General features: G+C 61.1%; 79 protein-coding genes, 1 tRNA gene and 1 pseudogene (1 of these 81 running past the window's edge). 24 read left to right on the top strand and 57 right to left on the bottom strand.

The window, feature by feature from the left end; all coding sequences use genetic code 11:
• Positions 1 to 623: the 5' portion of a TetR/AcrR family transcriptional regulator gene (locus BLQ92_RS25965; RefSeq protein WP_090688310.1), read on the bottom strand. The gene continues 10 nt to the left of window position 1, outside the view; 623 of the gene's 633 nt are visible here — the first part of the coding sequence; it begins with the start codon at positions 621 to 623; the stop codon falls past the left edge of the window.
• Positions 624 to 892: 269 nt separating this feature from the next.
• Between BLQ92_RS25965 and rsxB the strand changes: the two genes are divergently transcribed.
• The 3 genes from rsxB (at position 893) to BLQ92_RS25980 (ending at position 2,934) form a co-directional block, all read left to right on the top strand.
• Complete coding sequence (rsxB, locus tag BLQ92_RS25970; RefSeq protein ID WP_175772601.1) at positions 893 to 1,723, top strand: electron transport complex subunit RsxB; 831 nt, start codon at positions 893 to 895, stop codon at positions 1,721 to 1,723.
• The gene (gene nth, locus BLQ92_RS25975; protein WP_090688313.1) at positions 1,720 to 2,364 is read left to right on the top strand and encodes an endonuclease III; all 645 of its coding nucleotides are present in this window, start codon (positions 1,720 to 1,722) and stop codon (positions 2,362 to 2,364) included. Before rsxB ends, nth begins: the two co-directional genes overlap by 4 nt.
• A gap of 135 nt (positions 2,365 to 2,499) precedes the next feature.
• Positions 2,500 to 2,934, top strand: coding sequence for a DUF1841 family protein (locus BLQ92_RS25980; protein WP_090688317.1), 435 nt, complete (start codon positions 2,500 to 2,502; stop codon positions 2,932 to 2,934).
• 97 nt (positions 2,935 to 3,031) lie between these two features.
• Here the strand turns inward: BLQ92_RS25980 and BLQ92_RS25985 are convergent, their stop codons facing one another.
• Entirely contained in the window at positions 3,032 to 3,415 is a 384-nt protein-coding gene (locus tag BLQ92_RS25985) for a c-type cytochrome (protein WP_090688320.1), read from the bottom strand.
• Between the two features lie 60 nt (positions 3,416 to 3,475).
• Positions 3,476 to 3,844: a c-type cytochrome gene (locus BLQ92_RS25990; protein WP_090688323.1), complete on the bottom strand. Its 369-nt coding sequence runs from the start codon at positions 3,842 to 3,844 to the stop codon at positions 3,476 to 3,478.
• 433 nt (positions 3,845 to 4,277) lie between these two features.
• Between BLQ92_RS25990 and BLQ92_RS25995 the strand changes: the two genes are divergently transcribed.
• The 5 genes from BLQ92_RS25995 (at position 4,278) to BLQ92_RS26015 (ending at position 9,398) form a co-directional block, all read left to right on the top strand.
• Positions 4,278 to 5,120: an AAA family ATPase gene (locus BLQ92_RS25995; RefSeq protein WP_090688327.1), complete on the top strand. Its 843-nt coding sequence runs from the start codon at positions 4,278 to 4,280 to the stop codon at positions 5,118 to 5,120.
• A gap of 83 nt (positions 5,121 to 5,203) precedes the next feature.
• The gene (locus BLQ92_RS26000; protein ID WP_090688330.1) at positions 5,204 to 6,379 is read left to right on the top strand and encodes a vWA domain-containing protein; all 1,176 of its coding nucleotides are present in this window, start codon (positions 5,204 to 5,206) and stop codon (positions 6,377 to 6,379) included.
• Positions 6,380 to 6,419: 40 nt separating this feature from the next.
• Positions 6,420 to 7,640: a benzoate/H(+) symporter BenE family transporter gene (locus tag BLQ92_RS26005; protein WP_090688333.1), complete on the top strand. Its 1,221-nt coding sequence runs from the start codon at positions 6,420 to 6,422 to the stop codon at positions 7,638 to 7,640.
• Positions 7,641 to 7,854: 214 nt separating this feature from the next.
• Entirely contained in the window at positions 7,855 to 8,808 is a 954-nt protein-coding gene (gene tal, locus BLQ92_RS26010; RefSeq protein WP_090688335.1) for a transaldolase, read from the top strand.
• A 173-nt stretch (positions 8,809 to 8,981) separates the two neighbouring features.
• Complete coding sequence (locus BLQ92_RS26015; protein WP_090688337.1) at positions 8,982 to 9,398, top strand: VOC family protein; 417 nt, start codon at positions 8,982 to 8,984, stop codon at positions 9,396 to 9,398.
• Positions 9,399 to 9,444: 46 nt separating this feature from the next.
• On the opposite strand, the gene BLQ92_RS26020 is transcribed toward BLQ92_RS26015, so the two are convergent.
• The 4 genes from BLQ92_RS26020 to BLQ92_RS26035 form a co-directional block, all read right to left on the bottom strand.
• Complete coding sequence (locus tag BLQ92_RS26020) at positions 9,445 to 10,581, bottom strand: FUSC family protein (protein ID WP_090688339.1); 1,137 nt, start codon at positions 10,579 to 10,581, stop codon at positions 9,445 to 9,447.
• 105 nt (positions 10,582 to 10,686) lie between these two features.
• Positions 10,687 to 12,237 (bottom strand): monocarboxylate uptake permease MctP, encoded by a 1,551-nt coding sequence (gene mctP, locus BLQ92_RS26025; RefSeq protein ID WP_090688341.1) that lies wholly within the window; start codon positions 12,235 to 12,237, stop codon positions 10,687 to 10,689.
• Positions 12,234 to 12,473: a DUF3311 domain-containing protein gene (locus tag BLQ92_RS26030; protein ID WP_090688344.1), complete on the bottom strand. Its 240-nt coding sequence runs from the start codon at positions 12,471 to 12,473 to the stop codon at positions 12,234 to 12,236. The genes mctP and BLQ92_RS26030 overlap by 4 nt, the downstream gene beginning before the upstream one ends.
• A gap of 202 nt (positions 12,474 to 12,675) precedes the next feature.
• Entirely contained in the window at positions 12,676 to 13,590 is a 915-nt protein-coding gene (locus BLQ92_RS26035; protein ID WP_090688346.1) for a class I SAM-dependent methyltransferase, read from the bottom strand.
• Between the two features lie 236 nt (positions 13,591 to 13,826).
• On the opposite strand from BLQ92_RS26035, the gene BLQ92_RS26040 reads away from it, so the two are divergent.
• Positions 13,827 to 14,522, top strand: a complete 696-nt coding sequence (locus BLQ92_RS26040) for a P-loop NTPase family protein (RefSeq protein ID WP_090688349.1) — start codon at positions 13,827 to 13,829, stop codon at positions 14,520 to 14,522.
• A 1-nt stretch (position 14,523) separates the two neighbouring features.
• Here the strand turns inward: BLQ92_RS26040 and BLQ92_RS26045 are convergent, their stop codons facing one another.
• Both BLQ92_RS26045 and BLQ92_RS26050 read right to left on the bottom strand, forming a co-directional pair.
• Positions 14,524 to 15,057 carry a DNA-deoxyinosine glycosylase gene (locus tag BLQ92_RS26045; protein WP_090688352.1) on the bottom strand — a complete coding sequence of 178 codons (534 nt, stop codon included), beginning with the start codon at positions 15,055 to 15,057 and terminating at the stop codon, positions 14,524 to 14,526.
• Positions 15,054 to 15,740: a chorismate--pyruvate lyase family protein gene (locus tag BLQ92_RS26050; RefSeq protein ID WP_090688353.1), complete on the bottom strand. Its 687-nt coding sequence runs from the start codon at positions 15,738 to 15,740 to the stop codon at positions 15,054 to 15,056. The genes BLQ92_RS26045 and BLQ92_RS26050 overlap by 4 nt, the downstream gene beginning before the upstream one ends.
• 240 nt (positions 15,741 to 15,980) lie before the next feature.
• Here BLQ92_RS26050 and BLQ92_RS26055 point away from each other — a divergent pair, with 240 nt between their 5' ends.
• On the top strand, positions 15,981 to 16,484 hold the full coding sequence (locus BLQ92_RS26055) for an OmpA family protein (protein ID WP_090688356.1): 504 nt from the start codon (positions 15,981 to 15,983) through the stop codon (positions 16,482 to 16,484).
• Between the two features lie 16 nt (positions 16,485 to 16,500).
• Here the strand turns inward: BLQ92_RS26055 and BLQ92_RS26060 are convergent, their stop codons facing one another.
• A complete protein-coding gene (locus tag BLQ92_RS26060) occupies positions 16,501 to 18,309 on the bottom strand; it encodes a tetratricopeptide repeat protein (protein WP_090688359.1) in 1,809 nt (602 codons plus the stop codon).
• Positions 18,310 to 18,371: 62 nt separating this feature from the next.
• Positions 18,372 to 20,186, bottom strand: a complete 1,815-nt coding sequence (locus BLQ92_RS26065; protein WP_090688361.1) for a tetratricopeptide repeat-containing glycosyltransferase family protein — start codon at positions 20,184 to 20,186, stop codon at positions 18,372 to 18,374.
• A 253-nt stretch (positions 20,187 to 20,439) separates the two neighbouring features.
• Between BLQ92_RS26065 and BLQ92_RS26070 the strand changes: the two are divergent.
• A pseudogene (locus BLQ92_RS26070) lies at positions 20,440 to 20,691 on the top strand (hypothetical protein); the annotation flags it as partial.
• A gap of 236 nt (positions 20,692 to 20,927) precedes the next feature.
• On the opposite strand, the gene htpG reads toward BLQ92_RS26070, so the two are convergent.
• Together htpG and BLQ92_RS26080 are read right to left on the bottom strand one after the other, a co-directional pair.
• Positions 20,928 to 22,826: a molecular chaperone HtpG gene (gene htpG, locus BLQ92_RS26075; protein WP_090688364.1), complete on the bottom strand. Its 1,899-nt coding sequence runs from the start codon at positions 22,824 to 22,826 to the stop codon at positions 20,928 to 20,930.
• Positions 22,827 to 22,933: 107 nt separating this feature from the next.
• Positions 22,934 to 24,388, bottom strand: coding sequence for an aminotransferase-like domain-containing protein (locus BLQ92_RS26080; protein ID WP_090688366.1), 1,455 nt, complete (start codon positions 24,386 to 24,388; stop codon positions 22,934 to 22,936).
• Between the two features lie 255 nt (positions 24,389 to 24,643).
• Here BLQ92_RS26080 and BLQ92_RS26085 point away from each other — a divergent pair, with 255 nt between their 5' ends.
• From BLQ92_RS26085 to BLQ92_RS26110, 6 genes are all read left to right on the top strand, one after another.
• Positions 24,644 to 25,351: a VOC family protein gene (locus BLQ92_RS26085; RefSeq protein WP_090688368.1), complete on the top strand. Its 708-nt coding sequence runs from the start codon at positions 24,644 to 24,646 to the stop codon at positions 25,349 to 25,351.
• Between the two features lie 131 nt (positions 25,352 to 25,482).
• Positions 25,483 to 26,679 carry an aminotransferase-like domain-containing protein gene (locus BLQ92_RS26090; RefSeq protein WP_090688564.1) on the top strand — a complete coding sequence of 399 codons (1,197 nt, stop codon included), beginning with the start codon at positions 25,483 to 25,485 and terminating at the stop codon, positions 26,677 to 26,679.
• Positions 26,680 to 26,708: 29 nt separating this feature from the next.
• The gene (locus BLQ92_RS26095; RefSeq protein ID WP_090688371.1) at positions 26,709 to 27,173 is read left to right on the top strand and encodes a RidA family protein; all 465 of its coding nucleotides are present in this window, start codon (positions 26,709 to 26,711) and stop codon (positions 27,171 to 27,173) included.
• Between the two features lie 299 nt (positions 27,174 to 27,472).
• Positions 27,473 to 28,357, top strand: coding sequence for a PhzF family phenazine biosynthesis protein (locus BLQ92_RS26100; protein WP_090688374.1), 885 nt, complete (start codon positions 27,473 to 27,475; stop codon positions 28,355 to 28,357).
• 489 nt (positions 28,358 to 28,846) lie between these two features.
• Positions 28,847 to 31,213 carry a bifunctional diguanylate cyclase/phosphodiesterase gene (locus BLQ92_RS26105; RefSeq protein WP_090688378.1) on the top strand — a complete coding sequence of 789 codons (2,367 nt, stop codon included), beginning with the start codon at positions 28,847 to 28,849 and terminating at the stop codon, positions 31,211 to 31,213.
• Between the two features lie 156 nt (positions 31,214 to 31,369).
• Entirely contained in the window at positions 31,370 to 32,578 is a 1,209-nt protein-coding gene (locus BLQ92_RS26110; protein ID WP_090688381.1) for a chromate transporter, read from the top strand.
• Positions 32,579 to 32,642: 64 nt separating this feature from the next.
• Here the strand turns inward: BLQ92_RS26110 and BLQ92_RS26115 are convergent, their stop codons facing one another.
• The 4 genes from BLQ92_RS26115 to BLQ92_RS26130 all read right to left on the bottom strand — a co-directional run bounded on the left by BLQ92_RS26115 (position 32,643) and on the right by BLQ92_RS26130 (position 38,847).
• Positions 32,643 to 33,671 (bottom strand): histone deacetylase family protein, encoded by a 1,029-nt coding sequence (locus BLQ92_RS26115; protein WP_090688383.1) that lies wholly within the window; start codon positions 33,669 to 33,671, stop codon positions 32,643 to 32,645.
• A gap of 79 nt (positions 33,672 to 33,750) precedes the next feature.
• Positions 33,751 to 34,209, bottom strand: a complete 459-nt coding sequence (locus BLQ92_RS26120; protein WP_090688386.1) for a CopD family protein — start codon at positions 34,207 to 34,209, stop codon at positions 33,751 to 33,753.
• 271 nt (positions 34,210 to 34,480) lie between these two features.
• Entirely contained in the window at positions 34,481 to 36,799 is a 2,319-nt protein-coding gene (gene parC, locus BLQ92_RS26125; RefSeq protein WP_090688388.1) for a DNA topoisomerase IV subunit A, read from the bottom strand.
• 62 nt (positions 36,800 to 36,861) lie between these two features.
• Positions 36,862 to 38,847: a DNA topoisomerase IV subunit B gene (locus BLQ92_RS26130; protein ID WP_090688389.1), complete on the bottom strand. Its 1,986-nt coding sequence runs from the start codon at positions 38,845 to 38,847 to the stop codon at positions 36,862 to 36,864.
• 368 nt (positions 38,848 to 39,215) lie between these two features.
• On the opposite strand from BLQ92_RS26130, the gene BLQ92_RS26135 reads away from it, so the two are divergent.
• Positions 39,216 to 39,437: a nucleotidyltransferase family protein gene (locus BLQ92_RS26135; protein ID WP_090688392.1), complete on the top strand. Its 222-nt coding sequence runs from the start codon at positions 39,216 to 39,218 to the stop codon at positions 39,435 to 39,437.
• A 19-nt stretch (positions 39,438 to 39,456) separates the two neighbouring features.
• Here BLQ92_RS26135 and BLQ92_RS26140 read toward each other — a convergent pair whose 3' ends face one another.
• Both BLQ92_RS26140 and BLQ92_RS26145 read right to left on the bottom strand, forming a co-directional pair.
• Positions 39,457 to 41,388, bottom strand: a complete 1,932-nt coding sequence (locus BLQ92_RS26140) for an ATP-binding cassette domain-containing protein (protein ID WP_090688395.1) — start codon at positions 41,386 to 41,388, stop codon at positions 39,457 to 39,459.
• A gap of 161 nt (positions 41,389 to 41,549) precedes the next feature.
• Complete coding sequence (locus BLQ92_RS26145; protein WP_090688398.1) at positions 41,550 to 41,951, bottom strand: DUF4399 domain-containing protein; 402 nt, start codon at positions 41,949 to 41,951, stop codon at positions 41,550 to 41,552.
• Between the two features lie 196 nt (positions 41,952 to 42,147).
• On the opposite strand from BLQ92_RS26145, the gene BLQ92_RS26150 reads away from it, so the two are divergent.
• Positions 42,148 to 42,333 (top strand): rubredoxin, encoded by a 186-nt coding sequence (locus BLQ92_RS26150; RefSeq protein WP_090688400.1) that lies wholly within the window; start codon positions 42,148 to 42,150, stop codon positions 42,331 to 42,333.
• Positions 42,334 to 42,475: 142 nt separating this feature from the next.
• On the opposite strand, the gene BLQ92_RS26155 is transcribed toward BLQ92_RS26150, so the two are convergent.
• The gene (locus BLQ92_RS26155; protein ID WP_090688403.1) at positions 42,476 to 43,393 is read right to left on the bottom strand and encodes a LysR family transcriptional regulator; all 918 of its coding nucleotides are present in this window, start codon (positions 43,391 to 43,393) and stop codon (positions 42,476 to 42,478) included.
• Positions 43,394 to 43,532: 139 nt separating this feature from the next.
• Between BLQ92_RS26155 and BLQ92_RS26160 the strand changes: the two genes are divergently transcribed.
• The gene (locus BLQ92_RS26160; RefSeq protein ID WP_090688406.1) at positions 43,533 to 44,297 is read left to right on the top strand and encodes an SDR family oxidoreductase; all 765 of its coding nucleotides are present in this window, start codon (positions 43,533 to 43,535) and stop codon (positions 44,295 to 44,297) included.
• Positions 44,298 to 44,331: 34 nt separating this feature from the next.
• On the opposite strand, the gene BLQ92_RS26165 is transcribed toward BLQ92_RS26160, so the two are convergent.
• From BLQ92_RS26165 to BLQ92_RS26200, 7 genes are all read right to left on the bottom strand, one after another.
• Positions 44,332 to 45,090, bottom strand: a complete 759-nt coding sequence (locus BLQ92_RS26165) for a GGDEF domain-containing protein (RefSeq protein ID WP_090688568.1) — start codon at positions 45,088 to 45,090, stop codon at positions 44,332 to 44,334.
• Positions 45,091 to 45,101: 11 nt separating this feature from the next.
• Entirely contained in the window at positions 45,102 to 45,488 is a 387-nt protein-coding gene (locus BLQ92_RS26170; protein WP_090688409.1) for a DUF1987 domain-containing protein, read from the bottom strand.
• Positions 45,489 to 45,508: 20 nt separating this feature from the next.
• Positions 45,509 to 46,072 (bottom strand): SiaB family protein kinase, encoded by a 564-nt coding sequence (locus BLQ92_RS26175; protein ID WP_090688412.1) that lies wholly within the window; start codon positions 46,070 to 46,072, stop codon positions 45,509 to 45,511.
• A 14-nt stretch (positions 46,073 to 46,086) separates the two neighbouring features.
• Positions 46,087 to 47,319 (bottom strand): SpoIIE family protein phosphatase, encoded by a 1,233-nt coding sequence (locus tag BLQ92_RS26180; RefSeq protein WP_175772603.1) that lies wholly within the window; start codon positions 47,317 to 47,319, stop codon positions 46,087 to 46,089.
• Positions 47,320 to 47,778: 459 nt separating this feature from the next.
• Positions 47,779 to 49,866 carry a TonB-dependent siderophore receptor gene (locus BLQ92_RS26190; protein WP_244106303.1) on the bottom strand — a complete coding sequence of 696 codons (2,088 nt, stop codon included), beginning with the start codon at positions 49,864 to 49,866 and terminating at the stop codon, positions 47,779 to 47,781.
• Positions 49,867 to 50,226: 360 nt separating this feature from the next.
• Positions 50,227 to 51,309 carry a fucose-binding lectin II gene (locus BLQ92_RS40775; protein WP_090688422.1) on the bottom strand — a complete coding sequence of 361 codons (1,083 nt, stop codon included), beginning with the start codon at positions 51,307 to 51,309 and terminating at the stop codon, positions 50,227 to 50,229.
• 375 nt (positions 51,310 to 51,684) lie between these two features.
• A complete protein-coding gene (locus BLQ92_RS26200) occupies positions 51,685 to 52,026 on the bottom strand; it encodes a fucose-binding lectin II (protein WP_090688425.1) in 342 nt (113 codons plus the stop codon).
• A gap of 790 nt (positions 52,027 to 52,816) precedes the next feature.
• Between BLQ92_RS26200 and BLQ92_RS26205 the strand changes: the two genes are divergently transcribed.
• Both BLQ92_RS26205 and BLQ92_RS26210 read left to right on the top strand, forming a co-directional pair.
• A tRNA-Arg gene (locus BLQ92_RS26205) sits at positions 52,817 to 52,891 on the top strand.
• Between the two features lie 167 nt (positions 52,892 to 53,058).
• Complete coding sequence (locus BLQ92_RS26210; protein ID WP_090688426.1) at positions 53,059 to 54,285, top strand: tyrosine-type recombinase/integrase; 1,227 nt, start codon at positions 53,059 to 53,061, stop codon at positions 54,283 to 54,285.
• 49 nt (positions 54,286 to 54,334) lie between these two features.
• Here BLQ92_RS26210 and BLQ92_RS41455 read toward each other — a convergent pair whose 3' ends face one another.
• Both BLQ92_RS41455 and BLQ92_RS26220 read right to left on the bottom strand, forming a co-directional pair.
• Positions 54,335 to 54,454, bottom strand: coding sequence for a DUF3761 domain-containing protein (locus BLQ92_RS41455; protein WP_425194938.1), 120 nt, complete (start codon positions 54,452 to 54,454; stop codon positions 54,335 to 54,337).
• 400 nt (positions 54,455 to 54,854) lie between these two features.
• Complete coding sequence (locus tag BLQ92_RS26220; protein WP_143016666.1) at positions 54,855 to 55,595, bottom strand: hypothetical protein; 741 nt, start codon at positions 55,593 to 55,595, stop codon at positions 54,855 to 54,857.
• A 173-nt stretch (positions 55,596 to 55,768) separates the two neighbouring features.
• Here BLQ92_RS26220 and BLQ92_RS26225 point away from each other — a divergent pair, with 173 nt between their 5' ends.
• On the top strand, positions 55,769 to 56,014 hold the full coding sequence (locus tag BLQ92_RS26225; RefSeq protein ID WP_090688431.1) for a hypothetical protein: 246 nt from the start codon (positions 55,769 to 55,771) through the stop codon (positions 56,012 to 56,014).
• Between the two features lie 530 nt (positions 56,015 to 56,544).
• On the opposite strand, the gene BLQ92_RS26235 is transcribed toward BLQ92_RS26225, so the two are convergent.
• From BLQ92_RS26235 to BLQ92_RS26320, 17 genes are all read right to left on the bottom strand, one after another.
• Complete coding sequence (locus tag BLQ92_RS26235; RefSeq protein WP_090688435.1) at positions 56,545 to 56,889, bottom strand: hypothetical protein; 345 nt, start codon at positions 56,887 to 56,889, stop codon at positions 56,545 to 56,547.
• Positions 56,876 to 57,289, bottom strand: coding sequence for a DUF5681 domain-containing protein (locus tag BLQ92_RS26240; RefSeq protein ID WP_090688438.1), 414 nt, complete (start codon positions 57,287 to 57,289; stop codon positions 56,876 to 56,878). Before BLQ92_RS26240 ends, BLQ92_RS26235 begins: the two co-directional genes overlap by 14 nt.
• Before the next feature lie 86 nt (positions 57,290 to 57,375).
• On the bottom strand, positions 57,376 to 57,657 hold the full coding sequence (locus BLQ92_RS26245) for a hypothetical protein (protein ID WP_090688441.1): 282 nt from the start codon (positions 57,655 to 57,657) through the stop codon (positions 57,376 to 57,378).
• 172 nt (positions 57,658 to 57,829) lie between these two features.
• Entirely contained in the window at positions 57,830 to 59,881 is a 2,052-nt protein-coding gene (locus BLQ92_RS26250) for a hypothetical protein (RefSeq protein WP_143016667.1), read from the bottom strand.
• Positions 59,882 to 60,075: 194 nt separating this feature from the next.
• Complete coding sequence (locus tag BLQ92_RS26255) at positions 60,076 to 60,558, bottom strand: hypothetical protein (RefSeq protein WP_143016668.1); 483 nt, start codon at positions 60,556 to 60,558, stop codon at positions 60,076 to 60,078.
• 79 nt (positions 60,559 to 60,637) lie between these two features.
• On the bottom strand, positions 60,638 to 61,414 hold the full coding sequence (locus BLQ92_RS26260) for a hypothetical protein (RefSeq protein ID WP_090688449.1): 777 nt from the start codon (positions 61,412 to 61,414) through the stop codon (positions 60,638 to 60,640).
• Between the two features lie 46 nt (positions 61,415 to 61,460).
• Positions 61,461 to 61,679, bottom strand: a complete 219-nt coding sequence (locus tag BLQ92_RS26265; protein ID WP_090688451.1) for a helix-turn-helix transcriptional regulator — start codon at positions 61,677 to 61,679, stop codon at positions 61,461 to 61,463.
• 113 nt (positions 61,680 to 61,792) lie between these two features.
• Positions 61,793 to 62,326, bottom strand: a complete 534-nt coding sequence (locus BLQ92_RS26270; RefSeq protein ID WP_090688452.1) for a hypothetical protein — start codon at positions 62,324 to 62,326, stop codon at positions 61,793 to 61,795.
• A gap of 23 nt (positions 62,327 to 62,349) precedes the next feature.
• Positions 62,350 to 62,727, bottom strand: coding sequence for a single-stranded DNA-binding protein (locus tag BLQ92_RS26275; protein ID WP_090688455.1), 378 nt, complete (start codon positions 62,725 to 62,727; stop codon positions 62,350 to 62,352).
• A 39-nt stretch (positions 62,728 to 62,766) separates the two neighbouring features.
• The gene (locus BLQ92_RS26280; RefSeq protein WP_176860775.1) at positions 62,767 to 63,255 is read right to left on the bottom strand and encodes a hypothetical protein; all 489 of its coding nucleotides are present in this window, start codon (positions 63,253 to 63,255) and stop codon (positions 62,767 to 62,769) included.
• The gene (locus tag BLQ92_RS26285; protein ID WP_090688461.1) at positions 63,236 to 64,060 is read right to left on the bottom strand and encodes a hypothetical protein; all 825 of its coding nucleotides are present in this window, start codon (positions 64,058 to 64,060) and stop codon (positions 63,236 to 63,238) included. The genes BLQ92_RS26280 and BLQ92_RS26285 overlap by 20 nt, the downstream gene beginning before the upstream one ends.
• A 3-nt stretch (positions 64,061 to 64,063) precedes the next feature.
• On the bottom strand, positions 64,064 to 64,363 hold the full coding sequence (locus BLQ92_RS26290; RefSeq protein WP_090688464.1) for a hypothetical protein: 300 nt from the start codon (positions 64,361 to 64,363) through the stop codon (positions 64,064 to 64,066).
• 357 nt (positions 64,364 to 64,720) lie between these two features.
• Positions 64,721 to 65,593 (bottom strand): hypothetical protein, encoded by an 873-nt coding sequence (locus BLQ92_RS26300; RefSeq protein ID WP_090688469.1) that lies wholly within the window; start codon positions 65,591 to 65,593, stop codon positions 64,721 to 64,723.
• Positions 65,594 to 65,962: 369 nt separating this feature from the next.
• Positions 65,963 to 66,199, bottom strand: a complete 237-nt coding sequence (locus BLQ92_RS26305) for a hypothetical protein (protein WP_090688472.1) — start codon at positions 66,197 to 66,199, stop codon at positions 65,963 to 65,965.
• Positions 66,192 to 66,689: a hypothetical protein gene (locus BLQ92_RS26310; RefSeq protein ID WP_090688475.1), complete on the bottom strand. Its 498-nt coding sequence runs from the start codon at positions 66,687 to 66,689 to the stop codon at positions 66,192 to 66,194. The genes BLQ92_RS26305 and BLQ92_RS26310 overlap by 8 nt, the downstream gene beginning before the upstream one ends.
• Positions 66,690 to 66,971: 282 nt before the next feature.
• A complete protein-coding gene (locus BLQ92_RS26315) occupies positions 66,972 to 67,256 on the bottom strand; it encodes a DUF4224 domain-containing protein (RefSeq protein WP_090688478.1) in 285 nt (94 codons plus the stop codon).
• Positions 67,257 to 67,268: 12 nt separating this feature from the next.
• Positions 67,269 to 67,589, bottom strand: a complete 321-nt coding sequence (locus BLQ92_RS26320; RefSeq protein WP_090688481.1) for a helix-turn-helix domain-containing protein — start codon at positions 67,587 to 67,589, stop codon at positions 67,269 to 67,271.
• A 569-nt stretch (positions 67,590 to 68,158) separates the two neighbouring features.
• On the opposite strand from BLQ92_RS26320, the gene BLQ92_RS26330 reads away from it, so the two are divergent.
• A complete protein-coding gene (locus tag BLQ92_RS26330; RefSeq protein ID WP_090688486.1) occupies positions 68,159 to 68,515 on the top strand; it encodes a hypothetical protein in 357 nt (118 codons plus the stop codon).
• A 34-nt stretch (positions 68,516 to 68,549) separates the two neighbouring features.
• Here BLQ92_RS26330 and BLQ92_RS26335 read toward each other — a convergent pair whose 3' ends face one another.
• The 11 genes from BLQ92_RS26335 to BLQ92_RS26385 all read right to left on the bottom strand — a co-directional run.
• Positions 68,550 to 69,260 (bottom strand): hypothetical protein, encoded by a 711-nt coding sequence (locus BLQ92_RS26335; protein ID WP_143016670.1) that lies wholly within the window; start codon positions 69,258 to 69,260, stop codon positions 68,550 to 68,552.
• A 17-nt stretch (positions 69,261 to 69,277) separates the two neighbouring features.
• Positions 69,278 to 69,706 carry a hypothetical protein gene (locus tag BLQ92_RS26340; protein WP_090688492.1) on the bottom strand — a complete coding sequence of 143 codons (429 nt, stop codon included), beginning with the start codon at positions 69,704 to 69,706 and terminating at the stop codon, positions 69,278 to 69,280.
• Positions 69,703 to 70,809 (bottom strand): hypothetical protein, encoded by a 1,107-nt coding sequence (locus BLQ92_RS26345; RefSeq protein WP_090688494.1) that lies wholly within the window; start codon positions 70,807 to 70,809, stop codon positions 69,703 to 69,705. Before BLQ92_RS26345 ends, BLQ92_RS26340 begins: the two co-directional genes overlap by 4 nt.
• Positions 70,810 to 71,454: 645 nt before the next feature.
• A complete protein-coding gene (gene dsdA / locus BLQ92_RS26350) occupies positions 71,455 to 72,816 on the bottom strand; it encodes a D-serine ammonia-lyase (RefSeq protein ID WP_090688497.1) in 1,362 nt (453 codons plus the stop codon).
• 7 nt (positions 72,817 to 72,823) lie between these two features.
• Positions 72,824 to 74,353 (bottom strand): amidase, encoded by a 1,530-nt coding sequence (locus BLQ92_RS26355; protein ID WP_090688501.1) that lies wholly within the window; start codon positions 74,351 to 74,353, stop codon positions 72,824 to 72,826.
• A gap of 88 nt (positions 74,354 to 74,441) precedes the next feature.
• Positions 74,442 to 75,368 carry a LysR family transcriptional regulator gene (locus BLQ92_RS26360; protein ID WP_244106304.1) on the bottom strand — a complete coding sequence of 309 codons (927 nt, stop codon included), beginning with the start codon at positions 75,366 to 75,368 and terminating at the stop codon, positions 74,442 to 74,444.
• Positions 75,369 to 75,429: 61 nt separating this feature from the next.
• On the bottom strand, positions 75,430 to 76,665 hold the full coding sequence (locus tag BLQ92_RS26365) for an MFS transporter (RefSeq protein WP_090688505.1): 1,236 nt from the start codon (positions 76,663 to 76,665) through the stop codon (positions 75,430 to 75,432).
• A gap of 868 nt (positions 76,666 to 77,533) precedes the next feature.
• Positions 77,534 to 77,821, bottom strand: coding sequence for a PAAR domain-containing protein (locus BLQ92_RS26370; protein WP_090688507.1), 288 nt, complete (start codon positions 77,819 to 77,821; stop codon positions 77,534 to 77,536).
• Between the two features lie 27 nt (positions 77,822 to 77,848).
• Positions 77,849 to 79,156 carry an SEL1-like repeat protein gene (locus tag BLQ92_RS26375; RefSeq protein WP_244896672.1) on the bottom strand — a complete coding sequence of 436 codons (1,308 nt, stop codon included), beginning with the start codon at positions 79,154 to 79,156 and terminating at the stop codon, positions 77,849 to 77,851.
• A gap of 3 nt (positions 79,157 to 79,159) precedes the next feature.
• Positions 79,160 to 81,211, bottom strand: a complete 2,052-nt coding sequence (locus BLQ92_RS26380; RefSeq protein ID WP_090688511.1) for a phospholipase D-like domain-containing protein — start codon at positions 81,209 to 81,211, stop codon at positions 79,160 to 79,162.
• A 3-nt stretch (positions 81,212 to 81,214) separates the two neighbouring features.
• Positions 81,215 to 81,843: DUF2345 domain-containing protein (locus BLQ92_RS26385; protein WP_244896673.1), on the bottom strand; the 629-nt coding region annotated here is incomplete at its 5' end.

Genomic DNA, 81,843 nt, shown 5'->3' on the forward strand with positions numbered 1-81,843 from the left:
AGCAGATACGCGAGCAGCAACTCGGTGTTCATCTGGACGATCTCGCTGCGCTCGGCAGGCGTGCTGAAATCGCGGCCAAGCGTGGCCTCCAGCGTGAAGCGGTTCGAGACGATGTAATACCCCATGCCCGACAGCGTGACGTAGAAACGCAGCGGATCGACGTTGGTGCGAAACAGGCCGGCGCGCTGGCCGCGTTCGAGGATGCTGCCGAGTGTCGCAACAATCGGCGAGATCATTTCGCGAATCCGCGTGGACTTCTGCATATACCGCGCCTCGTGCAGATTCTCGTTATTCACGAGACGCAGCAGTTCAGGATGGTCGCGGTAGTAGTCCCACACGAAATGGGCAAGCCGGGTGATGGCCTCGACCGGCGCAATGCCGTTCAGGTCCAGCGTGCGTTCGGCCTCGGTGAGCGCGCCGAAGGCGTGTTCGAGAACGGCCGTGAAAAGCTGCTCCTTGCTACCGAAGTAGTAATAGAGCATGCGTTCATTGGTTTCAGCGCGGCGGGCAATCTGGTCGACACGCGCGCCGAACAGCCCTCCATTTGCAAATTCCTCAGCGGCCGCTAGAAGAATACGGCGCCGGGTGCCTTCAGGATCTCTTTTGATTTTCGGCTGATTCATGGTGGCATCATCGTGAGCCGCGTTATCCGGATCGTGCCGCCGGCCTCTCCTCGGGCCTTGCACCGACAGCACTGAACGGGCTAGTTGGGGGACACCCTTATGCGGTCTTTCGGAAAAGCGCTTTGATTATGGCACATGGTTTGACAATCGCAATCGGGGAAATCGGCGATAATGTGCTATTTCCCCTACGCCTGATGGAGCGAGCAAATCCGCCTCGTTCCCGCCTGCCGTGAAGGGCCCGCAGTGGCCCGCCGGCAAGCCTCACCGTCGTGACCGTGACCGATTCCAGAACTCTCGCAGACCGCATCGAAGATCTGCTTCCCCAGACCCAATGTACGAAGTGCGGCTATGCGGCATGCCGGCCGTACGCCGAAGCCGTGGCCGTTGGCACAGCGAATTACAACCAGTGCCCGCCAGGCGGCGCCGAAGGCGTAGCGCGGCTCGCCGCCCTGCTCGGCAAGCCGGTGATTGCGCTCAATCCGGACAATGGGGTCGAACGGCCCCGGCCGTTGGCGGTGATCGACGAGAACCTGTGCATCGGCTGCACGCTATGCATGCAGGCTTGTCCGGTAGACGCGATCCTTGGCGGACCGAAACAGATGCACACCGTGATCGCGGCGCTATGCACTGGCTGCGACCTGTGCGTCGCGCCCTGCCCGGTCGACTGCATCGCGATGCTGCCGGTCACCGGCGCTGCAACCGGCTGGGACGCATGGACGCTTGACCAGGCTCAGGCGGCCCGCGAGCGCCACGATCTGCGCGAAGCGCGGCTCGCGCGCGAACGCGATGCCGCCGAGGCCCGCGCGGCCGCCCGTCGCACGGCCGCTCATGTGACGGCTGATGCGCCTGCGGCGGCACCGACCGCCGCCCCGGACGGCGCGGCTGCAGCCGCCACGCCCGCCGACGACGCCGAAGCGAAGAAGCGCGCCATCATCCAGGCCGCGCTGGAGCGGGCGCGCAAGAAGAAAGAAGAACTGGCCGCAAAAGGCGCGGGACCGCAGAATACGGAGCGCGTGAGTGCAGAAGTGCAGGCCCAGATCGACGCAGCCGAAGCGCGCCGCCGGCGCCTGGGCATCGAAGGCGGGGACGAAGAAGTATGAACGCGAACAAACGCCGCGCCATCTACGAGACACTCCAGAGCCTCAACCCGCATCCGACCACCGAACTCGAATACACCACGCCGTTTGAGCTGTTGATTGCCGTGATGCTGTCAGCGCAGGCCACCGACGTGTCGGTCAACAAGGCGATGCGCAAGATGTTCCCGGTGGCGAACACGCCGCAGCAGATCGTCGAACTCGGCGAGGCCGGGGTGGCCGAGTACATCAAGACCATCGGCCTGTATCGCACCAAGGCGAAGAACGTCATTGCGACCTGCCGGATCCTGCTCGAGCAATACGGCGGCGAGGTGCCGGCCGATCGCGAAGCGCTCGAAAGCCTGCCCGGGGTCGGCCGCAAGACTGCCAATGTGATTCTGAACACAGCCTTCGGTCAGCCGACGATTGCCGTCGACACCCACATCTTTCGGGTTGCGAATCGAACCGGACTGGCGCCAGGCAAAGACGTGCGTACCGTCGAAACAGCGCTGGAGAAATTCACGCCAGCCGAATTCAGACAGGACGCGCACCACTGGCTGATTCTGCATGGCCGTTACGTCTGCAAGGCGCGCCGGCCGGAATGCTGGCATTGCGTGATCGAGCCGCTCTGCGAGTTCAGGCCCAAGACGCCGCCGCCCGATCTGTGACGGCCAGGTAAGCCACGCGAGCATGTACGCCTGCCAGCGCCGTGCCAGCTCGCGGCGTAAAATGGCTGCTTGCCCAAATAGCGCAGCGGGTTTGCCCGTCATGCGCGTGCCCCTCACTACCGCTTTCAGCCCACGATGTTCAATCCCAGCCGCGACGAAGTCCGAAGCTTTTTCACCGAGACCTGGCGCAAGCAGCGCGAAGGCTCGATCCTGACGCCGCTCGAAGCGATCGCCGCCGACTGGATCGTCGAACACCCCGAGTACCATGCCGAGCTGAAGGACGGCGAGGCCGCGTCTGCCCAGGACTACTCGCCCGAGCGCGGCCAGACCAACCCGTTCCTGCATCTGTCCATGCATCTGGCCATCAGCGAGCAGTTGTCGATCGACCAGCCGCCCGGCATCCGCGCCGCCCACGAACGGCTCGCCGCACGCCTGGGCTCAACCCACGACGCTCAGCACGCCATCATGGATTGCCTCGGCGAAACCCTGTGGGAGGCTCAGCGCACCGGCACGCCGCCCGATACGGACGCGTACCTGCAGCGCATCGAGCAGCGCGCCTCGCGCGATTAAGGGACCTGGAGGCCAAGCGACCGCGCGGCACCCCCAAAGCAAAACACCCCGCTCAAGGCGGGGTGTTTTGCTTTTCCACATGCGCCATGCCGCGCGCTTACTTCTTTTCGACCAGATCGCCGCTGAGCGACTCGATATAAGCCGCGAGGTCCTTCATATCGCTTTGCGACAGGCTTTGCACCTGCGCCTGCATGATCGCGTTGTTGCGACCGAGGTGCGGGTTGCCGTTACCCATCTGATACTGGCGCAGTGCCCAGTAGATGTAATCAGCATGCTGACCTGCGAGCCGCGGATACTCCGGGCTCACTGGCTTGTTCAGGTTCACACCGTGGCAAGCCGCGCAGTTGTGGGCGTCGGCCAGCACCTTGCCGTTATCGGCGTCGGCGGCGTGCGCCATGTTGGCTGCGGCCAGACCGAAAACTGCCACGGCTGCACATGCAGTTTTGAAAACCGTGTGGAGTGCCTGATGGGGCGTCTTCATGAATTCTCCTATCCCGCGAAATTTAAATAGCCCAGTGACTGGATGGATGACCGCAGCCGATCACTTGTAGGGATTGTTTTTCGAAGCGGGGGTCTGCGCCGCGTAGTACGCAGCAATGTCGGCAATGTCCTGGTCCGACAGCGAGGTAGCGATGGCGTGCATCGTCTCGAAGTGCCGGTCGCCCTTCTTGTACGCGTGCAGCGCGTTCTCGAGGTACGCCTGATTCTGGCCGCCGAGAATAGGCACCCGGTAGACCTCCGGGTACGCCGTACGGTAGTCAGGAATGCCGTGGCAGCCAATACACATCGCGACCTTACCCTGGCCCGCCTTGGCGTTGCCGACGACATCCGCTGCCTGCGCACTGGCCGCGTAGCCCGCTAGCACCGACAGCGCTGCGATCACGACGTGTTTGCCGACGAATTTATTCATAGCATGTAACCTGGCTTGGGGGGAAACGGGCGCCCGAAAAGGCAAAAGCCTGCACCATTATTCTTCTAGGGTTGCCACGCAGGCCAAAAAAATCGGCCTAATTGTACCGCGCTGCTGCGGCGGGCGTCCACCGCGCGGGCGGGGCCGTCCGGCGGGTTTTCGCGCCGCTCGGGCAGACCCGCAGGACGGCCGGAAACCCCGCAGCGGCGGGCCTTCCAGCGCTTTTGAGCAACCCCGCGCGGGGCGGTCAAGCTTGCCCGACTCGCCCCGCGCCGGCCGGCGGGAAAACCCGCACGTTGCCCGGCGCCATGCGTGACCCGCCCACCGGGTCGCGCGCCGGCAGCCGGTGCGGATGACACCATACGCCAGCGCGTTTCGGCCCAACAGGGCTTCTGACTTATACTGGAATTTTTCCCCGAACGAGCGTCTCGCCATGCGTTTCGAAGGCTCCTCGCAGTACGTCGCCACCGACGACCTCAAACTTGCGGTCAATGCCGCGATGACACTGCAGCGGCCGCTGCTCATCAAAGGCGAGCCCGGCACCGGCAAAACCATGCTGGCCGAGGAAGTCGCGGCAGCCCTTGGCATGCCGCTGCTGCAATGGCACATCAAGTCCACCACGAAGGCGCAGCAAGGCCTGTACGAATACGACGCGGTGTCGCGCCTGCGCGATTCGCAGCTCGGCGACGAGCGCGTCAAGGACATCCGCAACTACATCGTCAAAGGCGTGCTGTGGCAGGCGTTCGAAGCGGACCAGCAGACCGTGCTGTTGATCGACGAGATCGACAAGGCCGACATCGAATTCCCCAACGACCTGCTGCGCGAGCTCGACCGCATGGAGTTCTACGTCTACGAGACGCATGAACTGGTGCGCGCGAAGCACCGCCCGCTCGTCATCATCACGTCGAACAACGAGAAGGAGTTGCCGGACGCCTTCCTGCGCCGCTGCTTCTTCCACTACATCAAGTTCCCGGACCCGGTGACGATGCAACAGATCGTCGAAGTGCACTTCCCCAACATCAAGAAGGACTTGCTCTCCGCTGCCATGGCGAGCTTTTTCGAGCTGCGCAATGTGTCGGGCCTGAAGAAGAAGCCGTCCACCTCGGAACTGCTCGACTGGCTGAAGCTGCTGCTCGCCGAAGACATTCCTCCGGAAGCGCTGCGCTCGGCGGACCACAAGCAGATCATTCCGCCGCTGCATGGCGCGCTGCTCAAGAACGAGCAGGATGTGAGCCTGTTCGAACGGCTCATTTTCATGAACCGCAACAACCGTTGAACCGGGCGCGTGCGCCTGAACGAAACGCGCACGCCTTACGCTGGCGCGCCAGCCGCCGGGTACGCTGACGCGGAGGAAACCGCATGCTGATCGACTTCTTTTATTCGTTGCGCGCGGCCAAGCTGCCGGTCTCCGTGAAGGAATACCTGACGCTGCTCGAAGCGCTGAAGGCCAACGTTATCGCGCCCTCGCTCGACGAGTTCTATTACCTCGCCCGTCTCACACTGGTGAAAGACGAGCAGTATTTCGACAAGTTCGACCAGGCCTTCGGCGCCTATTTCAACGGCGTGGCAGCCAAGTCCGAACTGGCGCTCGACGTGCCGCTCGACTGGCTGAAAAAGAAGCTGCAGCGCGACCTGTCGCCCGAAGAAAAAGCGCAGATCGAAGCGATGGGCGGCCTCGACAAGTTGATGGAGCGCCTCAAGGAACTGTTCGACGAGCAGAAGGAACGCCACGAGGGCGGCAACAAGTGGATCGGCACCGGTGGCACCTCGCCGTTCGGCAACGGCGGCTATAACCCGGAAGGCATCCGCATCGGCGGCGACTCGGCGGGCAACCGCACCGGCGTCAAGGTCTGGGAAGCGCGCGCGTATCGCGACTATGACGACCAGGTCGAGATCGGCACGCGCAACATCAAGGTCGCGCTGCGCCGGCTGCGGCGCTTTGCGCGCGAAGGCGCCGCCGAAGAGCTCGACCTGCCCGACACGATCCGCAGCACCGCGGCGAACGCCGGCTGGCTCGATCTGAAGATGGTGCCGGAGCGGCACAACAACGTGAAGGTGCTGATGCTGCTCGACGTGGGCGGCTCGATGGACGACCACATCAAGCGCACCGAGGAGCTGTTTTCGGCCGCCAAGGCCGAGTTCAAGCATCTCGAGTTCTATTACTTTCACAACTGCGTGTACGACTTCCTGTGGAAGAACAACCGGCGCCGTCATGCCGAACGCATGCCCACGTGGGACGTGCTGCACAAGTTCACGCCGGACTACAAGCTGATCTTCGTCGGCGACGCGACCATGAGCCCGTACGAAGTGCTACAGCCGGGCGGCTCGGTGGAATACAACAACCCCGAGGCCGGCGCGGTGTGGCTGCGGCGTCTTGCCGACCACTTTCCGCATTACGCGTGGCTCAATCCCGAGCCGGAAGGGCTGTGGGATTATCGACAATCGGTGTCGGTGATTCGCGAAGTGCTGGGGCATCGGATGTATCCTCTCACGCTCGCCGGTCTGGAGACCGCGATGCGCATGCTCAGTAAGTGAGCTGCGCCGCTCCATTGAAAAGAAAACCGAGACCCTCCGCATGAGTTCGCCTTCGTCCCCCGAGTTGTCCCCTTCAGCCCCACCCCCCGCGCGCCTGCGGCCGTTCGCGGACACCTCGCTATCGGCGCTGGTGGCCGGCTTCGTCGCGATGATGACGGGCTATACCAGCTCGCTCGTGCTGATGTTCCAGGCAGGTCAGGCAGCCCATCTGTCCGACGCGCAGATTTCTTCGTGGATCTGGGCGCTTTCGATCGGCATGGCGCTTTGCACGATCGGCCTGTCGCTGCGTTTTCGCGCGCCGATCGTGATTGCATGGTCGACGCCGGGTGCTGCGCTGCTGGTGTCGTCGTTGCCGCACGTGACCTATCCCGAAGCGATTGGCGCGTTTATCGTCTGCGCGCTGCTGCTGACCGTGGTCGGCCTCACCGGCTGGTTCGATGCGCTGATGAAGAAGGTTCCCGCCGGGATCGCCTCGGCCCTGCTGGCGGGCATCCTGTTCGAGATCGGCATCGAGATCTTCCGCGCTGCGCAATTCCAGACCGCGCTGGTGCTGGCGATGTTCTTTACCTATCTCGTCATCAAGCGCCTAGCGCCGCGCTATGCGATTGTGACGACGCTGATTGTCGGTACGGCAGTGGCCGGTGGGCTCGGCCTGCTCGACTTCAGCCGCTTCCACGTGGCGCTCGCGCACCCCGTGCTGACCATGCCGGTTTTCTCGGTCGCGGCGATTGTCAGCATCGGGATTCCGCTCTTCGTGGTGGCGATGGCCTCGCAGAACGTGCCGGGTATCGCCGTGCTGCGCGCCGACGGCTATACCACGCCGTCCGCCCCGCTGATCGCCACGACCGGCATCGCTTCGCTGCTGCTGGCGCCGTTCGGCTCGCACGGCATCAATCTTGCGGCAATTACCGCAGCCATCTGTACCGGCCCCGAAGCCCACGAAGATCGCAACAAGCGCTATACCGCCGCCGTCTGGGCTGGCGTGTTTTACCTGATCGCCGGGATTTTCGGCGCGACGATCGCCGCCCTGTTCGCCTCGCTGCCGAAGGCGCTGGTGGTTTCCGTGGCGGCGCTGGCGCTGTTCGGCTCGATCATGAGCGGCCTCGCCAACGCCATGCAGGACCTGAAACAGCGCGAAGCGGCGCTGGTCACCTTCATGGTGACCGCCTCCGGCCTTACGCTGCTGTCGATCGGCTCGGCGTTCTGGGGTCTCGTGGCCGGCGTGCTGACGCAACTCGTGCTGAATACGCGGCGCGCCTGAACGAAGGCTGAACGGATCGGCGGATGCGGGTGTCAAAACCGCATCCGCCGATCCGCCATAGAATAGAAGTATCGGGCGGCATTCTCCGGCAACATCATGGGGGCTGCCGCAGCGTGACATGCTGCAGTTCGGGCGACCGGAGCCACCGCGCCGGTCGTCTTTGCGGCAACCTCCAACTTTGGACCATTGCGCCTGTGCGCCTTGAAGGCTCGACATGACTACCGCACTCGATCAACTCAAGCAATTCACGACCGTCGTCGCCGATACCGGTGACTTCCAGCAACTCGCGCAATACAAACCGCAAGATGCAACCACCAACCCGTCGCTGATCCTCAAGGCCGTGCAGAAGGACGACTACCGTCCGCTGCTGGAAAAAACCGTGCGCGATCACGCGTCGAAGCCGGTCGGCGCCATCATCGATCACCTGCTGATCGCTTTCGGCACCGAAATCCTCAAGATCATCCCGGGCCGCGTCTCGACCGAAGTCGACGCGCGCCTGTCGTTCGACGTCAAGGGCTCGATCGACAAGGGTCATGAGCTGATCAAGCTGTACGAAGCCGCCGGCATCGGCCGCGAGCGCATTCTGATCAAGCTGGCCTCCACATGGGAAGGCATCCGCGCCGCAGAGCAACTGCAGAAAGACGGTATCCACTGCAATATGACGCTGCTGTTCTCGCTCGCCCAGGCCGCTGCCTGCGCCGAAGCGGGCGCGCAACTGATCTCGCCGTTCGTCGGCCGGATCTACGACTGGTACAAGAAGAATGCCGGCAGCGCATGGGATGAGGCAAAGGACGGCGGCGCGAACGATCCGGGCGTGCAGTCGGTGCGCCGCATCTATGCGTACTACAAGAAATTCGGCTACAAGACCGAAGTGATGGGCGCGAGCTTCCGCACGCCGGGCCAGGTTCTCGAACTGGCGGGCTGCGATCTGCTGACAATCAGCCCCGACCTGCTGCAGAAGCTGCAGGACAGCACCGAGAAGGTGGAGCGCAAGCTGTCGCCTGAGTTGGGCGAGAGCGCGAGCATCGAACGCGTGCCGGTCGACGAATCGTCGTTCCGCTTCCTCGTCAACGACGAAGCCATGGCCACGGAAAAGCTCGCCGAAGGGATCCGCGCGTTTGCCGCTGACGCCGTCAAGCTCGAAAAGTTGATCGAAGGACTGCGTTAAGCCAGTAGCGCCCTATCTCGGGCGCTGCGCGCGAAGCTTTATCGAGAATTTCGCACCTTTACCGGTTTTCACAATTGACGCCACAGCAGACGACTACAATCGTTTGCTGTGGCGTTGTTCTGTCCGCCCGGGCAGTCGTTGCGCCGCGCGCGTAAACACTTTCGGAGACAACGATGGAAATCCAGCCTTATGTATTTTTCGACGGCCGCTGCGACGAAGCGCTGAGCTTCTATACCGACAAGCTCGGCGCCGAGGTGATGTTCAAGATGCAGTACAAGGACGCGCCGCCAGACGCCGGCCACTCAGTCGATCCGAAGTTCGAGAACAAGGTCATGCACGCCTCGGTCAAGCTCGGCTCGACGATCCTGATGGTGTCCGACGACTGCATGAGCGAGAGCGTGACCCACGAGGGTTTCAGGCTCTCGCTGACTGCCGACGACCTCGCTCACGGCGAAAAGCTTTTCAACGCGCTCGCCGAAGGCGGCACAGTCAACATGCCGTGGCAGGCCACGTTCTGGAGCCAGGGGTTCGGCATGGTGACGGACAAGTTTGGGATCGGCTGGATGGTGACGATTCCTCAAGCCAACTGAGCGCCAGCCTGTTCGCGGCGGCATGCGGGAGACGGGTGGCCGGCCTTTAGCGCGGCGTCGGCGTAAGGAGCGCATGCGCCCCATGCCGCTCGATGTTCCAGTTCGGCTCCGTCTCCAACAGCAGCGCGCGCAAGCGGTCGACCTGCTCGATCATGCGCTCGCCCAGCCAGTACGGCCCCTGCAGTTCCGGGGCCAGGTGCAGCGCGAGCGCACTGCCTGGCACGCGAGCCAGCACCACCTTAGGCGCAAGGAAGCGCGCCGCGCCGCCGAAGCGCAAACCCCGGGCCATTGCCAGCAGCATGGCCCGCACCGCGTGCGCCTCGGCGCCGCACTGCTGGGCGAACGCCGCCCGCGCCGCAGCATCCGCATGGGCCAGCGTACCGGTCGCCATGATTTCCAGCGCACTCAACACCGAGCGGTGCACGCGCTGGATCTCTTCCAGTTTCTCCGGCGGCGCCTCGATCTCTTTCGCCACCGAGGGCATCAGTGTGCGCAATTGCACCAGCCGCACGTTCAACTCCAGAAACGTCTTGATCTGTTCATCCGGATCAAGCGGTGCACCGCCCACGAGGCAGGTGTAAATCCGCGCACAGCCGCGCAAATTGTCGGCCAGCAGGTAACGCCAAGAATAGGTCGCATGCAGCGGCAGCGCAAACGAGAACGCCAGCGCGATCACAATGCCGATCAGCACGTTCAGCGTGCGCCACAGCCCCGTGTCGATCAGGTTGTCGCCATGGCCCGCGACGATGCACATCGTAATCGCCGTCAGCAACCCGATATAGCCGCCCTTGCCAATCGCGTACCACGCACAGATGGCCGCCACCACGGACATCAGGACGTACGTCAGCCACAGCGAGCCGATCAGGTTTTGTTGCAGGATCAGCGCGAGCCCGATCGTCGCCCCGAGTAGCGTGCCCGCCGCCCGTTCCGTGGCCTTCTTGCGGATGTTGCCGTGATGCTGCAGGCCGCCGATCACCACCAGCAGCGTGACTGACGACCAGATGCCATGCGGAATATGAATGCCGCTGGTCGCGATAATCGACACCATCATCGCGAGGCCGACCCGCACGCTGTGGAGCAGTTTGGCGTGCCGGTAACGGTAATACGGCGAGGTGATCGCCCTGAAGATGCGGTTGGCGCTCGTGCGGCGCGGCATCACAGGATCGGAATCGGCAGAAGACATGGTCGTCCGGGAACTGAAGATGCGATATAGCTATCGTGCACCAAAAATGCAAAACGCCCGCAATTTTTCGTTGCGGGCGTTTTGCGGAACCTCTGGGGGAAAGATTTAGCTTTCCACGACGTCCAGATAGTCTTCCGGCCGGGTGCGATCTTCAGAGTGCTTCATGCCGACCGCACGCACGAGCAGGCTCACCACCACCGCCACCACCAGATTCACGATCAGCGACCAGACCGCCGCATAGCCGGGAATCGCGAGGCCAAACAGGTGGATCGTGAAGATCGAACTGGAGAGCTTCAGCGAAACCGCCATCCACGTGCCGGTCGCAATGCCGACCGCCCAGCCGATCAGCAGGCCGCGGTAATCGAGCATGCGCGTATAGAGGCCCAGCACGATTGCCGGCAGTGTCTGGATGATCCAGATGCCGCCCAGCAACTGCAACTGGATCGCATAGGTGAGCGGCAAGCCGAGAATGAAGGCCACCGCCCCCACCTTGACGATCAGCGAGACCAGCTTGGCGATGTTGGTCTCCTGCTCGCCCGTCATGTTGCGGTTGATGAACTCCTTGTGGATATTGCGCGTGTACAGATTGGCCGCCGCAATCGACATGATTGCCGCCGGCACCAGCGCGCCGATGCCGATGGCGGCAAACGCCACCCCGACAAACCACGACGGGAAGAAGTGCAGGAACAGCGCCGGCACCGCGAAGTTCGGGCCGAAGGCCTTGAAGTACGGCGCGAACTCCGGCATGTCCTTCACGCCTGCCGCCAGCGCCATGAACCCGAGCAGCGCGAGCAGGCCGAGTACCAGCGAGTACGCCGGCAGCATCGCCATATTGCGGCGAATCGTATTACCCGACTTCGACGAAAGCACCGCGGTAATCGAGTGCGGATACAGGAACAGCGCCAGCGCCGAACCGACCGCGAGCGTCGCGTATGCGCTATAGCCGTTCAGGTTCGACACGTCCGGCGCCTTGAGCAGCAGCTTGGCCGGCGGCACCGCACCGAAGATATGGCCGAAGCCACCCAGTTGCGGCGGAATCACAATCACCGCAGCGGCGATCGTGATGTAGATCAGCAGATCCTTGACGACCGCGATCATGGCCGGCGCGCGCAGGCCCGAGGTGTACGTGTAGGCCGCGAGAATCGCGAAGGCGATGATCAGTGGCAGATCGCCCACAAAGCCCGTGGTATCGAAACCGAGCGCGCCGATCACCACTTCGATCCCGACCAGTTGCAGCGCGATATACGGCATGGTGGCGACGATACCGGTCAAAGCGACCGCCAGCGCGAGCATCCGGCTGCCATAGCGGGCATTGACGAAGTCCGCGGACGTCACGTAGCCCTGACGTTTCGCAATGCTCCACAGCTTGGGGAACACCACGAACGCAAACGGATAGATCAGGATCGTATAAGGCAGCGCGAAAAAACCGGTCGCTCCCGCGCCGAACACGAGCGCCGGCACGGCGATGAAGGTGTAAGCGGTGTACAGGTCGCCGCCCAGCAGGAACCACGTGACGATGGTGCCGAAGCGGCGGCCGCCCAGGCCCCACTCTTCGAGATGGGCGAGATCGCCGCGCCGCCAGTGGGCCGCGATAAAGCCAAGAATCGTGACGCCGATAAAGAACAGGACAAAGACAAAGGTGGCGACGGGATTCATTGAGCGCCCCCTTGCGAGCTATCCGGCGAACGTTTTTTGGTCTTGAAGTAGACGAGTGCCGTGATGACCGCGCTGATCAGCACCCACAGCAGTTGATACCAGTAGAAGAACGGGAAATCGAACAGTTGGGGTTCGACCTTGTTGTATAACGGCACCCAGATCATGGCGATCCAGGGAAGCAACAGCAACCAGAGCCAGCGTTTGCTGGCCTTGTTCGCGTCGGCGTCGTGAGCCATGACGTCTCCTCTTTCCTTTTATTGACTTGTGTCCCGTAGTTGACGGGCGGTGGGCCCGGGCCCCAGGTGCGGGAAGCCGCGCCGCCGGTAAGCCACGGGCGCCCCGAAAGCAATGAAAGAGTATAGGAGTCGCGAAGGTACGGTCAAGCAGGGGCGACCCGAGGCCAAAGCCGCGGCAATGGCCGCCCCCTACGCAAGAAGCTTAGATGGTGAACGAACCGGTCTTCTGGCCGGTCGATTCCTGCAGACCCTTGATCCACTTGCGCGCCGGCAAGCTCAGCTCGGCTTCGATCAGCTTGGCGCGCGCTTGCAGCGTCGCGAACGGCACGTCGAGCGCCGGGCCCGAAAACGCGATCGCCACGCGGTTGCCGTCGTGCACTTCAGGCAGCGCGACCACGCGGCCGTCGAAGGCTTCGTTCAGACGCTTCATGTTGCGCACGAAGCTCGGATGATCGCCAAACAGGTTCACCGTCACCACGCCCGCGTCCGTCAGACACGCGCGCACGGCGCGGTAGAACGCCACGCTGTCGAGCACCGGACCGCGCGCCGTCGCGTCATAGACGTCGATCTGCAGCGCGCCGATCGTGCCGTGGTTGGCGCGCTCGTTGACGAAATCCCATGCGTCGGTTTCGTGCACGGTGAGGCGGGCATCGTCCGACGGCAACTGGAACATCGTGCGCGCGGCCACTACCACCGCCGGATTCAGTTCGACGGCTTCCACCTTCGAGCGCTTCAGGAAACGATGCGCGAACTTGGTCAGCGCGGCCGCGCCCAAACCAAGCTGGACGATACGCTTCGGCGCTTCGAGAAACAGCAGCCAGGCCATCATCTGCTGCGCGTATTCGAGTTCGATGTGATCGGGCTTGCGCAGACGCATCGCACCCTGTACCCATTCGGTACCGAAGTGCAGATAGCGCACGCCGCCCTCCTCCGAGAACGTCACCGGTGCGAAGCGCGGCTTGCGCGGCGCTTCGATTTGCGGTGCATCGTCGAGGTCTTCGTCGCGCGATGCGCGCTTGGCGGTGCGAGTCATTTTCTGTTTCGCACCGGCAGATTGGGCTTCTTTGTTGCGGAATGCACGCGCTTCAGCCGAAGCACGCTTGATCAATGTCGTCATGTGAGGATGTCGCGTCAGGAACACATTTTTAGGTCGAACGAGAGCATAGCATTCGCAGCCCACGAATTTCTTTTCCGTGTACTCTGCCTGTTGGCGGTAGGTCTCGTGTCCGTCGCCGGTTTTCAGCCTGCTCTGAGCCGGTTTTTACCTTGCTTGAACTTTGTTTCGCCGTGTCGTCATCGAAGCCTGATAGGGTCATCCGGTCAGACCCACACCACCACAAAGGATCCTCAAGCATGAGCACCATCCATTTCATTGGCGGAGAAAAAGGCGGCGTGGGCAAGTCGCTCGTCGCGCGCGTGCTGGCGCAGCACTTTATCGACACGGGCGTGCCGTTTCTGGGCTTCGACACCGACCGCTCGCATGGCGCGCTGCTGCGCTTCTACGCCGACTATGCGGCGCCTGCCGTGCTGAACGGGCATGACAGCCTCGATCCCGTGATGGAAGCGGCCCTCGAAGATCCGCAGCGGCGCATTCTGGTGGACCTCGCGGCGCAGACGCAGCAACCGCTCGCCAAGTGGTTCGAGGATTCGGATGTGCTGGGGGTGGCCGAAGAAAATGGCCTGACGCTGACGTGGTGGCACGTCATGGACAGCGGCCGCGATTCGGTGGATCTGCTGCGGCAGTGGCTCGACCAGTTCGGCGGGCGGCTCAAGCTGGTGCTGGTGCTCAACGAAGTCCGCGGCGATCGTTTCGAGATTCTGGACGCGTCCGGCGAACGCGCGCGGGCCGAGGCACTGGGGGCCAGCGTGATGACGCTGCGCCATCTGCCCGATAGCACGATGCAGAAGATCGATCAGCAGAGCACGAGCTTCTGGGCCGCCGTCAATCATCCTGACCGCGCCGCCACCGGGCTTGGTCTGCTGGAGCGGCAACGGGTGAAGGTGTGGTTGCAGCGCGTGTATGGCGAGCTGGCGAGAGTTGGCGTTTAGGCTACTTGCCGCTGCCCGGCGCGGCGTCGACTGGGGCCGGCTCGACGAGCCAGCTCCGCAATACTTCCCATGCCTTGAGCTTTTCCGCATAAGCCATGGTGTAGGCGGGGCTGCTGGAAGGAAGGCTGATGAATTCGACCTTGCCGGTGGCCCCCTGCAATGCTCGCATGCCAAGCCGGGCCGCCGTTCCGCCATTGAACGCAACGGCGGCGAGGTTCGGCAGCGATTCGACCAAGGCTATCAGGTCATTGCTCGCATGGTTGCGGATCCGGCTATCCAGGCTGCCTTCGCGCTGCGCCTCTGCGACGACATCCCATAGGCCAACGCGATGACGCAGCAGCGTCTGCAGACGCGTGGGATAGTCGAGGCTGCGAAAGTTCTCGCCAGAGATATCCCCGATTAGCGACCAGAAACGATTCTGCTTATGCGCGTAGTACTGCGATTGCGCGAGCGAGACTTCGCCCGGCAAGCTGCCCAGTACCAGCACTCTCGTGTTGGCATCCACGACCGGAGGGAAGCAGCGCTTCTGCGTCATGCAGAACTCTCATTGCGAATCTCACGCGGCGCAGGATGCGCGCGCGACGCCGTATGCTCGAGAGGCCGGCCATGCTCGCGCACATGGCTGCGCTGCGGTTCGTGCCCAGCGGACAACTCAGGCGCGCCCGATGCAAGGTGCGACCACAGCGCGGGCAACATGCACTCAGTGACCATCAGCGGCGCACCATGGCGCTCGAACACCGAGCGGCGGGCCACCAGCGCCTGCGGATGCGCCCCACCGATCTCGCGCGCGGCCAGCCGGTACAGCGGATGGCGCGCCGTGAGCCGGCGGCTCACCAGCGCCGAGCGCGCCACGCTGCTATCGCTGTAGAGCAATTCGGCAAGCGGCCGTGTGCGCAGCCGTCGCATCGCCTGCCAGACGCCCACGCTGGCGGCCAGCGGCGCAATGCTATGCGCCGCGACGAACGGCGTGCCGTCCACCGACAAAACCACCTCCCGCACCCACACCGGTGCACGCCGCTCGACGTCGAGCGCCGCGTGCTCGTCAGCCCACGGCGACGCGACGGTTTCGCGCGTGACGCGTACCGCAACCGCGCCAAGCGTGCGCAGATGCGCGGTGAGCGAGCCCCCGCGGGTGAGCCAGTCTTTCTGGTCCCGGCTGAAACCGGGTAAGGGCGCGACGCGCCAGTGGGCGTCAGCGGCGTCGAAACAGATAGCCATGGTGTCGGATTATAACGGCGTGGTGTAGGGACGCACCTCGCGGCGCACAGCTTACAAGGTTCCCCAACGCCGCGCTTTCAGGCTGACCCGCATCAACCCAAGCACAGCTTTCAGATAGGTCTGATTCTCCGCTCACCACTGCGCGCGATAAAAAGATCGGTGCATTGCCAAGTCGGCGGTCCGGCCACCCACGTGTCACGGGCACGCCGTGTGATCAGATAGCAAAGGAGAACAACAGAGATGAGAGCATTCCTGGGTGCAACCGCGTGTGCGGTGGCGCTGCTGACTTTGACCGGCTGCGCGTCGCCGCTGGATCGCGCCAAAGAGACGTCCTTGAATGAGGCCGTCGGCATTGAAGTGAAACCGGTCGCCGGTGGCATCTCCGTCAGGTTGCCTGAAGCTGCGCTGTTCGACTTCGGCAAATCGGAGATTCGCCCCGATGCCGTCGCCGTGATCAACCGTTCAGCGGTTTTGCTCAATCGCAGCAAGAAGCCGATCCTGGTCGAGGGCTATACGGACAATGTCGGCACGCTCGAATACAACCAGCAACTCTCGGAAACACGCGCCACCACGGTGGGTTATGCGCTGGTGGCACGGGGCGTGAAGATGGAGCGGATTCGCACGAAGGGAAATGCATACAACAATCCCGTGGCAAGCAACGATACGCCCGAGGGGCGCGCGCTGAACCGGCGCACCGAGATCGTGGTGCGCGGCGAGACGATGGATACGCTGATGGGACGTTAGAGTTTGCGCAGCCAGTTCATGCGCGGGTGTCCTGCAGGTAGTCTTGCAGGGCGCCTCGCACTTCTTCCAACACCGGCTCCCACCGGCCAAGCTCGCGCTGCCGAAACAGACGCGCCGACGGATACCATGGGCTGTCGGTGCGCTCGATCATCCAGCGCCAATCGGTGCAGGTGGGTAACAGGATCCACACGGGCCGGCCAGCCGCGCCCGCAAGGTGCGCGACTGCTGTGTCGACGGTAATCACCAGGTCGAGCGCATTGAAGATGGCGAGCGTATCGGTGAAGTTGACGATTTCCGGGCCCAGCATGTGCATGCCGATCTCCCCCGGCAAGGCAGCCGCTTCCTCCCCGGCGCGACCCATCTGCACCGAAAACCACTTCACGCCGGGTTGCTCGATGATGATCCGAAACCGCTCCAACGGAATCGAGCGAAAGCGGTCGAGCCCGTAAGCCGGATTTCCCGCCCAGACCAGCCCGATACGCTTTCTGCGCGTCGCAGACCGATCCGCATCATCGATCGCATCGATCGCATCGATCGCATCGAGCCGCTTCTGCCAGCGGCGAGCGTCATCGGGCGCGGCAGTCAGATAGGGCATGGCGAGCGGGAGCATCGACGGTTCGAGTTTCATATGCTCCGGCATCCTGAGCATGCGGCACCAGTAATCGTATGGCCCGGGCGGCACCGTGGTCCAGGCTGCGTGAACACCGGCCGCGTTGCGCGCGAGTTCACCCAACGGCGCCTCGACCCAGACGTCGACGCTCGCGCCTTGCCGGTGCAGCCAGTCGGCCAGCCGCAAGAACTGGAGTTGATCCCCAAGCCCCTGCTCGCCAACCAGCAGAAACCTGCACCCTGCGACGGGCTCGCCCTGCCACTCTGGATAACCAGGACGAACCAGATCGTGGTTTTCAGGCAGGGCTTCATGCCAGCGGTACTGTTTCCAGCCCCGTTCGAAGTCACCGAGACGCAGTTGGGTCGCCGCTAGATTGAATTGCATGCGCGGGTTGTCGGGCAGCAGTTCCGCGGCCTCGATGGTATGCACGCGCATAGGGTCGAATTTGCCGAGCGTGTTGAACGCGTATGACGCATTGTGATGCAGCCATGCATTCTGCGGATCGACGGCGAGCCCCTGCACCGCCACACCGATGGCCTCCCTGAAGCGGTGGATGCTGTTCATTGCGAAGGCGAGCCGCTCGAGCGCGGCGGCGTCGCCGGCAAAGCGCGTACGGAGCTTGGCGAGCAGTCCGTCGATCTGGGTGTCGCGTCCGGCTTGCGACATGGCAGTGATCAGCTCGAGCGCGTCGGAGATCTGGGTCGAGTCGAGCGCCCAGGCTCTTTGCCAATAGTCTGCGGCTTCATCCAACTGGCCAAGCTCCGAGCTCACTCGGGCCAAGCCAAGCACCGCATGATGCAGCCCCGGATCCAGTTCAAGCGCCTTGCTGTAATGCAAGCGCGCCTCGGCGAAGCGGTTGGACAAGCGCAGAGAATCGGCCAGATTCCGATGCAGGGTGACCGTGCTGCCCGCAAGGCTAAGCGCGCGATGATAGAACGCTTCCGCCGCCACCAGATCTCCCGTCGCGCTGGCCAGAATCCCGCGATGCTCCCAGATGTCCGCCCGCTGCGGAGCAGCGCTCAGCGCCGCGTCCAGATACTGACGCGACCGGTCGTTCTGCTCCAGACGAAAGCAGGCAATACCCATTCTGTGCAGCGCATGCGCATGCTGGGGTTGCAGTGCCAGCACCTGCTGGTATTGCTGCATCGCTTCATGGGTCTCATGCGCTGTCAGACAGGCGTCAGCGCGTGCGATCAGTGCATCGATTTCTTCCATGCGGGTCGAGAAAAAAGTTCGTGTATAGACGCGCTCTGGATTCCGGCGCGCCGGTCAGCGCCTCACTGCGCTGCGCGCCTCTGCGCCATCGTCTCCAGGCGCGCCACCACCCGCTCGACCACGGGTGCCCATGCACCCGGCTCGGGCTGCCGGTAGAGCTCGACGGAGTCGTACCAGGGTTGCGTTTGCGCGTTGCCCCAAGACCAGTGCGAGACGTGATCGAGCATCGCCAGCACCGGCGCACCCAGCGCGCCACCGAGATGGAGCGGCGCGCTGTCGATGGTCACGACGGCATCGAGTGCCGTGACATGCGCCGCCACGTCGTCGAAGCCGGCCTCATAGAACCCGGTCAGGTCATGCACGCGACAACCTTGCGCTGCGATGGCCGCGACATCCGCGCTCCAGCCAGGCGTCAGCGGATGAAACACCACGCCAGGCAGCGCAAGCAGCGGCGCGAGTTCCGCGAGAGGGATGGAACGTTTGGCGTCGCGCCGGTGCGTGGGGCTGCCGCGCCATACAAGGCCAACATGCAGCGAAGCTGGCTGCGCATCGGCCCCCCTCACCTTGCTTTGCCATTGCGCGACACGCTGCGAATCCGGTTGCAGGTAAGGCGCACCGCGCACCTGCTCCGGCTGCAGGCCGAGCGTGAGCGGCAAGCTCATGACCGGCAAGCCGAAGTCGGGCTTGCCGAGCGGCCCGTCTTCGATCGACACGCAATCGGCGTAAAAGCGCGCGAGCAACGGCTGCAGCGCCCGGCGCACTGCCAGCACCAGCCGACCGCCTTCATCATGGACGCGCGCGCCCAGTTCCGGCACGAACCGCACCATCTGGATATCGTCGCCGTTACCCTGCTCGCTGTGCACGACCAGCGTCTTGCCGGCCAGCGGCTCGCCACGCCAGCGCGGGCACAGGTTCGCCAGCACGGAAATCACGTTGTTCGCTTCACGGTCGTTGCGTTTGAGCCGCGCTTCGAAACGCGCCCACCCGGCGGACCAGTCGCCACGGCGCAACTCCAGGTCGGCAAGATCGAGCGCTGACATCGCGGCATTCGGGTCGAGCGCGAGCGAAGCATGCAGCGTCGCCTCGCTTTCGCTGTACCGCGCCTGCTCGGCGAGGTACTGGGCAATAGCGGCGATCACCACCGCATTACCTGGCGCGGCCGCATCGACCGCGCGCATTGTCGCCTCGGCGCCTGCCGCGTCGTTGCGTTGCCATTGCGCGTGACTCAGTTGCCAGGCCATTTCCGTATCAGCCGGATTCCTGGCGAGCACCTCGCGGCAGACCCGCTCGACCGTGTCCCAATCGCGCATCTCCCGATACGCCAACGCGAGATGCAGCGGCAAGGCGGAATGAAGCGCCGGGTCGAGCGCGTAGGCTCGCGCGAGCGCCTCGCGCCGCTCGGTGTTAGCCACGGCACTGGGCAGTGACGACAGCGCGATCGCCAGCCACCAGGGTGCGCGCGCATCTTGAGGCGCGAGGCGACTGTAAGCGCGCAGCATATGCGCCGCAGCCGAATGCGCCCGGCAATGGTCGATCAGCCAGACAATCCAACCGATCGATGCCTCGACAGGTTGCGCCGCAACGGCCAGCTCGCTGTGATGCTGCGCTACCTCCTGGCGGCCCAGTGCGTCGGCAAACAGCGCGATGCGCGCATAGCGGCCACCGCTCATGCTCTCCCCCGCACCCAGCGAGGCACTGTGGTACGCCTGCTCGAAGTGCCCGGCGCCCGCACACAGGTCGGCATGAAGCTGCGGCGTCAGGCCGTCTTGCGCCAAGGCGACAGCGCGCTCCTGGGCGGCCTCGAAGCCGTGCTCGCGCAAGGCGGACCACACGAGATAGACAGGATCGGCCGACGTGGCTGCGTTTGTTTCGGACATGAGAAGGAACCGGGAAATGACAATGAGACCTCCGCTCGCCACACGCAGTAATCGAAGTCATTGCAAGATCGATCGCGCGTCCGGAGCGGGAACCCCACAGGATATGATGAAATTTCCCTACGTCATCTCATATTCAAATCTCAAAATAATCGCGTTGATAATTTTTATTTAGTAAACCATACTGATTTTCCGTTCTGTCGAACGAAACCCGCCTTTTTAAGCCATATTCAGAACAATCGTAAAGGAAACGAAATTGAATAAGAACGGAAAAGAAACCTCTGATCGCATCGCACATCTGGCCGCCCTGGTACTAAGACGACCCGATGCACTCCCTATCGAAAAGGAACTGGCAGGTTCAGCGCTAGCGCAGCACCACACGTCGAAGCACACCAGCGCGGCGATAGGTAGTCTGGCGGCAAAGATATTGGCGGACCGCAGTGCGTGTGAGGAAGCGAAGGAGCTGGCGGGGTCCGTGCTCACGCAGGTTCGTCAGCACGAGCACGCTCCGGCGCGTCAAAAGATAGACCTTGACCTGCCAACAATCGGGCAACGACCGGCTAATGATCGGCCAATAACTGGACAATAAGCGCCCAACAAGCGCCTACCGGGCAGCGGTTCGTCCACGTCGCAGCCTGTCGTGCGACGCGTACCGCTGCAGTGTGCAAAAAAAATGCGCTGCCAAGCAGCGCATTTTTCAACTTACTGACCCGTCAAAAACCGGCGTCTCAAGCTCTCCCCGCCTCAACCCGCGCGAGCCAGCAGCAACGCATTGGTCCGCTTGACGAAGCTCGCCGGATCTTCCAGCGCGCCGCCTTCCGCGAGCAATGCCTGGTCGAACAGCAGGTGGCACCAGTCGTCGAAATTCGCGGTATCCGCATGCAGACCCTTCACCAGAGCGTGCTCCGGATTCACTTCGAGAATCGGATGGAACGACGGCGCGTTCTGGCCCGCAGCCTTCAGCATGCGCTGCAGGTAGCCGCTCATCTCACCATCGTCGGCCACGAGACAGGACGGCGAATCGGTCAGACGGAACGTCAGACGCACGTCCTTCGCCTTGTCCTTGAGCGCTTCCTTCATCTTCTCGACCAGCGGCTTCAGCTCTTCGCTGACCTTCTCCTGAGCCTGCTTTTCTTCGTCGTTCAAGGCGCCCAGATCGAGATCGCCACGCGCCACGCTTTGCAGCGGCTTGCCGTCGAATTCATTGAGGAACGACAGCATCCATTCGTCGACGCGGTCCGTCAGCAGCAGCACTTCCACGCCCTTCTTGCGGAACACCTCGAGGTGCGGGCTATGGGTCGCGGCCTGGAAGGTGTCGGCGGTGACGTAGTAGATCTTGGTCTGCTCGGGCTTCATGCGCGCGACGTAATCCGCCAGCGCAACATTCTGCTCCGGCGAATCCGTATGCGTCGACGCAAAGCGCAGCAGCTTGGCGATCCGGTCCTTGTTGGCAAAGTCTTCGCCCACGCCTTCTTTCAGCGCCTGACCGAATTCCTTCCAGAAGGTCGCGTACTTTTGCTTGCCGGCATCGTCCTCGGCATTCGCCAGCTCTTCGAGCATCGACAGCGAGCGCTTCGTCACGCCTTCGCGGATCGCCTTCACGTCGCGGCTTTCCTGGAGGATTTCGCGCGACACGTTCAGCGGCAGGTCGCTCGAATCGACCACACCCTTCACGAAACGCAGATACGCGGGCAGCAGTTGCTCGGCGTCGTCCATGATGAAGACGCGCTTCACATACAGCTTCAGCCCGCCGCGATGGTCGCGGTTCCACATGTCGAACGGCGCCGCGCTCGGCACATACAGCAGTTGCGTGTATTCGCTACGGCCTTCGACGCGGTTATGCGTCCAGGTCAGCGGATCCTGATGATCGTGCGACAGGTGCTGGTAGAACTGCTTGTACTGCTCGTCCGTGATGTCGTTCTTCGAACGGGTCCACAGCGCGCTTGCCTGGTTGACGGTCTCGTCCTCGTCCTTCGTGACCATCTCGCTCTTTTCCGCGTCCCATTCTTCCTTCTTCATCAGGATGGGCAGCGCGACGTGGTCCGAGTACTTCTGGATGATCGACTTCAGGCGGTGCGACGACAGCAGTTCGTCTTCGTCGGCGCGCAGATGCAGCGTGATGGTTGTGCCGCGTTGCGCGCGCTCGATCGTCTCCACCGCGAAATCGCCCTCGCCGGCGCTTTCCCAGCGCACGCCTTCGGCCGCCGCCAAACCGGCACGGCGCGTTTCGACCGTGATCTTGTCGGCAACGATAAAGCCCGAGTAGAAGCCCACGCCGAACTGGCCGATCAGCGCCGCGTCCTTCTGCTGGTCGCCGGAGAGCTTGCCGAAGAATTCCTTGGTGCCCGAGCGCGCGATCGTGCCGAGGTGCGAAATCGCTTCGTCGCGGCTCATGCCGATACCGTTGTCGTCGATCGTGACGGTGCGGGCGGCCTTGTCGTACGACACGCGAATCCGCAGGTTCGGGTCGTTTTCGTAGAGCGCGTTGTTTTCGATGGCTTCGAAGCGCAGCTTGTCTGCCGCATCCGAGGCGTTCGAGATCAGCTCGCGCAGGAAAATTTCCTTGTTGCTGTACAGCGAATGGATCATCAGTTGCAGAAGCTGTTTCACTTCTGCCTGAAAGCTCATGGTTTCTTGTGCCATGGTCAGACTTCCTCTCTGTGTGTTGCGGTTGATTCGGTGGCGGGCGTGAGCGGCGACGCGGCTCACGCAGCGGATCGGGGGCCTAATTGGGTACTATCGGCGCCATTTCAAGAGGCGCGCCGCGCGACCCCGTCCAGATAACGGCACAGGAACGGCGACAGCGCCGGGTCGCCGCAATTGGCGACGTTAAAACGGGTCCAGCTAGAGGGCGACTGCTGCGGCGAAAACAGGCTCCCCGGCGTCAGCAGAAAGCCCGCTTCATGCGCAGCGGCGGCCAGCACGTCCGAATCGACGCCGGTATCGGCCCACAGGAACATCCCCGCGCCGGGGGTCTGGAACAGCGTCAGGCCGGTCTTTTCCAGCATCCGGGCGGTCTTGTCGCGCACCCCGTCCAGACGCGCGCGCAGCTTCTCGACGTGCCGCCGGTAGTGGCCCTCGGTGAGGATCTTGTACAGCACGCGCTCGTTCAGTTCGGGGCTCGTCATGCCGACCAGCATCTTCTGGTCCGTGACGGCTCTCGCCACCTCCGGCGCACAGGCGATGAAACCAACGCGCAGGTTGGGCGCGAGCGTCTTCGAAAAGCTGCTGAGGTAGATCACGCGCTTTAACTGGTCGAGGCTTGCGAGGCGGGTGGCCGGATAGCCGGGCGGGCACAGATCGCCGTAGATATCGTCTTCGACGACGATGAAATCGTATTCTTCGGCGAGACGCAGGATGCGAAACGCCTGCGCCGCGGTCAGCGAGGTGCCGGTGGGGTTCTGCAACACCGAGTTGATCACAAGCATTTTCGGGCGCCACGTCTGCAACAGCGTCTCGAGCGCGTCCAGATCCGGGCCGTCGGGGGTGTACGGCATGCCGACGAGGCGCGCACCCTGCGACGCGAAACGGCCGAACATCTGGAACCAGGCCGGATCGCCGACGATCACCGCATCGCCGGGCTGCACGAAGATGCGCGCAATCAGATCGATTGCCTGGGTGATGCCCGAGGTGAGCACGATCTGCTCCGGCGACGCACCGATTTCCAGTTCCTCGAGCCGGGTCTGCAACTGCTGGCGCAGCGGCAGGAAGCCTTGCGCCGTGCCGAAACCGAGCATCTGCGCCCCGCTTTGCCGGCCCAGGGTGCGCAGCGCGCCGGTAATCAGTTCGCCGTCGAGCCAGCGGCTCGGCAAGTACCCTAGACCGGGACCGCGTTCCGGGCGGGTCGAGGTTTGCAGCATGTTGCGCAGCAGCCAGACCACGTCGATCGTGCTCGAAACGGGCGCGGCCTCGGTATTCTGACGGCGCTCGCCGGGCATTGGGGCAACCAGACGCTCGCGCACGTAGAACCCGGAGCCGCGCCGCGAATCCAGGTAGCCTTGCGCAACAAGGCGCTCATACGCCTCCACCACCGTGAAGCGCGACACGCCCTTGTCGAGCGCCAGCTTGCGGATGGACGGCATGCGCATGCCGGCGCGGAACACGCGCTCCTCGATACGGCGGCGCGCCCACTGGACGAGTTGGTCGACAAGCGTCAGCGACGAGGCGTCATGCGGGGCGGGAATCTGGTCGAGCGCGGTGGACATGGTGGGCTCCAACTGTACCGAACACTATCTCGCCGATTGTACCGTTACTGTGCAGGTCACGAACGCTACATTCGAACTGAAGCGGTGGCACGAAAATCGGCTTGGGCGCGCCGTCTCGCAGATGCCGAACCATGCCAATCGCCAGACCTCACCGGCAAACGGTTATGCTTACGGCCCCGGCACCGCCGTCGGCCCTGCCGCAGGTACGCCGCGGGTTTGCCTGTCTCACCGCAGAATCCGTCTTTGTTCACCGCCATGACTGCTCATACGCTTCAGCTCGACCACCTCGTGATCTCCGCCCGCACGCTCGACGAGGGCACCCAGTATGTCGCCGATACACTCGGCGTGGCGCCGGCCGGCGGCGGCGCGCATCCACTGATGCGCACCCATAACCGGCTGTTGAACCTGTGGGGCGGTGGTTATCTGGAGGTGATTGCCATCGATCCCGAGGCCGAGGCTCCCGCCAGCGATGCCGCAGCCCGCCCGCGCGTGTTCGCGCTCGACGCGCCGAAGACCCACGCACGGCTGGCAAGCGGCCCGTACCTCTCGCACTGGGTGGTACGGGTCGATCGGCCGAGAAATCTGCCCCGCTGGCAGGCCCAGTACCCGCAGCGCATCCCGCCGGTCGTGCCGATGAGCCGCGGCGCGTTCACCTGGGCTCTGGCGGTGCCGGACGACGGCGCCTTCCCGAGCTGGCAAGGCGCTGGCGACGGCATCGTACCGACGCTGATCCAGTGGGACACGGCGCAGCACCCGTCGGCTGTGCTGCCAGAAACCGGCCTGGCGCTGAAGTCGCTGAAGGCGGTGCACCCGCAGGCCGAGACCGTCGAGGCCCACCTGCGCTGGCTCGGCGCGGCGCACCTGATCGCCGTGTCCGCGCCGCCGGAGGCCGAAGGCGCCGCGGCAGAAGCCGCGCTGGTGGCCGAAATCGAGACCCCGGCCGGCCTGCGCACCCTGAAATAGCTGCACGAGCGCCCAACCGGGCGCGGCAAGTTAAGGCGCATCGCGCCTTAAGAAGCGCGCGCAGTCAGGCGACTCGCGCGATAATGGAAGTTTTTGACGAATCCGATCCAGCAACACCTGTCGAGGAAACCATGGACCAAAGCGACCTTCAAGCCCCCACGTGGCAACTTTCCGAACGCGCACGCAAGCTCACCAGCTCGGCGATTCGCGAAATCCTGAAGGTCACCGAACGGCCGGAAGTCATTTCGTTCGCCGGCGGCCTGCCGTCCCCGGCCACCTTCCCCGCCGAGCGCATGCGCGAAGCATCCGACCGCATCCTGCGCGACTCGCCCGCCGCCGCGCTGCAATACAGCGCCACCGAAGGCTACCTGCCGCTGCGCGAATGGATCGCGACGCGCTACTCGGTCAACGGCGCGCAAATCCGCGCCTCGCAGGTGCTGATCACCACCGGCTCGCAGCAAGCGCTGGATCTGCTCGGCAAGGTGCTGATCTGCCCGGAGAGCCCGGTGCTGGTCGAAACGCCGACTTACCTCGGCGCCTTGCAATCGTTTTCAATGTACGAGCCGCGCTACGTCCAGGTGGCGACCGACGACAACGGCCTGATCCCCGAGGCGCTCACGCCTGAGCTGACGGCCGGCGCGCGCCTGCTGTACGCCCAGCCGAACTTCCAGAATCCGACCGGCCGCCGCCTGCCGCTCGAGCGCCGCCGCGCGCTCGCCGAACTGGCCAAGAGCGCCCCGTTCCCGATCATCGAAGACGACCCGTACGGCGCGCTCGACTACGCGGGCGAACCGCTGCCGACCATGCTGTCGATGGCGCCCGATCACATCGTGCACCTCGGCTCGTTCTCGAAGGTGCTCGCCCCGGGCCTGCGCATCGGCTACATCATTGCCCCCGAAGAACTGCACTTCAAGCTGGTCCAGGCCAAGCAGGCCACCGACCTGCACACGCCGAGCTTCACGCAACGCATCGTGCACGAAGTCGTCAAAGACGGCTTCCTCGACACGCACGTGCCGACCATCCGCGCGCTGTATCGCGACCAATGTGCAGCCATGCTGGCCGCACTCGAACGCTACATGCCGGAAGGCGTAAGCTGGAACCGCCCGGAAGGCGGCATGTTCATTTGGGTGAATCTGCCCGGCCAGATCGACAGCATGAAGCTGCTCGAAGAAGCCGTTGCACAGAATGTCGCCTTCGTGCCGGGTGGCCCGTTTTATGCGGACAAAGGCCAGGCCAACACGTTGCGCCTGTCTTTCGTCACGGTGCCGCCTGCCAAGATCGACGAAGGTGTGGCCCGCCTTGCGGCACTGATCCGCGCACGCGTCTGACCTCTTCTCTCTTATTCACAGGACACGTCATGTCTCAAGCAAATGTGTATGACAAGCTGAAGGAACTGGGCATCGAACTGCCCACCGCCGGTGCACCCGCAGCGGCCTATGTGATGAGCGCCCAGAGCGGCAACACGGTTTACCTGTCGGGCCACATTGCCAAGAAGGACGGCAAGGTGTGGGCTGGCAAGCTCGGCGCCACAATCTCCACCGAGGAAGGCAAGCTCGCTGCGCGCTCGATCGCCATCGACCTGCTGGCCACGCTGCACGCGCATGTGGGCGACCTGAACCGCGTCACGCGCATCGTCAAGCTGATGAGCCTCGTGAACTCGACGCTCGAGTTCACCGAGCAGCATCTCGTCACCAACGGCGCGTCCGAACTGATCGCCGACGTGTTCGGCGAGCGCGGCAAGCACGCGCGCTCGGCCTTCGGCGTGGCGCAGATCCCGCTCGGCGCCTGCGTCGAGATCGAGATGATTGCCGAAGTCGAATAAGCCTGCCGCTTGCCGGCGCCGCCTGTTTCCCAGGCGGTGCCGGCGGCCTCGCTACCTGCCACGCGTCGTGCGGTGCTTAGCCACCCACGGCGCGTTTTGTTTGGCGCCGCCGCCCGGGCCGCCCCACCCACCGCCGCTTTTCGGCAATTGGCGTTTTTCAATATCGTTATTGCGCTTTTAGTCAATCGAACCAATAAAAACACTCATAAACTACACAAAAAACCACTCAATGCCGGTGGCTGGAACCCCAATCCCACAGTAGAATCGGCCGTCGCGCCACTCAATTACCAATGAGTCCCATGCCCGCTCGCACTGTCCGCTTCAAACAAGTCGACGTTTTCACTGCGGTGCCATTCAAGGGCAATCCGCTTGCGGTCGTGTTCGACGCCGACGATCTGGACGACGCCCAGATGCAGGCCATCGCCCATTGGACCAATCTGTCGGAGACCACGTTTCTCGTCAAGCCGACCGACCCGGCTGCGGACTATCGCGTACGCATCTTTACGACCCAGCAGGAATTGCCGTTCGCAGGCCATCCCACGCTGGGCACGGCTCATGCGTTGCTCGAGAGCGGCTATCAGCCGAAACTGTCAGGCAAACTGTTTCAGCAATGCGGCGCCGGCCTCGTCGAACTGAATGCGCAACAAGGCGGTGCATGGGCCTTCGCAGCGCCGCCCGCGCGTGTTACGGCCTTGCCGACCGATTTGTACGCAGCACTCGCACAAGCCTTACGCAGCGACGCCGTCGATTTCAGCGCCCCGCCGTGCGCGATCGATAACGGGGTGCCCTGGTTGGTGGTGCGCTTGAAAACGGCTGCAGACTGTCTCGCCATCGAACCGGATGCAGCAGCGCTCACGCGTGTGGTCAAAGCGGCCGGTATGTTGGGCGTCGCGCTCTACGGTCCGCATGAAGCCGACGGCCCGGCCACTTTCGAAGTACGCTGCCTGATGACGAATGGCAACCTCGGGTTCGACGAAGATCCGGTGACCGGCAGCGCGAACGCCGCAGTAGCGGGATTGTTGAGCGCGCAGCAGCGGCGCCCGGGCCTCTCTTACACCGCACGCCAGGGCACGGTCCTTGGCCGCGCGGGGCAGGTGTTCGTGCGCTACGACGACGCAGCGGGCAAGACCTGGATCGGCGGCTCAGCGGTCACCATCGTCGACGGGACGTTCACGCTGCCCTAGTCCACTGTATAGGGCCAGGCGCAACTCCGCACCACGCCGCGCAGATTGCATGCAAAAAACACGCACGCGGCGCTTGCCCACTTGGGCCAAGCTTGTCCACAAAACGCCTCGTCAGGACAACTCGATGTCGCACCAATGCAAGGATGGCCGGCAACGCTTGGGCGCAGGGACAGGCTTCGGCTCGACGAAGCCCTCGAAAGCGCCCGCCCGGCGTGCGTTCCGCCATGGCGGCTGCACAACGGCGAAGCATGCGGATCGCATGCCTGATAAGGCCAGCGTATACCCGCAGCATGGCCCCTTCCTTAATCCATTGGCATTCAGTAATATCGAACGGTATCGGTTGACCCATAGGTGGTCTGGCAAGACCCCACGCTCTTTCCTCCTGCGCAGCAGTCCCGGCACCTCGCTCACCATGCAGCCAATCTCGAAACCAGCGCAGTCGATGTACACGAAGTCGCTGTGGAGCGGCACACGGGCGCGGTCCACCCGATGAGTCAGTCCCGCTTCTTTGCTATGCGCGATGCAAGGCACCGCCAGGACGCGGCTGTGCCGCGTCGTCGCGCGCTGCTTGCCATTCCCGCGCTCGGCGTGCTCGTGCTGATCCTGCTATGGACCGTGATCTTCGCGCGCCTGTCGGTCGAGAAAGACGCCACCTCGCGCGAGGCGATGGCCTCTGCTGCAATCCTCTCCGCGGCGCTCGAACAGCATACGGTCAAGGCCATCCATCAGGTCGACCAGATCACGCGTTTCGTCAAATACGAATTCGAGAAAACACCCAGCCATTTCGATCTCGCCAGCACGGTTGAAAAAGGCGTGGTCCAGAGCGACACACTGGTGCAGGTGTCGATCATCGACGAACACGGCATGCTGGTGTCGAACACCGCCGAGCAGAATCCCAAACAGATCGACCTGTCCGATCGCGAGCACTTCAAGGTCCACGAGCACGAGAACGACGACCAGTTGTATATCAGCAAGCCGGTGCTCGGCCGCGTGTCGGGACAATGGACGCTGCAGATGACGCGGCGGCTCAATCATCCGGACGGCTCCTTCGCAGGCGTCGTGGTGGTCTCGGAAGACCCCAGCTACTTCACCAGCGATTTCTACAACAATGCGGCGATCGGCCGCGACGGCGTGATCGCGGTGATCTCGGACAACGGCACGGTGCTCGCACGGCGCACCGGCAGCAACGACTCCGCCAGCAAGTTCTCAGCAAGCGGCTCGTACCCGACCTCCGAGCACGTCTCGGGCACCTATGTCGATTCGATCGACAACGTCACGCGCATCTTCTCTTACCGGCATATCGACGGCTATCCGCTCGGCGTGCTGGTCGGCCTCTCGCAAGCCGAGGAGTTCGCCGACTACAACCACACGCGCAACGTCTATCTGCTGATGGCGGGCTTTATCTCGCTCGCCATGCTCAGCTTCTTCGCTGTGGCCACCGGGCTGATCGGCAAGCTGCTGGGCCGCGAGCGCGAGATGACGCATCTGGTCGAATACGATCTGCTGACCGGCCTGCGCAACCGCTATGCAACGCTGCAGAGCCTGCGCCACGACGTCGCCAACCCGGCCAACCTGAGCCGGCTCGCGATCCTCTTTATCGACCTCGACAACTTCAAGACCGTCAACGATACGCTCGGCCACAATGCCGGCGACATCGTGCTGCAGATGACCGCCTCGCGTCTGGCCGACGCGATCGGCGAAGGCGGCGATCTGAGCCGCATCGGCGGCGACGAGTTCGTGGTGGTCATCAAGGGCGACGAGGTCGAGAAACGCGCCGTCGATCTCGCCGAAGCCGCGGCCGAGGTCTTCGCCAAGCCGTTCGAAGTGCGCGGCAGCGCATTCGTGCTGCATGCGAGCATTGGCATTGCGCTCTACTCGGTGCCGAACGAAAGCGAAATCGACCTGCTGAAAAAGGCCGACCTCGCGATGTACAGCGCGAAAGACGCCGGCAAGAACTGCTACCAGTTCTACTCGCCGCAGCTCTCGCACCGCGCGGACCATCTGATGAAGTGGGAGCAGCAACTGCGCGTGGCGCTCACCGAAGGGCAACTGTTCCTCGCCTACCAGCCGAAGATCGATCTGAGCCGCCGTTGCATCACCGGCTTCGAAGCGCTGGTGCGCTGGAACCATCCGCAGCATGGACTGATTCCGGCCAATGAGTTCATACCGGTGGCGGAGTCGACCGGCCTGATCGTGCCGATCGGCGACTTCGTGATCGAGACCGCTTGCCGCCAGTTGGCGCTATGGCAACAACAGGGCTACGACACGCTCTCACTGGCGGTGAATATCTCGGCCGTGCAGTTCTGGCGCGGCGACCTGTACGAAACCATTTCGCATGCCATCGAGGAAACCGGCATCTCGGCGCGCCGCCTCGAACTCGAGATTACCGAGACCGCGATGATGGAGTACCCCGAACTGGTCTCCGAGAAAATCTTCGCGCTCAAGCGTCTCGGCGTGCGCATCGCGCTCGACGATTTCGGCACGGGCTACTCGTCGCTGTCATATCTGAATCGCTTCTCGGTCGATACGCTGAAGGTGGACCGCTCGTTCGTGCAAGCAATTCCAGGCGACCGCAGCGTCTGCGTGATGGTCACAGCCATCGTCAATCTGGCCCGCTCGCTCGGGCTCACTGTGGTGGTCGAAGGCACCGAGACCGAGGAACAGATCGCCTGGCTCGCGGCGCTCGGTCACATCGAAGCACAAGGCTTCCTGTTTTCGCGCCCGGTTCCCGTCGACGCAATTCCAGCGCTGCTCGAACGTTTCGGCGTATGCGGAATGCCTGAGCGACGCACCGTCCGAGAACCCTCTGCGGATAGCACTAGCGCAACTTCGAGCACTAGCGGACAATCCGCCTGAGCTGAGCGCGCGGGTCCGACCGCGCGCGAATGCATAACGAATATATTCAAGAGTACTGAAACATCGCGCGCGCTTTCCCGGCCATGCAAGGCGCACGACATAACAATACGGCCACAATAAATCAGCACTTCCGGCGCGCCCGGTATGCAGACTGTTATGTACATGATCACAAGTCAGGACGCCATCAGACGAGGTGAGCGGGAACCGTTGTGGACGCTGTTCCGGGTCGTATGCGGCCTGTCAGCGCTGTCATGGGGTGGGCTCGCGCTGATGGCGCAACTCGAGAATCACTACGTCGAACGCGAAGGCCGCTTGTCGCGGGTCGCCTTCTCCGATCTGATCGCCCTCGCATGGATGGTGCCTGGACCTGTGGGCTGCAACGTCGCCGTGCAGGTGGGCCACGCATTACGCGGACGCACCGGCGCATGGGTGGCGGGCATTGCCAGCGTGCTGCCCTTCTTCACATTGATGACGCTGTTTGCGATCTTCTACCGCACGCCCTTCGTACGGGCGGTTGCCTCGCAGACCCTGCTCAATCATTTCAGCGTCGTGCTCGGCATGCTGATCGCGGTCACCTGGTACAAGCAGACCCGCGCGCTCGTGCGCGGCAAGCTGGAATGGATCGCGGCGCTGCTCGGCTGTGTCACGCTCGCGTATGCGCGCAGTCCCGCCGCCTATGTTGGGATGCTGGTGGTGGCGTTTGCGGTGGGCTGGTTCAATAGCCCCAAACACAAGGTGCGCATCAAGGTGTCGATTGCGCGCCGCGACATCCAACTGACAGCCGCCCTGTGCGTGTTGCTGGCGTTGTTCGCGATTCCGTTGCCGCACCGCTACGACATGGCGCTGCTGTGGCCGCGTCTCGCGGGTGCGGGCATGACGCTATTCGGCGGTGGGTTTTCGGCGCTGCCGGTATTGAAGGCGCTGTTCGTCACGCCCGGCATCGGTGTCTCCGATAACGATTTCACGCTGGCATTCTCGCTCTCGCCGTTGTCACCCGGACCGCTCCTCAACGTGGTGCCGTTCTTCGGCTACCTCGTCGACGGCTGGGTCGGAGCGTTGATCGCCACGCTCGCGCTGTTCGTGCCATCCGGGTGCCTCGTCGTACTGGCACAACGCAATCTGCATCAGTTGAAGGCCAATCCGCGCTTCGAGCACGGCATGCGCATTCTGCGCGCGGTCACCACAGCGTTTCTCGCGATCGCCGTGCTACGGATCGCACAGCGTGTGCCGCTGCAACCGCAGTACCTGGCGACCGCCGCGTTCTCGGGGATGTGCTTTGCCAAGCTGAAGGTGCCGGTGTATGTCGTGTATGGGACGGTGGCCGGTGTGTGCGGGCTGTGGCTCGCGTATGCGGCGATGGCTTAGGTGAAGCGATCTTGAAGCGCCAGGGGTGGCGCAACCCGCGCCACCCTGCCCTGCGCTGCGTTATTCAGCGCGAGCGCGCCGCGGCAAAGCCGCCGAAGAACGACCGTGCATTCGCCTCGAGGCTCTCGAGGTGATAACCGCCCTCCTGCACGATCACCGAAGGCAAATCGAGCGCACCAATCGCCGCACCTAGCCGCCCGAAACCTTCGGTCGTCACCGCCACGCGCGATTGCGGATCGTCCTTGTAAATATCGAAGCCAAGCGCGAGCACCAATGCGTCCGGCTCGAACCGCTTCAGCACGCGCAACGCCTCGTCCACCCGTTCGAAGAACACGCCCTCGGACGATCCATGCGGCATCGGCAGATTGACGTTAAAGCCCTCCCCGGTTCCCGCGCCACGTTCGTCCTCGTAGCCCGCCACCACCGGGTAGAAATTGGTCGGGTCGCCGTGAATCGATACGTACAGCACATCATCGCGTCCGTAGAAGATCTCCTGGACGCCTTGCCCGTGGTGCATATCGGTATCGAGGATCGCAACACGCCCGTATTGCTTGCGCAGCGCCTGGGCAGCGATGGCAGCGTTATTCAAGTAGCAGAAGCCGCCCGCCGCATCGACGCGCGCGTGGTGGCCGGGCGGACGGCATAGCGCATACGTCTCATGGGCGCCGCCGTTGACCGCGGCCGCAGCCGCAAGCGCGCTTTGCGCCGACCAGTAGGCCGCACGCCACGTGAACTGGCCGATCGGGCAACTGCCATCGGCGAGGTAGCGGGCAGCCTTGGCGAGAATGCCGCGCAGCGGATTCGGCTCGCGCACGTAGATGTTCGACATGACCTCGTCGCCCCAGTCGTCGGGCATTTGCTTCCACTCGGCGTAGGCCTCTTCGAGGAAGCGCAGGTAGTTCATGTCGTGAACAGCGGCGATGCCCGCCATGCCGGAATCGGCCGGTTCGCGGATCTCGAAGTCGAGCGACTTGACTGCGGCGACGAGGCGCGAGGCCCGCTCGGGAACCTCCTGCGCCGGACGCATCTGACCGCGCGACAGGTAGCTGTTCGGATGATGCAGCAGTTGCTCGGGATGGAAAAAGGTTTGCATGGTCATTCCTTTTGAGTGCGGCCAGCGCTTAGGTCGCGCAGCGTTTCCATGCAGGGTAATACAGTGTGAAACGTTTGGATTAAACCCCACCCGACAACACGGCCACGCCGATCGTCACCACACCCAACACCAGATTGACGACCACCAGCCGCCGCACGGTGCCGACCGCGCGAGCGCCGTCCGGCCAGTTCTGCGACTGCACGGCGCGACGGATACGCGGAAACACTGCGAAGCGGATATGCCCGAAGATCAGCATCATGACGATGCCAAGGCCCGCCATGGCATGCAACTGCCAGGACGCATGCGCGCCGCCGAACTGTGTCAGCAGGAAGCCGCCGGTCAGCAGAATCACGATCACCGAAGCGGCGATCCAGTTGAAGAAGCGCCCGAACACCGATTCCCACAGCGGCAGACGCAATTGCGGCGACAAATCGGCCAGCGCCGGGCGCAGGCAGAAATGCGCGAAGACCATCCCGCCCACCCACACGGCTACAGCGAGCAGATGCAAAAAGAGCGCGAGTTCGACGGCTTTGGTCATGTTGTTTTCCTCTCTCGATGATGGCGTGCCGCTTGGCCTCAAAGCGTGGACCGCGAAAAGCACTGACCCAGAACCTTGCCGGACACGGCTAATGACCGCGTTCGACCGCGCACTATGCACGCAGTTCCGCAGTTCATCCCGATTGCCATCGTTTTATTTATTGTGCCGGCACGCTCTGTGCTGCGCCGGTCCCCGAATGTTTGCTGCTCGCCGCGTGCGCCGCCTGTGGTTGAAGGACGGCGCACGCGCTACTGCCAGTTTCTTCGTCACGTCATGCGGACAATACCGGCCGCATGCCCGACACCTTGAGCTTGGTGTCCGGCGCGCGGCCCTTGCGGGCCCGCTTGCCGATATGCGGCGTGAGTGCCGCGCCGCTCAGCGTTTCTTCATACGCTTTGCCGCCACGGCCCGTGCCGATCAGCACGACGCCGGCCTTGCCGATGGCCAGCGCCTGGGTCAACGCTTCCTTCTCGTCGAGCGCCATCAGGATGACACCACGACCGCCGCCCGAGAGCGTCTTCATCTCGTCGAGGCCGAACACCAGCAAGCGGCCACCGCCCGACAAGCAGGCAACATGGGTCGCATCCGGCAGCATCGGCATCGGTACCAAGGGCGCCGCGCCCTCGTCGATCGTCATGAAGGACTTGCCGGCCTTCACGCGGCTCACCATATCGCCGACCTTGGCGATAAAGCCGAAGCCGTTGCTCGATGCGAGCAGCAACGCCTGATCCGCCGGCGCTGCGTAGTAGTGCATCAGATGACTGCCCGACTCGAGCTCGATCAGCGACGTCACCGGCACGCCATCGCCGCGGCCGCCCGGCAGCAGCGCTACCGCAACCGAATAGACGCGCCCGTTGCTGCCCCACGCAATCAGCGTATCGGGCGTGCGGCACTGGAACGCCGCGTAGAGCGCGTCGCCGGCCTTGAAGGTGAAGCCGGCCGGATCGAGCCCATGGCCCTTCAGCGCCCGCACCCAGCCCTTCTGCGACATCACCACCGTGACCGGTTCGTCGACCACGCGGGCTTCGAAGATCGCGCGCTTTTCCTGCTGGATCAGCGTGCGGCGCTCGTCGCCGTATTGCTTTGCGTCGCCTTCGATTTCCTTGATGAGCAGGCGCTTCATCGCCGATTCGCTGCCAAGCAGCTCTTCGAGCTTGGCCTTCTCGTCGCGCAGTTCGGCCAGTTCCTTCTCGATCTTGATCTTTTCCAGCCGCGCCAACTGACGCAGACGGATTTCAAGGATGTCCTCGGCCTGGCGATCCGACAGCCCGAATGCGGCAATCAGCGCGGCCTTCGGTTCGTCCGACTCGCGAATGATGCGGATGACTTCGTCGATATTCAAAAAGACGATCATCCGGCCTTCGAGGATGTGAATCCGGTCGTCGACCTTGGAGAGGCGGTAGCGCGTGCGGCGCGTGACGGTCGCGAAGCGGAAGCCGATCCACTCGTGCAGGATTTCCGAGATGCCCTTCTGACGCGGCCGGCCGTCGGCGCCGACCATCACCAGATTCAGCGAGGCATTCGATTCGAGGCTGGTATGCGCGAGCAGCGAATTGACGAACTCGGTCTGGTCGATGCGGCTCGACTTCGGCTCGAACACCAGACGCACCGGCGCATCCTTGCCCGATTCGTCGCGCACGGCATCGAGCAGTGCAAGCATCGTCTGCTTGGTCTGCAGTTGTTCCGGCGTGAGCGTCTTCTTGCCGAGCTTGATCTTCGGATTGGTCTGCTCTTCGATTTCCTCGAGCACTTTCTGCGCGGCTGTGTTCGGCGGCAGCTCGGTGATCACCAGTTGCCACTGGCCGCGGGCGAGGTCCTCGATCTTCCAGCGGGCGCGCACCTTCAGGCTGCCGCGGCCGCTCTCGTACGCCGCGCCGATTTCCGCTTCGCTCGAAATGATCTGGCCGCCGCCGGGGAAGTCCGGCCCCGGGATGAGCTGCATCAATTCGGCGTGCGACAGCTTCGGGTTGCGGATCATCGCCACCGCAGCCGCGGCGACTTCACGCAGGTTGTGCGACGGGATTTCCGTGGCCAGACCCACCGCGATGCCGGATGCGCCGTTGAGCAGCACGAACGGCAGGCGCGCGGGCAGCAGGCGCGGCTCGTCGAACTCGCCGTCGTAGTTCTTCATGAAATCGACCGTGCCCTGGTCGATCTCGTCGAGCAGCAGCTTGGCAATCGGCGTCAGACGCGCTTCCGTGTAACGCATCGCCGCTGCGCCGTCGCCGTCGCGCGAGCCGAAATTGCCCTGGCCGTCGATCAGCGGATAGCGCATCGAAAAGTCTTGCGCGAGGCGCACCAGCGCGTCGTATGCCGACTGGTCGCCGTGCGGGTGATACTTACCGAGCACGTCGCCGACCACGCGTGCCGACTTGACCGGCTTGGCGTTGTCGGAGAGACCCATGTCGTTCATCGCGAACAGGATGCGCCGCTGCACCGGCTTCTGGCCGTCGCAGACATCGGGCAGCGCGCGGCCCTTGACGACGCTCACGGCGTAGTCGAGATAGGCGCGTTCGGCGTAGTTGCCGAGCGTCAAGGAGTCGCCAGGCGGCGGCGCCTCAGTGAAAAGATCAGGCGTGTTGTCGTCCATCTAGATTCCGTATCCGTATGTGGCGTGAAGTATCGCTACCCGAGCAGGCCTTCGACAGGCGCTCAGATATCCGCTTCGACTTCGTTACCCTTTTCTTCGAGCCAGCTGCGGCGCGAAGCCGCTTCGCCCTTGCCCATCAACATCGTCATGCGGGCGACGGTGGCGTCGTAGTCGAGCTCACCCAGCGCTACCGGCGACAGACGCCGCGTATCCGGGTTCATCGTGGTGTCCCACAACTGCTCGGCGCTCATTTCGCCCAGGCCCTTGAAGCGGCTGATCGACCACTGCGTCTCGCGCACGCCATCCTTGCGCAGCTTGTCGAGAATCGCTTCCAGCTCGCCGTCGTCGAGCGCATACATTTTCTGCGCGGGCTTCTTGCCGCGTGCGGGTGCATCGACGCGGAACAGCGGCGGACGCGCCACGCACACATGGCCGCGTTCGATCAGTTGCGGGAAGTGCTTGAAGAACAGCGTCAGCAACAACACCTGGATATGCGAACCGTCCACGTCCGCGTCCGAGAGGATGCAGATCTTGCCGTAGCGCAGATTGGACAGATCGATGTGATCGTCAGGGCTGTGCGGATCGACGCCGATCGCCACCGAAATGTCGTGCACTTCGTTGTTGGCAAAGAGGCGGTCGCGCTCAGTTTCCCAAGTGTTCAGCACCTTGCCGCGCAGCGGCAGGATGGCCTGGTATTCCTTGTCGCGGCCCATCTTGGCCGAGCCACCCGCTGAATCGCCCTCGACGAGGAACAGTTCGTTGCGGGCGATATCGGTGGATTCGCAATCGGTCAGCTTGCCCGGCAGAACCGCCACTCCCGAGCTCTTGCGCTTCTCGACCTTCTGGCCGGCACGCGTGCGGGCTTGCGCCTGCTTGATGACGAGGTCCGCGAGTTTCTTGCCGTGCTCGACGTGCTGGTTCAGCCACAGTTCAAGCGCCGGCCGCGAGAACGACGACACCAGCTTCACCGCATCACGGCTATTCAGACGCTCCTTGATCTGCCCTTGAAACTGCGGATCGAGCACCTTCGCCGAGAGCACGAAGGAAACACGCGCGAATACGTCTTCGGCGAGCAGCTTCACGCCCTTCGGCTGCAGATTGTGCAGCTCGACGAAACTTTTGACCGCCTGGAACAGGCCGTCGCGCAGGCCGGATTCGTGCGTGCCACCCGCCGGCGTCGGAATCAGGTTGACATAGGACTCGCGGGTGAGCGGCCCTTCTTCGCTCCACGCCACGACCCACGTCGCGCCCTCGCCTTCCGCGAAGGTGTCTTCGCTCGAACGCGAGTTCTCCGCGTAGCGTTCGCCTTCGAACAGCGGAATCAGCAGGTCGCTGCCGTTCATGCCTTCGAGCAGATAGCCGCGCAGACCGTCTTCATACTTCCAGGTTTGACGCTCACCGGTTTTCTCGTTGACGAGCGTGACTTCGACACCGGGCAACAGCACCGCTTTCGAGCGCAGCAGACGCTGCAGTTCGCCAAGCGGCAGGTTCGGCGAATCGAAGTACTTCGGATTGGCCCACGCGGTGACGCGCGTGCCGGACTTCTTCTCGCCTTTGGCCGCGGCGCGCACCTGGAGCGGTTTGGCTACATCGCCGTCGGCAAAGCCCAGCTCGGCCACCTTGCCGTCGCGCCACACAGTGACGTCCAGACGCGTGGACAGTGCGTTGGTAACCGAGACGCCCACGCCGTGCAGACCGCCGGAGAAGGTGTAGGCACCGCCGGCGGCCTTGTCGAACTTGCCGCCTGCGTGCAGGCGGGTAAAGACGATTTCGACGACCGGCACGCCCTCTTCGGGGTGCATGCCGAACGGGATGCCGCGGCCGTCGTCGTCGACCGACACCGAGTGGTCCGCGTGCAGCGTGACGGTGATCTGCCGGCCGTAGCCGCCGAGGGCTTCGTCCGAGGCGTTGTCGATGACTTCCTGAATGATGTGCAGCGGATTTTCGGTGCGGGTGTACATGCCGGGTCGTTGCTTGACCGGCTCCAGGCCCTTTAACACCTTGATCGACGCTTCGCTATACGCGGCGTTTGGCTTTTTCGTAGACATGGTTGACTCGGGTCCGTCGGTTCATCGTTGTCCACAGCTCCTGTGGACAGGTCCGTGGACAATGCGTTGAGTTTTCAAAAAAAGCGAAACGAAACAACGGGGTGGGTGGGGTGCCCGCACGGCGGGCAAACTGTTTTCTGGCCGGCTTCTCCCCGGCGCCGCGCTACAGCGGCACAGCCGGCGCGAGCGCCCGAGGGAAGGCTGTTCGCGGGGTATTTTACTGATTTCGATACAGGGAGCAATTTGCCGGATGTCCGATCGGCTGTTTGGTGGGAGATCGACAGGCCAATCCGGGTGGGTTGCAACGGTGTTGAACGGCACGCATATATAATCTGAACTCTCCCCCAAGCCGTAGCCGGAGTGCCGAAATGAGACCCTCTGAAGCGCTCAGCGCCCATCGCGGCGAGGACCGGGGCGGCAGCGATCTCGACCTGCTAGTCGATCCGACGCCCGAAACGACGTTGCTCGATATCGCCCGTATCCAGAGCCGCCTGCAAAAACTCCTCGGCGTTTCGGTTGACGTTTTGACGCCCAAAGCGCTTCCCGAATCGTTCCGCGCCCGTGTCGTTGCCGAAGCGGTGCCTGTGTGAAAAAGAGCACGCCCACCGCTTACTTCCGCCGGCTCTCCAACTCGTCCCACCGCTCCATCGCCACCAGCAACTCTTCATCGATCGCCGCGTAACGTGCCGTCAGCCGCGTGCCTTCCGCCGCATCCTTAGCGAAGATCGAGCCGTCTTCGAGTTGCGCGCCGATCGTCTTCTGCTCCGCTTCCAGTGCGGCGATCTGCGCGGGCAGTGCCTCCAGCTCGCGCTGCTCCTTGAACGACAGCTTGGCGGCGCGCTGTTCCTTGCGGCCCGCCGCAGCCGCCCCGCTATCCTTCGGGGCCGCTTCCTTGACAGCTTCTTTCTGTGCGTCCTGCGCCATCTGCTGCGAGCGGTCGCGCTGGATCTGCCAGTCGGTAAAGCCACCGACATACTCGCGCCACTTGCCCGCCCCTTCCGAGGCGATCACAGAAGTGGCGACGTTATCGAGAAACGCGCGGTCGTGGCTGACCAGCAGCACCGTGCCGTCGTATTCCGTGAGCAGTTCTTCAAGCAGTTCGAGCGTGGGGATGTCGAGGTCGTTGGTCGGCTCGTCGAGCACCAGCACGTTGGCCGGCCGCGCGAACAGACGCGCCAGCAGCAGGCGGTTACGCTCTCCGCCCGACAGCGACTTGACCGGTGAACGAGCACGTTCCGGCGCAAACAGGAAGTCGCCGAGATAGCTCATCACGTGCTTTTTCTGGCCGTTGACTTCGACCCACTCGCTGCCCGGGCTGATCGTGTCCGCGAGACTCTTGTCGAGATCAAGCTGTGCGCGCATCTGATCGAAATAGGCAACCTGCAAATTGGTGCCGATGCGCACCGTGCCTTCGTCCGGCGGCAACTCGCCGAGGATCATCTTCAGCAGCGTGGTCTTACCCGCGCCGTTCGGCCCCACGAAGCCGATCTTGTCGCCACGCATGACCGTGGCCGTGAAGTTGTCCACCACCGTGCGCGAACCGTAGCGTTTGGTCACATCGGTCAGTTCGGCGACGATCTTGCCCGATTTCTCGCCCTGCCCCACGTCCAGCTTGACGTTGCCCTGCACGTTGCGGCGCTCGGCGCGCTCGTTACGCATCTGCACGAGCCGCGCGATCCGCCCGACGCTGCGCGTGCGGCGCGCTTCCACGCCCTTGCGGATCCACACTTCTTCCTGTGCGAGCAGCTTGTCGAACTTGGCCGCTTCCACCTGCTCGATTTCAAGCTGCTGCGCCTTGCGGGTCTGGTAGGCGCTGAAATTGCCCGGATACGACAACAGACGCCCGCGATCCAGTTCGACGATGCGCGTAGCGACGCGGTCGAGAAACGCGCGATCGTGGGTAATGAACAGCAGGCCGGCGCGCAGCGAGACCAGCAGTTCTTCGAGCCAGCGGATCCCCTCGAAGTCGAGGTGGTTGGTCGGTTCGTCCAGCAACAGCACGTCCGGCTGCACCACCAGCGCCCGCGCCAGCGCCACGCGCTTTTGCATACCGCCCGAGAGCGACCCGACCCGCGCCTCGCCATTCAGCCCGATCTGCTGCAGCGTGGTCGCCACGCGCGTGCTCCAGTTCCAGGCGTCCGAGTGATCCAGCGCCGATTGCAGCGTATTCATGCGCGACATCAGTTCATCATGCGCCGGACCTTCCGGCTCGTCGGCAAGCTGGTTGGCGACCACGTCGTATTCGTCCAGCAGCGCGCGAGCGTGCGTCAGGCCGGCAGCGACCGCTTCGAAGACGGTGTCGTCGGTGTCGAACTCCGGCTCCTGCGGCACGTAGACCGAAGTCAGGCCCTGCTGGCGCGTAACCAGGCCATCGTCCGGCTTGCTCAGATCAGCGACGATCTTCAGCAGCGACGACTTGCCCGCGCCATTGCGGCCGATCAGCCCAACGCGCTCGCCCGCTTCGAGAGAGAAATCCGCGTGATCGAGCAACGCGACGTGACCGAACGCCAGTTGCGCCCCGGTAATGGTGTAAAGCGACATGGAGATTTGGAGAAGAAGAGACAGCAATGAGCCGGAACCGCTCATTGTACCGGGCGCGCGGGCGGATGCCCGGATGCCGGAAGAGATAAGCCAAATGGCCGGGTTGCGAACGGGGCGATACGGGTGGCGGTATGGCGCCCCGCCGGGCGCCCCAGCAGTTGTTACTGCACGTGAACCGTAATGGTCTGGCTCATCTCCGGGCCATACGAACGATGCGCACCGTCGCCGAATTGCAGCGTCAACGTGTGATCGCCGGGCGGCAGTGTCAGGGTGGTCTCCGTCTGGCCCTTGCCGAAGTGAAGCGACTTGTCCGTCATGGGGATCACCTGGCCCTTGGGCATCGGCCCACCGTCGATCAGCAGGTGATGGTGGCCCGTGCCCTCCGTCATCGTGCCGGCCGGCGCGATCGTCATGCCCTCGATGCCGAATACCACGTGCACAGGGTTGCTCACCGTGGCGCCGTCCTTCGGTTCGACGAAAAACACTCCTTCCGCCTGAGCGGCGGCCGAGACGGTAAGCAATCCGGCGAACATCGCACCTGCCAACCATTTATTGTTAAACATCGTCTTCTCCTTGAGGAAAGTGGCTCTTCAAAGCATACACCGTGGATGTGACACCGTTTAATCGGGAGGCGTGCGGCACTGCGACAAAGGTCCAGATCAGCGGTTTGTCAAATTCCGGTAATATTGCGGATCGCCGCGCGCCCCCAAAAGGGGCAGAACCCGCGGATCATGCATTGAACTGAAGAAAGAGTGTGTCGTGAGCGAAGTGATTGTTGAGTACAAAAGCTGGGTCTGCCTGATTTGCGGCTGGATCTACAACGAAGAAGAAGGTCTGCCGGAAGAAGGCATCGTGGCAGGCACGCGCTTCGCCGATATCCCGGAAGATTGGCGCTGCCCGTTGTGCGACGTGGGCAAGGCGGAATTCGCGGTGGTGGAGTTCTGAAGCAACTCCGTGACTGCTGGCGGCGCGCGGCCTGAGGGCTGCCGCGGCGCCTGTCGATCTGAACGGCCTGGCTGGGTTGACGCCCGCTGGGCCGTTTTGTTTCCGGGATGAGGATTGTGTGCCGAGCCGGCACGACGCCCACTCACTCCCCGTCAATCCGAGCCCAGGGCGGCACATCGCCGAACGCATCGACCAGAAAATCGATCACCGCGCGTATTTTGGCGCTCAGGTGCCGACGACTCGGATACAACGCGAGCACGTCGATGTCAGGCAAGCGATATTCAGGCAATACCTGAACGAGCTTGCCGGCGCGTAGGTCGCTGCCGATCAGAAACGTGGGTTGCCAGATCACGCCTTGCCCAGCGAGCGCCGCGGCACGCGCCGTATCGCCATTGTTGGTATGCATGTGGCAGTTGACCTTCACGCTGTGAGTCTTGTTCTCACTGTCCATCAGTTGCCACTCGTCGCCGGTGGCGGCGTACGAGTAGCCGATGCATCGATGCTCAAACAAGTCCGCTGGCGCTACCGGGTTTCCATAACGCGTCAGATAGGCCGGCGACGCACACAGGATGTTTCGCGATGTCGCCAGCTTGCGGGCTGCGTGACTGGTCGAACCGGCGCTCGAGATGCGAATGGCGAGGTCATAACCTTCCTCGACGATATCGACCACGCGGTCAATCAGCGAAACGTCGAGTTCCACCTCGGGGTACTTCCGCATGAACTCGGGCCACAGCGGCGCCAGATGCAGAATGCCAAAACTCACAGGCGCATTGATACGCAGCCGACCGCGCGGTTCGACCGACGCGGCGGAAACCAGCCCCTCAGTCTCGGCGACGTCGTCGAGAATGGATTTGCAGCGGGCGTAAAGGGTCTCGCCACCCTCGGTGAGCGAAAGCTTGCGTGAGGTTCGATTCAGCAGGCGCGTGCCGAGATGCGCTTCCAGCTCGTTCACGTAACGGGTCACATTGGCGGGTGACGTCTCGAGCGCATCGGCTGCGCGCGTGAAACTGCCCCGGCTCACCACGGTGACGAATACCTCGAAAGCACGCAGCCGATCCATGCACGTCCCCAATCATTCATAAATACTGAATGATATTCCCATGTTTTGCGCCTTCCTGCATCAGTTACTGAAGCCTATATTGCTTCACATGGACCAAGGCATTGGGCACTGGCCAACAAACTGCAGCAGGAGATTGAACATGGAACGCTTGACAGGAAAAGTCGCCATCGTGACCGGCGCCAGTGCGGGAATCGGCCGTGCCACCGCAAAACTGTTCGCCGCGGAAGGTGCAAAGGTGGTCGTCGCCGCGCGCCGCGAAGCTGAACTTGAAACGCTCGTTGCCGAGATCGCCAGCGAAGGTGGCGAGGCCGCGTTTCTGGCCGGCGACGTGCAGTCGGAGGACTTCGCGAAAGCGCTGGTCGCGCTCGCCGTCAGCCGCTTCGGGCGCCTTGACATCGCCTATAACAACGCCGGCACCTTGGGCGAAATGGGTCCGACGACGGGGGTATCAGAGGCGGGTTGGTCGGCCGCATTGGCGACCAATCTGACGAGCGCCTTTTTGGGTGCAAAGCACCAGATCCCCGAGATGGTGAAGCGTGGCGGCGGATCGATCATTTTCACATCGACGTTCGTCGGCTACTCATTCGCTTTCCCCGGGACTGCGGCATACGCAGCGAGCAAGGCAGGATTGATCGGACTAACGCAAGCGCTCGCTGCCGAATATGGACCGCAAGGCGTGCGCGTCAACGCCATCCTGCCCGGCGCCGTGGACACACCGATGTACCGCGACATGAACGACACCGCCGAGTCGCAGGCCTTCGTGACTGGACTGCATGCGCTCAAGCGGGTCGCACGGCCGGAAGAACTCGCCCGCTCGGTGCTTTATCTGGCTTCCGATGACTCATCCTTCGTGACCGGTACCGCATCGCTCGTCGATGGCGGCGCATCGATTACGCGTACTTAAGCGTACTTGAGCGCCCTTGGCGGCTAGCTGCCGCTCAATCCGCAATCGGCAGCGCAGGCGAAGCCGATTGCGGATCAGCAAATTCCACGCGATTCCGCCCTCCTCGCTTCGCTTTATACAGAGCCGAATCCGCCAACCCGTATGCGGTATCGAAATCGGTCCGAACCGGATTGGCACTGACGCCAAAACTGGCCGTGATTCGACGATTCACGGGCGCCGCGAAAACGTGACTACCGATCGCCCTGCGCATTTTCTCCGCTAGCTGCAGCGCTTCGTCGAGGTCATGCGCCGGCAACAGCACGGTGAACTCTTCACCGCCGACGCGACCGATGACGCCCTGCTCACCGACAATGCGCCGCAGGCAATCGACGATGCCGAGTATGACCGCGTCGCCAACAGGATGGCCGAAATCGTCATTGACCTTCTTGAAGTCGTCGATATCGAGCAAGATCATCACGGCCCGATCGACGCGCAACGCCTTGATCGTCCGCTCGATCACGGCACTGCGGTTCAATACATCGGTCAACGCATCGTGCGTCGCACGATATTGCAACTGTTGAGTCAGCGCATGCATCTCGCGCTCGGCGCGGTCGCTGCGCCCAATCAGGCGGCGCGTTTCGCGCATCAGGCGTTCGAAATGTCCGATGAGCTCGGCTAACGCCAAGCGGCATTGCTGCGCGTCCGCGCCGGGATTCGCATGAATCGCGCGTGCCTTCTCCAGCGCCTCGCTCTCGCTCTGAAACAGGTCCGGAGCGTCGTTCGAAGGTGCGTCCGAAGAGGAAGTTGAAACCACCGTGGCCACCCTTAGGTCGCAACCGGACAATCGGTGAACTGAATAGCCGTGAAATCAGCTTGCAATTCTTCGCCGAATTCGAGAATGGTTTCGTCCTCGGCGTCGCGGAACCACCTCACCAGCACTTGATTGCCGGCCGAAGCAGCCTGATCCAGCGCGTCGAACACGCTGAACAGCATCTTCGTGCTCGAACTGTTGAAGTAAGTCAGCGTGACTTCGACGGTGATAACGACGTCGCGGCAACTGGCAAGGTACGCGCGCAGCTGCTCGATGACCGGGGCATAGAACGCGGCCGCGTTCTCCGGATAAGACTCGCCCCTGAACGTCAGCACGTTCTGGTCGAATTGAAAATCGATTTCCGGCGAGGTGGTCGTAGCCGCAATGTAAAGGTTATCCATGACGTGCAAACGTCCCTGAGTCAGATGATGGTCTTGAGGCAAAACAACGTGGTTTCTGGGGCATCGACGCGCGGACAGAAGGCAAACTCCAGCGGAGCGCTTGCATCGCGGGCCATCGTCAGGAACCCGAGCCCCGCGCCCTTGCTTTCCTCCGGCGCATCGGAGCGCAGCGATACCTTGTACGCCTGCTTGATCTCTTCAAGCGACATGTTACGCAACGGCTCAAGCCTCTCGCGCAGATTGCTCACTGCCGTCGTCGCAATGGGATTCACGCACAGCATGAGGTGACGCTCACCCTCGTTGCTGATGCACACCGCCCCCTCGCGGATTGCGCCACCCTGCTCGCCGCCCTCGACAAGCGAGTCGGACGAATAGTGGACGATATTCTGTGCGAGTTCGATAAAGGACGAAAACAGTTTGCGCCGGGTCGGGGCGTTGACCCCTGCAACTTCGAGTTGCAGTTTCACGACCTCGCTCATCGCCGCGACGATGCTATGGGAGAAGTAGCCCTTGTGATAGAAAATCACGTTGCGTCGTTGGGCGAGTTCGAAAAACGCGGCATCCTGGTCTAAGAGTTCAAACATGTTCATGGACTACCCTAAACGCGTGCAAAAAATAGCGTGACGTCATCGCGACGTGCCTGTGCGCCCTGCCAGTCGGCGAACGCGCCCTGCAGGCCATCGCGGATGACGGATAACGGCTGCGCTCGCCGTTCGAAAATGAGATCGAGAGCGCGACGCTTGCCAAAAGCAATTTTTCGTGGCCCGCCTATCTGATCGATTAGCCCGTCTGTCGAGACGAACAAGAGGCTATCCGGCGCAAGCGCGACCGTGTTCAGCGCCCACGCATAGTCCGCCTGGCTGTCCACATACCCGACGCCCATGCGTTCGCCTGAAATGCTGTCGAAGTGAACGGCATCCGGCCGCAAAACATGAAGCGCGATGCGTGCACCGGAGAAATAAAGCTGCCGCTGCGCTGCGTCGAACCAGAAGAAGGCAGCGTCGAGACCGTCGTTCGATTTCGGCGACTCGCCTTTGCCATGCACCTGGCCCAGCAAGCCCTTGACGTTGCGATTGACCGCGGCCAGCAGGGCGGCCGGGTCGCGCGGCCCGATTCGTTCGAGCGCCTGCGACAGCGAAGCCGATGCCAGCAGCGTCATGAAGGCCCCAGGCACGCCATGACCCGTACAGTCGGCTACCGCGCCAAACCATCCGTCGTGAAACGAAGCGAAGTGATAAAAGTCGCCACCCACCACATCACGCGGCTCCCATACCAGCACGGCATCCGTCAACATGGACGACAGCGCGTCACGCGACGCGCGCAGCATGGCTTGCTGGATCACGCTCGCATATTCGATGCTCTGCATGATTTGACGGTTCTTTTCCGCCTGCACTTCAGCCACGGCACCCAATAGCTGAAAGCCGCTGGCAAGTCCGACGAAGCGGCCGTGCCGCGTCACGATAAAGCCGTCGGACAGCGCCTTGTTACCCGCCTCGACCGTTTTGAACGTGAGCGCCTCGATGCTCATGTCCGCGTCGACGATGAGCGGCTCCTTGTCCATGAACGCGATACAGCTTTTCTTGTCGTAGAGCTCCCGGTGAAATGGCTTGCTCATTTGCGACAGGAAAATATCGCGGTTGATCAGTCCGATGGGGCGGCCGTCTTCCACCACGGCCAAGCTTCCCATGTCGCGCCGCGCATAGAAAATCTCCATTGCCAAAGAGTTGGAGTCGGCCGCATCGATGGTTGGGACTTCTTGACATAACTCGCCGGCACAACGCGGGCTTGCAGTGACTCCAGGGCGACGAAACTGCGCAAGCGCGGGATGCATTTCGAGACCACCCGTTGAACAAGAAATCAGCACGCTAATGCGTCGATATGTCAGTTTCGTTACGCCGGGTAATTAAAGAAAGCCTCCTCAAAAGGCAAGCGGGACGTGGCCGCACCGGAAGGCACGTCGCAAACGTTTTCCTCTTGCTTCTAGCTTTATTTGCTGGTCTAAGCTCGTGTTGCGTCTCTACGACTGCCGCGCGGCGTAGTGATGCGATTTCGCGCGAGCTCATCCCTGAGATGGCGCGCAAGCTCCGTCATTGCGGGGGTGCCATGTCCACGTGGCAAATACAGATTGATCGCGAAGCAAGGGAGTTGGGGAAGACCGGCATCGGGCGGCAAGATATCGAGGTCGGCGGGCACGGCGGACGCAAGCGATACGGTCGTCCTGGGCCTGCAAGACGACATCAGCCCGGTTGCGCTCTTCCGCATAGGCCACCCGAAGGTGGCCTAAACAGCTTCAGAACGAGAACGTTGTATTGAGCATTACCAGCCGCGCCTCGCCGACCGCAATGGTCAGATTGCTGTTGCTCGACGGGTAGTAGGTCTTGTCGAAGACATTCTTCACGTTGAGTTGCACGCGTGTCGGAATCTGGCCCAGCTTCGTTTCATAGGCGGCGAACAGATCCGCGACAAGGTAACCCGGCAGCGTAAAGCTGTTTGCTGTATCGCCGGGGCGCGCGCCGACGAGCCGCGCGCCTCCGCCGAAACGCCATTGCCCAGGCAGATACGGCAGCATCGTGTCGTACACGGCAAACACGCTGCCAGTGTGACGCGCGGCATTGACAAGAGGCGTGTCGCTGTCGCGGTCTTCGGCATTCGTATAGGCATAACTCGCAATCATGCTGATGTGCCGTGTGAGCCGGCCGGCGACATCGAGCTCGACGCCGCGCGAACGTGCGCTACCGATTGTCGACGTCGTATCGCCGACGGTGACCGCGACGTTCTGCTTGTCGATCTGATAGATCGCGAGCGTGCCCGTAATGCCCGGTTTCGCTTCGAACTTCAAGCCGGCTTCATAGACCCGGCCACGCTCCGGCGCGAGCGGCGCGCTCACCTGCGTCGCGACATTCGGCACGAACGACTTGCTGAAGTTCGCATAGGCGGACAACGCGGGCGTCAGCTTGTACACGAGCCCGAATTGCGGCAACCACACTTGCCCGTGTGAATGATCGGAGACGACGAACGGCCGCCCGATACCGGACAACTGTTGCCAGTTTTCCCAACGCACGCCGCCCACGGCAATCAGGCGCTCGGTCAGGTGTACGGTGTCCTGTGTAATCAGCGAGTACGAATGGACCTTCGACAGGCTGTCGCTTTGCTTGGCGCTCGGTGTGCCGCCTGCCGCAAGCGTCCCATAGACCGGGTCGTACAGGTCGAATCCGGATACTGCCTTGCCGCGGATCGTGTCGCCGCGGAAGGAGCGCTGGCGCTCGTACTCGCCGCCGACATAGACTTCGTGGCGCATGCCTGCGAGGTTTAGATCCCCTACGGCGCCGAGCGCGGCGATCTCGTCGGAATCGTTGCGGCCAAGATTCGCATCCGACGAGCGGCTCATGATGCCGGTCTTGCTGTTGAACGCGGTCGCACGGGTCAGATATTGATCGTAACGATCGCGGGCCCAACCATAGGTGGCACGCATACGCCACTCATCGGAGAACCGGTGCTCGATCCTGGCCCGTAGCACCTCCTGTTCCCCAGAGCTCTGAGCCCACGCCTCTTCGTAACGGGTGTAGCGCAACGCGTCGTCCAGATGACCGTTCACGAGCACGGTGCCGCGATCGAATGGCGTCGTGTAGTCGACGTACTGGTAGCTCAAGTCGACCGACGTGTTGGCATCGTGCCACGACAGCGACGGTGCGATCAGCGCGTCGCGTTGACGTCCGAAGCCGCGCCAGTTGCGCGCCGTGTTGTATTCACCGGTCAGCCGGAAGGCCAGCGTGCCGCCAGCCACCTGGCCGGGCTGCCCGATCGGGCCAGTGAGGTCGAAGCCGGTGCCACTGCCCCGGTGGCTGGTGTACGTCGCCGAAACCGAGCCCTGCAGCGTGTCCTCCGGTTTGCGCGTGATCAGGTTGATCACGCCTCCGGGTTCCTGAATCCCGTACAGCAGTGAAGCCGGGCCCTTCAGCACCTCGACACGATCGATCGTCGCCAGATAGTTATGCAGGATCGGCGAACGGATGCCGTCGACCAGAATCGAGCCGTCGTTGTTCGAACCGAAGCCGCGCTTGATGAACGCGTCGCGGGTTCCGCCAAGCGTGTTGGTCTGGGTGATGCCACTGACGTTACCGAGGACGTCATCGAGGCTTTGCGCCTGCTGGTCCTGCATCACACTCGAACTGACTACCGCGACCGACTGCGGAATCTCGCTGATTTTGCGCTCGCCGCCGCTGGATGTTTCGCTGGTAAGCGGGCGATAACCGACTGTGGGTTCCGAGACCGACGACGAACGCACGGAGACCGCTGGCAGATCTTTCGAGACGACCGATTGATCGCTGCCTGCATCGGGAGAGGCGGCAATCGCGGAATGGGCTGTAGCGGAGTACATCAGAAAGGCAGTGTGCAGGCCAATGCCGAAACGGCAGCGACGAACTTGGCGCGCGGAGGTTCGCAGAAAACGCATGTGTCAGGAAACGGCGCGCCGACCCGCGCGTGAACGCAGCAAGGTAGTTGTAGCGACGTGTAATGGTTACGAAAGAGTCGGCGATGTTAATGCAAATGGGAATCGTTATCAACAAAGATCGGAAATACGGGGACGGGAGCCGTGGCAGAGATGTGAAGCCGTGACTGTAGGCTTGCCTCACGGCAGTGCAACCTTATTCATGGAGAGATCCGGCCATGACGCCCGCACAAACTCGCTCCTGATCGGGCGATGCGTGGCCGAACCTCTGGGCGAAGCTTCTTCAGCTCAGCCAATGGGCCAGTTCAATATCACCAGACTGTCGTTGAAGCTATCATCGCCGCCGTCTTCTGAGGCCAGCAAACCGAAGTACGCCTTCTGGAAAATATCGACCTGGCGGGAGCCAAGCTTCGACTTCTTCCCGTTCGCTTCCACGATGACCTGCACCTTGCCGTTACCTGAATCGAGAATTTGCGTCTGGAGATTTTTATCCTCAAGACCCACTCCTTTGAACGTAGCCTTGGGGGTAGTCTCACCGTTCACGAAAACATAGACGGTTTGTTCCGCCGACGAATTCACAAGCGTGGTGACGCCAAACTTGATGTGGGGAGGAAGATTGAACCAGCCGTCGCCCTCGCCACCCGTGGTTCCGCCACCGGGGTTCCCACCTCCAGTGGTTCCACCGCCCGGGGTCCCGCCACCTGTGGTGCCGCCACCTGTGGTGCCGCCACCTGTGGTTCCACCGCCTGTGGTCCCACCACCCGAGCCGGCAGACACCGATTTCGCGATGTTCCACCAGAACGTTATCGGCGTCGCCTGTGTAAATGGCTCTGTGCCGACCATATTCTTGAACGGCTCGGTCTGCCCTGCCTCATGGGCGACGTACAGATTTCTGGACAAGGACGTGTTCGTCAGCGAGATGTAACTGCCGTCGCCATATTCGAAGGTACTTTTGAGTTCACCGTCGGCAGTAACGCTACCGTCAGGGTTGCGTTTGATCTTGGTGACGACGCCGATTAGCCACGTGGCCAGAGTCAGATTGCCGGGATCTTTGTCTGCCATGACATATTTATGATCGACCTTATTGACCGCAAGAAAGCGCTGCGCGCCAGCATCGTCAGTGATCTTGATATTTATACTGTCGCCGCTAGACACGGGGTCGCCAGCTTTTTTCTTCGACCCCGGGCCGGGAACGATTTTCCAGATGTAGTCAACCGCAGAGTTCTTTCCGGGTACTGCAATCTCAGTCCACAGTGTCGGCTGACTTGCAGGATTTTGCACACCCTTCCAGATCAGTGACAGGAAGGAAGAACCGTCATTTTCACAGTTCCTGAAAACGAGATTTTCACCGTATCTAACTATGTCGCCCATATCGCACCCCAGTTGGTTCAATGGTTACAAGACACGGGAAATCTGCCGGAATCGGCTCCCGCACGCTGCACGGTGCTGTCGGATTGATGAGAATTCAAGATTTCTCGTTCGCACTCGACAGCTGAAAAACTTAAGAAATCGATTGCGACGGCAAGTCGTCTGCTTTTTTTAATTAAGAAGGCGAAATTCTGATGCATCAGCAGAACAAGTAATCCACTTAAAAATAGACGGTGTGAATGGAGCGGCTACCGGTTCGTGTCAAATCAGCGACCAAGCAGCAGCTCCATCGCCCCGTATCTGGATGTTCTCAAAAGAATGCTTGTTGCCAGCATGGCGAGCCACTTTTAGGCTCTACCCCTTCAATACTTTTAATTTTTATCCCAACGGCCAGTTAAGCACGACGATGCTGTCGTTATAATCGTAATCCGAGCCATCCTCGCTCCCGATCACTATGACGTTCAGATTTTTTTCCGAGATCGTGTTGGCCAATAGTTCGGATGGCTTCCCGCCGGCCTCAACTTTTACCCGGACTTCACCTCTGCCAGAGTGGATTACTTGAGTCCCTAGATTTTTGTCTTTGATACCAGATCCATCAAAAGTTGCTCTGACCTCTCCATCAACCAGCACCTTGACCGTCTGTGCTAGCGCCGAATTAACCAATACAGTCGCGCCAAATTCAATCCCGGCGGGAATCCTGAATACTCCATCATCAGCCATAGTTTATCTCCAAGATTTCATAAATAGAAATTGACGTGCGAGGTTATTTGTCGCAAGAATATTGACTTATGCGAATCGCCACGATATTTATCATGGAAAAAATAATTTACTTATGCAAAATCCCTCAACCGACCGTTCAGCAATGTTTCTTGTCGGACGGTGAATCAAGCCTATACATCCGTTGCCATTGTGGTTAGCGTTTGGCTGAATGCGCCATCGTATTGGCTGATATGGCAAAAATCGATTTCGATGTATGCGGCGCGGTATTGTTTCTGACGAAATTGAAAGACAGTGCTTAGGTTCAATGAGTTGGCCATGGGAGGGTTTTCCCGGTTCAGGCATGAGCCGGGAAAACCCTCGAATCGGCCCTCTCCTCGCAGTGTTTTTTCGCGGGATAGCCGACCGTCACGGTCGTCGCATCGACCGTGTATTGGCCACGGTCGATCTCGACTCCCTTCTCCCGCGCCCACGCTTCGGCCGCGCCCTTGGTCCTGAACGTTTTTGCTATACTCTGCCCTCGCTGGTTTGCCCGGGCTCGCTAGCGAGACTGCCTACTGGCAGGGTTCGAGCCGTAGGTTTGCCAGTCTCAGAGACTGGATCAGCGCCAGATCAGTTGGAGCTGCCACAGAGCCAGTCTGTAGCAAATGTGCAGCAGAAACGGCTGTAAACTAGGGTTGACAAGGTGTCACGGCGCTTCACTTAGGACGAAGCAAAAAAGCCGGAAACGCCCACGGGATAAGGCGGAAGCCAATAGCAGCAAGGCTCCAATCCACCCCGTTAAAACTATCCTCTCCCCGTAGTTCAATGGATAGAACAAGTGCCTCCTAAGCGCTAGATACAGGTTCGATTCCTGTCGGGGGGACCAATCAGCTTCCCAGCATCTTCCACGTTTGCCAAGAAAGCCCCGTCTAGCCCTGTGCAGCGGGGCTTTTTGCTGCCATCATTGCCCAAGCTTACCCAATAGAAGCAATCTAACTTGGGGGCATCGTTGGGGAAATGCCCCAACGCCCCCAAACGCGATGCCCCAAAACCATGCCCAAGCGTGCAGATCCATTGACCGACATGCAGGTCCGCAAGGCCAAGCCGACGGAAAAGTCATACCGTCTTGCCGACGGCAAGGGCCTTTATCTCGAGGTCATGCCAAATGGCTCGCGGTACTGGCGGATGAAGTACCGCTTCGATGACAAGGAAAAGCGAGCTGCCTTTGGTGTGTACCCCGAGGTGTCGCTCGCCGAAGCCCGCGAGCTGTGTATCGCCGCGCGCAAACTGCTCGCCGCCGGCATCGACCCGTCAGAGCAGAAGAAGGAAGTAAAGCGCGCTCGCGCGATCGAGGCGAACTCCTCGTTTGAAGCCGTCGCTCGAGAGTGGTTTGAAACCCAGAAAGGCGGATGGACTAAGGTCTACGCCGGCAAAGTGATCAATTCACTCGAAGTCGACGTCTTCCCGAGAGTCGGTGCCAAGCCGATCGGCGACATCGAGGCACCTCACATGCTCGAGATATTGCGAGCCGTCGAAGCCCGCGGTGTACGAGAGACGGCCAAACGTGTCCTACAGCGGTCCCGTGCGGTGTTTCAGTATGGAATCATGACCGGGCGGTGCTCACGCAACCCAGCCAGTGACATCGACGCCGAGACCGTACTAAAGAAGAACGCTGGCGTGCGGCACATGGCACGTGTGAAGCCGATGGAGATACCGCAGTTGATGCGCGATATTGCCGAGTACCAAGGCGACGTTGTGACGCGTCTAGCGCTCCGCTTCATGGCTTTGACGTTCGTTCGAACGACCGAAATGATCAATGCCGAGTGGACCGAGATCGATGAAAAGGCGGCAGAGTGGCGCATTCCGGCCGAGCGAATGAAGATGCGCGATCCGCATATCGTGCCGCTGTCCAGCCAAGCTCTGGAAGTGCTTGCAGTGCTACGCGAGCTGAACGGCGCCGAGCAACACCTGTTTTACAGCATCCAAGGTCGGGGGCCCATCTCGAACAACACCATGCTCTATGCGCTGTACCGCATGGGCTACAAGTCACGCATGACCGGCCATGGCTTCCGGGGGCTGGCCGCGACGGTTTTGCGCGAACTCGGTTACAGCCGCGACGTTGTCGACAGGCAACTCGCGCACGCCGAGCGCAATCAGGTCACGGCGGCCTATGTGCACGCCGAATACCTGCCGGAGCGCCGCAAGATGATGCAGCATTGGGCCGACTATCTTGATGCGGCCACCGCATCAAAACCACGCCTCGCGTTTCCCGCAGCGTAAAAAGCCGGCGGCGGTGCATTGAACACTTTGTGAGGCCGCTCGAGGAACGTCAATCCCATTCCGCCACCCCTCCTTGCCGCGAGCATGTGCCGGAATGATGTCGGCTGAAGCTGTACGTGCCGTCGACGCACTTGACCGATGCGCCACTAGGCACGCCGCCACTTTTCATTTTCGCCGGCGAGTGGACTTCCTCCCCCGACTAGTTGACGTAGTGCCCATGCGCGGTCAGTTCGGATTCTTTGGGCTGCGCCCACACATCAGACGCGGGCGTGCATATATTGACGCAGAGGAGAAGCTGAACGCGATGACAGCCATCGATGCTATTGTCCTCCTCGCTCCGCGGGTAACGTGGTTCACCGATTGTCCTGTCCTTTAACGTCGCGAGCCCTGTGCTGCTCCCAACTTCGGCAGCGGCGAGCTTCATCGTGGTGTCGTGAGGCGTTGGCAAGCTGGTCAATTGGTGACGCGGCTCTGGTCCTGCGCCCCTGCTCAGCTCGTCGTTCAAACAGGTTAGGTTGGCCTCGTCCGCGGCCCCCGCCACCGGCGCACGTACCAGCCGGTTATGCGTTTCAATTTCCCGTTGTAGTGCAGTGCACTTGATTGCCGAGTTGATAGCAGTTGGTGTTCTGGACTTGAGGTGTTCGAATCGGCGGCGGAGCTGGTAATGGTGTGTATGTCGGTCGCGCGTTCGACAGCATCTGTAATGCAAGAGCGCGCCGCTGATCCTGCGCCGCCTGCTCATTCGCTTCGTTTTGTGCCTCTGCGGCAGCTTCCTGTGCCGCGGCTGCCCGTCGCTGAGCCTCAACGGTGGCTTGCTGGGATCGTTTGCTTGCCTGATCCCGGTTGTTCTCGGCTTGCAGCGTCTGGATGACACTGGCGACTCGCTCCCGGTACGAGTCATCCATCGCCTGTCGCTGCTCATTGAACTCCGCGTAGGTCAGCTTGCCGGCGTACAGCTTCGCAACCAAGGCCTCAAGAGAATGCATGCTCTCGTCGATAAGAGCGCCGATGACCGGTTGGTATGATGAGGCACGAAAGTCGTGGCCCAAGTCGTAACACCGCTCGCCCTCAGCCACCCAAGCAGCAATGGCGACCTTTTCTGACTTGGTCGGCCGATGCTCGTTCGCAAGCATTGCGAGATCAGGGTGGGCTCCGAGTTTCAGAACCACTTTGCCCTGCAGTGGAGCAACCGCTGGATTGTCCGCGATGGTCACAAAACATGCGACCGACGGGTCGTCCGCCGCCCAGACTGCTGAAGATCCGAGGGCGACAAACAAGGCCGCCACCGTCCGCCAAATACTGCTCCGCATGATAACCCCCGTCTCGTTCTTTTTGTGCACCGCTGTGCCACCGCTATTCCGGCAAATAGTAGGCTAGGTGGAGGCGCTTTGGACGATTTTTTGCAGGCCAAGGTCGCTTGCGAGGTCGGAATCGGTCCGGTCAAGCATGCTACGATTCCTTCAAATTCCGGGTGGAGACTTCCATGTGGGACAAGATCGAACACGAAGGCTTTGAAATCTGGGTACTCCCGATCCTTGCATTTGGTCCGTCGGCTCCAACCACCCTGTGGCATTACTCGGCGTACGTCTGTCGCCACGGTGCCGAGCCCCACCTCGCGGGGCAAAGCACGCGGTTCTATGAACTAGTTAAGACGTTCGGTACCGAAGACGAGGCGCGCGACGCAGGGTATCGCGCAGGGCGCCGTCTCGTTGACAGCTTCGCCGGCTAATTTCCCGTTCAACTCCCTTCGCCAATAGCCGGGGCGTCGTGCATTTCGCGCGTTGGCTGAACCAGTTCAACTGGGTGAAAGGATGAAGGCATTGACAATGAAACCAACAAATCTGCTGTGCATGCTTTCGGCATCCTTGCTACTCAGTTCGTGCGCTTATCAGGCGACCTTGATGCCACGCGACTCCGGCAAGGTGTACACCGGTATCCTCGAGGGAAACGGGATGGGCTCAGGAACGATGACAGTAATGATCGATTCGCGGAAATACCAAGGGCCCGTTGCGCGGGTCTCGTCAAACGAAACATTTGGCTTCGCATCTGCTTACGGTACCGGGCCACACGGTACGTCTACGGGATTCGGCACTGCCTACACCGAGGGCGATGCAACGGCCAAGGCCCTGATGTCGTCAGAAGACGGGCACGGTCTACGCTGTGACCTGGTCGGCCGCGGTGGTACGGGCGGCGGGATATGCGTCGACGATGGCGGAAGGGTCTACGACGTCGTGCTCATCCGAAAGTAGTTTCTCGCGACTACTGCTTGTCGATTGCTTCCGGCTCGTCGAATTCTTCATCGTCTTCTGGCTGATCTGGATTAGGGCGATCATCACGGGCACGGAAGGGTTGCCCGGCATCCGGCAACCCACGGATCTTCGCTCGCAGATCCACAGCATTACACCAATCGGCAGGAGGCTTCCAAGGCGCGAAATTGGCGGGGCGATCAAAGGTCTCTCGCTCCTCCGGAGTCATGTTCTGGTAGGTGAGTCCCTCCCGGATCATGCGCCGCATGAGCGCCGCTTTTTCGAAGTCGATGCCGGAGACGGGCGCTTTGACGGAGCCATCTTCCAGCCGCCGAATGCGTTCTCTAAGAAGCGCCATGCTCTTTCTCCAATGCGGCAACGCGCCGCGCCAAATCGTCCGTCTCGACTATCTTCGCTTGACCTTGAATCACGCCCATGACGGCGTTGGCCTGATCGGTTGTGAGCTTGCCTGTCGCCAGCGCGTCGACCACCGCTTGCCCGTTCTCGGCCAGTGTTCCACCGGGCAGTGCAATGGTGATTGGACCGTCCGTCGGACGCAAACTCGGCACGATCTTGTCGACACATAAGCGCAGCATTGTGGTGTCGCCGGCCAAGGCCAGCTCGAGCACCTTCTGCACGAGTTCCGGCGCCTTTGCAACAAATAGCGCTCGCAGATCGTCCCGACGGTCCGTGCGTCGATCGCCGCGGACCTTCGGTCGCCCCTTCGGATTGCCAGATTTTCCCTTCTCAAATGGCATTGTTTTCTGCTTGTTAGGAACAACGGAAACAACACAATGCGCCGCAAGCCCTGTCTACGCGATGGGAAGTGCATCTCCGCCCAGGATCAGACAGCCTTGACGAACGAACCGTCGGCGGCAAAGAGTTTGCCGTCCTGTTCGTACCGGATCGTTCGGTCACTTGCGTCCATAACGTGGCCGTGGGGCTTGTCAGGGTCGAACTTGTGCGGGCTCTCCACCTTCGGCTTCGCCTCCGGTTCCGACTTGCTGATGAACTCGAGCGTTCCGCCGTGGAAGACGTTCCCGTCCTGTTCGAAGAACCGCCCTTCACTTGCCGAATAGCCTTCACCATACGGTTTGTCCGCGTCAAATTTCGGTTGTGTCTTCATCACTCTCTCCAGTTGGAACGGTCGTTACTGCCTATACTCATTGATACGCTCACGCCATCACTCCACCTCATGACAAACGAAAACGAAACTGGTAGCGCCAACGAACTCACATTCGGCGAAACGCTTCGCGCGGTCGCCGGCGGCTGGCTCATGATCCTGTCTTGGGTCGCACTCATCGTCTTTGCTGGAATTGCGCTGACACGCCTGCTGTAGACGAGATTGCGTCGATGTAATCCTGCGTGTCTTCCTTGACGTCTTCGGGCTGATCGCTCGTCTTGTCTTTGAGCGCGTTCAGCAGCGCCGGTAGCCTCACCGGAATCATGTCCGGACGGAAGCGCAGGGTTTGCGCCAGCCAGTCGACGAACCGCGGATTAGTCATCATCCGTGCCGTGACGTGGGCAGCCCCCATGCCGACCAGCGTCGGGACCGTCGTTACCGGGTTAATCAGGCCGATCCCGGTACGAATCAGCGCCTCACTCGGGGCGGTTCCAGACGGATTGGCGAAAATCTTCGCGCCACCCTTGATATTCGAGGCCACCTTCGCAATTGCATCGAGTGACGGGCGCAGTTTCGAGTTGGTCCCCGTGGAGAACAAAGCATCCTTCGCGGCGGGCGACATGGAAGACCAGTTCGACAGAAATGTCGAGGTTGAAAAAACATCCCCCTCGGCGTTCTGCGCCCCAGGTTTGGCTAGCCCCATTCGCCGAAGTACCGCGGAAGCTACTACGTCGCGCTCGGCCGGCTTAAGGCTGGACATCACCCCTGAAATCTTCGTGGACCCCGCTCTCATGCTCGCCGGATTCGTTGCAGCCTCGAATATCTGCTCTGGAGAGGCGCCCTTGCGAACCACGCGATCGAGAATGTTATCGATCTGATCATGGCCCGCCGACGTAAAGGCATTCGCGCTTTTCATTGCCTTTATCGCAGCCGGATCTCCAGTCGCCTGGGCTGCATCGTCAAGATCCTGTGAGAGCGATCGATATAGCGTCCTCCACTGGCTGCGAGGAGCAGCGCCCGCCATCGAGAAGTCATCGAGCTTTTCACCGACCAACGTTCTGATCTTCTTTACGGCTTCGTAGGGGAGGTTGTCGCCTCCGTATGCCTTGAAAAGCTCCTGCAAGTCGGCGGGCTGGAATGCCTTCTTAACCATCGCGTTCGACGCGGCGATATTGGGGCGCTGGCCGAACGCTTCGACGCTATCCAGATCCTCGAGCATGGCGTCTTTGATACCCTGCATTTCGCTGTTCTGAAAATACTTAGACGTGGACGGCGCACCCGGAATCGTCGGGTTGAGCATCTCGAGGGTCTTCATTGTGTTCGGCAGTTTGACCGACTTGCTGCTTCCGTCGGAATAGCGAAAGAACGAATCCAGCTTGTCGTACAGGACCCGCTGCCCCTGCTTGAATCGATCCATGAAGCCGCCGGGCCCTTTCAAGCCCTTTTCGATGGTCAAGCCGGCATTGAACGGATCGGCATCACGGCTCAGCTGATTTGCGAGCCTTGTCACCTGGTCGCCGACCTGAGCTGCCTGCGTGTCCGCAGCCTTCTGCATAACGCCGTATCCGCCGACTACCTTCGACGACGCACTTTCTGCGACGCGGCCAATTGAACGCTGCGTAGCCTGCCCAACGCTCGGCGTGGTGCCGGCCGCCTTGAAGGTGTCGATCGTGTCGCGCATCGCCGGGATATTGGCAGCACCGCCACGCAAAAGGTAGCGGATCGGCGAGCCAACAAGGTCTAGAGCTTCCTTCCCGATAGCCTTACCGACTCCCGCTACTCCGCCACCTTCTCGAACTGCAGCGCGCGCCAGCCCCGCACCCGCTCCGGTCGGCAGAATATCAGGGAATGGCATGTCGGCATTAGCGACCTTTTCGAATTGTGGATTGGCGCCGACGGCAGGCGCGCCAAACTCACGGCGGATCGTGTTCTCCACAGAATTGGGATCATCGGGCGGCAGCTGAAGCCGTTTCCACCAGCCTGGGGATGGTGCGTCTTGCCCCGCCTGCGCGTGCCCCTGCAGCTCTTCGGAGGTCACAGGAACTGCGGTACTCAGATCGAATCCACCTTGTTGAGGCTGGGCGGCGGCTGGAGCGGCAGGCTGTGCCGCACCTTGCGCTGGCGCGACAGCAGCGTTGGCAATAGGCGGTGTACCAGCGGCTGGCATCGCCGTGGCAGCGCCCTGATCAGCCTCGACCGGTACCGCTGTGGACAGATCAAAGGGCATCAGCTCACCTGTTGGAATCGAGTGTGATCGGGCGACACATAGGCCAGACATCCACGCTTGTCGACGTGGAGCATCCAACCGAGGTCGTTCATTTCAGGCCAATCGATCGTTCTCAGCCGGTGCATGAGCGCGTGGAAGACGGCTTTTGCTCTCGCTGCATCCGTCCGGTTAGGCGTGGTCACTAGCGGCTCCCTTTAGGCTTGTCCGCGGCGCCGACGCTGCTCGGCAATGAACGCTTGCTCATCATCGGCGTCCGACTCGACTGCATCGACTTCGTCGCGATCCACTTGCCCGCGTCTCCGGCGCTGCTCTGCGATGAATGCCTGTGTGTCATCGGCATCCGACTCGCCTTGATCGACTTCGTCTCGATCGACCGGCGCCACCGCGTTGGCCGTCGCAACCTTCCATTTACGCAAGCCGTCGCCGATTTCCTTGTAGAGGTCACGGTATGGACGCTTGTCTCCGGCTTTGCGCGCTTCAGTTTCTTTCTGCATGAAGACGCCGCGGAGAACCGGGTCGGAAAGGATGTCCTTATATCCGGCGTCAGAGTGAACCCATGCTGCGGCTTCGCGGAAATCAATACGCACATCGATCATCGAGGTAATCGACTGATCGTCGATGCGACCGTTCTGACGCAGCTTGGCGATGGCCGCACGAGCTTCATCGTCGCCTCCCATCTGGATGGCGCGTGCGAGCGCGGCATCGTCGTCCTCGCCTCGGTTCATATTAGTCCTCCTATGATCTCACCCAAAAATCTCAACGAGGGCGATTTGCCAGAATGTTTCCTGTTGCGGTCATGGTGCTGGTGCCAAAAGCTGACTGGACCACTAGATACACTGTGGCTGACCCCGCCAATTTTTCTCGCTGGCATGGCACGGCACCAGCTTGCTGGGCGCCCGCTGTTAAAGAGGCTTGGAGGTTCCATAGCTCAACATTCGCCGGCAGCGTCGCGCTTGTGGTATTCAGTCCCGCCACCACCTGCGTGACCGTAGTTGTTCCAGCGGGAATAAATTCGGCATTCGCGCAGACCCACCAGTCACCTGCAGTCAGAGAAACGCTGCACACGTTCACTGGGGTATTGGCCGTGAGGGACGGTGTGGAACAGGAAGCCGTGGGACTTTCTCCCACACTGCCGACGTTCGCATTGTTGTTCGTTGTCGTGCCGACAATGCCGGCCGTCTGGGATGGCGTAAGGGTGCCGGTTAGCGTGCCCCCGGTTAGCGGCAGATATCCAGACAGCAACGAGGTGAAACCGACGCCCGTCACCGCTCCGGTCGCGTTGATCGTGGTGGCATATACCGGCTCCGGAGTGGCGCTACCATAGCCTGTCGAAGGCGGCGAGGCGAACGTGGCGCCATTGAGCGTGGCGGCATTCGGACTGCCCCACGCCGGCGCGCTTGATGATCCCGTGGAGACGATTGCCTGTCCGCTGGTTGAGCCCGCGGGGTTGAGCAACTGGATAGGGCTGAAGGTGGTCGCCGCAGCTGAAAGCGCAAATGCGAGCGACGCGATGAAAGCGATCATGCGTTTCATTTTTGATTCCCTTAATTGATGATTTTCACTGTCGTCATTTGGAGCATCAAGCCGCGTGCGATTCGGGGCGCTTCGCAGTAGCCATACGCTCGAGATACGCGTCGAGATCGCGTTCCAGAAAGATCGTCACTCGAGCGGAAACCTTCACGGGACGCGGGAAATCCGGTTCAACCTTCGCTTTGTGCCAAAGCGTGCTGGTTCCAATACCCAACTTGACGGCCGCTTGTGCGGGTCGCAGCCAGGTGCCTTCCAAGGTGTTGGCCATAAACACTCCTCTCGTGTGCCCGCGGCAAAATCCGCGGTATGAGAGAAGCATCCAATTTTGGACTCGGCAAGTCTAAGGAGCGTAGTAAATGGCGGTGATCGTTCTATTGCGCCCTAACTAGGGCGGACGGCTCTCAGATGTCTTTTGATCTGGTCACCAAGCGTTACGTCGGCGAAGAGCGCGCGAGGAATCGCGAGCCGAGCGAACTCGAAGAAGTGCCCAGATATCTCATTCGTCACAGGGTCCGTCGTTACCGTCGCCTTCTCCTGGGCAACAACTTCGAATATTTCCGCAAGCTTCGTTATCAACCACCCACGGTCGTCGGGGTCGGGACCGCGCCGCCGGCTCTCATCGCCTTGCGCGATCGTCTCGTCGACAAGCGATGCAACTTTCTGGGCCGCATCAAGCAAGACTGCGTATTCCGCAACTCCGCTGAGGAGCCTCTCAACCGTATCTTCGCGCAACAGCACGGTCGCGAGAGCTCGTTTGAACCGACGCAACTCTGCCGCTCGCACCGACCGCTTCGGTATTGCGTCGATCTCGCCCTTGTTGAAGTCGTATAGACGCACGCACGCGTCAATCTCATCCAACTCCGCGCTGATTTCATTCACGTCCCGGCCGAGCAGATCCGCGATTTCCTGACGCATCTTATGTTCCACGCTAGCGCCCCTCACAGGTCGTCGTTCATGTCGTCAGGCGCGCCGCCGACCGGAGCTGCGCCACCCGGTTGCATAGCCCGCCGTTTACGCTGCACCTGGTACGCGGTCAGCACGCAATGCGCAACCATGTCGAGCGCAGGGCGTGCCTCTCCGTTCTTGTCCGTCCAGACCTTCGGCATGAGTGCACCGGTCAGCGCAATGCTGTCGCCGTCGTCGAGCGCCAGCAATGCGTCCTGCACGCTATGGCTGAAGGCGATTACGTTGACGAACAGCGCGTCACTGTCGCCAATGGCTGCGCGCACCTTCGCGGTAACGAACGCCTTGCCGCTCTGACCCGTACGCGCCACCGGCTTACCGTACACCTTGCCGCCAATCAGTCCATCAATCATTTTTCACCTCTTTCATCGGTCATTGCGTGCAACTGTGGTTCATTGCGTCGCTTTCGCGGAGCCGAGTTCGGATTCGACGCGATCCCGGCGTGCTTCGAGTCTCGTCAGCGCGGCTTGGTGCACCGAAAGTGCGGCGCGGGCCGCCTCTAAGTCTGACACCGCCGACCGGCCCATAGACCCTGCTGGCGGCACAACTGGGCGCCGCGCAGTCAAATGGCCACGTAACGAAGTGATCGCCTGGCGCTCGGCCGAGATGGCTTCGTCGATCTGATCTCGCTCCGCGCGAAGAGCGCTCACCTGCACGTTGATACCCTTCATTCGCCGATACCTCCCAAAGCAACGCCCGCCGCGTTGCTTCGTGTTGCCCCAGAGCGCGCCGGGCGACTGATCCCAGAAGGTGGTCGGGCCTGCCATGTAGGCGAACCCGACCTTGCCGCGTGCCCCGTGACGTTGCGTGTCGATGATGATCTCCGCGCTGCGCAGGTCGCCGATATCCTTCGCCACGCGGTCAGTTTGCATATCGAGCATCGTCGTATCGCGGACGAGCTTGCGACCGGTGTTCACGACGAGCCATTTCGCCGACGGTCGTCAGCGCACATGTTTCGTCACTTGAGATGTACCAGAGCCGATACCAGTTGTTTTTCATGGCGTTGCGGAAATGCGCTCGCCAGTCGGCATAACGCTTCGTCTCATCCTCGACATGCCTGCCTTTGAAGACTGCCCAGCCGATTGCGATCATCTCCTCCGACACTCCCACCTTCTTTGCCCACTCGTAGATCGGATCGTCTTCGGAAATTGCCTTCACGCCTGCGGACTTGCATCCGTCAATGAATGCTTGCAGTGTGATCTTTGTACCTTTTCGGGTTTTGGGTTTGACAGCCGTAGGCGTGCTCGCAGGCAGACCTTCAGTTCTTTCTACTACTTCAGTCCTTTCTATAAATTCAGTTCTTACTAATACATCCGGATTATCCCGATCGGGCTTTTCCAGATCGGGCTTTTCCGGATGAGGCTTTTGACCCACATCCGGATTTTCCGGAACAGGCTGTTCGTAGACCGTCGTAACGACAGATCCGTCAGCGAGCCGCTTGCGCACGATGTATCCCGCCTCATCGAGCTCTTCGAGAGTGCGATATACAGCGTCGCGCCCGCTGGCACGCGAACACGCCTGAGTTTCGTTTACGAGTGCTTGGACGTTCACGCTCCAGTGATCAGGCTTGCTGAGCAAGTGCACGAGCATGCCGCGCGCTGCCCACGAGAGCCGCGAATCGCTGAGAATGTGATTGGCGATGACCGTAAAGTCCCGTTCTGGTCGAGGCGCACGAATGATCGGCATTGGCTATTCCACACCCGCCACCGGCACGGTCGGCGTCGAACGCGCCTCGATACGCTTCGCAATTGGCCTCATGAAGCCGCGGATGACTTCTGAGATACGTTGCGCGTCAATGCCGTCCAGAAGAGCTATCAACCGGTCTGCGAGGTCGTCCGGCCACGCCGTGCCAGCGTCGATTTCACGAAGGGCGCTATTCGCCGACTCGCCTGCTGAAACGATCCGTAGCGTCCCTTCTGCCAGAGCATTTGCAGGTGCGAGGACATCGACGCCGCCCTCTGTGCCATTGGACAGGTCAGAGTTCGTCATCGCAGCCCTCACGCAGCGCTGGGCTTGTAACCGAGCGGGTCGGCGATCCAGCGATGGACTTCTCGGTTATCCCAAACCGTGCAGCGTTCGCTCAGCCGAATTGGTGCCGGCGCGCGACCTTCTCGGCACATCGTTCGCCAAGTCTCACGGCAGACGGGCAGAAAGGGCTCGAGCTGGGCCCAGCGCGAACGGCCGATGAGAGGAAGAGTTTGCGGGACGTGGACGTCCGCTGTGGTGCTAGCCATACTGTTCTCCGTAATTGGGAAACGTTGTGTATGGCTAGATAGTATTGAGAAGTGGTCTAGATGTTTGCCATATGGCAAATTTAGTTGCCAGTGGCAGACACGTCCTTGAGCATCAAGGCTTCAGCAGCTTTATCCCTTTTGCGATACTTTCTCGCAAGCTCGAATTTCCCAAGCCGTTCGAGTCGGAGTCAGGGATGCTTTCGACAAGTTCCAGAACTGCTTTTGCAATTTTGTCCCCGTTCGGCTTATCGCCGCGCCGGTATGAATTTGCCTTCTCGGCCAGCAGCAGTGAAAGTGCGCCGATCTGCTTCAGGAGTTTGTCTCGTTCGCCATCGCCGACCTGCTCACCCGCAGGTTTTTGGCCACCGTCTCCACGCGCTTGTACGTCGGACAGAAACGCCATCAAGTTACGTGGACGCACCACAATCTCGCTATCTGTGGGGAAGCCATCCGCTGGGAAATAGTTTTTGGGATTGTTATACGGTTGATACTCTTTCGCTGTCACTACTTTATTGGAATCAAGATCGTGAATTTCAATGGAGTCGAAGCGCGTCAGCAATCGATAGACTTCACTCGCATCGAGCGACTGCACGAACACACCTTCAAGGTGTCCAAAGCTGATCGTCGGGTGCTCGTCGATGTCCCAGACCCTGACGTACTCAGGACCGAATTCGGCTATATCCCACGCCCCGAAAATAGTGACCACCCTGTCATCAAATACGATAACCCGATCATTGTCGAGTCGCATGCCCACTGGCACAGGCTCACCGGACAGCAGTTTCACAGTCTCCGCTTCGGCAAGAGGAACGATCTTGCACGGGTGACATTCAGCGTTTCGCTTGAGATTGACAGACAGTGTGAGATGTCCCTCAACGCCCAACTGCAGCAGGTCTCTACGGGAAACTTCCTCTGCCAATGCAGCGGAGAGATAGCGCGCAGATTCATCGAGCGAAAGCCACTCCCTGAGATTTGAGATCTTGTTCATGCGCCCTCACGCACCCTTATTAGGAACCGCGCCAGCAGGGTAAGGGGACCCTGTTTTCGGTTGGCCGACCTAGGCGCGGTTATTAAGGTTACAACAATTCAGCAATTCGAAAACGCTTCATTCAAATGCCTCAGACGGCAGTGGATCGATAAATTCGAAGTCGGCATCCGAGCCGGCCGGCAGCGGATTGAGCCGACTTGGGTCGACGTCGATACGCTTCGCCGGAATTGCATAGTATCCGTCGCCCGACGCCTACCGAGTCTCCAGGTAGATCCCGAACGAATCCCTGCCGCCGGATATCACCATAGGCGTCGACCCGTTGACATAAACCCGAACGCGAAATCTGTCGTCTTGCATATTGCTCTCTCCTTAAAGCGATCCCGCTTCGTCGATCTGCATAACAAACTTCATGCACATTATCAGGCATGCCATAACCATCGCCGGCATATCTACGGTTGCCATATCACTGACATCGTAGTTGACTTTTCCGTCATCCAGAATATTCACGAAGAGAAAGCCCCGGCCGGCCTTTGCCAGGGTTGCCGGCGATTTCTGTTCACGGCGACGCGTATCTAGCAAGACGACGTTCGCGGGCAGCTTATCCACGGCGCGCCTCGCTCACAAGATCCATCAGGCTGGTAGCCAGCTTATCCATGTCTTTGCACAACTCGACCAACGTGCAGCGCACGGGTAGCGCATCGGCTGCGTCCTCCGGTAGCGCATGGACCATAAAGGCGAGCACATTGTGAATCTTCCACGCTCGTGATGAATCGTCCGCCACAAGGCTCTCGACACGCTCCAGTATTAGATTGAAAGTCACGGACCTGATGAACTCGTTCACGCCGAACTCGAACTCTTCCATCACTGCGTTCACAAGCTCGCTGAAGTCATCGTCCGACTGGCCGCATGCCTTCGGTATGTTCGCGTTCATCCAGTCGGTCCAGAGGGACAAGAACACTGCCGAAACGGCTGTGTCGTCGACGAGAATTCCGCGGCCAGCGGCGCGAGCTCGCTCGAGCGCTTCGTCGCGCGGAAGCGATGCCAGATTGACGGGTGATTGTGTGCTTTGCTCAGAACGAGCGGGGATACCGTCCATGATCCATCCTTGAGTGAGATGAACCCGCTTTCCCATCGCCAAATGAGGTGAGCGGGCAGATGACAGGGTTGGCGAACCGGAACTCAAGGCACCCGGCATACCCGAAGGTATCCCCACCATCGCCCGCCCGTTGAATGGACGCATGCGTAGTGTACAGACGAAAAAATACCGCCGGGTGGCGGTCGTCATCCGCCTTGAGTTTCACAGGTCGCCAAACCTGATCGCTGTTGTCTCAGCGATGTTTAAAGTTTAGGTATCCAACGTGAGTTCGTCAAACGGAATTTAACTTTTCTTCGGCTTCCTGTCCGGGGACACCGGGCGGAGTTTTGCCAATTGTGAGCGGAGCAGTGGTCGCTCCTCTGGAAGATCTTCGAGGGGCCTTTGCGGAACTCCCATCCGCCTGGCCATCATCAATTCAAAGGTAGCTTTAGAGAGCACGATCGAGCCGTCGAGCCGGCGAACCGGATCGACACGGAAGTTCTCCTTGAACCAGGCCGCTTGCGCCGAGTAGCGCTTCATGCCGGTGATGGCCTCAAGGTCTGCATTTGAAAGTAACTCGAATGACATATGCGCCTCGACTCAGGAACGCCGTTTTGGAGGCTTACGTGCTAACAGTTCGTCAAGTTCTCGGTCAACGGCGGCCAGCTCTGCTGCCCTCGCAGGAGGCATACGCTGACGCGATCGAGCGGGCACTCCGACTTGCGGTCCTGGCGTCGCCGCAACTGGCTTCGGGGTTTTCTCCTCGCTGCGCTTCTCCAGATTCTGCCGCAATGTCTCCGGCCACACTCGCCATTGGTTGCCGATCTGAAAGAAACCAAGGTCCTCCTTGTGCGTGTAGACCGTGCTATAGCTGACACCGAGCAGCGCGGCCGCTTCCTTCAGGGTGAGCGCTTTTTCCATGGCTTGTCCGATCAGGTGGTGAGTTGGTCATGGGGCGCGTCGGCGAACAGTAAGCCGACGCTATTATCATAGCCGCACGAGGCAACCATCGACCGAGATCGAAAACTCAAACAATGAAACGGCTGAAAATCCAACTGTGGCTCGGGACTCTTTGCGTCTTACTGTATTTCTCAGAGGCGATCTCAGCGACTGAAACACCCCTCGAATGCCAAACCGTCGCTGACGACGTTCAAGTGCACTCCTGCGCCGACGAGACTGTCTACTTTCGAGGCGCGGTACCGGTTTTCTTCGCTTGTCCGAATTTTGGCGTGCGCTACCGCTGGGGAATGGGCGCTGGCATTGAATATTCGCCGCCCCCATCGTATAGAGGCGTATTTTTCCTGTGCGATGGCCCGCATGCAAGAATGGAAAGCGTCGAAAGACGACGGAAGGAATGGCTTCTCAAACACGAATGGAGAATGGCTTTTCAGTTCCTGCTATCCAACCTGTACTACTTCTAGGTGCGCCCCGACGAACGGTAAGCCGCAGCCGCTATAGTTGCAACATCGGGATATGCGACCGAGATCGAAATGACCGGAGACAACAAACTCGACGACGCCGAACGCGCCGATCTGCTCTGCTTCCTCGTGCTGTCACAGCTCATCGGCCACGCCAGCACCGGCCAGTGGCTACGGACCGCTCACGTCGTCGAGGCAACACGGATGTGGCTAGCTTCGAACAGCGCTCAATGCGACTGGCTCGAGCGAGTAAAACTGGCGAAGATGTCGGTCGATCTTGCGCCCCAGTTCCTGATATTTCCGTGGTTCATGGACCCGACCGCGATGGTCAAGCTGTTCGTCAACGGCTGGCAGCTCGATTACCGGTCGCCAATTCTGCGAGGCATGCTGGACGTATGCGCGGAGCACTTGCTTCGTCGGCTGGAGTAGTCCGCCCAAGGAGCACGCAGGAATGATCAGTTGGTTAATCCGAGGTCTTTCTCGCTCGACGCTTGCCCGCGTTGGCGACCGCGTCCGCCAGTCCGTCCGCCTGGACTGCAGGATGTTCTGGAGTCGTCTCGACAACCTTCCTGTCCTTTGGGTTGAAGTGCTGCTTAACGGCAATGTGTCGAACACGCATTGGACGTCCAGAGCCTTCGTGTTTGTGCGTTGAGAAGAACGCCAAGTTGTCACGAGCAGGACATTCCGCTTCGGAGTATTCCGGCAGCCCCAGTTTTTGGAGCCTTTCCCGCCATGTCGAAAGGACACCTGCACAGTCCGCTACGCGCACATATGCAATGAGCGCTCCCTGATCGGCGTTCGGAGTGCCGGGGCTGTATCGAGTGGTGAGTTGATTGAAGCCTTTCTCTAGATAGGCATAGTCGCTATGGATTTTCGCTTCTCCTACCCATAGATACCCAGCGGCATGCCGGACGACAATATCAGAGTGGCCACCGATCTTCTCATCATGCGAAGCGTCATACGTTCGAGAACAAAGCATCCCAATCAGTTCAGCGGTGAGTCGGTCCTCGCCGTCCGTGCTTCGCACGTCAGGGTCTTCTTCGATTTTCGCAAGACATTGATCGATATCTATATACAAAATCCGAACAAAGTCCTCGTAAGACCCAACCAGAAGTCGATCGGCAAAAAGCGCCCATTCGGGCTTCGCTTGTCCGAAGCGCTGAAGCTGTTCCAACGACATAGCCCCTAAATTCACGCTCTATGTCCCAATGACAGTGCGTCCTCGCTGAGGACAAAGAACATGAACAGGGATTTCTCAAAATTTGCTACGGGCTCCCCGGTGTGAGGATGATAAAACACGGCATCTTGGCGAGCTCGGGCGACCTCATCCCGGGAAACCTCCTCAATGAGATCACTCTCCGTGTCGATGAACTCAAATCGCGGCTCAAATAAGTGCAGACGACCGCCGGAAAGATATTCGACGGCCGGCAAGACGTCAGCTACATCGGCAAGACCAGCGATGCGACTGAGCTGGCCGAACGTCACGCGCTCAATATGCCCATGTTCGCCGCTCGATAGAAAGTCGACGATCGCGACGCAAGCCCCCCTCACCTCGGGTGAACGACCGAGGTCCTCTTGAATCCGCGCGATAGCTGTCGCCTTTTCCACCTGAAGATTCACACGAGTTTGCCCATGACCATGTCGAAGTCTGCCTCATCCGAGCAGCCGTCAATAATAGCGTAGCTTACGCGCGACTCCGGTCCTCCGGCAACGGCGAAGTGGCCCGAAATTAGCACGGTTGGAATCCGGCCTTCGTCTGCGGACCGCCAGCCCTTGCGGATTGAATATTCGTCGGTATCGCCCTTGATGGCCTGCATGCCCTTCTCATGGAATTGTTCGCGGCGCAAGTCAGACGCTCGGCCGCGCATACGCTCCTCTTTGATGGAGTTGGTAGTCGTCGCATGCCCGAGGCTATTCACAAAGCCATCCTGGCGAGCATAGAGCTTCGCTATAAGCGGGAAGAAATTTCGCGGCAGCAGCAACCATTTGTCGTTTCCAAACTTCTCACCGAACAGGCCATTCAGCCGGTTCGTGTAGAAGTTCCGCGCCTTCGCGAAATCATCCCTTGTCAAGCGACATGAAATGTCAATGTGAATCTCGACTACGCCAATTGCTGGACGGAACACTATCGAATCGAACGCCTGTACAAATCCGTTGCGAACCCCGATCACCTCGTCATAGCCCTCCAGCGCCGAGCGAGCATGTCCGTCAAGTTCGTTCAAGTCGATGGCTTCTCGTGTGCGGAACGCGCGCTTGCTACAAACAAAGACTCTTACGGAGCCGTCCTCATGCTCGAGAACATTGCAAAAAACGCCATTAAACGAAGCACGTCGAATCTTTGATTCGGACAACGGAAGAGGGAATCGCTCAGCGAATTCCGACTGCGGCTCAACCAACGCACCGATGCCGGCTGCGGCGTGCGCAGCTTCCTCAGGAGAGACGTCGAATACAGAGACGGCTCGAGTCCCTACTAAAAGTGAGTCCAGATAAATTGCTTTGACCTCGTCGCGGCATTCGATAAGCCGTTCGCGGGACACAGCCATTTCGGAGAATTTCTCGAACAACGGCTGCCAACCCTGAGCAGTCGGCATCTTCATCGCTCTGAGCCTAGAATTTACGATTCGAAAGGAATAACATTCTTGACGCAACCGCAGCGCCTCCAGATACTGAATCAATTCCTTCTTCAGTTGCGCCTCAGTCGCACTCTGATCTCTCGCGTTCATTGTGACCCTCTCTCGGTTGTCGTTGTAGTCTGATTAATTTTGCGACAAAGTTACCCTAATGGGCAAAGATGGGAAAGGCCATTTCGTAAAATTTGCGGAAGCCGTGCACCTTGGCCAAGATATCCGCACTTGAAGAATCCCACTGACGTCCCAAAGCAGGTCTTTTAGGGGCATCGTTGGGGGCACAATTTCTACGCGAAACCATCAAAACCTTGTTGTGTATAGATCTGTGAATTCTGTCGGGGGACCAAGAAATCGCCTCTAGGGCTTATCCACAAAGCCTCAGCGGCGCATTTGGCGTAAAAATGGCGTAACGCCACACGTCAACTGCATCGGCCTCCGCCAATGCCGGGCATGTCAGCCGGACACCCGCCCGCTGCCTTAGCAAATCTGTAGCCCCCAAACACTCCCAAAGCACCAGTACACAATCAGCAATTCCTAGCTAGCTGGTCACGTGCGTTCGCCAGCAGTCGGCCACAAGCAGCCCTCCGTTGAACTCGGACGAACGACTGCTTCGGATCAGACATCAGCCTCCTAATCCAATAGGGCCAAAGAAAATTCCATTCAATCGAAAACCAGCTTTATTGCCATTCCGAACATGGGATTGGGTCAGACAATTGTCAGCTTAGGACCTTGACGCGGCTATCAGGCTGCAACCAGTGCCCGCCGCCCCGTCTCGAGATATGCGCTCATCTCCGCTTCCGGCACCATGCCGCCGCCCGTTGCCCAGATGATGTGCGTCGCATTGCGCATGGTCGCTTCGTCGAGGTTCAGACGGGCGCGATAACCTTGTTGCTCGTTCGACACGCGCGCGAAGCCTGGCGCGCCCGCGAGAGCGGACGGCTCCAGCCGGATGTCCTGCGTCTCGGCCATCAGCGCGAGCAGCGCGTACAGTTCTCCGTCATCGACGGTGTAATAGCCGTCGATCATCCGCTGCATCGCGCGGCCCACAAAACCGGACGGACGCCCGACCGCGAGGCCATCGGCCGCCGTCACGTTGTCGATGCCGAAGTCCTGGACCGCAAGCTGTTCGTGCAGCCCGGTCAGCACGCCCATCAACATGCAGGGCGAATGGGTCGGTTCCGCAAACACACAATGCACCGCATCGCCGAACGCGAGCTTCAACCCGAACGCGACGCCACCAGGGCCGCCGCCGACGCCGCACGGCAGATACACGAAGAGCGGATGCGCTGCATCCACACGCACGTTCGCCGCATCGAGCTGTTGCTTCAGGCGCTCGCCCGCGACGGCATAGCCGAGGAAGAGCGTCGTCGAGTTTTCATCGTCGACGAAGTGGCACATCGGATCGTTCGAGGCGAGACCCCGCCCGCTTTCGATCGCTTCGCCATAATCGCCCGCGTACTCCACGACCGTCACGCCATGCGCGCGCAAGCGGTCCTTCTTCCATTCGCGCGCATCGGCGGACATATGCACGGTCGTCGAGAAGCCGAGCGTCGCACTCACGATGCCGATCGACATGCCGAGATTGCCCGTCGATCCCACTGCGATGCTGTGCTCGCGAAAGAGCGCGCGGCATGCGCCGCTGGCGAGCACACGATAATCGTCGTCTTCCTTGAGCAGGCCGTGACGCATCGCGAGTTGCTCTGCATGAAACAGCACTTCATAGATACCGCCGCGCGCCTTGATCGAACCGGATATCGGCAGATGGCTGTCCTGTTTCAGCAGCAAACGCCGGGGTGATTCGACGTCGTAGCGCTGGCTCAACGCCTGCGCGAACGCGGGCACTTCAGTCAACGGCGACTCGATGATGCCGTCCGCCTCGCGCACATCGGAAAAAGCTTGTGCGAGCAGCGGCGCGAATCGTTGCAGACGCGCACTCGCATCGGCGATATGCGGCGCATCGAGTGGAATATCGTTGATGGCGTCGGCCAGCGGCGCGACCGACGGATTGAACCACTCGACGGGTTGAAGCGCCATGAGCTCACGCAGGAGTGGGAAGTCGTGAAGCCACGTGTCGAGCGGCTTGCCGTAAATGGAATTGATCATGTTCGGGTCAGACTGCGGAAGCGGACGCATTGGGGAACGACACGGCATCGAGCACCGGCGGATGCGTGACGATGGACTTCAGGTCTACGTCCGATGCGCGCAGCTTTGCGGCATCGGGAATCGGGCGGCGCGTTTCGTCGGACGACGCGAAGAGCGTTTCGAACGCGAGCGCCGCATCGAGCAGCGGGAGATCGCCACGGAACGCGCCGATCATCTGCAGCCCGAACGGCATGCCGCGATGATCGACACCGCACGGCAGCGACAACGCCGGATTCGTCGCGAGCGTCACGACGTACGTTAGCGACAGCCAGCGATAGTAGTTCTCCAGTTCGACGCCATTCACCGATTTCAGATACGGCTGCGTCCACGGGAACGGCGAGACGGGCGTCGTCGGCGAAAGAATCACGTCATAACGGTCGAAAAGCGTCTGGAAGCGGCGGAACAAACGCGTCTGGTCGCCGTGGGCACGCACGCAATCCGCGAGACCGAGGCCGATACCCATTTCATAGTTCGCGCGTGGATTCGGGCCGAGTGAATCGGGGTTGGTCTCGTACGCCTTTTGCAGGCCCGCGACGAAGGCCTCCGCGCGCAGTACATCGAAGCAGCGATGCGCGCCCTGGAAGTCCAATTCGATCGGCTCGCATACGGCCACCTCGCGACACAGAAAGTCGATCTTGCGGCGGAACACGGCGCGGATGTCGTCGTCCACTTCGCACACGCCGAAATCCTCCGTGTAACCGATGCGCAGTTTCGATATGTCCGTGGGCGTGCGGCCGTCCATCGTCGGATTCATCGCGAACGGATAGCCGAGCGGATCGCTGCCCGACTGGCCGACCGTCGCCGCGAGTTGCAGCCACGTGTCTTCGACGGTGCGCCCCATCGGCCCAACCACCGCAATCGGCGTCCAGCCGAGCGGCTTTCGATCGCTCGGCACGAGTCCCGGCGAGGTGCGCAATCCGACCACGCCGCACTTCGCTGCGGGAATGCGCAGCGAGCCGCCGGTGTCCGAACCGCTGGCAAGCGGCACCATGTCGAGCGCGAGCGCGGCCGCCGAGCCACCCGACGAACCGCCTGCGTTCAGGCGCGGATCGAACGGATTGCCCGTCGCGCCCCACACGGGATTGAAGCTGTTCGCACCCGCGCCCATTTCAGGCACGTTGGTCTTGCCGACGACGATCGCGCCCGCTGCGCGCAGCCGACGTACCAGCGTGTTGTCCAGGGTGGGCACGTTCGCGCGATAGAGCGGCGAACCATACGTGGTCAGAAGGCCCTCGGTCTCTTCGAGATCCTTGATGCCGATGGGCAAGCCGTGCAAGGAACCTGCGGCCTCGCCACGTGCGAGCGCGGCATCGGCAGCGCGGGCTTCGATGCGCGCGCGTTCGAAGCTCGTCGCCGTGATGGCGTTGACATACGGATTGAGCGTTTCGATTCGCGCGATACAGGCTTCGAGCAATTCGACGGCGGAGATTTCGCGCGCCTGCAATAGCCCGCGCAGCGCGACGGCACTATGACGTGTGAGTTCGTGACGGTCGTTCATCGGAGGTTCCTTAAGCGGCAACGCAAGAGTCCGCTCAATGTAGACGACGAGAAAAACGACCGCCAGTGATGATTATCGAACGGTCAGTTCACTTTTGATCAACGCGCGTAGGCGGCGAAAGTTCGTCGCTCAGACGCTCTATAAACGACTGCTGCAGCAGCGGCAAGGCGCGCCGCGCGAGGGTATGAATTTCGATGGCGCGCTCGCTTGTGGTGAGTTCCGGCACGGGCAATGCGACGAGTTCTCCGGACGCCAGACGCGGGCGCACGAAAAGTTCGCCGCTGAACGTAACGGCGTCGCTTGCGAGTGTGAAACCGAGGAGCGTTTCGAGCGTCGCGCTGCTGAGCACGCTCTTGCACGCGACGCCTTCACGGCTGCAATAGATATCGATCAGCTTATGCAGTGTCGAATGAACACCCGGCAATGCGAGCGGATACGCCAGCAACTCACGAAACGAGACCTGCGCAGACTGCGCGAGCGGATGAGACGACGCGACGATCGCGAACACGGGCGAAGGCGCGGAAAACGCGACCTGAATGTCCTTCGCCGGTCCGAAGCTGAACGTGAGGCCGATATCGCATTCGGCTTCGCGCACGCGCTGCGTGACGCCGGCAGCCGTATCGACGACGACTCCGAACGATGCGGGCGCGACCGTGCGGCGGAAGTCCGCCATCGCGCGCGGCAGGAAGGTGGCCGCGAATCCTTCCGTGCAGGCGATGCGGATCGTGCGTTCGGATTCGCCGCGAAGCGCGTCGATTTCCAGCGAAATCTGTTCGGCGTCGAGCTGCGAGCGACGCGCATAGGCGGCGAGCATTTCACCTGCTTTACTTGGCACCATGCCGCGCGATTGCCGCACAAAAAGCGGCGCGCCGAGTTCGCCTTCTAGCCGCGCGATCTGGCGGCTCACGGCGGATGGCACGACGTTTAGCCGGTTGGCGGCATCGGCGATGGAACCGGTGTTGACGACTTCGAGGAAGTAACGGACGGCGGCTTCCTGAAGAATGCGGGCGCTCATGATGGATCGACGGGAGGACGCGAACCCTCCCATCATAGCGCCTGTTTGGCCGGCAAAGCGATCAGGCCTCCTCGGCGGCGCCAAGGCGTGCATCGGCCTCGGGGGACAGTCGGATCGTCAGACTGGTGATGAACGCGAACGCCGTCGCCACGATCAGGAAGCCGAATACCGCGTTGTAGTTGCCCGTGATCGAGACCAGCAGGCCAATGACTGCTGGCGCGACGAATCCCGCGACCTGTCCGCCGAAATTGACCATGCCCGCACCCGTGCCAATGAGCTTTTGCGGCAGAAATTTGGCCGGCAGCGCGAAGACACCTGCGAACACGAACGACTTGAAGAAGTAGACAATCGACTGATACGCGATCACGCCCGTCACCGTTTCCGCCGTGTACATCTCGTAGAGAAAGAAGCCGGAGATCGCGCAGCAAACGGCCATCAGCCACTTCTCGCGGCCATCGAACCAGCGCGTGAGAATCCAGCCGCCCAGCGCCGTCGATATGCTCGCCGCTACGAACGGCAGCGGCGTGAGCATGCCGACTGCCTTGAGGTCGAGATGACGCTCGGTCAGGAGATACGCGGGCATCCACGCATCGAGTCCCTTGTTGACGATGCCCATGCCGAACCATGTGAGCAGAATCTTCCACATGAGCGGCATCTTGAGGAGCGCGCGCGTTGCCGCGCCGTCGATGCGTGCGGAACGGCCAGCCGAATCGCGTTTCTGATGCGTGTCCTTTACCGCGAACAGATAGAAGAGCGCGAACATGAGACCCGCGCCGCCTGCGACGACGAACGCATGACGCCAGCCGAGATAGAGGATGAGCGGCGCGATGGCCAGAGGTGCGATGAAGCTGCCGACATAGTTCGACGACATCAGGAGCGCCGACATCTTCGGGCGATCCGCCCGCGCACACGATTCGGTCACGCCCTTCACTGCGGCGCCGGGATAACCGCCTTCGCCGAGACCGAAGATGAAGCGGATCGCGATCAGCGAAGCAAGCGACCACGCGACGCCGGTCATCAACGTGAACACGGACCAGAACGCGACCGACACGACGATGACCTTTTTGCTGCCCCAGCGATCCGCGATCCATCCGCCGGGAATCTGCATGGCCGCGTAGCTGATATAGAACGTGCTCATGACGACGCCTAGCACGGCCGAGCCGACGTGGAACTCCTTCCCGATAGCGACGAGCGACAGCGCGATCGCCGAGCGATCGATGTACGAGATGCAATAGCCGAGGTAGAGCAGCGCGAATATCGCGAGGCTGGCACGCCTGCTTTTATTGGGGTCGATCATACTGAGCATCTGCCGATAGAGAGAAGACCGGGTCCGCGTCGGCTCTGCCGAGCAGTCCCACCGCGACTAGTCGAATTGATCGTAAGTAGCCACAAAGGGGTCGACAAGTGACATATTCAGATCGCTCCGTTCGCGAAAACTCACCTGAGAAGCGGGCCGCGAGTGGTCTGGGCGTAGTTTTTCTTTTTAGATAAAAGACACAGGGGCGCGCCGGCGGCCACCTCTGCGTCGGTATCGTCGACGAGCCGACTAACGGCGAGCAGTTCGCGTCGTACTCTGACAGACGCCCACAATCTGAACGACGCGCCTAGCCAATTCAGACATCTTGGGCGCCAGCGCGGCATGGGGGACGCCGGTTGCCCGTTCAACGGCCGGTTCTCGGTCGAAAACCGTCGTTTGGGTTGGCCCCACCGGGCGGCCGAGAAGGGTCGAACGAGAAGGGTCGAATTGGGACACTCAAAGTTGCTTTGTCCTTCCAGTACGAAAGCGCCCGTTGTCGCGAACTTGTGCCCCACTGCGCAGACGAAACGATAAGGCGCTGTCCTAACGCGATATCGCTTGCTCAAACACTGGGCGCCCACCTGGCGAGCGATGTCGTGTAGGCGAACCAAGGTGTGATCGATCCAGCATCGACGGCATACCAACGGACCGCGCTCTCCACGCACCAGCCGCATCAGACTCGCCCCGGTCTGAGAAGAAACGTGTTTGTTTCCGCAGCGAAACCGGCACTGATCACGTACACCACACCACTCGCGGTCCAGCAGTGCGAACCCCGCGCCGGCAAGGTAGTCGCGAATCATTGCGATACGCTCATTACCGGTTCTCATACAGACTGTGAGTCGTCGTCAATTGCGTCGAGAATGGAACGTCACGCGTCGACCGACATTGTCTGCTGCGAGGCGACAAGTTTCGGCGGTGGATCGCATTTGCAGATGCAAAGGTCGTCGCTCAGCGCCACGCGTCGCCCGTCCGGCCCCTTCATCGACACGCGGGGCCCATCACACTGGATCTTGCCGGTCGAGTGGCAGGCGGGACACGACACGTCATCGTCTTCATGTGCGATGTTCCGGTCATTCAGTCCAAGTGTGGTCGAGCGGGCGAGCACCGTACCGTTGGCCGTGGTCTTGTCGCCAGTGAGGATCATGTAGCGTTTCATGGCTGCGGCTCCGTTCCGTCCGGCAGATCAGGCCTGGCCGATGTATCCGACCAGTTCCCATTCCACCTTCGCCATCTGCTGGCGCAGCCCCATTACCTGGTCCAGCAAAGCCACTTTGCGCGGCTCATGCACGACGAGCGACGGCAACACGTCGCCCTTCAGGAAGCGCCGCTGCGCGTCTCCCATCTGGCCTTTGCTGAGCCTTGCGCACCAGACGCCGTCTTCAGGACAGGGGTCGCCTGTGGTGGCAATCGTCCCGATCGGCAGGCGCGTGGCAACGGTTGCGGGTTGATCCGCTGTCGATGTTTTGCTGGACGTCCCAGCCAGCGGCAGGCCGGTCGCCGGGTCAAGGTTCTTCGCCTTCGCAAGCTGGTCGATGAGTTCGTCAGAGGGTTTCTGCGGCGGCACCGCTGCGTCCTGTTCCTTCTGCCACTGGAAGGTGCCGTCCCAAGGCGGCAGTTTTGCAGGCGGCAACGGGACGATCTTGTCGATGTCGGGAACCTTGGGATTGCGGCCGTCGTTGCTGTCTATGAAATCACCGATCAGGCTATAACGCCGCGCGCGCTCAGGGTCATTGGACAGTGCGAGGTAATACAATCGATTGGTCTCTGGAGGACCCTTAAAACCGTTTTCAAGGAAAGAGGCCGATTGCAAATCACCTGCTTCGACCCCCTTCTGAAAAGCCTTGATTGCGTCCGGAAAAAGTCCGTTGTCCTGTAGGTCGAGGCCCAGCATCTTTGCCGCTTTGCCATAACCCTGGTCTGTCGCGCATTCGCGCATCTGTTTCGCGATCGCCGGTGCCTTATCCATCGGCGCAAGCAATTCACCGATGCGATACTGCGCATCGGGGTTCCCCAGATCAGCCGCCTTGCGGAAGTAACGCAGCGACATTTCTGCATCCTGCTTCAGGCCGTAACCTGTTTCGAGATAGTAACCAATGTCGTAGTAGCCGCCTGGCACACCCTGCTTAACCAGTTGCGAGGCAAGGTCTACCGCTTCTTTCGCCCCCTCAGGAGAAAGCGCAAGCCCCTGCGAGATCAGCAGTTGGGCATTCTCATTAGCCTTGTAATGACCATATGCCGCTGCGATCCGGTAGTAGCGCAGGATATCGTCAAAGTCCTTAGGCCCGTCCTTTTTCTGCAGATACCGGGCGTACTGGAAAAGGCTGTCTGCCTTCGGGTCGAGCGGCGGCAGGTGATCGGACTCATGCGCGCAGGTGAACGCGAGGTTGGCGCGCACGGCGCTCATGTCAGGTAACTGGGCCACTGGGGTTTCCTTTTTCGTGCAAGCGCAGACAAGAAGAGCGAGCGAAATGATCAGGAAATGTCTGTTCATCGGTCAATCTTTGAAAGAGCGATCATTCTCGACTCGCAGAAAAGCGATCAGCGAAGCGACAGGTGCGCCCCCGTTGCGCTTGCTAGTCTTGTTCCGGTCGGTAATATTGGCCCAAGTCATGAACGCATTCTTCGGCGTATCTACCAGACCGAGCGCATTTTTATTTGCGTCAATGGTATGCAGCCCGAACAAATTGAGCCGCAATCCTTTTGCGACATCGCCATTGTCACTGCAGAAGTTTAGTTCACTGTCCACCTTCATACTCCGGGTGTTGATGTTTGCAGAGCCCTGCGTCACGAAAGCGTCGTCGATGGTCATTACCTTCGCGTGCACGTACACATCCGTCCAGGCACGACCCGCCGGCGAATCTGGCGCCACCAGCGTGCAGATCTGAATTTTCAGGCCCGGTATCTCGGTCGGAGGGGTGTCCGGATTGACCTGCTCATTGAGCCGTTTCTGTTTCTTTACATCGTCGATCTTTTGTTGAGTGTCCAACTGGTCCATCTGGTTCTGCTGGTACGCTGACGCGAGACTCGCGGCAGAACCATCAAAAGGACTCGCAGGCATAGACTGCAATTTCTGCCCGGTCGCCTGCTGCTGTGCAAGCTGGGTTTCCAGCGTCCTTTGCTGCGCATCCAGATCGTCTGCCCGTTCCAGCTTGGCCACCCCAGGCATCGAATTCCCGTAGCCCAGCGAGTCAAGCATCTGGTATGTGCTGACCGTGCCGTTCCCGACTGCCGCAGTACTTGAGTTCGTGATGACGAACAGATAGATCGGGCCGTGTTTGCCTGCATCGCGCCCACCTCCAACCTGCTTCTTCGCAACCTCCTTGATCTTGTCCCCGAGTTCCTGCCAGCGGAAATACTGGTTCTGGAAAAAGATGTATTGCGTCGCATTGTTCACGGCCTGCAGATACATCTTTCCGATGTCTTCCTTGCCTTTCGGCGACTGCGTGCGCAGCACCTGCGCCATGACCTTTATGTTGTCCGTGTCATCACGCAGTTTCAGATTACACGGATCGACATGCGCCCTGGATTTGGTCAGACTCTGGCCGGTCGCATCATCCCATGCCTCACAAAAGTTTGCGTTCAGATACTGCAGGATGGGGCCGGTGACGCGACCGGAGATGTCCTGCCACGGCGACGGACCACTGCGTCCATCTTCGGGCTTGTTGACCTTGTAGCTGTGATCTTTCGTGTCCCAGTACTGGTCGAGCATGTTGTGACCCATCACAAAGCCAGTGGCCAGATCCGGGTCTTCGTAATCAATCAGCACCATCTTCTGATGGTGCGTAGGCTCGGCCGTCATCCCTTGCGTGGTCCCCGCTATCAAACGGGGATCGTACCCCTGCGCTTTTTCATAGCTCCCTAATCGGCCATAGATTTCAGCGCGTTCATCGACGCTAAAACCTCGAGTAGCGAGTTCAAGGTTCTTGAAGGGGGATTCGATAAGCCGGTCAATCGCATTACTCGCTGCAGTCCTTACATGCATCACCGCGGCCACCGGGTTCCCCGTACCCCAGTTGACCTTCGTGGCATTGTTCAGATTCGCCCGGTGATACCACTTGGCATCGTAGGCCAGCTCCGCGTTCGTCTGGTAGTCCGGCGAAAACAGCGTTGTGCGATCGGACACCCATTTGCCTACCCGGTCGGGAACAAGCCCTTTGGCATCTGTCGTGCCGTCGTAGCCCGGCATGTTGTTTTCGCTCAACGCAGCCACGTAAACGTCATCATGCCAGCACAACAACCGCACCTTGACCTTGCCGCCATTATCCAGATCGCTGAGCAATTCTCCGATCCGCTTGGCCCGGGCTTTGCCACGCTTGAAATACATCGATGGCTGGAAGCCCCAGCAGATAATGTCGACGGTCTTCGTCGCCTTGGAGATCGCATCGTAGACGGCACCGAATGCGTCCTCGCCATTCACAAGATACTTGTATGTTCCCCAGGTGGGGCGATATTCGGTTTTATCCACAAACCACTTCATGGCGATCGTGCCAGTGTTTGTCTGGTTCAGCGCGATCGGTGTGGTACACGTCATATTCGATGCGGCCATGACTTACGCGTCCGAAGGAGGATTGAGAAGATCACTGTAGTACTGCCGATGCACGGCGCGGTCGGGTGCAGGCGTATCGCCATCGGGCAGGGTCTCATGAAACTGGAACCCCTGGTTCGCGAGCGCCCCGTTGGCCGGGTCCCGGTACTCGCCCGGCACTGGAATCTCATGTTTGTCGCCGTTGGCCATCTCCAGCGTGTACTTCTGCGTAGTCACCTGATGGTCAATCGGCAACTGGCCGGTCTTGTCGAACACGCCCTGCTTCACCAGCGCACCGTCGGCATACAGCTTGTACGGCATCCCCGCTGGAACAACGCTGGTCGCAGAAGGTGAAGCCATGGTGTTAAGCATCAGCCGCCTCGTGGGCATGTCCTTGAACGCGGGGTTCGTGACGTCCATGCGCGTCGGCCCGCTGAACGCGTGGTCCGCGCCCTTGAAGTCGAGCTTCCCCGGCGCATGGATCTCGATGTTGCCGTCCTTGATGCGGATGTACGCGCCTCCCGATGTCAGCAGGATTTCCTGTTGCGCGGCCGCCTGGATCTTCTCTGTGACCGAGGCCAGCAGCAGCGACTTCTGCGCAGTCAGCTCGACGTTGTCCGCATGCGCCTGCACCTCCACCTTCCCCTTCGCCG

The organism is Paraburkholderia phenazinium (assembly GCF_900100735.1).
Classification (GTDB): domain Bacteria; phylum Pseudomonadota; class Gammaproteobacteria; order Burkholderiales; family Burkholderiaceae; genus Paraburkholderia; species Paraburkholderia phenazinia.

Bases quoted from the DNA above. Each gene is read 5' to 3' on its own strand.
- nth (WP_090688313.1), top strand. From the start codon at position 1,720: ATGAACGCGAACAAACGCCGCGCCATCTACGAGACACTCCAGAGCCTC.
- BLQ92_RS25980 (WP_090688317.1), top strand. From the start codon at position 2,500: ATGTTCAATCCCAGCCGCGACGAAGTCCGAAGCTTTTTCACCGAGACC.
- BLQ92_RS25985 (WP_090688320.1), bottom strand. From the start codon at position 3,415: ATGAAGACGCCCCATCAGGCACTCCACACGGTTTTCAAAACTGCATGT.
- BLQ92_RS25990 (WP_090688323.1), bottom strand. From the start codon at position 3,844: ATGAATAAATTCGTCGGCAAACACGTCGTGATCGCAGCGCTGTCGGTG.
- BLQ92_RS25995 (WP_090688327.1), top strand. From the start codon at position 4,278: ATGCGTTTCGAAGGCTCCTCGCAGTACGTCGCCACCGACGACCTCAAA.
- BLQ92_RS26000 (WP_090688330.1), top strand. From the start codon at position 5,204: ATGCTGATCGACTTCTTTTATTCGTTGCGCGCGGCCAAGCTGCCGGTC.
- BLQ92_RS26005 (WP_090688333.1), top strand. From the start codon at position 6,420: ATGAGTTCGCCTTCGTCCCCCGAGTTGTCCCCTTCAGCCCCACCCCCC.
- tal (WP_090688335.1), top strand. From the start codon at position 7,855: ATGACTACCGCACTCGATCAACTCAAGCAATTCACGACCGTCGTCGCC.
- BLQ92_RS26015 (WP_090688337.1), top strand. From the start codon at position 8,982: ATGGAAATCCAGCCTTATGTATTTTTCGACGGCCGCTGCGACGAAGCG.
- BLQ92_RS26020 (WP_090688339.1), bottom strand. From the start codon at position 10,581: ATGTCTTCTGCCGATTCCGATCCTGTGATGCCGCGCCGCACGAGCGCC.
- mctP (WP_090688341.1), bottom strand. From the start codon at position 12,237: ATGAATCCCGTCGCCACCTTTGTCTTTGTCCTGTTCTTTATCGGCGTC.
- BLQ92_RS26030 (WP_090688344.1), bottom strand. From the start codon at position 12,473: ATGGCTCACGACGCCGACGCGAACAAGGCCAGCAAACGCTGGCTCTGG.
- BLQ92_RS26035 (WP_090688346.1), bottom strand. From the start codon at position 13,590: ATGACGACATTGATCAAGCGTGCTTCGGCTGAAGCGCGTGCATTCCGC.
- BLQ92_RS26040 (WP_090688349.1), top strand. From the start codon at position 13,827: ATGAGCACCATCCATTTCATTGGCGGAGAAAAAGGCGGCGTGGGCAAG.
- BLQ92_RS26045 (WP_090688352.1), bottom strand. From the start codon at position 15,057: ATGACGCAGAAGCGCTGCTTCCCTCCGGTCGTGGATGCCAACACGAGA.
- BLQ92_RS26050 (WP_090688353.1), bottom strand. From the start codon at position 15,740: ATGGCTATCTGTTTCGACGCCGCTGACGCCCACTGGCGCGTCGCGCCC.
- BLQ92_RS26055 (WP_090688356.1), top strand. From the start codon at position 15,981: ATGAGAGCATTCCTGGGTGCAACCGCGTGTGCGGTGGCGCTGCTGACT.
- BLQ92_RS26060 (WP_090688359.1), bottom strand. From the start codon at position 18,309: ATGGAAGAAATCGATGCACTGATCGCACGCGCTGACGCCTGTCTGACA.
- BLQ92_RS26065 (WP_090688361.1), bottom strand. From the start codon at position 20,186: ATGTCCGAAACAAACGCAGCCACGTCGGCCGATCCTGTCTATCTCGTG.
- htpG (WP_090688364.1), bottom strand. From the start codon at position 22,826: ATGGCACAAGAAACCATGAGCTTTCAGGCAGAAGTGAAACAGCTTCTG.
- BLQ92_RS26080 (WP_090688366.1), bottom strand. From the start codon at position 24,388: ATGTCCACCGCGCTCGACCAGATTCCCGCCCCGCATGACGCCTCGTCG.
- BLQ92_RS26085 (WP_090688368.1), top strand. From the start codon at position 24,644: ATGACTGCTCATACGCTTCAGCTCGACCACCTCGTGATCTCCGCCCGC.
- BLQ92_RS26090 (WP_090688564.1), top strand. From the start codon at position 25,483: ATGGACCAAAGCGACCTTCAAGCCCCCACGTGGCAACTTTCCGAACGC.
- BLQ92_RS26095 (WP_090688371.1), top strand. From the start codon at position 26,709: ATGTCTCAAGCAAATGTGTATGACAAGCTGAAGGAACTGGGCATCGAA.
- BLQ92_RS26100 (WP_090688374.1), top strand. From the start codon at position 27,473: ATGCCCGCTCGCACTGTCCGCTTCAAACAAGTCGACGTTTTCACTGCG.
- BLQ92_RS26105 (WP_090688378.1), top strand. From the start codon at position 28,847: ATGAGTCAGTCCCGCTTCTTTGCTATGCGCGATGCAAGGCACCGCCAG.
- BLQ92_RS26110 (WP_090688381.1), top strand. From the start codon at position 31,370: ATGTACATGATCACAAGTCAGGACGCCATCAGACGAGGTGAGCGGGAA.
- BLQ92_RS26115 (WP_090688383.1), bottom strand. From the start codon at position 33,671: ATGCAAACCTTTTTCCATCCCGAGCAACTGCTGCATCATCCGAACAGC.
- BLQ92_RS26120 (WP_090688386.1), bottom strand. From the start codon at position 34,209: ATGACCAAAGCCGTCGAACTCGCGCTCTTTTTGCATCTGCTCGCTGTA.
- parC (WP_090688388.1), bottom strand. From the start codon at position 36,799: ATGGACGACAACACGCCTGATCTTTTCACTGAGGCGCCGCCGCCTGGC.
- BLQ92_RS26130 (WP_090688389.1), bottom strand. From the start codon at position 38,847: ATGTCTACGAAAAAGCCAAACGCCGCGTATAGCGAAGCGTCGATCAAG.
- BLQ92_RS26135 (WP_090688392.1), top strand. From the start codon at position 39,216: ATGAGACCCTCTGAAGCGCTCAGCGCCCATCGCGGCGAGGACCGGGGC.
- BLQ92_RS26140 (WP_090688395.1), bottom strand. From the start codon at position 41,388: ATGTCGCTTTACACCATTACCGGGGCGCAACTGGCGTTCGGTCACGTC.
- BLQ92_RS26145 (WP_090688398.1), bottom strand. From the start codon at position 41,951: ATGTTTAACAATAAATGGTTGGCAGGTGCGATGTTCGCCGGATTGCTT.
- BLQ92_RS26155 (WP_090688403.1), bottom strand. From the start codon at position 43,393: ATGGATCGGCTGCGTGCTTTCGAGGTATTCGTCACCGTGGTGAGCCGG.
- BLQ92_RS26160 (WP_090688406.1), top strand. From the start codon at position 43,533: ATGGAACGCTTGACAGGAAAAGTCGCCATCGTGACCGGCGCCAGTGCG.
- BLQ92_RS26170 (WP_090688409.1), bottom strand. From the start codon at position 45,488: ATGGATAACCTTTACATTGCGGCTACGACCACCTCGCCGGAAATCGAT.
- BLQ92_RS26175 (WP_090688412.1), bottom strand. From the start codon at position 46,072: ATGTTTGAACTCTTAGACCAGGATGCCGCGTTTTTCGAACTCGCCCAA.
- BLQ92_RS26180 (WP_175772603.1), bottom strand. From the start codon at position 47,319: ATGCATCCCGCGCTTGCGCAGTTTCGTCGCCCTGGAGTCACTGCAAGC.
- BLQ92_RS26190 (WP_244106303.1), bottom strand. From the start codon at position 49,866: ATGTACTCCGCTACAGCCCATTCCGCGATTGCCGCCTCTCCCGATGCA.
- BLQ92_RS40775 (WP_090688422.1), bottom strand. From the start codon at position 51,309: ATGGGCGACATAGTTAGATACGGTGAAAATCTCGTTTTCAGGAACTGT.
- BLQ92_RS26200 (WP_090688425.1), bottom strand. From the start codon at position 52,026: ATGGCTGATGATGGAGTATTCAGGATTCCCGCCGGGATTGAATTTGGC.
- BLQ92_RS26210 (WP_090688426.1), top strand. From the start codon at position 53,059: ATGCCCAAGCGTGCAGATCCATTGACCGACATGCAGGTCCGCAAGGCC.
- BLQ92_RS41455 (WP_425194938.1), bottom strand. From the start codon at position 54,454: ATGAAAAGTGGCGGCGTGCCTAGTGGCGCATCGGTCAAGTGCGTCGAC.
- BLQ92_RS26220 (WP_143016666.1), bottom strand. From the start codon at position 55,595: ATGCGGAGCAGTATTTGGCGGACGGTGGCGGCCTTGTTTGTCGCCCTC.
- BLQ92_RS26225 (WP_090688431.1), top strand. From the start codon at position 55,769: ATGTGGGACAAGATCGAACACGAAGGCTTTGAAATCTGGGTACTCCCG.
- BLQ92_RS26235 (WP_090688435.1), bottom strand. From the start codon at position 56,889: ATGGCGCTTCTTAGAGAACGCATTCGGCGGCTGGAAGATGGCTCCGTC.
- BLQ92_RS26240 (WP_090688438.1), bottom strand. From the start codon at position 57,289: ATGCCATTTGAGAAGGGAAAATCTGGCAATCCGAAGGGGCGACCGAAG.
- BLQ92_RS26245 (WP_090688441.1), bottom strand. From the start codon at position 57,657: ATGAAGACACAACCGAAATTTGACGCGGACAAACCGTATGGTGAAGGC.
- BLQ92_RS26250 (WP_143016667.1), bottom strand. From the start codon at position 59,881: ATGCCCTTTGATCTGTCCACAGCGGTACCGGTCGAGGCTGATCAGGGC.
- BLQ92_RS26255 (WP_143016668.1), bottom strand. From the start codon at position 60,558: ATGGGAGGCGACGATGAAGCTCGTGCGGCCATCGCCAAGCTGCGTCAG.
- BLQ92_RS26260 (WP_090688449.1), bottom strand. From the start codon at position 61,414: ATGAAACGCATGATCGCTTTCATCGCGTCGCTCGCATTTGCGCTTTCA.
- BLQ92_RS26265 (WP_090688451.1), bottom strand. From the start codon at position 61,679: ATGGCCAACACCTTGGAAGGCACCTGGCTGCGACCCGCACAAGCGGCC.
- BLQ92_RS26270 (WP_090688452.1), bottom strand. From the start codon at position 62,326: ATGCGTCAGGAAATCGCGGATCTGCTCGGCCGGGACGTGAATGAAATC.
- BLQ92_RS26275 (WP_090688455.1), bottom strand. From the start codon at position 62,727: ATGATTGATGGACTGATTGGCGGCAAGGTGTACGGTAAGCCGGTGGCG.
- BLQ92_RS26280 (WP_176860775.1), bottom strand. From the start codon at position 63,255: ATGCTCGATATGCAAACTGACCGCGTGGCGAAGGATATCGGCGACCTG.
- BLQ92_RS26285 (WP_090688461.1), bottom strand. From the start codon at position 64,060: ATGCCGATCATTCGTGCGCCTCGACCAGAACGGGACTTTACGGTCATC.
- BLQ92_RS26290 (WP_090688464.1), bottom strand. From the start codon at position 64,363: ATGACGAACTCTGACCTGTCCAATGGCACAGAGGGCGGCGTCGATGTC.
- BLQ92_RS26300 (WP_090688469.1), bottom strand. From the start codon at position 65,593: ATGAACAAGATCTCAAATCTCAGGGAGTGGCTTTCGCTCGATGAATCT.
- BLQ92_RS26310 (WP_090688475.1), bottom strand. From the start codon at position 66,689: ATGGACGGTATCCCCGCTCGTTCTGAGCAAAGCACACAATCACCCGTC.
- BLQ92_RS26315 (WP_090688478.1), bottom strand. From the start codon at position 67,256: ATGTCATTCGAGTTACTTTCAAATGCAGACCTTGAGGCCATCACCGGC.
- BLQ92_RS26320 (WP_090688481.1), bottom strand. From the start codon at position 67,589: ATGGAAAAAGCGCTCACCCTGAAGGAAGCGGCCGCGCTGCTCGGTGTC.
- BLQ92_RS26330 (WP_090688486.1), top strand. From the start codon at position 68,159: ATGACCGGAGACAACAAACTCGACGACGCCGAACGCGCCGATCTGCTC.
- BLQ92_RS26345 (WP_090688494.1), bottom strand. From the start codon at position 70,809: ATGAACGCGAGAGATCAGAGTGCGACTGAGGCGCAACTGAAGAAGGAA.
- dsdA (WP_090688497.1), bottom strand. From the start codon at position 72,816: ATGATCAATTCCATTTACGGCAAGCCGCTCGACACGTGGCTTCACGAC.
- BLQ92_RS26355 (WP_090688501.1), bottom strand. From the start codon at position 74,353: ATGAACGACCGTCACGAACTCACACGTCATAGTGCCGTCGCGCTGCGC.
- BLQ92_RS26360 (WP_244106304.1), bottom strand. From the start codon at position 75,368: ATGAGCGCCCGCATTCTTCAGGAAGCCGCCGTCCGTTACTTCCTCGAA.
- BLQ92_RS26365 (WP_090688505.1), bottom strand. From the start codon at position 76,665: ATGATCGACCCCAATAAAAGCAGGCGTGCCAGCCTCGCGATATTCGCG.
- BLQ92_RS26370 (WP_090688507.1), bottom strand. From the start codon at position 77,821: ATGAAACGCTACATGATCCTCACTGGCGACAAGACCACGGCCAACGGT.
- BLQ92_RS26375 (WP_244896672.1), bottom strand. From the start codon at position 79,156: ATGAACAGACATTTCCTGATCATTTCGCTCGCTCTTCTTGTCTGCGCT.
- BLQ92_RS26380 (WP_090688511.1), bottom strand. From the start codon at position 81,211: ATGGCCGCATCGAATATGACGTGTACCACACCGATCGCGCTGAACCAG.